Annotated in this window: 79 protein-coding genes, 1 tRNA gene, 1 pseudogene and 1 riboswitch (1 of these 82 running past the window's edge); of the genes and pseudogenes, 45 read left to right on the top strand and 36 right to left on the bottom strand. The window is 44.3% G+C overall.

The window, feature by feature from the left end; genetic code table 11:
* A partial coding sequence (gene nagB, locus Q0R52_RS22570) for a glucosamine-6-phosphate deaminase (RefSeq protein ID WP_295798885.1) occupies positions 1-1677 on the bottom strand: 1677 nt, incomplete at its 3' end.
* A 175-nt stretch (positions 1678-1852) separates the two neighbouring features.
* Here nagB and Q0R52_RS22575 point away from each other — a divergent pair.
* Positions 1853-3046 (top strand): anhydro-N-acetylmuramic acid kinase, encoded by a 1194-nt coding sequence (locus tag Q0R52_RS22575; protein WP_295798888.1) that lies wholly within the window; start codon positions 1853-1855, stop codon positions 3044-3046.
* 170 nt (positions 3047-3216) lie between these two features.
* On the top strand, positions 3217-4734 hold the full coding sequence (locus Q0R52_RS22580; protein WP_295798891.1) for a carboxypeptidase: 1518 nt from the start codon (positions 3217-3219) through the stop codon (positions 4732-4734).
* 97 nt (positions 4735-4831) lie between these two features.
* Here the strand turns inward: Q0R52_RS22580 and Q0R52_RS22585 are convergent, their stop codons facing one another.
* From Q0R52_RS22585 to Q0R52_RS22615, 7 genes are all read right to left on the bottom strand, one after another.
* On the bottom strand, positions 4832-5905 hold the full coding sequence (locus Q0R52_RS22585) for a DUF6515 family protein (protein WP_295798893.1): 1074 nt from the start codon (positions 5903-5905) through the stop codon (positions 4832-4834).
* Positions 5906-6440: 535 nt separating this feature from the next.
* Positions 6441-7010: a thiamine pyrophosphokinase gene (locus Q0R52_RS22590; RefSeq protein ID WP_295798896.1), complete on the bottom strand. Its 570-nt coding sequence runs from the start codon at positions 7008-7010 to the stop codon at positions 6441-6443.
* Between the two features lie 84 nt (positions 7011-7094).
* Complete coding sequence (locus Q0R52_RS22595) at positions 7095-7721, bottom strand: thiamine phosphate synthase (RefSeq protein WP_295798901.1); 627 nt, start codon at positions 7719-7721, stop codon at positions 7095-7097.
* A gap of 131 nt (positions 7722-7852) precedes the next feature.
* Positions 7853-9559: an alkaline phosphatase PafA gene (pafA, locus tag Q0R52_RS22600; RefSeq protein ID WP_295798904.1), complete on the bottom strand. Its 1707-nt coding sequence runs from the start codon at positions 9557-9559 to the stop codon at positions 7853-7855.
* Between the two features lie 81 nt (positions 9560-9640).
* Positions 9641-10750, bottom strand: coding sequence for an acyl-CoA dehydrogenase (locus tag Q0R52_RS22605; RefSeq protein ID WP_295798907.1), 1110 nt, complete (start codon positions 10748-10750; stop codon positions 9641-9643).
* 2 nt (positions 10751-10752) lie between these two features.
* Entirely contained in the window at positions 10753-11382 is a 630-nt protein-coding gene (pnuC, locus tag Q0R52_RS22610; RefSeq protein WP_295798910.1) for a nicotinamide riboside transporter PnuC, read from the bottom strand.
* Positions 11383-11507: 125 nt separating this feature from the next.
* Positions 11508-13901, bottom strand: a complete 2394-nt coding sequence (locus Q0R52_RS22615) for a TonB-dependent receptor (protein WP_366520935.1) — start codon at positions 13899-13901, stop codon at positions 11508-11510.
* A 56-nt stretch (positions 13902-13957) separates the two neighbouring features.
* A riboswitch (TPP riboswitch) is annotated at positions 13958-14134 on the bottom strand.
* A 148-nt stretch (positions 14135-14282) separates the two neighbouring features.
* On the opposite strand from Q0R52_RS22615, the gene aspS reads away from it, so the two are divergent.
* From aspS to Q0R52_RS22630, 4 genes are all read left to right on the top strand, one after another.
* Positions 14283-16028, top strand: a complete 1746-nt coding sequence (aspS, locus tag Q0R52_RS22620; RefSeq protein ID WP_295798913.1) for an aspartate--tRNA ligase — start codon at positions 14283-14285, stop codon at positions 16026-16028.
* Positions 16029-16079: 51 nt separating this feature from the next.
* Positions 16080-16274, top strand: a complete 195-nt coding sequence (locus Q0R52_RS22625; protein ID WP_295798916.1) for a hypothetical protein — start codon at positions 16080-16082, stop codon at positions 16272-16274.
* The gene (locus Q0R52_RS29385; RefSeq protein ID WP_366520936.1) at positions 16271-16540 is read left to right on the top strand and encodes a type II toxin-antitoxin system RelE/ParE family toxin; all 270 of its coding nucleotides are present in this window, start codon (positions 16271-16273) and stop codon (positions 16538-16540) included. The genes Q0R52_RS22625 and Q0R52_RS29385 overlap by 4 nt, the downstream gene beginning before the upstream one ends.
* An 86-nt stretch (positions 16541-16626) precedes the next feature.
* Positions 16627-17934 carry an amidohydrolase gene (locus Q0R52_RS22630; RefSeq protein WP_295798917.1) on the top strand — a complete coding sequence of 436 codons (1308 nt, stop codon included), beginning with the start codon at positions 16627-16629 and terminating at the stop codon, positions 17932-17934.
* Between the two features lie 78 nt (positions 17935-18012).
* On the opposite strand, the gene Q0R52_RS22635 is transcribed toward Q0R52_RS22630, so the two are convergent.
* On the bottom strand, positions 18013-19539 hold the full coding sequence (locus Q0R52_RS22635; RefSeq protein WP_295798922.1) for a redoxin domain-containing protein: 1527 nt from the start codon (positions 19537-19539) through the stop codon (positions 18013-18015).
* Between the two features lie 236 nt (positions 19540-19775).
* On the opposite strand from Q0R52_RS22635, the gene hflX reads away from it, so the two are divergent.
* A complete protein-coding gene (gene hflX / locus Q0R52_RS22640; RefSeq protein ID WP_252793655.1) occupies positions 19776-20960 on the top strand; it encodes a GTPase HflX in 1185 nt (394 codons plus the stop codon).
* A gap of 151 nt (positions 20961-21111) precedes the next feature.
* On the opposite strand, the gene Q0R52_RS22645 is transcribed toward hflX, so the two are convergent.
* The 4 genes from Q0R52_RS22645 to Q0R52_RS22660 form a co-directional block, all read right to left on the bottom strand.
* On the bottom strand, positions 21112-21906 hold the full coding sequence (locus Q0R52_RS22645; RefSeq protein ID WP_252793654.1) for an undecaprenyl-diphosphate phosphatase: 795 nt from the start codon (positions 21904-21906) through the stop codon (positions 21112-21114).
* A gap of 95 nt (positions 21907-22001) precedes the next feature.
* A complete protein-coding gene (locus Q0R52_RS22650) occupies positions 22002-22286 on the bottom strand; it encodes a DUF3098 domain-containing protein (protein WP_295798929.1) in 285 nt (94 codons plus the stop codon).
* 92 nt (positions 22287-22378) lie between these two features.
* Positions 22379-23257, bottom strand: coding sequence for a permease-like cell division protein FtsX (locus Q0R52_RS22655; RefSeq protein WP_295798932.1), 879 nt, complete (start codon positions 23255-23257; stop codon positions 22379-22381).
* Positions 23258-23798: 541 nt separating this feature from the next.
* Positions 23799-25775 carry a dehydrogenase E1 component subunit alpha/beta gene (locus tag Q0R52_RS22660; protein ID WP_295798934.1) on the bottom strand — a complete coding sequence of 659 codons (1977 nt, stop codon included), beginning with the start codon at positions 25773-25775 and terminating at the stop codon, positions 23799-23801.
* A gap of 220 nt (positions 25776-25995) precedes the next feature.
* Between Q0R52_RS22660 and Q0R52_RS22665 the strand changes: the two genes are divergently transcribed.
* Positions 25996-26859 carry a DUF4198 domain-containing protein gene (locus Q0R52_RS22665; protein WP_295798937.1) on the top strand — a complete coding sequence of 288 codons (864 nt, stop codon included), beginning with the start codon at positions 25996-25998 and terminating at the stop codon, positions 26857-26859.
* 133 nt (positions 26860-26992) lie between these two features.
* Here the strand turns inward: Q0R52_RS22665 and Q0R52_RS22670 are convergent, their stop codons facing one another.
* The 9 genes from Q0R52_RS22670 to pdhA form a co-directional block, all read right to left on the bottom strand.
* Positions 26993-28378: a LutB/LldF family L-lactate oxidation iron-sulfur protein gene (locus tag Q0R52_RS22670; protein ID WP_295798941.1), complete on the bottom strand. Its 1386-nt coding sequence runs from the start codon at positions 28376-28378 to the stop codon at positions 26993-26995.
* A 200-nt stretch (positions 28379-28578) separates the two neighbouring features.
* The gene (locus tag Q0R52_RS22675) at positions 28579-30141 is read right to left on the bottom strand and encodes a M28 family peptidase (protein WP_295798944.1); all 1563 of its coding nucleotides are present in this window, start codon (positions 30139-30141) and stop codon (positions 28579-28581) included.
* Between the two features lie 101 nt (positions 30142-30242).
* Complete coding sequence (locus Q0R52_RS22680; protein WP_295798948.1) at positions 30243-31832, bottom strand: M28 family peptidase; 1590 nt, start codon at positions 31830-31832, stop codon at positions 30243-30245.
* A gap of 193 nt (positions 31833-32025) precedes the next feature.
* On the bottom strand, positions 32026-32460 hold the full coding sequence (gene rpiB, locus Q0R52_RS22685) for a ribose 5-phosphate isomerase B (RefSeq protein ID WP_295798951.1): 435 nt from the start codon (positions 32458-32460) through the stop codon (positions 32026-32028).
* Between the two features lie 589 nt (positions 32461-33049).
* Entirely contained in the window at positions 33050-36625 is a 3576-nt protein-coding gene (locus Q0R52_RS22690; RefSeq protein ID WP_295798954.1) for a hypothetical protein, read from the bottom strand.
* A gap of 34 nt (positions 36626-36659) precedes the next feature.
* The gene (locus Q0R52_RS22695; RefSeq protein ID WP_295798956.1) at positions 36660-37424 is read right to left on the bottom strand and encodes a M90 family metallopeptidase; all 765 of its coding nucleotides are present in this window, start codon (positions 37422-37424) and stop codon (positions 36660-36662) included.
* 43 nt (positions 37425-37467) lie between these two features.
* A complete protein-coding gene (locus Q0R52_RS22700) occupies positions 37468-37743 on the bottom strand; it encodes a hypothetical protein (RefSeq protein ID WP_295798958.1) in 276 nt (91 codons plus the stop codon).
* A 181-nt stretch (positions 37744-37924) separates the two neighbouring features.
* Positions 37925-39658 (bottom strand): pyruvate dehydrogenase complex dihydrolipoamide acetyltransferase, encoded by a 1734-nt coding sequence (locus Q0R52_RS22705; protein ID WP_295798961.1) that lies wholly within the window; start codon positions 39656-39658, stop codon positions 37925-37927.
* Between the two features lie 49 nt (positions 39659-39707).
* Positions 39708-40703: a pyruvate dehydrogenase (acetyl-transferring) E1 component subunit alpha gene (gene pdhA / locus Q0R52_RS22710; protein ID WP_295798964.1), complete on the bottom strand. Its 996-nt coding sequence runs from the start codon at positions 40701-40703 to the stop codon at positions 39708-39710.
* A 413-nt stretch (positions 40704-41116) separates the two neighbouring features.
* On the opposite strand from pdhA, the gene Q0R52_RS22715 reads away from it, so the two are divergent.
* From Q0R52_RS22715 to Q0R52_RS22750, 8 genes are all read left to right on the top strand, one after another.
* The gene (locus Q0R52_RS22715; RefSeq protein WP_295798967.1) at positions 41117-41710 is read left to right on the top strand and encodes an NlpC/P60 family protein; all 594 of its coding nucleotides are present in this window, start codon (positions 41117-41119) and stop codon (positions 41708-41710) included.
* A 557-nt stretch (positions 41711-42267) separates the two neighbouring features.
* The gene (locus Q0R52_RS22720) at positions 42268-42519 is read left to right on the top strand and encodes a hypothetical protein (protein ID WP_295798969.1); all 252 of its coding nucleotides are present in this window, start codon (positions 42268-42270) and stop codon (positions 42517-42519) included.
* Between the two features lie 146 nt (positions 42520-42665).
* Entirely contained in the window at positions 42666-42905 is a 240-nt protein-coding gene (locus tag Q0R52_RS22725; RefSeq protein WP_295798972.1) for a hypothetical protein, read from the top strand.
* 169 nt (positions 42906-43074) lie between these two features.
* Positions 43075-43665 carry a Crp/Fnr family transcriptional regulator gene (locus Q0R52_RS22730; RefSeq protein WP_295798974.1) on the top strand — a complete coding sequence of 197 codons (591 nt, stop codon included), beginning with the start codon at positions 43075-43077 and terminating at the stop codon, positions 43663-43665.
* 170 nt (positions 43666-43835) lie between these two features.
* Positions 43836-44414, top strand: a complete 579-nt coding sequence (locus tag Q0R52_RS22735) for a YceI family protein (RefSeq protein WP_295798977.1) — start codon at positions 43836-43838, stop codon at positions 44412-44414.
* A gap of 75 nt (positions 44415-44489) precedes the next feature.
* Complete coding sequence (locus Q0R52_RS22740; RefSeq protein ID WP_295798980.1) at positions 44490-44984, top strand: nuclear transport factor 2 family protein; 495 nt, start codon at positions 44490-44492, stop codon at positions 44982-44984.
* Between the two features lie 97 nt (positions 44985-45081).
* Positions 45082-46770 carry a carboxylesterase family protein gene (locus Q0R52_RS22745; protein ID WP_295798983.1) on the top strand — a complete coding sequence of 563 codons (1689 nt, stop codon included), beginning with the start codon at positions 45082-45084 and terminating at the stop codon, positions 46768-46770.
* Positions 46771-47069: 299 nt separating this feature from the next.
* Positions 47070-48230 carry a CapA family protein gene (locus tag Q0R52_RS22750; protein ID WP_295798986.1) on the top strand — a complete coding sequence of 387 codons (1161 nt, stop codon included), beginning with the start codon at positions 47070-47072 and terminating at the stop codon, positions 48228-48230.
* Between the two features lie 260 nt (positions 48231-48490).
* Here the strand turns inward: Q0R52_RS22750 and Q0R52_RS22755 are convergent, their stop codons facing one another.
* Positions 48491-48679, bottom strand: coding sequence for a hypothetical protein (locus Q0R52_RS22755; RefSeq protein WP_295798989.1), 189 nt, complete (start codon positions 48677-48679; stop codon positions 48491-48493).
* A 93-nt stretch (positions 48680-48772) separates the two neighbouring features.
* On the opposite strand from Q0R52_RS22755, the gene Q0R52_RS22760 reads away from it, so the two are divergent.
* Both Q0R52_RS22760 and Q0R52_RS22765 read left to right on the top strand, forming a co-directional pair.
* Positions 48773-49714: an SPFH domain-containing protein gene (locus Q0R52_RS22760; protein WP_295798991.1), complete on the top strand. Its 942-nt coding sequence runs from the start codon at positions 48773-48775 to the stop codon at positions 49712-49714.
* Positions 49715-49896: 182 nt separating this feature from the next.
* A complete protein-coding gene (locus tag Q0R52_RS22765; protein ID WP_295798994.1) occupies positions 49897-50439 on the top strand; it encodes a DUF922 domain-containing protein in 543 nt (180 codons plus the stop codon).
* Positions 50440-50464: 25 nt separating this feature from the next.
* Here Q0R52_RS22765 and Q0R52_RS22770 read toward each other — a convergent pair whose 3' ends face one another.
* The 7 genes from Q0R52_RS22770 to Q0R52_RS22800 all read right to left on the bottom strand — a co-directional run bounded on the left by Q0R52_RS22770 (position 50465) and on the right by Q0R52_RS22800 (position 57317).
* Entirely contained in the window at positions 50465-50866 is a 402-nt protein-coding gene (locus Q0R52_RS22770; protein ID WP_295798997.1) for a BLUF domain-containing protein, read from the bottom strand.
* Positions 50867-50936: 70 nt separating this feature from the next.
* Entirely contained in the window at positions 50937-51938 is a 1002-nt protein-coding gene (locus Q0R52_RS22775) for an L-histidine N(alpha)-methyltransferase (protein WP_295798999.1), read from the bottom strand.
* A gap of 11 nt (positions 51939-51949) precedes the next feature.
* A complete protein-coding gene (gene egtB, locus Q0R52_RS22780) occupies positions 51950-53101 on the bottom strand; it encodes an ergothioneine biosynthesis protein EgtB (RefSeq protein ID WP_295799003.1) in 1152 nt (383 codons plus the stop codon).
* A gap of 4 nt (positions 53102-53105) precedes the next feature.
* Positions 53106-54677, bottom strand: a complete 1572-nt coding sequence (locus tag Q0R52_RS22785; protein WP_295799005.1) for an ABC transporter permease/substrate-binding protein — start codon at positions 54675-54677, stop codon at positions 53106-53108.
* Positions 54670-55641 carry an ABC transporter ATP-binding protein gene (locus Q0R52_RS22790; protein ID WP_295799007.1) on the bottom strand — a complete coding sequence of 324 codons (972 nt, stop codon included), beginning with the start codon at positions 55639-55641 and terminating at the stop codon, positions 54670-54672. The genes Q0R52_RS22785 and Q0R52_RS22790 overlap by 8 nt, the downstream gene beginning before the upstream one ends.
* A gap of 5 nt (positions 55642-55646) precedes the next feature.
* The gene (locus tag Q0R52_RS22795; protein ID WP_295799011.1) at positions 55647-57032 is read right to left on the bottom strand and encodes a mercuric reductase; all 1386 of its coding nucleotides are present in this window, start codon (positions 57030-57032) and stop codon (positions 55647-55649) included.
* 3 nt (positions 57033-57035) lie between these two features.
* Positions 57036-57317 carry a DUF427 domain-containing protein gene (locus Q0R52_RS22800; protein ID WP_295799013.1) on the bottom strand — a complete coding sequence of 94 codons (282 nt, stop codon included), beginning with the start codon at positions 57315-57317 and terminating at the stop codon, positions 57036-57038.
* A 303-nt stretch (positions 57318-57620) separates the two neighbouring features.
* Here Q0R52_RS22800 and Q0R52_RS22805 point away from each other — a divergent pair.
* The 4 genes from Q0R52_RS22805 (at position 57621) to Q0R52_RS22820 (ending at position 60297) form a co-directional block, all read left to right on the top strand.
* Positions 57621-57692, top strand: a tRNA-Glu gene (locus Q0R52_RS22805).
* Positions 57693-57942: 250 nt separating this feature from the next.
* Positions 57943-59157, top strand: a complete 1215-nt coding sequence (locus tag Q0R52_RS22810; protein WP_366520937.1) for a site-specific integrase — start codon at positions 57943-57945, stop codon at positions 59155-59157.
* Between the two features lie 72 nt (positions 59158-59229).
* On the top strand, positions 59230-59760 hold the full coding sequence (locus Q0R52_RS22815) for an ORF6N domain-containing protein (RefSeq protein ID WP_295799015.1): 531 nt from the start codon (positions 59230-59232) through the stop codon (positions 59758-59760).
* 195 nt (positions 59761-59955) lie between these two features.
* Entirely contained in the window at positions 59956-60297 is a 342-nt protein-coding gene (locus Q0R52_RS22820) for a hypothetical protein (RefSeq protein WP_295799017.1), read from the top strand.
* A gap of 544 nt (positions 60298-60841) precedes the next feature.
* On the opposite strand, the gene Q0R52_RS22825 is transcribed toward Q0R52_RS22820, so the two are convergent.
* Positions 60842-64078, bottom strand: a complete 3237-nt coding sequence (locus tag Q0R52_RS22825; RefSeq protein ID WP_295799020.1) for a hypothetical protein — start codon at positions 64076-64078, stop codon at positions 60842-60844.
* A 137-nt stretch (positions 64079-64215) separates the two neighbouring features.
* Between Q0R52_RS22825 and Q0R52_RS22830 the strand changes: the two genes are divergently transcribed.
* The 7 genes from Q0R52_RS22830 (at position 64216) to Q0R52_RS22860 (ending at position 84194) form a co-directional block, all read left to right on the top strand.
* Positions 64216-66168 carry an FtsX-like permease family protein gene (locus Q0R52_RS22830; RefSeq protein ID WP_295799022.1) on the top strand — a complete coding sequence of 651 codons (1953 nt, stop codon included), beginning with the start codon at positions 64216-64218 and terminating at the stop codon, positions 66166-66168.
* 288 nt (positions 66169-66456) lie between these two features.
* Positions 66457-70611 carry a two-component regulator propeller domain-containing protein gene (locus Q0R52_RS22835; protein WP_295799025.1) on the top strand — a complete coding sequence of 1385 codons (4155 nt, stop codon included), beginning with the start codon at positions 66457-66459 and terminating at the stop codon, positions 70609-70611.
* Positions 70612-71032: 421 nt separating this feature from the next.
* Entirely contained in the window at positions 71033-74320 is a 3288-nt protein-coding gene (locus tag Q0R52_RS22840; protein ID WP_295799028.1) for a TonB-dependent receptor, read from the top strand.
* Positions 74321-74330: 10 nt separating this feature from the next.
* A complete protein-coding gene (locus tag Q0R52_RS22845) occupies positions 74331-76175 on the top strand; it encodes a RagB/SusD family nutrient uptake outer membrane protein (protein WP_295799030.1) in 1845 nt (614 codons plus the stop codon).
* 95 nt (positions 76176-76270) lie between these two features.
* Positions 76271-79606, top strand: a complete 3336-nt coding sequence (locus Q0R52_RS22850; RefSeq protein WP_295799032.1) for a VCBS repeat-containing protein — start codon at positions 76271-76273, stop codon at positions 79604-79606.
* A 4-nt stretch (positions 79607-79610) separates the two neighbouring features.
* Complete coding sequence (locus tag Q0R52_RS22855; RefSeq protein ID WP_295799035.1) at positions 79611-80945, top strand: vanadium-dependent haloperoxidase; 1335 nt, start codon at positions 79611-79613, stop codon at positions 80943-80945.
* Between the two features lie 66 nt (positions 80946-81011).
* On the top strand, positions 81012-84194 hold the full coding sequence (locus Q0R52_RS22860) for a glycoside hydrolase family 2 TIM barrel-domain containing protein (RefSeq protein ID WP_295799038.1): 3183 nt from the start codon (positions 81012-81014) through the stop codon (positions 84192-84194).
* Between the two features lie 265 nt (positions 84195-84459).
* Here Q0R52_RS22860 and Q0R52_RS22865 read toward each other — a convergent pair whose 3' ends face one another.
* From Q0R52_RS22865 to Q0R52_RS22875, 3 genes are read right to left on the bottom strand one after another with little or no spacing between them, the layout of a single operon-like run.
* Positions 84460-85791 (bottom strand): sugar porter family MFS transporter, encoded by a 1332-nt coding sequence (locus tag Q0R52_RS22865; protein ID WP_295799040.1) that lies wholly within the window; start codon positions 85789-85791, stop codon positions 84460-84462.
* A 27-nt stretch (positions 85792-85818) separates the two neighbouring features.
* On the bottom strand, positions 85819-86892 hold the full coding sequence (locus tag Q0R52_RS22870; protein ID WP_295799042.1) for an aldose epimerase family protein: 1074 nt from the start codon (positions 86890-86892) through the stop codon (positions 85819-85821).
* Positions 86882-90220: a DUF5107 domain-containing protein gene (locus tag Q0R52_RS22875; RefSeq protein ID WP_295799045.1), complete on the bottom strand. Its 3339-nt coding sequence runs from the start codon at positions 90218-90220 to the stop codon at positions 86882-86884. The genes Q0R52_RS22870 and Q0R52_RS22875 overlap by 11 nt, the downstream gene beginning before the upstream one ends.
* 416 nt (positions 90221-90636) lie before the next feature.
* On the opposite strand from Q0R52_RS22875, the pseudogene Q0R52_RS29390 reads away from it, so the two are divergent.
* A pseudogene (locus Q0R52_RS29390) lies at positions 90637-90834 on the top strand (AraC family ligand binding domain-containing protein); the annotation flags it as partial.
* A gap of 395 nt (positions 90835-91229) precedes the next feature.
* Entirely contained in the window at positions 91230-91406 is a 177-nt protein-coding gene (locus Q0R52_RS29395) for a helix-turn-helix domain-containing protein (RefSeq protein ID WP_366520941.1), read from the top strand.
* A 121-nt stretch (positions 91407-91527) separates the two neighbouring features.
* Here the strand turns inward: Q0R52_RS29395 and Q0R52_RS22885 are convergent, their stop codons facing one another.
* Together Q0R52_RS22885 and Q0R52_RS22890 are read right to left on the bottom strand one after the other, a co-directional pair.
* Entirely contained in the window at positions 91528-93351 is a 1824-nt protein-coding gene (locus tag Q0R52_RS22885) for a beta-galactosidase family protein (protein ID WP_295799048.1), read from the bottom strand.
* Between the two features lie 79 nt (positions 93352-93430).
* Entirely contained in the window at positions 93431-94969 is a 1539-nt protein-coding gene (locus Q0R52_RS22890) for a glycoside hydrolase family 30 protein (protein ID WP_295799050.1), read from the bottom strand.
* A gap of 332 nt (positions 94970-95301) precedes the next feature.
* On the opposite strand from Q0R52_RS22890, the gene Q0R52_RS22895 reads away from it, so the two are divergent.
* The 14 genes from Q0R52_RS22895 to Q0R52_RS22960 form a co-directional block, all read left to right on the top strand.
* Positions 95302-97107 (top strand): DNA topoisomerase 3, encoded by a 1806-nt coding sequence (locus tag Q0R52_RS22895; RefSeq protein ID WP_295799053.1) that lies wholly within the window; start codon positions 95302-95304, stop codon positions 97105-97107.
* Positions 97108-97406: 299 nt separating this feature from the next.
* A complete protein-coding gene (locus Q0R52_RS22900; RefSeq protein ID WP_295799055.1) occupies positions 97407-98114 on the top strand; it encodes a glycoside hydrolase domain-containing protein in 708 nt (235 codons plus the stop codon).
* Positions 98115-98129: 15 nt separating this feature from the next.
* The gene (locus Q0R52_RS22905) at positions 98130-99518 is read left to right on the top strand and encodes an SGNH/GDSL hydrolase family protein (RefSeq protein ID WP_295799057.1); all 1389 of its coding nucleotides are present in this window, start codon (positions 98130-98132) and stop codon (positions 99516-99518) included.
* A 128-nt stretch (positions 99519-99646) separates the two neighbouring features.
* Positions 99647-100372 (top strand): alpha/beta hydrolase family protein, encoded by a 726-nt coding sequence (locus tag Q0R52_RS22910; RefSeq protein ID WP_295799059.1) that lies wholly within the window; start codon positions 99647-99649, stop codon positions 100370-100372.
* A gap of 373 nt (positions 100373-100745) precedes the next feature.
* Positions 100746-102470: a RagB/SusD family nutrient uptake outer membrane protein gene (locus Q0R52_RS22915; protein WP_295799061.1), complete on the top strand. Its 1725-nt coding sequence runs from the start codon at positions 100746-100748 to the stop codon at positions 102468-102470.
* Between the two features lie 31 nt (positions 102471-102501).
* The gene (locus Q0R52_RS22920; protein WP_295799064.1) at positions 102502-102945 is read left to right on the top strand and encodes a DUF5004 domain-containing protein; all 444 of its coding nucleotides are present in this window, start codon (positions 102502-102504) and stop codon (positions 102943-102945) included.
* Positions 102946-102948: 3 nt separating this feature from the next.
* Positions 102949-103977: a DUF4961 domain-containing protein gene (locus tag Q0R52_RS22925; protein ID WP_295799066.1), complete on the top strand. Its 1029-nt coding sequence runs from the start codon at positions 102949-102951 to the stop codon at positions 103975-103977.
* Positions 103978-104128: 151 nt separating this feature from the next.
* Positions 104129-107245, top strand: a complete 3117-nt coding sequence (locus Q0R52_RS22930) for a SusC/RagA family TonB-linked outer membrane protein (RefSeq protein WP_295799068.1) — start codon at positions 104129-104131, stop codon at positions 107243-107245.
* 26 nt (positions 107246-107271) lie between these two features.
* Positions 107272-108990: a RagB/SusD family nutrient uptake outer membrane protein gene (locus tag Q0R52_RS22935; protein ID WP_295799071.1), complete on the top strand. Its 1719-nt coding sequence runs from the start codon at positions 107272-107274 to the stop codon at positions 108988-108990.
* A 34-nt stretch (positions 108991-109024) separates the two neighbouring features.
* On the top strand, positions 109025-112159 hold the full coding sequence (locus Q0R52_RS22940; RefSeq protein ID WP_295799073.1) for a TonB-dependent receptor: 3135 nt from the start codon (positions 109025-109027) through the stop codon (positions 112157-112159).
* Positions 112160-112275: 116 nt separating this feature from the next.
* Positions 112276-113454, top strand: coding sequence for a prolipoprotein diacylglyceryl transferase family protein (locus Q0R52_RS22945; protein WP_295799075.1), 1179 nt, complete (start codon positions 112276-112278; stop codon positions 113452-113454).
* Positions 113454-114653, top strand: a complete 1200-nt coding sequence (locus Q0R52_RS22950) for a DUF4185 domain-containing protein (RefSeq protein WP_295799078.1) — start codon at positions 113454-113456, stop codon at positions 114651-114653. Before Q0R52_RS22945 ends, Q0R52_RS22950 begins: the two co-directional genes overlap by 1 nt.
* 72 nt (positions 114654-114725) lie before the next feature.
* Positions 114726-115049, top strand: coding sequence for a GDSL-type esterase/lipase family protein (locus tag Q0R52_RS22955; protein ID WP_295799082.1), 324 nt, complete (start codon positions 114726-114728; stop codon positions 115047-115049).
* Positions 115018-115343, top strand: partial view of an SGNH/GDSL hydrolase family protein gene (locus Q0R52_RS22960; RefSeq protein WP_295799084.1) — the 5' portion only. The gene runs 34 nt beyond the window's last position; only the first 326 of its 360 coding nucleotides appear in the window; its start codon is at positions 115018-115020; the stop codon falls past the right edge of the window. The genes Q0R52_RS22955 and Q0R52_RS22960 overlap by 32 nt, the downstream gene beginning before the upstream one ends.

Genomic DNA, 115343 nt, shown 5'->3' on the forward strand with positions numbered 1-115343 from the left:
CCAGGCACCGCGGTACATCCACAGCCAGCAGTCTTTTACCCAGTCCTCTGTTTTTTGCAGTTCTTTCAAGGCACCTAATATGATGTTGAAACAAACCAGGTGGGTGCCGTTCGGGTCGGCAAAGTCGCCGGCGGCAAATATCTGGTGGGGTTTTACCTTGTTGAGCAGTTCGATGGTTAGCTTGATGTCTTTCTCGCCTGCGGTATTCTTTTTTATTTTGCCGGTTTCGTAAAACGGCAGGGCCATAAAGTGGATATGGTCGTCTTCCAGCCCAGCATACCTTGCACCTGAGATGGCTTCCGTTTTGCGGATAAACCCTTTTACATCCCTGATCTCCTGGGTGTCTATCTGGTTTGGTTTCTTGGTGGGCATAAAGGCACGCATGTCTTCATACACTTTTTTCAATTTGGTATTGTCGTCGCCTATGCTTTGGTTAAAGTCAATAGCAAATTCAACAAAGCGCAATACATCATCATCCCATACAGCGGTATTGCCCGATGTCTGGTAAGCTACATGCACATCATGCCCCTGGTCAACAAGCCTGATAAATGTTCCACCCATCGAGATCACATCATCATCCGGGTGTGGTGAAAAAATGATGGAACGTTTCCTTGCAGGTTCTGCCCGTTCCGGTCGTTGGCTGTCGTCCGCGTCAGGTTTGCCGCCCGGCCAGCCGGTGATGGTGTGCTGCAGCTGGTTAAAAATATCGATGTTGATGTTATAAACCGGGCCCTGTTCAACGGCCAGTTGGGCCATGCCGTGGTTATTGTAGTCTTCTTCGGTAAGTTTCAGTATCGGTTTGCCAAGGTTATCGGCCAGCCAGATAACGGCTTTCTTTTTCAGGCTGTTTTCCCAAACGCAGTCTTTTACCAGCCATGGGGTATTGAACCTTGTTAATGAACTTGCCGCCGGTGCATCCAGAACAAACTCTACATTATCCGATAGCTGCAGGTAAGTAGCCGGCACCTCGCCCGACATTTCGCCTTCTACCGCTTTTTTGATGATCGGCGCTTTTTTCAGGCTCCAGGCCATCAGGATGATTTCCCTTGCTTTGAAGATGGTGCCAATACCCATGGTAATGGCTTTGGTCGGCACATTCTGCTTCCCACCGAAGTCTCTTGACGCATCATTACGGGTCAGGTCATCAAGCGTTACCAATCGCGTACCCGAGTTTGGCGCTGATCCCGGCTCGTTGAAGCCGATATGGCCGGTACGGCCTATACCCAGTATCTGCAGATCCAGTCCGCCCAGCGCGGTTATCTTTTTTTCGTATTCCAGGCAAAAACCCGCAACGGCATCCAGGTCCAGTGTACCATCGGGGATGTGCACATTCTTTTTATCGATATCAACATGGTTGAACAGGTTTTCGTTCATGAACGTTACATAGCTCTGTGCGGCATTGGGCTGCATGGGGTAGTACTCGTCCAAATTAAAAGTGATCACGTTTTTGAAGGTCAGGCCTTCCTGCTGGTGCAGGCGAACAAGTTCGGCATAAACGTTAATCGGTGTTACGCCGGTGGCAAGGCCAAGCACTGTTTTTTCACCTTTTTCGGTCTTGCTTTTGATCAGCTTTGCTATCCGCTGTGCTACCGCTACCGACGCTTCCTGCTGGTTGTCGTACACCGTTACCGGCAGCTTCTCATAACGTGTCTCTTCTAATAAATTTAATCGGGCCATTTTGGGTTGGTTGTGTGGGTTCATAAGTAGTTAGCCGTAACCGTGGATGTCCCCGTGCTAAAAACTAACTGTATCCGTTAAAATATTGGTTTAAGCAAATATATCAGATATGTCGGGAATGTTGAATTATAATTTAACTATTGTGCAGGCTTAAATATTTACCTAATTTAACCCCATGTTAGCCCTCAATAACAACCTGCAAAAGCTTGTAAACATCGCCCAAAATGAAGAGAAGCTCTGCATCGGCTTAATGTCGGGCACCTCGCTGGATGGGTTGGATATTGCTTTGTGCCGTTTTACCGGTAATGGCCTGAAAACCCAATTTTCGCTGGTTAATTTTACTACTATCCCTTATGCCGATAGCTTTAAAAAGGAAGTGCAGCAGGTTTTCGCGAAAAAGGATGCCAGCCTCGAAAAGGTTTGCTTGCTCAACGCTTATATCGGCAGCTTTCATGGTGAGCTGATTTTGGAGGCACTTGCCGAATGGAAAATAAACCCAACCGAAATTGACTTTATAGCCAGCCACGGGCAAACCATTTATCATGCGCCAAAACGGCTTCACCAGCTAAAAGATTATCCAAACGCCACCCTGCAAATTGGCGACGGCGACCACCTCGCGGTAAAAACCGGTGTATTAACCATAAGCGATTTCAGGCAAAAACATATTGCAGCAGGCGGCGAAGGCGCACCGCTGGCTTTATATGGCGATGTCCTTTTGGGCAGCAAACCCGGCGAGAACCGCATACTGCTTAACATAGGCGGCATTGCCAACCTGACCTGGCTGCCCGCCGATGGAAATTATGCTAATGTTTTGTGTACTGATATTGGCCCTGGTAACACATTGATAGATGCAGCTTGCCGTAAATACTATAACCTACCTTACGATAAAGATTCGAAAATTGCCCTGTCGGGCAATGTAAATGAGCCTTTGTTAAACGCATTGCTTGGCCACCTGTTTTTTAGTGAAGCTGCGCCGAAAACAACAGGCCCAGAGTTATTTGGAATGGCTTATATAGATGAAGCACAGCAAAAATCGAGCACAACATCCATCCCAAACGAGGACTTGGTATGCACCCTAAGCGAATTTACCGCTCAATCGATAATTCAATTTACCCAACAAACCTTCAAGGCTGATGATATCAAAATATTCACCAGCGGCGGTGGCGCACGCAACCCTTACATTATCAATCAGCTTAAAAAGAAATTGCCAACCAGTGTAGTTAAGGATACCGCCGAACTGGGTATAAACCCGGATGCCAAAGAAGCTATCCTTTTTGCCCTGCTTGGTAATGAGGCTTTGTGTGGTGAGCCCATTGCCATTGGTAATAACCCGGATGTTTTGATGGGTAAGTTTAGTTTCCCGTTATAAAAACCCAAAATAACGGCATTCCGCTATTGTATTTTTACAAAACTCCACCTGCTTAGTGTATTTAACCCGTTGCAAAAGCACAATTAAAAAGGTAGTATTGTAAACTTTACCAGCAAATGCAGTAAAGAACGAGTATTAACTGACATCCCGACCGCTTATCAATTCAAAAGATGAAAAAACAATTCATTGCTTTTGCAGCCCTTTGCTGCGGAATCACCACAACTTTCGCACAGGAAGCAGCACCACCAAAAAACACTAACCCAATTACAAAAAGTCGCATTTTAAATGTCGATTCGGCCGTGGTTACCAAGCACCAGGTAACCATAAAAGGCAAAGTAGTGCCGTATACCGCAACTGCCGGTAGCATGCCCGTTTGGGATGCAGATGGCCGCCCGGTTGCAGGTGTATTTTATACCTATTATGAAAGGGACGACGTTACCGACCGCTCAACCCGTCCGTTAGTAATATCATTCAACGGTGGCCCCGGTACGCCATCGGTTTGGATGGAAATAGGTTATACCGGTCCGCGTTTGCTTAACATTGACAATGAGGGCTACCCCGTTCAGCCATATGGCATGCGCGATAACGCCAATTCGATATTGGACATTGCCGACATTGTTTACCTCGACCCGGTTAATACCGGCTACTCGCGTATAGTTGACAAAGGTACACCTGGCTCCAAATTTTTTGGCGTTAACGAAGACGTAAAATACCTGGCCGAGTGGATAAGTACTTTTGTTACCCGCAAAAACCGCTGGGCTTCGCCTAAATTTTTGATTGGCGAAAGCTACGGAACAGTAAGAGCCTCTGGCCTGGCCCTTGAATTGCAGGATGCACAATGGATGTACCTGAATGGCGTGGTTTTAGTATCGCCAACTGATTTGGGTATCGAGCGGAGCGGCCCTGTACAAGCGGCCCTTAAGATCCCTTATTTTGCTGCCACAGCCTGGTACCACAAGGCCCTTGCAGCCGATTTGCAGCAAAAAGATATCACCGCATTTTTGCCCGAAGTTGAAAGCTTTACCATTAACGAACTGATACCTGCACTATCGCGTGGCGGATTTATTGATGATGCCCAGCGCACCGCCATGGCCGCCAAAATGGCAAAATACACAGGGATATCTGAAAAAGTAATTATTGACAACAACCTCGATGTATCATACGAGTTGTTCTGGAAAGAATTGCTGCGAGACAAAGGCTTTACCGTAGGGCGCCTTGATTCGCGTTACAGGGGAATAGACAGGCAAACAAGCGGCACCAGTCCTGATTATAACGCTGAGTTGGTGTCGTGGCTGCATTCTTTTACACCGGCCATCAACATCTACATGCGCAATGAGCTGAATTATAAAACCGATATTAAATACAACATGTTCGGCAGCGTATGGCCGTGGGATGATAAAAACAACCACGTTGGCGAAAACCTGCGCCAGGCAATGGCGCAAAACCCATACCTGCACCTGTTGATCCAATCGGGCTATTATGATGGCGCCTGCGACTATTTTAATGCCAAATACAGCATGTGGCAACTTGACCCAAGCGGCAAACTTAAAGACCGCCTGAAATGGGAAGGTTACCAAAGCGGGCACATGTTATACCTTCGTAAAGACGATATCCCGGTAGCTACTGAAAATCTTCGGAAATTCATTTCTGAATCGGTACCAAAACCGGGTACACCTGCGAAATATTAAATGCGTTAGACGCAATACTTTGCGTCTAACGCATTTAATTATATAAAAAAGCCGCCCCTCTAAATCAGGGGCGGCTTTTTTATATCTAATTCAACAATTAGTTTTGCTGATCGGGCTGCTCATCTGATGGTAAGCCTACAACTTTATAAGTCTTGTTGCCATTGGTATCGGCTTCCTCTTTATAGTAAACTCCATCCGGAGATACCCACAGCTTGTCGCCGTTAACTTTTATCTTCCTGCAATCAGGAGGCAGTTGGGTTACAATGTCACCCATTTGCGGGCCTTGCGGCTGGTCGTCCTGTATGTTGTTGCCGCTCGCTGTATTTAGCTCGCCATCTTTACCTGCAACCTGGTAAACTACTGTGCCATCGTCTTTCGTAACGGGCTGATAGTATACGCCATTCAACTCATAGTATTGCTGACCGTTAATTACAATCGACTGTGCTTTTTCAGGTAATTCCTTTACCTCGGCGCCAATTGGCGGCTCAACTACGGTGTATTGACTGTTGTCATATTGATAAAACAAACCATCGCTGTAGTAGTATTGGAAATCGCCATAGTAAAATGGATAATACCCGTAAGGCAATTCGCCTATTGCAAAGCCAAGACGTGGCAGATAGTATGAGTTATAATACCCATGGTAGTAATGGTTGTAATTATGATTACCCCAGTAACCGCCATTGCCGTAGCCAATACGCGGAGAACTGCGGTAGGTATAACCGTTACCGGTTGCAGGTCTGTGGGTAGCATCGTAAGTACGCGGTGCATAACCATAATTGCCACGTGCACCAACTGCAGGGCGCTGACCATAGTTATAACCGGGGCGCGGTGCAACGCCTACACGCTGCGAAGTATTTGGACGGGCGTAACCCTGCTGGCCATTGTTGCTGCCATTATTATATGATTGCCTTGGCGCAACAGACGATGGCCTCGAAACGCCAACATTGCTGCTACTTTGCTGCGGCGCCCTGCTATAAGAAGGGGGCGAAGACGGCGCGCTGCTAACCGAAGGCCTTGATGATGAGCCGCTGCTGCTGCTACCACCGCCTCCCCCGCCACCGCCACCACCACTGGTTGATGGCCTGTGCTGGGCGCTTGCAGGTATTGCTAAAAACGCACATACCAGTGTGCCTAAAGCTGTGTTTAAAACATTTTTATATATCGCTTTCATGATGAAATATTGTTATTTGAAAATCTTTGATATCGGTTTTGGCCGGTATGTAAAGTATAGACTAAAATTTTGTTAAACGGTTTAATCGGTAATAAATTATTTTTTTGTAATAATAGTCAAAAAACAAGCCAGTTTTTTAATGAAGCGGGATTATTACAAACAGCTTTTAACCGGGGAGTTATTATAGGGCTATTGATGTAAATATACGTAGTTTTTAGCAGAAACGATACATTGTGCAAATGCTCGTTTTTAAATGCGCCTTTAGGTGCAAAACGTCGGTAGGAAAATTGGTTCTGAAATGTATCAGCGTGCCGTCAGGTACGCAACATTCGCGAGGTGGCGTACCTGACGGCACGCTAAAATTAATATTCCATTTTTCTACCGACGTTGAACCCCGCTGGGGTTCTCTAAACTTAATACCATTGGTACGCCGGGTATTGGACAGCGTAATATGAATCGCTCGCCTGTACTCGTTTTTAAAGAGGCATCGGCTCGTATTGTATGCCGGGTTGAAACCCGGCATACAAATCCACCATCACAGTTCCTCTGCAATAAATAAAAACGGAGCATCAAACCGAAGGCTGAAAAGGCCATCTTTTACCGTTTTGTATCGATTTTCACCAAGTTTTTCAAGGCCGATGATTTCAAGGTTTTTAACGTCACCCAATATCTCAACAATATCGCCGGCGGGTTTCCATTTGCTAAAACCCGGGCTTACCGGGAATATCTTTTTACCATTATTAAAAACCACGATGTTTATTTGCGCGGCGTAAGGCTCATAGTCGCTTAAATTCAGCTCGTCGGTAACGATATTTACCGATGGATATTCATACGCTGTTAAGTGTTTTAAGGCTGCCTCGGCCAGGTTGTGGTTATTCGCCGACATCAGCTTTACATCCGATTGTTCAATCTCATCAATCCCATCAGCAATTATCCAGTCGATTTTAATTCCGTACGAGTTTAGTTTTTCGGCAGTTAGCGGCGTGGTAATTACGGTCGGGCTCCATTCCAGCAGTTGCCCAAGCAGTTCATCGTCAAAGCCGTCAAGCCCCAGCACCAGCAGTGCAGGCTCCTGTTTTTCGCGAACGATGTGGTGGGAAGACATGGATTGGTTGATTAAGTTAAATTGTTGATTGGGTTGAATCAGTTGCCTAAAATCATGTTAATCAAATATAATCCTTAAATCGTGTTAATATATTTTCTTATGAAATTCCTTAAATGCTCTGCCCGCATCAGCAGCCATATTAATAGCCGCCGAAACAGCTACCCCATATACCCCTGTTTTTAAAAGTGGCCCCACGTCTTCAATGTTTATTCCTCCAACGGCAATAACCGGTATTTTTATTTCAGGGTGCTTCGCCAGTTCGCGGTAACCTTCAAAACCAAGAAGCGGGCTATTATTTGGTTTGGTGTTGGTAAGCGCAAAGGGACCATATCCGCAGTAATCAACCACGCCGGTATTTTGTACAGCCCGCAGGCGGGTTATATTAGTTGCCGATGCCCCAAGTGTTTTATCATTGCCAATAGCTTTGCGGATGGCTTTTAAATCAGCATCAAAATCTTCAATATGTACACCTTGTGCATCTACTTTATTAAGCAGGTGATAATGGTTGGTTAATATAAGCGTAGTACCCCATTCGTCACAATACGCAGCAATCTCATTAATTTCTTCAATTAATTCATCATCCGGCTTGGTTAAGCAGCGGTATTGTAACCAGTTTGCCCCGGCCTCGCAGGCAATAATAGCTTGCTTTAAGTGGCTCCGGCTGCGCAAATCCTGCGTTAAATAATGGAACTTAGAAATGTATTTTTTCATGTATGAGAAAGTCCGGAAAGTCGGAAAAGACCGAAAGTCCGGAAGATATTTTTAGTTTACAAATATATGCCCCGTTTAACTCTTATTCTTTTCCGTCTTTCCGGACTTTTCTGACTTTCCCGACTTCCTCTCTACTTCAACGCCTCCGGTATCGGCTTACCAATACATCCGTTTGGTGCTTGTATATGCAATAGCGCAGCTATTGTTGCCGCGATATCTGTCATGTGCGTTTCGCGGTTCAGGTGCCCGTGCGGTATTCCCCAGCCCATAAACACCAGCGGGATGTGCGTGTCATAAGGGTTCCAGGTGCCGTGGGTGGTGCCTGTTGCGCTGCGGCTTGCATACCATCCCGGTTTTAAAATAACCTGGACCACACCACTATGCTCAACGCTGTAACCGTTTACAATACGCGCACGCAATTCTTCGGGTACGTTTGCTGTTTGTGCCTCTTTAAGGTTAATTACATACGCAACGCCGGGCACGTCCTTTAAAAACGTAATGCAATCATTTATTAGTGTGTTTTCATCCAGCTTTGCGTACTTAACTACATAGTTGTTAAAATTAACCTGGTAGTTGGTTAAGCTGATAACCATGTTCTCTATTTTATACTTGGCCGCTAAATACTGGTTCAGGTTTTTTAAAGCTACGCCATCATCCCATACGCCGGCGGGAATATTATGATCGGTTAAAAAAGTGGGGTTATGCGCTGCGCCATGATCGGCGGTTAAAAAAACAGTGTAGTTGCCTGCGCCTACCTTGGCGTCTAAATAACTAAGGAATGTACTCAAATCCCGGTCTAACTTTAAATAAGTATCCTCAATTTCAACAGAGTTTGGCCCAAATTGATGCCCTACATAATCAGTTGACGAAAAACTAACCGTCAAAAAATCAGTGACCGAATTTTGTCCCAAATTTTCATTGTTGATAGCTGCAACAGCCATGTCGAGTGTTAGGGTATTACCATAAGGGGTTGATCGTATCAAGCCCAAATTGTTTTTATATAAGCCCGATGTTTTTACAGGCAGGGTAGGCGAGGTGGTGCCTTTAAAAGCGCCCTCATAACGACTGGTAGTATCGGCTGTGCTTTGTATGTAGCTATCAATCGGATATACAGGGTTCCAATCGGCTTTTAAATAAGTTTCGGCGAGTTTTTGATCATTAAAATCTTTTACCCATTTTGGCAGGTCTTTCATGTAATAAGTGCTGGTTATCCAGTTGCCGGTCGCATCATCGAGCCAATAGGCCGCGTTGGCGGTGTGTCCTGCCGGGAAAATGCCGCCACGGTCTTTAAGCGCTATGCCAATAACTTTTGAGCGAAAATTAGTCGCCAGTCGCAATTCATCGGTAATAGTGTTTGTCATCAGGTTGCGTGGCGACATTTGGCCTGCAGTTGATGTGCTGCCCACTGTACGTACTGACGTATCTTGTGCACAATACATGGATAAGCCGGTTGCCTGTATAATGAAGTCATTCCCTGCTATGCCGTGTATAGCTGGTACAGAGCCAGTGTAGATGCAACTGTGCCCCGGGCCGGTATTGGTTGGCACGTAGTCAATTTGCGTATTTTCGCAACTAAACCCCTGGTTAAGCAGGCGCTTGAAACCGTTGTTGGTGTAACGGCTATAATAACGATAAAGGTAATCCCAACGCATTTGGTCCACAACTATACCCACTACCAATTTAGGGCGGGGAATATCAGCTGAAACGGGTGTATCCGCATAGGCCAGCGGGCGGCCAACTGCGGGGTTTATCACCATGGTTTTTTTGTGTTTTATCTGTGCCGATACAGAAAGGGCTGACAGCGCGAATATTAACAGGGGTAAATATTTAATCCTCATGTTTAAGAAATTGTTAAGCACGGCAAATATCAACAATGCAATTAAAATTCCATGTGATATTTGCGTTACGGCAATTTTAAATTAAGCGTCGAATGTGAGTAGTGCGTGCTGGCTTGCAGTGTGCAAATCGCGCCAGCTACGGTTAATCCCGGTTTCGCTCTTCGCGGCAGTTAAACCACACAAAGGATAAAGCCTGTCAACACATTCGCGACTAAAATGAGCAAGCTGCCTGCTGGTAATACTCACCTGGTACAGGATATCCTGCGGGATCGTGCCGTCAGCTTGAATAGCCGCCCACGATTGTTCAACCGTTTCAAAAAAGTCGCTCCTTATTAAATCAAGTTCGCTTTTTGCCTGGCTCAACTCATCCATCAAATACACCTTTTGCTCGTCGGTAAGTCTTGGTTGTTTTGCTTTTTCGACAAAAATATCTTCACAAAGGTCGGTAAAATGGATAGCGATACCGGATAAGTTAACAGCCAGCGTAGCCTCAGCCAGTTGCAAAAAAGGGTATTGGTATAGCGGGGCAGAAATTACCGCCGCCGCCGCGTCAATTTTAAATTGGCGGTTAAAAGGGACTTGTAGATCCTTAACTTCAAACGAATCGCTGCCCGTAGCTACCATGCCTACATATTTCCAGGCAGGCAGTATGGTTACGTCTTTTTTATCAAATATGAACGGCAGTACCAATGGTTCGCCGCTATCGGTTAAAACGGGAACGCCGTTTTTTATAATACTGCAATTAGCAGTGATGTGCGTGGCGTGATGTGCGCCGCTGGCATATTTCCAGGTGCCGTTTACGATATATCCTCCAGGTGTGATTTCGGCAGTGCCCCCAACTGCGCCGCTGCCGGCAAGGCAAACAGTTTTATTGTCAAAAACTTGTTGCGAAATTTCAGGATTGATGAACCCGCCGAACCAGCCAGCGCCGCTGCAAAGCGTAACTACCCAGCCAGTGCTGCCATCGGCCCAGCTAATGGCTTCCTGCAGGCGTACAAGTTCGGGAAAAGTAACTTGCCTTCCATTGTATACCTCGGGTACCAGCAGCTTGAACCACTTTTGCTTGTAAATTATCTCCATCTGTTCGGGGTGAAGCATACCCATTTGCTCAGCTTCGGGTGCGTTGGCACAAATTATATGTACATCCCCGGCATCAATAAATGCCGAAGGATGTTGCAAAATGTTTTTCATTTTTATTGGGTTGATAAAGATTTTTCAGCGGCCTTTTCTTTTTTCAAAATAGCCAGCCAATCGAAATAGCCAAAAATGGCCACGATAAATAAAAACAAGGTAAGCGCCGAAAACATAATAAGGTGTTTATACCATAGCAGCGGAATGGCAAACAGGTTGGAAATATTCAATAATATCCAGTTTTCCAGTTTACGTTTTGCCAGCAGCCACATCCCTGCCCAGGCCGTTGATGATACCCAGGCATCCCACACCGGCACATTCGAGGTAGTGAAGTTTTTAAGTATCACATACAGTATGCCCCAGCCGGCAAATACAATCAGCAAGGTAATTATCCATTCCCTGCGGTTTGTCCATGTGATTTTTACAGGCGCCTCACCACGCTTTTTTAACCAGTAATACCAGCCGTAAACGCTCATCACCAAATAATAAACATTCAGCGCCGACTCGGCATACAGTCCGGCTACCAGCAAAATATATATCCCGATAAAGGTGCCGGCTATCCCGGTGGGGTAAAGCCATATATTATTTACTTTCGCCAATAGCACTTCTGCCACACCTAAAAGCACAGCGGCCCATTCCCACACGGTAGTTTCGCGTACCTGTTCTAAAAAAAGTTGAATCCAGTGGTGCATAATGACGTATTAAATCAAAGGGATGTCATGCTGAGGCACAAGCCTGTCTTGAGGTTCTCGAAGGAAAGCACGCGGGCAAAGGCCTCTGCGCTCACCCTTCGAGTACCTCAGGGTGACACCGTTTTTTAAAATTTCAAATTCAGCGAAGCCAAAAAGTTAACCGGCGCCTGCGGGAAAAAGTAATTATAGTTTACCGTTTTACCGCCTTCAATATCCGGATAAGTTGCCCCGTCCGACACATATTTTTTGCTGAACACATTGTTGACCAGCAAGCCTATGCCCACATTTTTGACGCCCTTCATTTTAAAGTTGTAATTAATGCGCACATCGTTCACAAAATAGGCAGGTAGGGAGCGGGTCAGCGTTGAGGTATTATCCAAATACTGGCGGGCTACATATTTGCTGATGAAGGCAATTTCCGCATTTTTTAACGGGTGATAGCTGATGGTGCTTGCGCCAACAAAACCGGGTGAATAGGCTATATCTGATTTCTTATACTGGGTTTCGTCGGTATTGCCGGTGTCATAATTCGCCAAAAACTGGCTGAAGTTTTTTACCTTATTCTGGCTGATGGAGGCATTGGCGTACCAGGCCAGCTGCTGCGTGATCTTAACCCAGGCGTTTGCCTCGATACCTGCGCGGTAGCTATCCTTAATATTGGTACGGATAGCCTCGCCAACATCATCCAATGCGCCGGTTAGCACCAACTGGTTTTTGTAAAGCATATAAAAACCGTTGATGCCACCACCAAAAGTTGGCTGGCTAATGCGGTAACCTGCTTCAAAATCTGTTAAATGCTCGGCTTTCGGTCTGCTTAGTGGCGATGAATTTACAAAATCGCTGCGGTTAGGCTCATGGTTGCCCACGGCCACTGATGCGTAGATATTACTGTGCTGGTTAAGCTCGTAGGTAATGCCTGCCTTTGGGTTAAAAAAGTTAAGTCCAACCTGCTGCTGCACGTTGTTCAAATCCTGATCGTACCCCAAAAACGAGTAACCGATGTGGCGGTATTGCACATCGCCATATAAAATTACACTCCCTGCACGGTACTCTGCCCGACCGAAGACGTTAAAGTCGGTTTTTTTTGCATGATTGCGCGAGTATTCATAGTCAGGCGGAATGGTGGTACTTTGCTGCGTCCACTCGATGTTGTTGTAATGGTCGCCTTTATATTCATTGTAAGCGCCGCCAAGCGTTAGGTTAAAGTTTTGCTGCGGTTTATAATTAAAGTTATAAGTAGCGCCGTAAAAATAATTACTCAGCCATAAGCGCCGCACTAAATCGGTACTGGCTAATGTATCACCGCCAATAACTACAGGTTTTAAGCCATAATCAGCTACCGATGCACTGTTCTTATACTCCTCGTAATAACCGTAGCCGCGGGTATAATGCAACGCACCGCTAAAGCTGAGTTTATCGCTCAATTGCTGGTTGTAAAGCAGCTGGTAATAGTTTTGAGTATAATTATCAACCTGGTTTTTATAGTACGAATTGCTGCTATTAATATACCCCAACTCGTTATACCGGCGGTTGCCGAACTTAACGCTATCCTCGGGCACACCGTCCCAGGCCTGGTGGGTCCGCTCGTAGCCACTAAATACGTTGAGGCGCAGCACGCTTTTTTTACCATAGTAGGCGCCGCTTAAAAAGAAGGATTTTAAGGTTGATGCCGAGCGGTCGATATACCCGTCAGAGGTCATTTCTGATGCCCGGCCATCGAAACTAAACTTGCCGCCAAGCAAACCTGTGCCTAAGCTAAAGGTGTTTTTCAGCGTACCATACGAACCAGCCGAACTATTCAGTTCGGTATAAGCTGTATCGCGCCGGGTAGTGGTTTGTATATTAATGCTGGCCCCGAAAGCACCCGCGCCATTGGTGGATGTACCTACGCCGCGCTGCACCTGTATATTATCAACAGATGAGGCCAAATCTGGCAAATCCACAAAATAAACACCCTGGTCTTCGGCGTCATTCAATGGGATGCCGTTGAGGGTTACGTTAATGCGCGTAGCATCTGAACCACGGATGCGGATGCTGGTATAACCCACACCGGCACCTGCGTTTGACGTAACTACGGTTGACGGTGTTTGCTCCAACAGGTATTCAAAGCCGCGGCCGGAATTGTTTTTGGCGATATCTTCCTTTTTTAAATTGGTGTAAGCCGTAGGCGATGTAGCCGAAGCCCGGGTGGCGCTAACGGTAACTTCTTCGGTTAATGTTGTTGCCGGCTGCAATGCAAAATCACTTACAACATTTGTAGTTAATTCGATTTTTTTTGTGCTTGATTGATAGCCGATAAATGATACCGTTAAAGCATAACTGCCGTTTTTAAGGTTATCGATGTGGTATCGGCCATTGGCATTAGCGATAGTTTTTTCGGTGGAGTTTGCCAACGCGATGGTGGCGCCGGGCAGTGCTTCGCCGGTTTGTTGGTTGGTGATTTTCCCCGAAACGGAGAATTGGGCCGCGGCCATGACAGGCAGCAGCAGGGCGATAACCGTCGCAAATAAATTTTTCAAAATGATTAATAAATAAATTAGTTAAACCATCTCCGTATCAGGGCGACTACGCAGTACACTTAACTTGTTACCTCTCCCTACGCCGGCATTACCCGGATCAGGTGTATGTGGGGAGTCGTTTGTCTCACGACTTGAACTCCTCACAACGGGTTTGATCTCAGCCTGTCTTTCAGTTTGGTGAAATACGCTGCAGCATATTCCTCGACCAAAGCAAGGCACCCCTTGAGAATTATCTGGCAAATATAGTCCGAAAGTCGGGAAAGTCAGTAAAGACGGGAAGATTTATTGATTTTTTTGACTATTAAGGCACTTTCGGTCTTCCGGACTTTCGGACTTTCCGACTAAAACCCTTACTTTTGCAGACTTTTTAAAAACACAATTATGCTCAGAACACACACTTGCGGCGAATTAACTATCAGTAATTTAGGTGAAACGGTTACTTTATGCGGTTGGGTGCAAAAATCACGCGACCTTGGCGGAACAACTTTTATAGATGTTCGCGACCGTTATGGTTTAACCCAGCTGGTTTTTAACACCGATAGTGATGATGCCCTGCGCGAATTGAGCCGCAGCCTTGGCCGCGAGTTTGTAATAAAAGTTACCGGTAAGGTACTGGAGCGCACCAGCAAAAACCCCAAAATGGCCACCGGCGATATTGAAATTGGTGTTACCAATATCGAAATATTAAACGCGGCTAAAATTCCGCCGTTTATGATTGAGGACGAAACTGACGGCGGTGAAGAGCTGCGCGCCAAATACCGCTACCTGGATTTGCGCCGTAACCCTATACGCAACAACCTGATGCTGCGCCACAAAATGGCCCAGGAAACCCGTAAATATTTAGACGGCCTTGACTTTATCGAGGTGGAAACCCCGGTATTAATTAAATCGACCCCGGAAGGCGCACGCGATTTTGTCGTGCCAAGCCGCATGAACCCAGGTGAGTTTTATGCTTTGCCACAGTCGCCGCAAACTTTTAAGCAGTTGCTGATGGTGAGCGGGTTCGACCGCTATTTCCAGATAGTAAAATGTTTCCGCGATGAGGATTTGCGCGCCGACCGCCAGCCTGAATTTACCCAGATTGACTGCGAGATGGCGTTCATCACCCAGGAAGATATTTTAAATATATTCGAGGGCCTTACCCGTCACTTATTTAAAAATGTTAAAGGGTATGATCTGCCCGAAGTGCCACGCATGCAATATGCTGATGCCATGCGCCTGTATGGTTCTGATAAACCGGATATCCGTTTCGGGATGGAGTTTGTAGAGCTGAACGACGTGGTTAAAGGTAAAGGTTTTGGTGTTTTCGATAACGCCGAACTGGTTGTAGGTATCAACGCAAAAGGCTGTGCCGACTATACCCGCAAGCAACTGGACGAGCTTACCGAATGGCTTAAACGGCCGCAAATTGGCGTAACCGGCATGATTTACTGCCGCTATAATACCGATGGCACACTGAAGTCATCAGTAGATAAATTTTATAACGAAGACGAATTAACCAACTGGGCAGCTGCATTTGATGCTGAACCGGGCGACTTGATACTGGTTTTAGCCGGCCAAACCGACAAAGTACGCAAGCAACTAAATGAACTGCGCCTTGAAATGGGTACACGCCTTGGCCTGCGCGATAAAAATACGTTTGCTGCCCTTTGGGTACTTGATTTCCCGCTGTTGGAGTGGGACGAAGAAACCGGCCGCTACCACGCCATGCACCACCCGTTCACCTCGCCAAAACCAGAGGATATTGCGATGCTCGACACCGCACCGGGCGAAGTACGCGCCAATGCATACGATATGGTTATTAACGGCACAGAAGTTGGTGGCGGCTCTATCCGTATCCATGACAGGGCCTTGCAATCATTAATGTTCAAGCACCTGGGCTTTTCGCCTGAAGAAGCGCAAAAACAATTCGGCTTTTTAATGGATGCCTTTGAATATGGCGCACCGCCGCATGGTGGTATAGCTTTCGGCTTCGACAGGTTGTGCTCTATTTTTGCAGGATTGGACTCAATTCGCGACGTAATAGCCTTCCCTAAAAATAATTCAGGCCGCGATGTGATGATTGATACCCCATCAACCATTGCCGAAGCGCAAATGAATGAGTTGAAGATAAAGACGGTGCTATAGGTTGGTTTGAATTATTGGAATTCTGTAACTTGATTTAGTATATTTGTCTATATGGAGTCTGCAATATTATCGGGCAAATCAAAAAAAGATATTCAGCTATTGATTACTCTTGCTGAAAAGATGGGGATCAAGGGCAAATTTCTCACCAAGGATGATTTGGAAGATTTTGGTATGGCTAAGGCCATTACCGAAGGCAAAACCGGAGAGTTTGTTGATACTGATGAATTTTTGAAATCATTAAAATGATCGTAAGGATCGATAAAAGCTTTCAAAAAGATACAAGCAAAATCAATGACGCGAAAACAAAGGCCGCAATAGTTGAGGTAATAAATAACATACAGGCCGCCACCGATATCTCGGCAATAAATAAGCTTAAAAAAATAGTTGGGTACAAAAACATGTATCGAATCCGCTTGGGTGATTTTCGCATTGGACTTGAATACACCGAATCAAACGAAATAATTCTTATTCGATTTCTACACCGAAAGGAGATTTATAAAAGGTGGCCATAATTACTTGCCTGCCTTATCCTTAAATCCAAAAATCTGTTTAATCCCGGTTCAGACATTTTTTTTATATTAGAGGAAAATCCCTCTGTATGAAAAAATTATACCTGTTCATTCTTTTCGCTTATTCCCTGCCGGCAATTGCACAGGTAAATCCTTATAAAGATGCTGTGGCAAAAAAAGCCGATGCGCTGCTAAGCAAAACCATAGCCTGGCGACGTGATTTTCACGAGCATCCCGAGTTGGGTAACCGAGAAGTGCGCACAGCGGGTATTATAGCTAAACATTTGCAATCGCTGGGGATTGAAGTACAAACAGGTGTAGCAAATACCGGTGTCGTGGGAATTTTAAAAGGTGGTAAGCCCGGGCCGGTTGTGGCATTACGTGCCGATATGGACGCGCTGCCGGTAACAGAACGCACCGCTGTGCCTTTTGCATCAAAGATAAAAACCATGTACAACGGGGCCGAAGTTGGCGTGATGCATGCCTGCGGCCATGACTCACATATGGCAATTTTGATGACGGTTGCCGAAATTCTGTCATCCATGAAAAGCGAGTTGCATGGCACCGTGAAATTTATTTTTCAACCCGCCGAAGAAGGACTGCCGGCTGGAGAAAAGGGCGGAGCAGAGGAAATGGTTAAGCAGGGTGTAATGGAAAACCCGCACGTTGATGCCGTTTTTGGCTTACATATTCAATCGTACCAGCCTGCCGGTACGATATCCTACCGGCCGGGCCCTGATATGGCAGCTGTAAACCCGATGAAGATAGTGGTAAAAGGCAGGTCGGCACATGGCGCTTACCCATGGTCGAGCGTTGACCCGATAGTGGTTTCGGCACAGATCATCAACAGCCTGCAAACCATTGTTAGCCGTAACCTGCAGATAACGCGTAATGGAGCGGTCGTTACAATTGGCGCTATCAATGGCGGAAACAGGTCTAACATTATTCCAGAGACAGTAACAATGCTGGGTACTGTGCGGACTTTAAATGACGATGATGAAAAAATGATCATTGAAAGAGTAAAGACCATTGTAACCAAAACTGCCGAAGCCGCCGGGGCTACCGCCGAGGTCACCATCCCATATGAGCACCATTATCCGATAACGTATAACGACCCGGCATTGGTTGCACGGATGTTGCCCACATTGCAAGCCACTGCAGGAGCGGATAATGTTATCCTGCGCAATGCCGAAACCGGTGCCGAAGACTTTAGCTTTTACGAGCAAAAGGCGCCGGGAATATTTATCCATCTTGGGGGGCTTCCAAAAGGCGGCGACCCTGTTACCGCCCCGGCGCATCATACCCCTGATTTTTTTATCGATGAAAGCGGGTTTAGTCTTGGAGTTAAGGCATTGTGTAATTTAACGTTGGATTATATGGCGGGGGCGAAAAAATAAAGAATAACCGTTCTCACAAGCTGCAAAGCCGGTCATTTTCGAATGTTGCAACAACGCTCCTATGGCCTGGTAAAAGTATTAGTTGCCAGCGTGCTGATCGTTATGCAATAATGAAGATATCATCAATTCCAACGTTCGGTGATTGGTGTTGTCAATACGAAAACCTTTAAAAACGATCTTCCCGTCTTTATCGATCAAGAAGTTCTCGGGCTCACTGTCTACACCATAGCTTTTTTTGGCAAACTCCCGTGTACCGCGTAAAGGAATAAATGAATATTTGGTGTTTTTCATAATGGGGAGCACATACGGGTCTTGCTCAGGAAATACGTTGATCCCAACATATACCACATCCTTATTTTTTAATTTATCAATCACCGCCTGGAAGTGCGGAAATTCAGCTCTGCAGGGGCTACAAGCAGGAAACCAGAATGTAAGTAATACAACTTTACCCTTCAAATCTTTCAAATTTAGCTTCCCGGTGCTGGTATAAAGGCCCAAATCAAACGGATAGGCGGCAACCGCGGTGTTAGCCCTGATAGTTTCAATGTCTTTTACAACTTGCTGCTCAATTTTACCCATTTTTCCGCCATACAAGTTAAGCGCTGTATAAATTTGATCGGTGGGTGTTTTGGCGAATTTTGTAGCGAGGCTGTCGTAAGCGGCTTTAACATCACCGGCATTATCGCGCAAAACAGCTTTCTTCAATGTTATAAAGTCGTCAAGGTGATTAAGCTTCGGAAGTATTACCCGATCCAGCGTAGAAACGGCCTCTCTATAGTTTTGAGTCTGTTCCAATTTATTGACCTGTATTAGCGATTCAGCAACTTGTTTCCTAAGTTTCCAATCTCCATTCCCATCCATTTCATTCGCTAACTTCAATGCCTTTTCCGGGTCTGTTTGCAGATAGGCATCAGCTAACCCTGTCATTCCGGAGGCCGACCAGTTATATTTTTGCGGGGGATATAATTTCCGAAGCTCTTCGAAATAGTTAATCTTGTCATTAATATCTGTAGCCCTTTCTGCTAACCAGTATAACACGTAGGCGCCATTTTCGTCCGCTGGGAAGCGCCTTATAAAGTCAAAAGCTTTTTGCTTATATACATCCGGATCGCCATCATCAAAAGACGTCAAATATTCCAGGGCATAACTGGCATTTGAAGGCTCTGCAAGCATCGCCTTTCTTTTATATTCAGTCGACAGATCTTTCTGCCCCCGCGTAAATGCATCCCCGGAAAGCATCGACCATATTTTAGCATTTTTAGGCTCCAGGTCGGCAACTTTCAGCAAAAACTCCCTTGCCTGCGGCATTTCAGCATTATAATAAGCTGTACCAATTGACAACGGAATGACGACCTTGTTTGGGTATTCCTTTATCCACGCCCTGTATTGATCTGCCACTTGCGTGGTGCCCAGGCCCATCGCGTATATAAAAGCTTTGTGCGCTTTCAGGCTATCAAAATTGGCAACAACATACTTCCTTGCTTTTGTTATCTCTTCAGGAGATGCCGGGCCCATCCGGACAGGCCTTTGGGCAAAAAGCTGCCCGGAGATACATACTATGAGTAACCAAATTGCAAATGCGGCAGAGTTTAGGTTGTTTTTCATTAATGGATGTTTTTATATAAATAGCGAATAACGGTTATTTGTTGCACATATAAGCAAATTAGTGATTGCCTGATGGTGTGGTGAGCGATTAAAGGCACACTATTTTCGGCTTTACCGTATCCGTAGCGTCGCTGACGCGAGCCTTGTGAAGTGAAATTGCCGTATTCTTCTGCAAAAAAGTCTGAATACCTGCCATTTTACTATATTGGCATCGGGATTGTTAAATCATTTACCTAATGAAGCAAAAATTTTATGATACTGCTGTGAAGCAGGAACGGGCAGTGCTGGTGGGCGTACTAACGGCACACGAAACCGACGAGCAGGGAAAGGAATATTTAGACGAACTGGAGTTTCTTGTTGCAACGGCCGGGGCCGAAACCGTAAAACGTTTTAACCAAAAGCTGTCGCAGCCTGATAGGAAAACCTATGTTGGCTCGGGCAGGCTGGAAGACATCAAGGCCTTTGTAATTGAAGAAGAGATTGACATGGTGGTGTTCGACGATGAACTTACCCCATCTCAACTGCGTAATATTGAAAACGAACTACAGGTAAAAATCCTCGACCGTAATAACCTGATACTGGATATTTTCGCAAATCGTGCCCAAACGGCACAAGCTAAAGCGCAAGTAGAACTTGCGCAATTGCAATACCTGTTACCCCGCCTGACCCGCCTATGGACGCACCTTGAGCGCCAGAAGGGTGGTATTGGTATGCGCGGTCCGGGTGAGTCGCAAATTGAAACAGACAGGCGTTTAATCCTCAATAAAATATCGCTGTTAAAAGACAGGTTAAAGCTGATAGATAAGCAAAACGAAACCCAGCGCAAAAACCGTACGCAGATGATACGCGTGGCATTAGTGGGTTATACTAACGTGGGCAAGTCGACCATCATGAACATGATTTCCAAATCGGAAGTGTTTGCTGAGAATAAGCTGTTTGCCACGCTGGATACCACGGTGCGCAAGGTGGTGATTGAAAACGTGCCTTTCCTGTTATCAGATACGGTTGGGTTTATCCGCAAACTGCCCCACCAACTGGTTGAGTGTTTTAAGTCGACATTGGATGAAGTTCGCGAAGCAGATATTTTGGTACATGTAGTTGATATATCGCACCATAATTTTGAGGATCAGATACGCACAGTAAACGAAACTTTAAAAGATATTGGTGCTATCGACAAAAAAGTAATTACTGTTTTTAATAAGATCGACGCCTTTCAGCCAGAAATTCACCAAATAGAAGATACCGAAGGCCCTTTAACGCTGCACGATTTTAAAAATAGCTGGATGGCTAAAAACAACAGCCCGGCAATATTTATATCAGCTACAAAAAAGGAAAATATAGATGAGTTTCGGGCACTGTTGTACGAAGAGGTAAAAGCGATACATACCGCGAGGTATCCGTATGACCATCTTCTATACTAAACAAATGTCATTTTTTTCATTGCAAGCGAGGAACGAGCGCGGCAATCGCGAACTATACAGAGCGGATAGAAAGGTATGAAACCTGCATAGCGGTATGCACGGCGTGCGGTTGCCACGCTGCGCTCGCAATGACAGGATTTTTAAAATGTTATTAGATCGTTTTTAAATCGTGCCCGCTTAGTATCAAACCGATAATTATAGCACCCAGCACAATACGGTACCAGCCGAAAAGTTTAAAGCCGCGTTTCTCTAAAAAGGTAATAAAGGTTTTAATAGCCAGCATGGCGATTACAAACGCAATAATATTACCTATCGCCAAAAATTTAATTTCTTCGCCCGTAAAAACGTGGCCTTCTTTATGAAAATCCCAGAGTTTTTTGGCGGTTGCTGCAAACATGGTTGGCACAGCCAAAAAGAACGAAAACTCGGCAGCGGCAGTGCGTGTTAGTTTTTGCGACATACCGCCCACGATGGTTGCAGCAGAGCGCGAGGTACCCGGAATCATGGCCAGGCATTGAAAAAAACCAATTTTGAGGGCAGTGCCATAGCTGATATCCTTTTCTTCGGTTACAGTTGGTTTGTTAAACCATTTATCGACAAATAACAAGATTATCCCGCCCAAAAACATGGTGATACCCACTGTTAAAGCACTTTCCAGCAAGTTGTCAATTTTCTTACTGAACAGAACGCCGAATATTGCAGCCGGTATAAAGGCCACAAAGAGCTTGTAGTAAAAGTTCAACGATTTGAAAAACCTTTTATAATACAGCACAACAACCGAAAGGATGGCGCCAAGCTGTATGGCAATGGTAAATAGCTTTACGAATGGGTCGGAAGCAATGTCCATCACCGACGAGGCGATGATCATGTGCCCGGTTGACGATACGGGCAAAAACTCTGTTATCCCTTCAATTATGGCAAGGATGATGACATGGATAATGTTCATGGTGGGGTAGATTGGTGTATTAAGTTGATTGAGTTAGATTAAGTTGATTCAGTTTCCAGGTCGACTAACTTAATCAACCATTAAACTTAGTGAACTCAATCAACTTTAACGGCTTTCTTAAATATCGCAAAAAAGCCAACTGCAAAGCCGCCCAGTACAACCAGGGGTGCTATAACAATTTTTGTAGTGCCGTAAATATCAGTAGAGCCTGACATTAAGAAGAAACCAAACGCAACGATAGCAATGCTGATGATAAATAAGCGGTAATTTTCTTTGCCAAATACAAAGCTTACAGGGCGTGCATCTGTCTGTTTAGCAAGTGGTTTTGCAGCGGCGCTGGTTTTAACCGGTGTAGCCGGTTTTGTTATTTGTTGTGCCATGATTGGGACAATGTTTTAATTAGTGAGTTAGTGAATTAGTGATTGGCAAAGTTCAAAATCCGACGTCGAAATTCTGACATCCGAAATCAACCTTATCTATACAAATTATATATTTTTAAACGTAAAAACTTGTTTACTGCCAAAAAGGTACTGAAGCCCGATATAAACACCCCGAGACCTAATATCGCTACAAATATTAACCCAAACTCTGTATAATTTCTGAGGATTATCAGGTCGGGGATTTCTTTATAGGCCAGGGACAAGGTGCCAATCAGGATTAATATGGCAATCAGTCCGCCCAACAAGCCATGCCATATGCCATAAAGCATAAACGGCTTGCGGATAAACCCTTTGGTTGCGCCAACCAACTGCATCGATTTTATTAAAAATCTTTGCGAATAGATAGCCAGCCTGATGGTGTTGTTTATTAAAGCTACCGACAACACCACAAATATTCCGGCAAACACCAGGATAATGAGGCTGATGGTAGTAATGTTTTCGTTCATCTGGTCCACCAGCGATTTTTGGTATTTCACCTCTTTTACCAATGGGTTTTTAAGCAGCTCGGCTTTGAATTTTTCAATATCGGCATTGTTGGCATACTGGGCCTTCAGGTAAACATCCAGCGATTGTGACAGAGGGTTATAACCCAAAAACTTCACAAAATCTTCGCCCAAATCTTTTTGCAGGTTGCGTGCAGCCAGCTCTTTGCTCACGTACTGGGTTTGTTTTACCATTACGCTGCCTTCAATTTGTTTTTGCAGCTGCAGCACGTCGGTTTCGTGCGCGGCGTCATCCACAAAAATATTCAGCACTATGTTTTCCTTTACATAGCGGCTCAGGTTGTTGGCCTCAACCAAAATCAAACCCAATAACCCTATCATCGACAACACCATAGCAATGCCAAAAACGGTAGATATGTATATCGTTTTTGTTTTTTTTGCCGATGCGCTTGCTTCAAATTCTTCCATGTTGAGATTAGATTTGAGATGTGAGATTTGAGACGTGAGATATAAATAACTGCATTATACCCTCTATCACAAGCCTTTTCACCAAACTTATTTCGCGAAAATAAGAAACCTTAGCCTAAAGGTAAAAGTTTATCTGTTATTATTGTTGATATGATGGATAAAGGGCAGAAAGTTTAACAAAATTTAACGAAAAGAATGAACACGGATTTCACGAATTGAATGGACACGAATTTTCACGAATTAAGGCGAATTTCACGAATTTAACCGGCGATCAAAAATAAAATTACTGATAATCAGTGTGTTTCATAGCGTTCCGGGTGTTCCGCGTATGAAAATGGAACGATTTCCGCCGTTGTTGGTGTTGTCACCAACAACCCCATTACTTTGTGATGTGCAACGCGCCGGTTACTTTCAGGTGGCATTTTACATGTCACAATGGTCATCGTACTTGTTGGTGACAACACCAACAAGGGCCTCAGCTTCAGATTTTACCCAAGTCATGATTCGTGAAATTTGATCCAATTCGTAAGAATTAGTGCCGTTAATAATTCAGCAGCTTCTCCATCGTTTCCTCCAATCTCGCCTTCGCCAAAAATTGTTCCTCCAAAGCTTTATTCATCGGGATAGCGGTATCCAAACTGGCGCAGCGCATTATCGGGGCGTCCAGGTATTTAAAGCAATGCTCCGCCAAATGTGCCGCAATTTCGCCGCCGAAGCCGCTGGTTAGGGTATCCTCCGTTAAAATTAATACCCGGCCGGTTTTTCTGGCGCTTGCTTCAACCACTTCTTTGTCCCATGGCTGCAGGCTGCGCAGGTCAATTATCTCTACAGATAAATCCGGGTGTTTGGCTGCATATTCAATAGCCCAATGAACGCCAAGTCCGTAGGTGATTATGCTGGCGATGCTCCCTTCCTGAATAACTTTTGCTTTGCCAATCTCAACATAATAATCACCCTCGGGCACATTGCCGGTATTGCTGCGGTACAGGTATTTATGCTCAAAATACATTACCGGATTGGGGTCGTCAATAGCAGCCATCAGTAAGCCTTTGGCATCATCGGGGAAAGCCGGGTAAACCACCTTCAGCCCAGGCGTTTTGGTAAACCAGGCCTCGTTACTTTGCGAGTGGAAAGGTCCAGCGCCGGTACCCGCGCCTGCCGGCATGCGGATAACTACATCAACCGCTTGTTCCCAGCGGTAATGCGTTTTGGCCAGATTATTTATAATCTGGTTAAAGCCTACTGTCGCAAAATCGGCAAACTGCATTTCCATAACAGCCTTGTAGCCATTTATGGCCAGCCCCATAGCAGCCCCAACCACGCCCGACTCGCAAATGGGTGTATTTCGCACCCGCCCGCGACCGAACTCTTCCACAAACCCCTGGGTGATTTTAAATGCGCCGCCGTACTCGGCAATATCCTGACCCATAATTACCAGGTTTGGGTATTTGCGCATACTTTGTCGCAACCCATCGCTAATGGCATCGATATAGCGTTTGGGGATTTTGTTGTTTGAAGGTTGGAAAGTTGGAATGTTGTACTGTTTGTACATATCCCTTACTTCTGTTTCAACGTGAGCTATTATATCCGGTTCACTGAAAACTTTTTCAATTTCCGTTTCAATCTGGGTCACAAATTCAGCCTTCATTTGCGGAATCCATTCGGGTTTCAGCACGCCTTCGCTCAGTAGATATCTTTCAAAGTTCTGTAACGGATCTTTTTCTTTCCAGATATCAAACAGCTGTTGAGGCACATATTTGGTGCCCGATGCTTCCTCGTGCCCCCGCATCCTGAAGGTCATGCATTCCAGCAAAACAGGCCGCGGTTTTTCGCGCATATTGGCGGCAATTTCGCTCACGGTATGGTAAACCTCAAGCAGGTTATTGCCATCAATACGGCGGCCTTCCATGCCATATCCTATGGCTTTATCAACCAAATATTTGCAATTGTACTGTTCACTTATCGGTGTCGACAGTCCGTAGCCGTTGTTCTCGATCAAAAATATAACGGGCAGTTTCCAAACGGCGGCAATATTCAAAGCCTCGTGGAAATCGCCCTCGCTGGTGGCGCCTTCGCCGGTAAACACCAGGGTTGCCTTTTTACGTTTGCTGAGTACATCCGCCAACCCAATGCCGTCCGCCAGGGCCAGCTGCGGCCCCAGGTGCGATATCATTCCAATGATTTTATATTCCTGTGTGCCGAAATGAAAAGAACGGTCACGGCCCTTGGTAAAGCCCGAAGCTTTGCCCTGCCATTGCGCCATTAAGCGCGACAACGGGATATCGCGGGTAGTAAAAACACCCAGGTTGCGGTGCATGGGCAATATGTATTCGTCGGCTGTCATGGCCAGGGTGCTGCCAACGGCAATAGCTTCCTGCCCAATGCCCGAAAACCATTTGCCAATACGTCCCTGCCTTAATAGGATGAGCATTTTCTCCTCAACAAGGCGCGGCCAAAGCAATTTTTTATAAAACTCAATTAATTGGCCATTATTCAGGTTTTTCCGGTCGAAAATCATCCGGCAAAACTACTGAAGTTTTTAGGAATTTGTTCGATAGTTCAGTGGTTCAATAATTCATTGGGAATTAGTTTGAAAATTACAAAACGGCTTTTTATTGGTAATTTCGACGTATTATTGCTGTTGCAAAATAATTCGAACTTTTTAAGTCATTATATTCAACCCGATAACTAACAAAAGCGATTGGTATCGACCGTGCCACTAATGAACAACTGAACTAATGAACTACAAGAAACGTACCCCGCTCATACTTCTTATTCTTGGCGCTGCTATCGCTATATCGGCCGCCACCCATGATTTTTTCCTGCTGCCCGAATATTTTTATATGCACAAAGGGGGAACGCTTAACCTGCACCTGCTGATGGGCGATTTATTTGTAAAGGACACCGAAATACCTTACCAGTCAAATAAAACCAGCCGGTTTATGCTGTATACCGGTTCCAAAAAGATCGATTTAACAAAAGCTGCAAAAGATAGCGCAGCGCCGGTGTTGAGTTACGAGATGACAATCCCGGGGCAGGCATTAATTGAGATGACAAGAAGCTACGAGTTCAGCTTTACTTCGCGCGATGCCTATGCCGAATTCCTAAATAACCAGGGGCTTGATAAAATGGCCGAAAAAGTAAAAAGCGGGAACCAGTTCAGGGTAAAAGAAAAATATACGCGCTACTTAAAAACACTGGTATCTGTCGACGAAGCAAAAGGCGATGCTTACCAAAAGAACTTAAACGAAGATTTTGAGCTGATTTTAAAGGAAAACCCTTTTAAAAAGCGTTATGGCGACGATATGATTGCTGTGCTGAAATTTAAAGGGAAGCCTGCGGCATCGGCATCTGTTGGGTTGTACATAAAAACCACCAACGGCAATGTTTATACCCAAAATCTGACAACCAGCCCCGAGGGTGAAGTAACGTTTAACCTGAGTCGCGAAGGTGTTTACCTGCTACGCAGTGTACGCATTGAGCCAACTAAAGATAAAGACGCCGACTATGAAAGCTGGTGGACATCATACACATTCCCCTTCAGCAGCTCAGAAGAATTGCCGAATACTTACAAGGAATTTGGGTTTGGAAATAAACACTAACTAATTTCGGATTTCGGAATTTCGATTTCGGATTTTTTCGAATGCGGAGTGCGAAGTGTCGAATGCGGAATGTTTTTGAATATAAAGTAGCTGTTTACACTCCGCAATTGGCGTTCGGACTTTCGCATTTTTTCTACTCTCCAAAATTGTTTTTCTCCTTGTACATCCTGCTGAATGATTTATCGGCGACTTTTGGCATCTCTTTGTAATGCCCCCAGGTTTTTTTGAAGAAGGTGCGGAGCATAATATTTTTTGTTTTGCCGCTTAAAAAGTCAGTGAGCTTACGGCTCAGCATCGCTTTTTTCCAAAGCGACCAGCCCCATTTTTCTTTGGTGTTTACCAGGTGCTCCTGTACGGAGTCGCGGCGGTTAAGCAGCAGCATTTTATGGATATCGATTTTTACCGGGCACACTTCGGTACACTTGCCGCAAAGGCTTGATGCGTAGCTCAAGTGCTTAAACTCCTCCATCCCGGCCATGTGCGGCGTAATGATTGAGCCGATGGGGCCGCTATACGTGGTTTCGTAAGTATGGCCGCCAATATTTTTATAAACCGGGCATGCATTCAGGCAGGCACCGCAACGTATGCAATATAAAGCCTGGCGCTGGTCCTTTTGTGCAAGCAGGTTGGTGCGGCCGTTATCCAGCAATATCACGTACATCTCTTCGGGGCCGTCGGTTTCGTTGGGCTGGCGGGGGCCGCTTAATATGGAGTTGTAAACCGTGAGGTTTTGCCCGGTGCCATGTGTAGCTAGCATAGGCCAAAACAGGTCGAGGTCCATTATCGAAGGCACAATTTTTTCGATACCCACAACCGCAATATGTATTTTAGGAAACGACGTACTTAAGCGGGCATTGCCCTCGTTTTCGGTAATTGCTATGCTGCCGGTATCGGCAATTAAAAAATTAGCACCGGTTATGCCCACATCGGCTTGTACATATTTGTCGCGCAATAATTCGCGTGCCTTTTGGGTAAGCTGCTCGGGGTTAAAATCAAGCGGGGTGCCAAATTTTTCGTTAAACAGTTTTGCGATGTCTTCCTTTGAAAGGTGCATCGCGGGTGTTACGATATGATAAGGCCGCTGGCCCAGCAATTGCACAATATATTCGCCAAGGTCGGTTTCTAACGATTCGATGTGGTTCGCCTCTAAAAATTCATTCATCTGAATTTCTTCGGTAGCCATCGACTTTGATTTTACAACGGTTTTAGCACCTGCTTTTTTGATGATGTTCAGTATCTCGCGGTTGGCTTCTTCAGCATCATTCGCCCATATCACCTTGCCGCCGTGTTTCTGGAAGTTGGCTTCAAACTCTGGTAAAATCTTGTCGAGGTTTTCCATCACCTTCCACTTTACCACATGAGCTTTGCGCTTGGTGTTTTCAAGATTGATAATCTTCGACAAGCCCCTGTCTACCGCAGCATCGTACTTACCAATATTATAATTGATAATGCGGCGATGGTCCATATCAAAGGCTTTACCTTCGGATGTAACCAGGAATTCGTCAGCAGTGGTCCCCATATTGCGAAGTTAGTTATTTAGTTTATTAGGTGAGCAGTTGATTAGGTTGATTAAGTTAATTTTGTTGTTTTTGACTTAACTATTTAAACACATTAATTTATTACGCAAATAAAAAGGGACAAGCTAAATGCTCGTCCCCTTTAAAGTATATCGTCCTAATAGAGTAAAAATGGATTATATCTTAATCAACCACTCACTACTTACTTGCTACCTTCTTCTTTCTTTCCGTCAACTACAGGGCGGTTATCAGCGTTTACCAAATCCCATGCAGTATAAAATGCAAGTTGGGCACGTTTAGCTAACAGCGGAAAGTTTATTTTACTTACCTCGTCGCCAACGCCGTGGTAGTCGGCATGCTCGCCGTTAAAGTAGAAAATGATTGGCACGCCGTGTTTGGCAAAATTGTAATGGTCTGAGCGGTGATAAAAATCGTTAGGGTCTTTCGGGTCGTCGTATTTGTAATCAAGCACCATGTTGGTGTAGGTTTTGTTCGCCTTTTCGCCAACGTTATGTAAATCAGTACTTAACATTCCCGAGCCTATCACATAAACGTAGTTTGCAGAATCGGCTTTACCTTTATATTCGTAACCAACGCGACCAATCATATCTATGTTCAAATCGGCAATGGTGTTGGCCAATGGGATAACCGGATGATCAGTATAATACTCAGAACCCAGCAGGCCTTTTTCTTCGCCCACGTTACCTAAAAACAATATGCTGCGGCGTGGGCCGTGGCCATCTTTTTTTGCTTTTGAAAACGCCCTGGCAATTGTCATTATACCGGTAGTACCTGAGCCGTCATCATCAGCGCCGTTGTTAACGCGGTCGCCTTTGGTGCCTTCGGGCAGCAGACCGATATGATCGTAATGGGCCGATATTACCAGCACCTCATCTTTCAGCTTAGGGTCGCTGCCGGGCAAAAAGCCCAGCACATCAACGGCTTTTACATCTTTCTTCACGCTGTTGTAGCTGAGCTTTACGTCGGCTTTAATGGTTTGTACGGCGCCGCCGTCAGTTTTAAGTTGTTCGAAAGTCTTTCCGCCCGATTTTACCAGTTCCTCGGCAACCTCATTGGTTATCCAGAAAACGGCAGGCTTGGTTTCAACTGGTTTTGTATCTTCCTTTTTGATGGTTAAGCGCGGGGCAAGGATATAGTTTTTGTACTTGGTAAGCACACCGGCAATTTCCGAATTTGCCGCCAAAATCATCGCCGGGTTTTTGCTCATCAGGTTTTTAGTAATCGCTGCACGTGCTTCCGAACCACGGAAACTGGTTCCCTGCGGTTTACCGTCCGCGGCTTTGTCTTCGTTTATCCAAAGCACAATTTTACCGGTAAGGTCGGTGTTCCCAATCTCAGCTTCGGTGCCGTAACCAACAAATACGATTTCGCTGGTGTTTAGCGTCCTGTCTGTTGATGGTTGAACGGCATAAAAGCTGTCGCCGTTTGCAAATGTCTTGCCGCCCACGGCAAAAGTTGCGTTCAACGAGTTTTCAGTAAGCGGAACGTCAAAAAAGTACGAGCCGTTTACAATTGGCTGCAGGCCTAATGATTTAAACTCATCTGCAATATAATGTGCAGCTTTTTCGGCGCCGGGTTTGCCGGTTTCGCGGCCTTCGTATGCGTCAGATGCGATAATGCTTAAATGTTTTTTGGCCAGGTCCGGGCTTATGATGCCGGCATATTTCATGGCGGTGGGATTTTGCTGTGCCCATACGCAGGTTATCGAACCAGCCAGGGCGATGGATAATATAATTTTTTTCATATTTTTTTATTAGCGGCTTAAAGTAGGCAATTTGTTTAAACAAAAATAAGCGATAGTTACCTTTCTATCGCTTATTAAAATCGGTTAGTTATCCGAAAACATTATTTCTTCCCGTCAACAACCGGGCGCTTATCGGCGTTTGCCAAATCCCATGCAGTATAAAATACCAACTGTGCGCGTTTGGCCAGCAGCGGGAAGTTTATTTTACTTACTTCGTCGCCGGGGCGGTGGTAATCGGCATGTACGCCGTTAAAGTAAAATATGATAGGAACGCCGTGCTTGGCAAAATTGTAGTGGTCCGAGCGATAGTAAAAACGGTTCGGGTCGGCAGGATCGTCGTATTTGTAATCCAAATCAAGTTTGGTGTAAAGGTTGTTTGCGTTTTCGCCCACCTTGTGCAAATCGGTGCTGAGCATCGACGAACCGATAACGTAAACGTTATTTGCCGAATCGGGCTTGCCAATGTAATCAACCCCAATGCGGCCAATCATGTCGATATTCAAATCGGCGATGGTATTAGCCAATGGGATAACCGGATGATCAGTATAATATTCGGAACCCAGCAGGCCTTTTTCTTCGCCCACGTTACCTAAAAAGAGTATGCTGCGGCGCGGGCCATGACCATCTTTTTTAGCTTTTGAAAACGCCCTGGCAAGTTCCATAATGGCGGTAGTACCCGAGCCATCGTCATCGGCGCCATTGTTTACCATATCTTTCGACCCTTCGGGCATTAAGCCGATATGGTCATAGTGTGCCGATATTACCAGCACTTCGTCTTTAAGTTTTGGGTCGCTGCCTGGTAAAAAGCCCAGCACATCAACAGCTTTAACAGGTATTTCTTCAGTAGCGTATGATGCAACAACATCGGCCTTAACTGTTTGTGATTGCGGTGTGCCAGCCTGGTCGATAGCTGCTTTTAAATCAGCAACGGTTTTGCCGCTGTTCTTTAAAATCATGTCGGCAGTTGCCATCGGGATGGTGATAACTACCGCGGGGTTTTCGCCTTCGTGTTTTAGCATCATTGGCAATGCGCGACCACCACCACCTTGTCCGCCGGGCCTTGGGCCACCTGCGGGAGCGGTTGTAGTTACTGCTAATATTAACAAAGGTTTTTTGCTTTGTATTAAATCAAGACGTTTGCGGCTACGCGGAGTGCTCCAGTCAGAAACTTTATCAGTGCCTGTAATTTTCGATTTGCCATCACTCATCGGCTCGCCGGCGCTGATGTAGATTACCACTTTACCGGCAATATCCACACCTTTTAAGTCGTCGTAATTATCAGCGCCGATTCCGTAGCCAATAAATACTACATCTTTAGCATCAATATTTTTAGTCCCTGCGCCACCACGTGCGGTAAAATCTTTACCCATTTCGAGTGCGGTACCGTTTACAGTGAACGAATTTACCTTGAACGAGTTTTGTACTACGGGTACATCAAAAAAGTACGAACCGTTTACAATCGGCTGCAGGCCCAGCGATTTAAATTCATCGGCAATGTAGTGGGCAGCTTTGTCGGCGCCGGGTTTACCGGTTTCACGGCCTTCAAAAGCGTCTGATGCAATAATGCTGAGGTGCTTGTTAGCCAATTCAGGGCTGACGATCTCAGCATACTTCATGGCTGTTTTGTTCTGCTGTGCGCAGGCCCCCGTTACCAAACCAATGCTGGCGAGGGTTAAAAATAATTTATTCATTTTTGGTCAGTTAGTTTCTTTGGTTCATTGTTGATCCCGCACGTGCGGGATAGTTCATAGCAGAAAAGTAGTAGGGAGCAGTATCTAGTGGCTAAAACATACCCTTGGCTGTGTCACCACAGCCAACTAACTCAAAGGGGTAAAGGGGCGCAATCCTTTTCCTTTCAAAACCTTTCGCCTTTTACCTTTTTCCTCAACACGCAATCTTATTCACCCTGTTTGCATGGCGCCCGCCCTCAAACCTGGTGTCTAAAAATATCGCTACAATTTTTTTTGCTTCTTCAATTGATATATGTCGCGCCGGGATGCAAACAATATTTGCATCGTTATGGCTGCGGGCACGTTCGGCCAGTTCCTCGTTCCAGCAAATGGCTGCGCGGATGCCCTGGTGCTTGTTGGCGGTAATGGCCACACCGTTGCCACTGCCGCAAACCAAAATTCCGAAATCAAAATCGCCGCTTTCAACACCTAAAGCTACCGGGTGGGCAAAGTCGGGGTAATCTGCCGAAGCATCCGAATACGTTCCAAAGTCTTTAACCTCAGCTACGTTTAACGATTCAATCAGTTGTTTTTTGTACTCAAAGCCGGCATGGTCGGCGCCAATGGCAATTTTTAGCCCGTTGTTCATAATGTCAAATCTAATGATTATTGTAAGGGACGAAGGTAAAATTTTTGATGGATAAAGGGGGGATTTACCGAATTACCCGGTACAAAACTTAACCTCTCAATCCCAAAAAGTTTACACTTTTTTGCGTTGAATAATTGCAATGAGTAACAATATAAATAGGTGCAGCCGTTTGCAAAGCGTTCCGTTTTTGCACGCGGAATACCCGGAACGTCATGAAACATGCTGATTATCAGTGTTTCTAATTTTTGAAGGTGCTGGGTTAACGCAAGCAGCTTATTATAAAAGGCCATGAAATGACATTTTTAGATAGGCAACCCGTGTAAACTGACAACAGGGTTAATTATTAAAAGTGTAAACTTTTTTCAAGACGACACACAAGTTATAATCTACTTCAACTATAATTCAAAAGCGAGTCCGATGTCTTTTGTAAACGATCGAGATAACTCTTAGACGTAGCAAAGCTCTGTGGTTACCAATCAACCAGCTATTACGTAACCAATATCACCATGGTCCATTGATTGTCCTGTGTAGAGATTGCTTCGTTCCTCGCAACGACGCGTTGAAAGAACTTGTCAGCTCCCCAATCACCCTACTCCCCATCAACCATCCAAAAATCCCGTGGATACAACCTGTACAACGTAGTTTCCGCCCCATCCACCGATTTTAGATATGTTTCATAAGCCTGCATCTGTTTTTCAGGCCCGATAACAAAATAGTTACCGCCGGGTAGGTCCTTTGACGGTTTTCCATAGCCCGGCAATATGATTTGGTAAACCTCGTCTTTATACCCATAAATCTTATTTATTATTCCCGGCTCTTTTCGAAGTTTTAATATGGCCAGCCTGAAAGTTTTGATGTTTTCAGGTAGGTTGCCGTCGGCCAAATCGTTTGCCATTGCTTCACCGCGGGTTTCGTAATCCCCCGCTGAGCGGAAACCACCCACCGCGCCCGACACGATGTAATCCATTATCCCGGTATCAACAGGCGAGCGCTTTATCTCGTCGATAACAAAGCGCAGGGTTTGCGGCAATTCGGGCGTGCGCTCAGCATAATATAAAAAGCGTCCGCTGCCAGGGTTGGCACCTACGCCTGTACTATATGAAAGGCCCGCGCCTGTTGTTTTGGTGTACACGCTTTGCTTGCCGCCGCCACCGTACAAGCCCGCAGCTAAAAACTTGAGCAGGCTAACGCGGCCGGTATCTTTGTAGGTGCCAATAGGTGCAGTATTGATAAATACGCCGTTATGCATATCAGGTGCAATAAGGCCGGCATAAACGGGGGGTGCAGTCATATTCATCCGCGCCATTACGCGTGCATCTATCAGCCCTGCCGAAGGGTAGCTTTGCGGGGTCAGCGGCGTATGGCTAAAACCGGCAAACAGGTTATTAAGCCTTGCGCCAAGCTTGTCTTCGGTTGAGGCTGAGCCAACCATAAACACCCTTGCCTGCGTGGTATTCAATAACATTTTACGCAGGTTGTTAAGTTCGGCAAGGGTTTGCTCAGGCGGTTGGGCAAGGTCGTGCTGCAGGGTTTTGCACACCATCTTCCAATCAGCAGCCAATGAGTTATCAGGTATATCATTTAATATTTGCTCCAAATCCTGCGCAGCGTTTTTTGCTATTGCTTTTGCGCCGGTCGGCAACTGGTTAAATGCCTCTGCCAATTGTTTATTCGTTCCGGCGGAATCGGCGCTCATCGCTGTTGTGCTGTTTAACACGCGCAGCAGTTTCTTCAAATCGCCGCGATTGTTTTGTGCTGATGCCAAATTACCGAGCCAGGCGTTTAAAGCAGTCGCATCAGCCGGTGAGCCGCTATCCTTCAGCATCCATTTCAACCGGAAAATATTAAATGTTCGTGTCAGAAACGACGTGGTAGCCAGCAACAGTGGCCTGTTTTGATAAAGATATGACCGCTGCGGGTTATTTACCCAGCTTTCTTCGGCGCCCTGCATGGTTTTACGGATGCCGGTTAGTTCCTGGTCAACCAAATCGCGCAGGCGCGGCAGGTTGACGGTGGTCCAGTTGGGGTTTTGCAGCACATCGCCCATCCATTCTACAGCCTTAAGCGCTTCAGCCTGGTTGTTACCGGCGGCGCTGATGACCAGTTCGGCCCGGCCGCTTTTGCCATTGGTGCCGTAATAGCTGTTAATGCTCAATATCTGCTGTTGCACCAGCTGTATCATATCCTCGTAGCTTATCGCTTTGCCATCTTTAATTATCCCGGTTGCGGTCAGCAAATCAGGTAACACAGCCAGGTAAACCAATTTGTCCTTCGGGATGCCTTTTAAGCTTATGGCCAGGCCCGTAGTCGCGCTTGTCATGTTATCAAATACCGATGCAACTGCCGGTACATCATTTGCCAGCACCTGCCGTTTGTAAACAAGTTCATCATCAAGTGTGAGGGGCGGGTGCTCAATAAATTTGATATTACCGGCCTGTTCCAGCTTTTCAAGCACCATGGTGTTCGAATCATATACTGCTTTGTAGCGTTTTATTGCGTCCTGGTCGTTGTCAATTTTGTATAGGTCTTTCAGTCTTGCCACTTCTATTTCGGCGCGGATTTTCCGTGCTGTTTCCTGGTTTTTAAGCAACGCCGGGTTTGCTTTGCTGTAAACGGTGAGTGGCAATGTGTGGTCCAGATCAAGTTTAGCCAGCAGCGGCTTCCAGATGTTTATACCGGTGGCCAGTTCACGGCGTACCTCGACCATCTGCGGTTTCAGCATTACCGATTTTGTGAAACCAGGCACACCTTCTAAAACTTGCAGTTCCACGTACCAGTTGTCACCGGTATTGCGAAAACCAAATTTTGGCGGACTATTCACAAACTTGGCGTCGCTGCGGTTGCTGCTTAACAGGCTGCTTGCAAAACGCTTGTTAAATTCCAGCAGTTCGGGCGAGTGGTCGGGGAAGGCGGCAACCCGTTTAAGCTCGTCAATGACTTTGTTACGGGCCATGGTAACCTTATCATTAGTAAGGTTTTCGGCGCTTACGCCATCAAGGCCTATGGTTACCGGGTCGCCCTGCTTAAAATCCACATAGGCAAAAACCGACTGTGCATCAAAACCTGTTATTTTGGTTTTACTGTCGACAAATATTTTGTACAAATTGGTGGTTGCGTCGCCGGCAAATACATTCAAAAAATTATTCAGTTTGATGTACTCAATCGTACTTAACTTTAGTGCAGGCGGGAACGACATATACACAGTGCCGGGTTGTTGTTCATTTTCGGTTGGATATTCAATGGCTTCCATTTTGCCGTTTTCGGCGGGGTGGGGCGGAGGCAGTTTGTTGGCACTGGCAGCACTTTTTGAACCCTTGCTTAATCGGCTAAGGATGGCGTTTGTACGGCTAAGCACACCGCTTAGCTGCATGTTTTTGGGCAACGAAGTGATGGCCCCCATATTACCGAGGTAGTAGTTTTTTTTATGATAAGCGGCAATGTCTGTAGCATTCAGCACCCTGATACCTGCCGGAAGTCCCCCGGCATTATATGAGTTAGGATGATTTGGACCGTACTGCAACCTGCCCAATTCATCAAACAGCAACGCGTACGGGTTATTCATACCCGACGACATTTCGTTATAAACCGAGCCCTTTTCCTCTAAACGCAAAGTTTTATCCGGGTTTTGCGTAATGCCCCAGTTGCGCACCTCGCGACTAACTTCTTCACTGGTATAATCCGGGTGAAGCAACGCATCAAGATAACTTTCAAACAAAGTATAAAAAACTTCCGGACCGCCACCTGTATTAAAATGGTAAGCGGTATGCAGTTGCGATGTAAATGCATTGGATTCAGCCAGCGACATATCCTCACGCGTATTCAACAGGTGGCCTTTGCTGCCTTTGGTTATCAGCAGGTGCTCTTGTGTATGCGGTTCGCCCTTTTCGCTTACCGGGAAGGTATTGGCATAAATAAATGTCTGTGGCACCGACTCCACCTGCAACAAATCCAATGTAAAACCGGTGGCTACTTGTATAAAGCGCCCGCCCATTGGTTTGTCCGCATCGTTTAAATAAACGGCAACAGCTTTAAAGCCATTAATGGTTTGGCCCTGTTTTAATGTGGCTAATGATAAGCCTGGTTTTTTTTGTGCCGATACAGGATTGAAAATGCCGTTAAGGCATAGAAGGCCAATAACGGCATAAAAAATATTTTTGCGATGCATAAGGGTGAAGTTGATTGCTTAAAGCTAATGAATATCAGGAAGATTTAAATATCCTGCCCAACATTTCATACAACTCCGGGTGCTTCGCTTCAAACTCGTGGGGTTTTTCAAAAAAGTATTCACTTACTACCGCAAAAAACTCGGCCTCATTGGTGGTGGCATAAGGGTTGATATCCGAATGACCGGTTTCAATTTTATGCACTTCCTGGTGCATCATTCGCACCCAGGGCTTAACATACTCGTACGGCAAAAAACCTTCAGGGATGCCATCGGTTTCGCCATCGGCTTTGTCAATCAGGTGCACAAATTCGTGGATGCCGGTATTTTCCTGTCCATGGCTTGCAGAAAATCCTTTTACCAGCGCCTTGCGCGACAATATCATCTGTCCGTTCATGTAACCTGTACCTACCATGCCCATAATATTCCTGCCGTTAGCTCCTTCAAACTGGTAATCCTCATCAAATGTATCAGGGTACAACAGTACGTTGGTAACATTCCGGTAGCTCCAGTCTTTAAATCTGAAAATGGGTATTACCGCACTGGATGCTACCATCAGGCGGTCGGTATCGGTTATAGTCAGGCCTACACCTTCAACGCGCACCTCATCCAAAAACTGTTCGATCTTGTTTTCAAAATAGAGCTTATCGGTATCCGATAACTTATTATAGTAATCGATATTTTTTGCCAACAATTTCTTTTGCGCATCGGTAAGTATTACCTGCGTAAGTGCTCTGCGGCGTTTGCGCTGGTAAAGCGTAAAGCTAATGACGATGGCAATGATGATGGAGAAGAATATCATAGATTACAAGCAATTCAAAAATACCACATAAAACATCCCAATATCATTGCTTTTTGTTGGATGGTTTAGAAAAAAACCAAATAAAGAGGTTTCCCAGTAACAAGACTCCAGCCATTATGAAAAATCCATTTCCGTCATTTCTGACAAAGGTCGCTGTTCCACCATACCTTGAATAAAATGCCCCACCCGTAGTTTTACCGGTATAATTGAAATAAATACCCATGCCTATTAATACAGCCAGTGTAAAGCGATATAAAAATACGGCATGTCTATAGGTAACTCCTTTATTGTCGATTACGTGTTTATCCCTCTTGGCCATGGTCATTTACTTTATTAAAAATAGCTATTGGAGATGGTTTTGCAAAACATCATTTAACCTATAAAAATCTAACGAAGTATGTTGGTCAAATAGTTGTCCTATCCAAACAAAAACAGCGATAAACCCTAAAGTCTATCGCTGTTAAATATGTTAAATCCGAAATCGAAATTCCGAAATCAAATTAAATCAACAATCTCACCGGCTCTTCCAGCAACGATTTTAACGTTTGCAGGAATGCAGCACCAGTTGCGCCGTCAACCACGCGGTGGTCGCAGCTTAGGGTTACTTTCATTACGTTACCCGGTACTACGGCGCCATTTTTAACAACCGGTACTTGCTGTATGCCGCTAACGGCAAGTATACACGCATCAGGTGTATTTATAATAGCGGTGAACTCCTCAACGCCAAACATACCCAGGTTTGATATGGTAAATGTTGAACCCTCCCAATCAGCAGGCTGCAGTTTTTTGGCTTTGGCGCGTTGTGCAAAATCTTTCACTTCGGCACTGATGCGGCTTAATGATTTACCATCGGCAAAACGCACAACCGGAACCAGCAGGCCTTCGTCAACCGCTACGGCAACGCCAATGTGTACATGTTCGTTGGTGCGTATCTTATCGCCAAGGTATGATGAGTTGATAGCAGGGTGTTGCTTTAAGGCAACGGCACAAGCTTTCAGCACAAAATCGTTAAATGATATTTTAACCGGGGCCACATCATTAATGCGGGTGCGGGCAGCAATTGCCTGGTCCATATCAATGCTCATGGTTACGTAAAAATGTGGTGCAGTAAACAAGCTTTCGCTTAAGCGCTTGCTGATCACCTTACGCATCTGGCTAACCGGTTTCTCGGTATATTTCTCTTCGCCTGTGTAAGGCGCAAGTGGCGCAGCTGCTGGTTTTGCAGCCGGAGCAGGTGCACTGGTTTCGGCAGGCGCAGCTGCAGGAGCTGATGCGGCAACAGGCGCAGGCGCTGCGGATTTGGCAGCCGGTACATATTCCTCCACATCTTTCTTAATAATGCGGCCGCCTTCGGCGCTGCCTTTTACATCATTAAGGTTGATGCCTTTTTCTTTGGCTATTTTACGTGCTAATGGCGATGCCTTAACGCGGCTGTCGTCGCTTGATGTTGCATCAGCAGGGCTATCAGACTCTGCTTCTGCTGGAGTTGCTTCTGCTGCAGGTGCTTCTTCAGCTTTAGCTTCAGGGGCAGCCTCATCGTCGCTTAGCAAAGGTGTGATGTCGGTTCCGGCTTTACCAACAATGGCTATGATGCCATTAACCGGTGCTGCTTCACCTTCTTTAGGGCCTATGTATAATAAGGTGCCGGCTTCGTAACCAACAACTTCCATGGTGGCCTTGTCTGTTTCAACATCGGCTAATGAGTCGTCGCTTTTTACAGTATCGCCAACTTTAAAGTTCCATTTGTTTATAACGCCTTCCGTCATGGTATCGCTCAGGGCAGGCATGCGGATAACGGTTGCCGGGATGCTGCTTTTGTCAACCTTTAGTTTTGCTTCAACAGCTTCCGCAGGTTTTTTATCTTCAGCAACTTTCGGCGCTTTTGTTTTTGCCGGTTCTTCTTTCTTTTCAGGTTCAGCCGCAGCCTCTTCTTTTGGCGCTTCTGCTGCGGGGGCAGCGGTACCTGCCGCATCAAGGGCGGCTTTGTAATCTTCGCCCTCTGCACCCAAAACTGCAATTACAGCATCAATAGGTACTGCCTGGCCTTCATCAACACCAATGTAAAGCAAGGTGCCGTCCTGGTACGATTCAAAATCCATGGTGGCTTTATCGGTTTCAATCTCAGCCAGCACATCGCCCGATTTTACCTTATCACCAACTTTTTTATGCCACTTAGCCAATACCCCTTCGGTCATGGTATCGCTCATTTTTGGCATTTTAACTACTTCGGCCATATATTATTTGATTCAATAGTTCTTTGTAAATTCAATTTAGCTACAACAATTAGCTCATTATATAAGGGTAATCTTTCTGAACGTACACATCGGTATACAATTCCGATGCTTCCGGCCATGGCGACTCCTCAGCAAATTTCACCGACTCGTCAACCTCTGCTTTTATCTTGGCGTCAATTTCTTCAAACCATTTTTCATCGGCATAGCCTTCCGAAAGTATGGTGTGGCGGGTCAGTTCAATAGGGTCTTTTGCTTTGTATGATTCCAGCTCTTCTTTGGTGCGGTATTTTTGCGGATCCGACATCGAGTGCCCTTTGTAGCGGTAAGTACGCATTTCCAAAAAGGTTGGTCCTTCGCCGGCACGTGCGCGTTGAACAGCTTCGTCCATTGCTTTATGTACTGCAGCAGGGTCCATGCCATCAACGGGTGACGACGGGATACCGTAAGGCAAGCCTAATTTATAAATGTCAGTTTGCGCGGTAGTACGCTCAAGCGATGTACCCATGGCATAACCATTGTTTTCGCAAACGAAAATTACAGGCAGTTTCCAAAGGGCAGCCATGTTAAAAGTTTCGGTAAGCGCGCCCTGGCGTACGGCGCCATCGCCCATGTATGCAACGTTTACAAACTCGGTACCTTTATATTTCTCGGCAAAGGCTATACCTGCGCCAAGTGGTACCTGGCCGCCAACTATACCATGACCGCCGTAAAAGTGCTTTTCTTTATCAAACATGTGCATCGAGCCGCCTTTGCCTTTTGAGCAGCCGGTAGCTTTGCCGTAAAGCTCTGCCATTATTGAGTTTGACGTTACGCCTTTAGCTATGGCGTGCGCGTGGTCGCGGTAAGCGGTTATCATGCTGTCTTCCTGTTTAAGTACCGACATCGCGCCGGCCAATACAGCTTCCTGGCCTATGTATAAGTGGCAAAAGCCCCTTATTTTTTGTTGACCGTACAGTTGCCCGGCTTTTTCTTCGAACTTACGCATCAAAAGCATCGACTCGTACCACTTCAGGTAGGTGTCCTTATTTATTTCGATTGAACTCATGTATTATTAATGATCAATTTTATTATAATGCGCAAATCTAATTATATCTGCGAAATATAGAAAAGCAATGGTGTTGTTTAAACACTATTTTATTAAAAACATTGTAATAATTTTAATATCGGGCTTATCTTGCCATCCCGATTCAAGTTTAAATGTGCTTTTTAACCTCATTTCGGGGTAAAAAGCACCCAATTGTTAGTATGTTGATATTTAAGTAAAAAGAAAAAAAATTTCATCGATTACATTTATCAAAAAAAATCAGGCAGTTAATTAACATTAGCAGACAAATGTTGAAAAAAAACAGTCATTCTGTTGCAATTTTAAAAAATTTGGATAGTTTTGTAGCGAACAATAGACAGGGTGTCCAATTTAATAAACAATTTGTTGGCCTAATCAACAAACTAATTGATTAAATGAAGAAAATTACTATCGTTATTGCGTTATTTTTCAGTGTGTTAGCAGCCCAGGCTCAAACAAATACCAGTCCAAAAACATCGGACGACAAAAACACTGATGATCAGGAGTCACTTGCTAAGGATTATTTGTCCCAAATAATGGGTGTGGCTATGTCGGCTACATCAAACATGAAACTTTTTCACTTTGTTTACGACTGGATCGGTACCCCGTACCGTTTCGGCGGAAGCTCGAGGAAAGGAATAGATTGTTCAGCATTTACCAAAGAATTATACAGCGACGTTTTCAACATGGATATTCAGCGCAACTCGCGCGATATTTTCAGCATGGTTAGTCCGGTAAAACGCGACGAACTGAAAGAAGGCGATTTGGTATTCTTTAAAATACACAGCCGACGGATTTCGCATGTTGGCATTTATTTAGGCAATAACCGGTTTGCTCACGCTTCGTCGCGCGGAGTAGCCATCAGCAGCCTTGATGATGCTTATTACAGTCGTTATTTTTATCGTGGCGGCCGCATGCTCGAGTCGTTTAAGGCCGAGTTGCAAAAACAAAGCGCCGACAAAACCAGCGCCAATACTGACAACAACTAAAACTTTATTATAAACCTATTATTTAATCCCGCCCCAACCAGGCGGGATTTTTGTTTTTGGGCGATTTCCGGCGGCGCATGAAGCGTTCCATTTTTCCACACGGAACGCCCCGAATAAAAACGGAACACGCTGATTATCAATTATATTTGATCTTTACAATTTGAAACGTCCTGATAATCAGCTGTTTAATAAAGGGTTTACAGGCAGGGTTTACAGTATAGCCCGGAACCGTGGTAATTAGCTAATATTCAAAATATTACAAATATAAATGGGTTTACACCTGTAAACCCGTTTGGATTTACATAATAAATAAAGAAATATGAATGCAAACGCTGCACGTAGAAGATTCTTCGCTCTGCTCAGAATGACAAAAAAAATCTTCCGAACACCTATGGTGTTTTCACCAACAAGGATTGGGTGTGCAGTGTTCTGTGCCGCTGTCTTTTCGCCTTTACCCGGCAGATTTACGCCGGAAGTGCCAGCCATTTGAAAACGAAACCTCCGCACCGCGTCAATTATTTTCCTAATTTTAGCCATACCAGAGAAAGACACCAGATATGAATGCCAAAATGTTTTCGTACAAAGTTGAAGGAATGCTGCTTGAACAGCATAACAACCAATTAAAACTCAGTAAAAGCTTCGACCGGAAGGCGATACTGGAACCCCTCAAAGAAGCTTTAGCCGCCGACAACTTTAAAATCGACGAAGCATCCCTAAGCTATAAATTAATAGACGACCAGCTTTTCATCCAGGGGCTGGCCATTGAAAATGAAGAACGGGGAACGGTTGGGTTTAGGTTTGGGAAGTGAGTGTTTATCGCCCTTGTTGGTGTTGTCACCAACAAGATGGGGTGTGCAAAATGTTTACGCCTTACAAAAAGCCGCCGGCCAATACGTCTCACAATATTCATCGGTTTTGTTGGTGACAACACCAACAAAGGCGGAAAGGCGGAAAAATGTTTTCGTACAAAGTTGAAGGAATGCTGCTTGAACAGTATAACGACCACTTAAAACTTAGTAAAAGCTTCGACCGGAAAGCGATACTGGAACCCCTCAAAGAAACTTTTGCCGCTGATAACTTTAAAATTGACGAAGCATCACTGAGCTATAAATTAATAGATGACCAGCTTTTCATCCAGGGGCTCGCTATTGAGAATGAAGAACCGAAAACGGTTGGGTTTAGGTTTGGGAAGTGATGAGGGAATTGTATAGGCACAGTCTACAGGCATATTAGTCCGAAGTTTGCAGGTTTCGGACAGCGGGGTTGAGGTGAATATAACGGTTGATTCCCGAACGCTGTCGGTTCTTAATCACATCAGCGTAATTATCGTCGGTAAAAAGGTTAAATTAGCGATTTAGATAACCATGCTCGATAATTTCTTTAATAAACTATCAAAAGGAAAAACACTGACGGAGGCTGAAAAAGCAGTCTTTGGTCAGCATGTTACTATAAAGAAATTAAGAAAGCATCAATATTTTTTGCAGGAAGGAGAAATTTGCAAATCGGTGGCTTTTGTTAATAAAGGCATGCTCCGCTGTTACCTTGTTGACGAAAAAAACAACGAACGAATTATTCAATTTGCGCCGGAGGGATGGTTTATTTCTGATATATCCAGTTTTATAAGTGAAGACAGATCTAATTTGAATATTGATGCATTAGAAGATACTGAATTGATATTGATAAGCAAAGCTGCGCACGTATACCTGGAAACTGCCGTTCCTGAATTTTTCAAATTTAATTATACGCAGTATCGCGGGGCATACATTGCGCTGCAAAAAAGGTTAATAGATATGTTCACGCTGTCTACCGAAGAAAAATACACTAAACTGCTAAGTATTTATCCGGATATTATGCAGCGCGTACCACAACATATGATCGCTTCCTATCTCGGGTTAACCCCCGAAACGCTGAGCCGGGTCAGGAAGAAACTTTCTGTTAAAAAGACAGGTGCATAATCATTTTCATTGATCGAAATCAATATAATTTCTTGATCCGCGTCAAGACACCTGAACGGGATACGCTTTATTTTTACCCCGAAGCTTTCCATCATCAAGCCAAGCATTGGAATACAAATTTGGAAGGCCGGAAGTTTTTCATTTAACTAAATTCAAACCAATTATTAAACATGAAGAAATTATTATTATTTGCAGTTGTACTGCTTTCACAAACCTCATTATTTGCCCAAACAACCACATGGAAAAATGATAAAATGCATTCCAAACTTAAGTTTACCGTTACCCATCATTTGCTTTCGGATGTGGATGGTTTGTTCAAAAAGTTTGATGTGACCATAACTGCAGCCAAACCTGATTTCAGTGACGCGGTTTTTGAACTTTCGGCAGATGTGTCTTCAATCAACACCGAAGTTGAAATGCGTGATAATGATTTAAGAAGTGCTAACTATTTTGATGCAGCGAAATACCCGGCTATCACTTTCAAAAGTTCATCAATAAAGGCAGATGGAACGAACAAGTATAAGCTTATAGGCAACCTTACCATGCATGGTGTTACAAAACCTGTAACGATGGACCTTTGGTACCGCGGCACAAAAGAGAACCCAAATAGCAAGCAAAACGATGCCGGTTTTAAATTACGGGGTACATTAAAGCGTTCAGACTTTAATATAGGAACAGGCACTCCTACGGTGCTTGTAAGCGACGAGGTAGAGATCGCAGCTGACGGCGAGTTTGCAAAAGCCCATTAATTCCTGGTATCTAAAGTTGTGCGCTTTCCTATAAAGATCAATTGAACTTCTTTAAACGCTAAAAATAAATTACAAATGAATAAAAAGTTCATTCTGCTTTTTGTCGTTATCATTGCTTTATGTGCAAACAACAGTTTCGCACAGTTGGCTTCGGTGCCGCTTGCAAGTCAAAAAATATTACTGCAAAGCAGCGATCCTAAGCTTGCAGCTAATAAAAAACTGGTATACGATTGCTGGCGTGAGGTGCTGGAAGCAGGTCATCTGGAATTGGCAGATAAATATCTCGCCGAAACTTATATGCAGCATAATCCGAATGTTCCAACAGGAAGAAAAGGATTTGTTGAGTTGTTTTCGAAATTTGCACAGCCTAAACCAATTGTGGACACTATAAAAGCGCCTATAGTTGCTATCGTTGCGGAAGGTGACCTGGTAGTGATAAGTTTTGCCGGGAAATTTCCCGACCCGGCGGACAGCACAAAAACATATACATCCACTTGGTTCGACATGTTTCGCATAGAAAATGGAAAACTTGCGGAGCATTGGGATGGTGCTCAAAAAACAAAGAATTAATACAACGAGCGTTGTTATGGTTGTGCATCTCGGGAAAATTCAAACGAAATAATTAACTAATGTTAAACATTTGTTTAATACCATTTAAGACCACGTTATGCATATATCAACCAGAAGAAAATTCTTAGGGCAGTTGTCATTAATCAGCGCTGCAATTGCCCTCCCAAAATTTGCCAGTTCTTCAGTTCTGGCTGAAGACGATTTCGTAATAGCCGAAGTTTCTGAGGGCAAGCTTAGAGGTATCAGAAAAGATGGGGTTTGTTTATTCAAGGGCGTTCCTTATGCCGGGACACTCTCGGGTGACAGGCGTTTTAAAAGGCCGGCTCCTTTGGAGCCCTGGACGGGCGTAAGCGACGCTTTACAACTTGGTGCCCCCTCTATCCAACCACAATTTCAATCTCGTGCAGTAAACGAACCTAAGCCAGTTGAAGACTGCTTGTTTTTAAATGTTTGGACGCCAGCTAACGATAATAAAAAACGCCCAGTGATGTTTTACAATCATGGAGGCGGTTTTTCTAACGGCTCTGGCGGCGCCCTTGATCAGGATGGTTCAAACCTCGCCCGCTTTTTTAATGTGGTCGTAGTAGAGACAAATCACAGATTAGGATTAATGGGCTTTCTCTATTTGGAGCACATTGCAGGTCCGGAATATGCCGGTTCCGGTAATAACGGTCTTCTGGATATTGTCGACGGCTTAAAATGGGTAAAAAGAAATATTGAAGCTTTTGGCGGCGACCCAGATAATGTGATGATTTGGGGAGAATCAGGAGGCGGCGCAAAAACAAGCTGTTTATATGCTATGCCGACGGCAGCACCGTATTTTAATAAGGCCTCTATCGAAAGCGGCCCCGGCCTTCGGATGTTGCCTAAAGAAGCCGCGATCGAAATGACAAAATTGGTATTCAGCGAACTGAATATCGAACTGAAGGACTGGAAAAAAATACTCGACGTTCCCGTAAAGGATTTAATTGACGTACAAAATAAAGTTCCCAGCTTGATGGCTGACAGCGATTATATTCACCAACACGGTGTTGTAGGGTTCGTCCCTAACAACTTTGCGCCGGTAGTGGACGGCGTTGCGCTGCCTCATGACCCGTTTGATCCCTTCGCGCCGAAAATTTCAAAGGATAAGCCGCTCATGACGGGCTGGAATGAAGATGAATGGGCATTTTTCGCGATGGCTTCGCATGATACCGGTGCACTGAAAAACGATTTTACATTTGAAGCATTACAAGCAAAATTTGAACCGGAGTTCGGCGCTGATACGCAAAAAATAATTGCGACCTACAGGCAAACCAGGCCGAACGCGTCGGCAAGTGATATCTGGATGGCTGTTAAATCAATTAATATGATGGGACTTGGCACCATTGCTATCGCAGAAAGGAAAGCGGAACAACATGGCGCCCCGGTATATCTTTATAACTTTGGTTATAAATCAGAAGCGAAGATACCCGGCACTGATTACCCTTTCGGTACGCCGCATGCTATGGATATTACTTTCAAATTCAATAACGAAGTGCCTGGTACCCCGGCCGGTTTTTTTAGCGGGAACAAGCCAGGGCGCTTTACTGCATCGCATCATATGGCGGAGCTATGGACCACTTTTGCAAGGACAGGTAAACCCGCTGCAAAGGATGTTCCGGAGTGGCCAGCCTACAATTTGACCGACCGGCCTACCATGCGTATTGACACTACCTGCGAGGTAATTAATGACAGGTACAAAGAAGAACTGGCGATGTGGCGGTCGATAGGCAGGGTAGGTTATCACTCGCTTAATTCAAGGTAACCGGTATTCCCTACGCTGTAGCTATAGTCAATCAAATTTATTAGGTACAATTAAAACATCACCAACTTGTACCTGGCAGATGAAACCTCGCTGTTCGAAGTTGCAACTTCGAACCAATATGCCTGTGGATTTTATCTGCACTACTACTGTCCCAGTCGATGCTAAGGCCGCTTAATGCTGCAAGAACCTGCCTGGTTAATCCCTTCCTAACCAAGAGAGGTTTTGTTTGAGGTACAAATGGATTTTACCGGAACAAATATTTTTCCTTATGTTAGCCCCCGCTGCAAGCATATTACCAATTGAATAAAAAACTACTTTTAAACCGCAAACTGCTATTATCAAATTTCAGGGTGATATTATTTGGCACTGTTGTACTCTTACTTTCCGCCTGCCAAAATCGGCCCAAATCCAAACCATACGTATATCATCCCCCAATAAAAAAAACAGCATCCATAAAGCGCGATACCATCCCCCGCGACTCATTTTGTATTGCCGCCGTTGGCGATATTATGTTGGGCACATCGTACCCAACAAAATATACCCTGCCGCCCGACAGCGCCAAAGGCAGCTTCAAAAACGTTTTAACCGAGTTGCGCAATGCCGATGTTACCTTTGGCAACCTGGAAGGAACGCTGCTTGATACTGGCGCCCCGGCACACTACAAGCTACACCTGCTAAGCAAAGGTTACCTGTTCCGTAGCCCCGCCAGTTACGCCGGCGTTTTAAAAAACGCAGGTTTTAAGGTGCTTAGCCTGGCCAATAATCATATTGGCGATTTCGGCGAACCCGGCCGCGTCAATACCATGAAGGTTTTAGACAGCCTTGGCATAAATTACGGCGGGCAGGTTAGCCACCCGACATCAATATTTAAAATAAACGGGGTTACCTATGGCTTTTGTGCCTTTGCACCCAATGCTTATACTTTGCCGATACTCGAATTAAGAAACGTTACTAAAATAATACAGGAGCTTAAACAACAGTGCGATGTAGTAATTGTATCATTTCACGGTGGCTCGGAAGGAGTGGGGTTTGAACACGTGCCTTTTAATATGGAATCGTTCCACAGCGAGAAGCGTGGCGACGTACACAAGTTTGCCCATACTGCTATCGACGCCGGTGCCGACCTGGTATTTGGCAACGGCCCCCACGTTTGCCGCGCCATGGAGCTGTATAACGGCAGGCTGATAGCCTATAGCCTGGGCAATTTTTGCACCTACACGAGTGTAAGTGTTGCCGGCGTGTGCGGCCTGGCGCCCATCCTGAAAGTGAACATCAAGAAAAATGGAGAGTTTTTGAGTGGCCGAATAATATCGGCCACTCAAACTCATTACGACGGTCTTCAATTGGATAGCCTCAATAAAGCCGCCATCCGCATCAAACAACTTACCGAAACCGACTTCCCCTTGTCGGGGCTCGATATCAGTGATGAAGGAAAAATTTCAATCGCCAAAGAAGAATAGCAATACTACGTTTGCAGGTAATCCACGGAAATCACTTTTAAAACAGGAGGCTCCGCTGGAGCCTTTTTATATGAATTTTTTGGCTATAAACAGGAAGCTCCGCTGGAGCTGTGAACAAACGCGGCGACTCCAGGGGAGTCCCCTGTTTATAGAATTAATGTCGGGGATATTTAGGCTCCAGAGGAGCCCCCTAATAGCCTCTGTATTTTAAAAGCGATTACCTGGCAGGTAATCCTAAAATCCAACCAATCTTAAAAATCCTAGTTGGCTTCGTCTTTCGTAGTTCTCACCAGGCTTATGCCTGTGAAGAAAAACAGTATCGATATAATGCCAATCACTGTAAGTGTGGTTACGTTGCCTGCGTGATTAATAATTTCGACGCCGGTGTAAATAAGGCCGATAATTCCTAATACAGTAAGTATCGCCCCAAAGGTTCGTTTTAAATTCATGGTTTATGATGTAACTTTTATAAAGCTTTTTCTTAAAAACAAATAGCACACCAATAATTAATACTACATTTATAATATTAAATAAACCCCCTTATGACCGCACAGATAGGTACTTTGATCGTTGTCTTTATTTTATTGGTGATTCTATTTTCATCATTTGTGTCTGTAAAACAAGGCACTATAGTAGTAATTACAGTGTTTGGCAAATACCGCCGCATACTCACACCCGGCCTTAATTTTAAAATCCCGTTTATCGAAAACATTTATTCCAAGATATCTATCCAAAACCGCTCGGTCGAACTGGAGTTCCAGGCCGTAACGTTCGACCAGGCAAATGTTTATTTTAAGGCGATGCTTTTATACTCTGTGCTCGACCAGCAGGAAGAAACCATCAAAAACGTAGCTTTCAAATTCGTGGACGACCGCAACCTGATGCAGGCACTGATACGCACCGTAGAAGGGTCTATCCGTGCGTTTGTGGCCACCAAAAGGCAATCGGAAGTGCTGATACTGCGCCGCGATATTGTGGAACACGTTAAAGAGCAGCTTGACGTAATTTTGGAAGGCTGGGGCTACCACCTGCAGGATTTGCAATTAAACGACATTACTTTCGATGATGTGATCATGAAATCGATGAGCCAGGTAGTAGCATCGAACAACCTTAAAGCTGCTGCCGAAAACGAAGGCCAGGCATTACTGATTACCAAAACAAAGGCCGCCGAGGCCGAAGGTAACGCCATCAAGATATCGGCTGAGGCCGAGCGCCAGGCGTCGCAATTGCGCGGGCAGGGTGTGGCTTTGTTCCGCGAGGAAGTGGCCAAGGGTATGTCGGTAGCTGCAAAAGAAATGAAGGACGCCAATATGGACACCTCTGTAATATTGTTTACCATGTGGACAGAATCGATAAAACACTTCGCCGAAAACTCATCAGGCAACGTAATATTCCTTGATGGCTCAACCGATGCCATGCAGCAAACCATGAAAGAAATGATGGCGTTAAACCAATTGCACGCAACTCCGTCGAAGAGTAAATAACACGAACACAGAGAGTCAAGAGACAAGAATCAAGAGCCAAGATAAGAAATCAAAAATCGGCGGGTTTGCGTAAAAGCGAATCTGCCCGGGATTTCGATTGTGCAACAATTTCCGGTTCCTAACGTTTTTTGCATGATTCATGATTCTTGACTCTCGGTTCTTAACTTTACTTTTTACTATTGATGAAACCCGGATTTGTGAGATTGATTTGCCTTGCCGCATTGTGGCTCATTGCAGCCAATAGTGCTTCGGCACAGGGCTTCCACCAGCTAACGATTGATGATTTTAAAGGCGAACCGCGCAACGACCAGTATACCGTTGCCTACACCAACTGCTCCATCGGCTTTCATTACCAGGCCCACCGCGAAAAAAATTATTACATGCTCGATTTTACTATTGAGCTAACGATGAATAATTATAAATCGTGGATGGACAAAAAGCGGATTACCACCAACGAATTGCTTGAAGAAGTGCTGCGGCACGAGCAGGGGCACTATACCATTGCCTATATGGAGCAGCAGGAATTGCTGCGTGCAGTTGGCAAAACTGTGTTTTACGCCGATTATCAACGGGTTGCCCAGGCCATCTTCGACCGAATAGACGCCAAGTATAAACAGCTAAATCTCGACTATGATGCCGATACACAGCACATGCAAAACAAAGCGCAGCAAATAAGTTGGGATGCTTATTTTAAAAAGAGGCTGACCTATATGCCGCCGGATTAAGAACCACCCGCTCATACTTTTCGTCTTATATTTTCGCGGTTTTTATAAATGAGTTTAGTAACGTTACAGGCAGCAGATTGCTTTTATGACGATACTCCGGATTCAAAAAATCTTTGAATGGCGTATCACGGAATGAACCTATGGTTTTAAAGCCCATAGCCCATTCCGGAAAAATTCGATGTTCTATCACCCCATTGGCAATTGGCGTAATTCCTTTGTGACGCTCGTCCTGGCTTATTCTATCATAAGACTCCTTCACAGCTTTTTCTTCACCTTCAAGCAATTGTATAAAATTTCCCTCGGCGTATAAGAGCAGCCCGGTTATGTTGTCGCGCATGTTATTCTTAGCGCTTATAGCTAAAAGTTCTTCAAGTTCGGGTTGGCTAAACCAGTTTGTTCCTGCGCTTAGATAAATTATATAATACATTTAGAAATTATGCTGTAAATATAAATATACAAACGCCCGGATAGTAATGTTTTGAGTAAGATTGCAACGTTTACTCCGCCACCCAAATCGCGTCCGTAAACCATTTCTTCGTATCAAAAAAATGCGTAACGGGTTTAAATGATGCCTTCCGCGCCATATCATCAACCTGCTGTATGGTGAATTTTTGAGAAATCTCCATAAAGATGTACTCGTCCTTTGCGAAGTTAATGGTATGCATCCCGTTAATGTTTACCTGCTGGTCGGTAAGACTTACCAGGTAACTTTTGCAAGCGCCGGTTTCCGGATCATAAGTAGGATAGTGTTCAAATTGGGTAACGTCAAAATCACCGTCTAACTCACGGTTGATACGCTCTAATAAATTAAGGTTAAATCGTTTGGTAATACCTTCTTTATCGTTGTAGGCCGCCAGTACAGTCGCCGGGTTCTTTTTTAGGTCGACGCCGATCAGCAGCATATCTCCCGGCGAAAGGTGGTTACGCACGTTCATGCAAAACTCTTCAGCCACATCAACCGGCATATTGCCGATGTTGGAGCCTAAAAACATAATCACCTTGCGCTTACCGGATAGCGTCGAGGCTTTGGTCAGCATATCAAAATATTCGCCGTTAAGGCCGGTCATCTGCAGTCCGGGCAAAGTTACCGGCAGGGTGATGTTGAGGTATGATATTACGTTTGATGAGATATCGATCGGAAGGTAACTGAAATCAGCTCCATTGTCAAGCAGGTATTTTAGCAGGTAGGTTGATTTGGTGGCATCGCCTGCACCCAGCTCGATCAGGTCGAAAGCATCACCATCGCCAATGATGGCATTGCAAATTTCGGCGGTTTTTTCGGAGAAAATCTCCAGCTCGCAATTGGTGGGATAATACTCATCGCAGTTCATTAAATCCTGGAAAAGCTTATCGCCAACGGCATCGTAAAAATACATCGAGCTCAAAAATTTTGGGGATGAGCTTAGCCCGCAAATTACATCGTCATAAAACTGCCCCGTCCTACAGTTCGAAAGTCCTTTCATTTCGGCTTTCGCTAATGTGGTGTCCATATTCTTCATAGGTATTGGTATTACTTAGCCAGCCTTATGCCGGTAAATTGCCATCGTAAATTGGTTTGAAAAAAATTGCGGTAGGTAATGCGGCTATGCTCCGGCGATGTCACTTCCGACGCGCCCCGCAATACTTTTTGGTTCACCATAAATTTGCCGTTGTACTCGCCTATTGCGCCCGGCGCTTTGGTAAAACCCGGGTAGGGCAGGTACGAGCTTTCGGTCCACTCCCAACTTTTGCCCCAGCTAAACTGCGGCGCGGCGGCTTCCCACTCAAACTCGGTAGCTAAACGCAGTCCCCTCCAGGCTGCGTAAGCATAAGCCTCAAAATAGCTGATATGGCAAACAGGTTCTTTTAAACTCAAAGGCTGCAGCCCGTGGTATGTGTAAGCATGCCATTGCTCATCAATATTGTGCCAGTAAAGCGGCGCTTCCACTTTATTGGTTTTAACCCAGTCCCAGCCTTCGGCATGCCAGTGGCGGAAATCGTGGTAGCCGCCGCTGTTTATAAATTCCAGGTATTCGGCATTGGTAACCAGGTTGGGGCTTATCTCAAAAGCGTTCAGATAAACCTTGTGCGGGTTCAGCTCATTATCAAAACAAAAGCCATCACCTTTAAAACCTACTTCGTAAATGCCCTCATCCAGCTTAATAAATTCGCCGTCTTCAATCCAATCGACCTTGGGCGAAACGTAATTATGTGAATATGCCGGGAACAATGGATTGTGCCCCAAGATGTATTTTATATCGGTGTATAACAGCTCCTGGTGCTGCTCTTCGTGGTTGAAACCAAGTATAAGTAGTTCCTTGACTTCCGCGCTGGGCTCATTGCATAAAAAGCCGGTCATGGCCTCGTCAACATATTTGCGGTAAGCATAAATTTCGGCAACGGTAGGGCGGCTCAAATTACCCCGGTCGGTGCGGATAACGCGGTTGCCCACGGTTTCATAGTAGCTATTAAAAACGTAATTATAATCGGGATTGTATTCCTGGTAGCCCATAAAGTAGGGCTTGAGGATAAATGTTTCGAAAAACCAGGTAACATGGCCAATATGCCATTTGGGCGGACTAACATCGACAATAGGCTGCACTACATAGTCTTCCGTTTGCAGTGGACTACATATATCCTCGGTTCGCTTGCGTACTTTAACGTAACAATCTGCTAAATCCATGAGTTTACTTCTTATCCAAAAACCGTTTTAAATCCGAAATTGTTTTGATGCCGAAATTTTTTGCCTGTGCTTTCCGCATCATTAAAGCGTACGCATTATTAAAGCCAATTGGTTTTAACCATTTGATATTATATTTCGTTTCAAACTCCCGTTGCACATAATTATAAGTCTCGTCCTTACTGTGTGTTAACGAATCAACAACTTTGTGCGATGGCTGTAATATGGCCAGTAATCCGGTGCCTGTATATTCCGGGTAAAAATCAATTTGGTTGTTTGTTAGCGCATCAAAACAAATTTTTGTGCCACCCAACCCGGTTTTTGTGCTTACATCGTAATCAGTATAACCTTTAATAAGCATGCTATAAATACTTGCCAAAATGTACTGTTCGCCAAATATTTTTGATCCTATCCGTACAGTCCCGTCATTTCCATTACGTGCAGGCTTCCATAATTTACTGGCAACTAAAAAATCTTTTGCCACCTGCTCGGGGCTTTGGTGAAGATAATCAGTCTTATAATTTAAGGCAGTCATGGTGCTGTCATTTATTTTATCGGCTAACAAATTTAGTATTTTTTCTAATAATGCAAATTTTTTTAGCGAGCTTTCTCTCACAATTGGCGCAGCATAATAAGGTGGAAATATTTTTTTATCGTCATCCAAAACTACCAGATCATAAGCCTTCAACCTGCCATCGGTTGAGTAGCCGCTGATAACATCCAACTGTTTTTCATAAGCGGCTTTGTACATCACCGCGTCGTTTATCACCAGTGTTTGTATTTTTAGTTCGTATTTGCTGATCAACCCCAGGTTGCCATCCTGCCGGCCCATAAATTCGGGCGTAAAACCAGCTTTTAACTTGCTGCCATACGCGGAGGGCAGGAGGTAGAAAGATGATAATAGTAGCAGTAGCAGAGGGAGAGTAGCACTAGCAGTTTTTAATTTTTTGATGTTGATTTTTTGCAATCGCGACAGCAAAAAATCAAACAAAATTGCCAGCAAAGCGGCCGGGATTGCGCCAGCTAATATCATATTGGTATTGTTTAAGGATATACCGCCGAAAATAAACTCGCCTAGGCCACCGGCTGCAATATATGATGCCAGCGTAGCCACACCAACAGTAATTACCGTAGCGGTACGGATACCAGCAAAAATAACAGGCATAGCCAGTGGTAGCTCCACCTTAAACAATACCTGCCATTTGCTCATACCCATGGCCGTGGCCGCTTCTTTTACAGCGGCATCAACCCCGGTAATGCCGGTAAATGTATTGCGGATGATGGGCAGCAACGCATAGAGCAGTAAAGCGACAATAGCCGGCTTTGCTCCAATACCCAACAAGGGAATCATAAAGCCCAGTAAGGCAATGCTTGGCACCGTTTGCAGCACACCAGCAACACCTAATACCGCCCCCGAAAATTGTTTTTTACGGGTGATGAAAATACCCAGCGGCAAACCAACCAGCACGGCAATAAACAGTGACACAAACGTAAGCCCTATGTGCTGCAGCGTTTGCGTAAGCAACTTATCGCTTTGCTGCTGCATAAATTCCCATAAAGTTTGCTGGTGCTCATTCATGGGCCTGCTGTTTTTTATATTTATAAAATGCCGCCGTCAAAGTCTCAAATGTTACAGTCTTCACCTCCTTGTTTTCCAGGTTCATCATGTGCAAGCGTTTAGCATTGGAAAATGTAGCCCTTTCCAAGACTCTCCATAAATCATCATTGTAGTTAGCCAATATCCCTGGTCCGGGCTCTGTTTTTTCTTCATTTGAAAGTAAATGCCAGATTGATTTTACGGTAATTGTTTTAAATTCCAGCAGCAGTCTTTGCTCTTTCAAAAATTCCTTTACAAAATCGTTTTTGGGCTTAAACAATAACTCCGCAGGCGTGCCATCCTGGATTATTTTGCCTTTATCCATCAAACAGATATGATCGCCAAGTTCAAAGGCTTCCTGTACATCATGGGTTACCATAATAATGGTTTTACGCTTCAACTCGTCGAGAGCCTTAAATTCGGCATGTATTTTTGAGCGGGTTACATTATCCAGCGCGCCAAACGGTTCGTCCATCAGCAACACTGCCGGGTCGGCCACTAACGCACGGGCTAAACCGATGCGCTGTTGCTGGCCACCGCTTAGTTCGTTTGGATAAACGTGCAGGTAATCTTTGGTAAGGTGCAGCTTTTCCAGCAATTCATCTACGCGTTTTTCGGTGCGCTTTTTATCCCATTTTAACAGTTGAGGAACCACAGCAATATTTTCGGCCACGGTATAGTGCGGGAACAGACCGTTGTTTTGCAACACATAACCAATTCCTCGTCTTAATATCTCGGGCGATTGCTCAAAAATATTTTTGCCGCCGATAAAAATCTCACCACCTGATGGCTCAATCAGCCGGTTAATCATTTTTAGGGTGGTGGTTTTGCCGCAGCCGCTGGTGCCCAGCAAAATAAGGTTCTCGTGCTCTTTTACCTCGAAAGAGATATGGTCCACGGCCTTAACTTTGCCAAAATTCTTGCTGAGGTGCTTAACCTTTATCATAAGCGCTAATCTTCCAACCCCAGGAAAAGGTTGTTTAACGATTCGGCATACAACGGGTGCGCAAACACGCAATAGCGAATTTGCTCGCAAGTAATATTGCCCATCATAGCCATTTGCAGCATCGTCATTATCTCACCGCCTTCGGGACCTAAGACTGTTGCACCTAAAATCTTTTTTGTCTCAGGGTCAACAATGGCTTTCATAAAACCGCGGGTGTCGCCATTTTCAATGGCCCGGGCTACATGTGCGAAAGGCAATTTGGCTACTTTGTATTTTATCCCCTGCTTTTTGGCCTCGCTTTCGCTGATGCCTATATGAGCAAGCTGCGGGTCGGTAAACATAGTATAAGGCACCGGGCGGTCCTTAATAGATAATTTTTGTTTCTCTATTAAATTGCGGTAAACAATGGTATAATCATTATAGCTGATATGGGTAAATGCAGGGCCGGGCTTTACATCGCCAAGCGCATAAATGCCTTTCACATTTGTCTCCAGCGTATCGTTTACCGTTATAAAGCCACGTTCATCAACCTTAACGCCGGTTGCATCCAGGTTCAGCGCCTTTGACTGTGGCGTGCGTCCAACAGCCATCAGCACATGGGTGCATTTTATCTTTTCCTCTTTCCCGTTTTTATTTAGGGTGATTGTGATTTTGCCACCAGCTTTCTTTTTAAACTTTGTAGTGGTTGTATCGGTATAGATTGCGATATTTTCAGCTTCCATTATTTTGGTGACTTCGGTTGAAATATCCTCATCCTCGCGCGATACCAGTCGCCCAGACCTTTCAATAACCGTAACCTTGCAGCCAAACCTTCGGAACATCTGCCCAAACTCCAGCCCGATATAATTGCCGCCGACAACTACCAAATGCTCCGGTATTTCGGTTAATTCCATTATGGAAGTAGAGTCAAGGTAGCCGATTTCACTCAGGCCCTCAATTTCAGGTATGAATGGCTTCGCGCCGGTATTTATAAATATCAGATCGCCCTTCAACTCCTTTTCGCGGCCGCTGTTTAGTTTTACTTTAATGGTTTTGTCGCCGGTAAATGATGCCTCGCCAAAAAGCAGTTCCAGGTTCTGGGTTTTCTCCATGGCTTTCTGGTTGCCGTCGCGCATTTGATGAACAATAATGTCTTTGCGCTTCTTAATCTTCCTTAAATCAACCGAAAAGCCCTTTATTTTAACTCCAAGCGGACCGCTTGTAGCAGCCATATAAGCCATTTTAGCCGATGCAACCATGGTTTTTGTGGGTGTGCAGCCATCATTAACACAGGTGCCGCCAACCCAGCGTTTTTCAATAATCGCCGTTTTTTTACCCGCTTCGGCAAGTTTGCGCGCAAGCGGACCGCCCGCCTGCCCGGCGCCAATAATTATTGCATCATACTGTTTCATGGTTTACTCGGTTATTTTAACACCCTTCCAAAACGCCACGTGGCCTGTAATGTTTGCGGCGGCTGGCTTTGGTTCTGGATAATACCAGGCAGCATCACGATTTTGCAGCCCGTCAACCTCCAGTGTGTAATAGCTGGCCAACCCTTTCCATGGGCAGGTGGTATGGATTTCCGAAGGCATAAGATACTCGGCCTTTACACTTTCAATAGGGAAATAATGATTGTTTTCAACCACAACGGTATCATTGCTTTCGGCAATAACCTGGTTGTTCCAGATAGCTTTCATAGGGATAGATTTAATTATGTATAAAGATAGGGAATTAGTCGGGAAAGTCCGAAAAGTCGGGAAAGACGGAAAAGTCAGAAAAGACGGAAAGTTTGAAAGATAGTAGTTCGGACTTCCGGAAAGGCGGCGAACTGGAGCAGTTCGCGACGTCATTGCAGCTTCTTTACTGACTTTACGGACTTCCGACTTTCCCGACTTTAATTTTTTTTCAAATAATATTTTTATTTTATCGCTAAAACTTTATCTTTGCAATCCCAAAATAAGGGTTACCAAATCCAAAATTAAGGGAAATGCCTTTAAAAAGGCCCGTTCGTCTAGGGGTTAGGACGTTAGATTTTCATTCTAGAAACAGGGGTTCGATTCCCCTACGGGCTACAGAAAACAATACCAAAAGATGCTAAAAGCCTGCAAATCAAAAGTTTGCAGGCTTTTTTTATTGTATCAAAGTACCATATTATGCATCAAAACGCAACAAAAATGAGCGTAATTCGGTGCGTAACTAAATGGGAAATAACTACGCACCGAATTGCTTATAATTAATTGATTATCAACCTGTTCAGCGAGTGAACATCTTGATAAAAGCAGGCTATAAACTTACTTTTGTTTAACTTTTAAGCTTGTAATTATGAGTAATTTCCATCTGCTTTTCTACATCAGAAAGCAAAAAAACTACAAAGGGGGTGCAATGCCCATCTACATGCGCATCACAGTTAGCGGCAAACGCGCGGATATATCCGTAGGACGCGATTGTGATCCGGCCAAATGGAACAACCATGCAGGACGTGCCATTGGAACCAAGGACGAAATTAAGTCACTTAACAACTATCTCGACAGCCTGCAAGCCAAACTTCGGAATGCACACCAGGTATTAATTGATACGAACCAGCAAGTAACAACCGAAAGCTTGCAGAATCAATTCACAGGGAAGAACCAAAAAAGCCGTTTCCTGATGGCATTATTCAAAGAGCATAATGCTAAAGTTAAAGCATTAATCGGAAACGGTTTTGAGCCCAATACCTTGAAAGGGTATAACACCTCTGAAAAACACCTTACTGGTTTCCTGCAAGAGAAATATGGTAAAACAGATATAGAGATCAGCCAATTAAACCACGCTTTTATTACTGACTTTGAGTTTTACCTGAAAGCTAATTGTAAAATTACGGGTGTATCTGCTGCCAAATACATTAAGCATCTTAAAAAGATAGTTAACCATTGTATTGCTAATGGCTGGCTAAAGCAAAATCCATTCATCAATTTTAAATCCACTGCAAAGGCAAAAGAGCGCACTTACTTGACTCAACAAGAACTGGATGCTATCACCAACAAAAAATTTATTATTGAACGTTTAATACAGGTGAGAGATGTTTTTGTCTTCTGCTGCTATACCGGATTATCCTATGCTGATGTTAAAAAACTGAGGAGAAATGAGATAGGTATTGGTATGGACGGTGATAAGTGGATATTCACAAGCAGGCAGAAAACCGATACTTCGTCAAGGATACCGCTTTTACCTGTAGCATTAGAAATTTTAAACCGATATCAAGATCATCCGCAATGTGAAAATCAGGGTTTACTATTGCCAGTTTTGAGCAATCAAAAGATGAATGCTTACTTGAAGGAAATAGCAGACCTATCTGATGTATTTAAGCATTTAACATTTCACTTAGCAAGGCATACATTCGCAACAACGGTCACCCTGTCCAATAATGTACCAATCGAAACGGTTAGCAAAATGCTCGGTCATACCAATATTAAAACTACACAGCACTACGCTAAAATATTGGATTTGAAAGTTAGCCAGGACATGGCTACCCTTAAACAAAAGTACGCTGGTCGTTAGCCGTTAATTTCTAAGGTCGCAAAATGCGATCTTAGAAATTTTCATTAACGTATTCACCTAATAAATTTAAAAATGGAAAATCAATTGATACCGGAAGAAATCATAATGAATCAAATATATTATATAAGAGGTCAAAAAGTCATGTTAGATTTTGACCTTGCTAGCTTATATGATGTCGAAACAAAGCAACTTAAAAGACAGGTTCGACGAAATATAGATCGTTTTCCTGAAGATTTCATGTTTGAATTGACATCGGAAGAATATTCTTTTTCAAGGAGCCAAAATGGCACCTTGAAACAAGGAGAAAATTTTAAGTATTCACCAATGGTGTTTACAGAACAAGGGGTTGCTATGTTATCAAGCGTATTGAACAGTGATAGGGCAATCAAAGTGAACATTCAGATTATACGAATATTTACACGTATTAGGCAGATGCTAACCGACAATACAGAGCTACGTTTAGAGATAGAAAAAATCAAAAACAAATTAGACAATCAGGATAAAAACATGGAGATTGTATTTAAGTATCTTGATGAACTTATTGAGAAAAAGCAGGAACCACAGGAACGTAAAAGAATTGGATTTAAACCCAATGGGTTTTAGTAAATTAGAAAGTTAACCGTAGTGTAGGTGATTGCTTTGAGGCATACCGTATAGCGGAACAGTTAATATATAATAAATAGTTATCTATTATTGATCGTTACTCATTAGGACCCTTTAATGTTTTAAAATCCCGAAATATTCCAATTACTAGGACTTTAATAGTATTATATTAGCTTTTATCGAAAATTACTCACCATGACCAAGGAATCGATCATTGAAGAAATAATAGAGGGAATATTAAGCTTTAGGATCATTCCATTCTTTGGAGCGGGAATGAGTATTCCGGCTAGGGCAGCAGATTGGCCGGGCCTGATCAATGAACCGAGGTCCGCCATCCAAACCGAGGAAACAGACTATTTGAAAGTAGCTCAATTGTATGAAGAAAAATTCGGACGCCACGCTTTGCTGGAAAAATTGATCAGGCTCTGTACACTACAAAGAAAATCTTCGTCCACTCAAGAAAAAGTAGTACTGATATTCAAAAGCATATGTTATCTATGTTGCCGACAAATATCTTTAAATAGCTTAACAATTTGAATAACTGTAAAAAAAGGCTGAACCAAGTTCAGCCTCAATCACAAATAACAGGTGATTCTAACATTATTATAAAGTGCAGGTTATCCAACCTTTGATAGTATTTGCTATCTGCATCATGTTAGCGATAACAGAAAAAACAAAGCCAAAAAGTAGCATAACGCCTCCTTTTAAATGATTAAGAGCTCGATTAAGGTGTCCGATTTCCCAAACTTGCCAGAACGGCAATAAAGGAGTGTACGATTTTGTTATTCTTACACCACAAAGGTAAAGCTAAAATTTCCAAGTTAAAAATTGGTCGAGTTTACGATGAATTGGCAGATATACTGTATCAGGAGTACGTCAAATCATTAAACATATAATTGTTCACCAATATATTGGAGACCTTCGTTCGTATAAAATTGTGTACTTAAGGGCTTAAAGGATTCATTATTTTGCCGCGCTATATGACATGCGTAGAAGGTGATGTGATTAAAGTTCCCTTAAAACCTGTATATGATAGCATCAACAAAAGAACGGTATTTTTATCTCGGGCTTTTTGATTCCCTTACTTAAATTGGGAAAGTTTATAATTATCATAAATCGCTTTGAGCCCCAAATCCCCGCGTGCTGCTACAAAATGACAAATTTCATCGGCAACATCTAAAATGCTTTCTGTATAAAGCCGTTCCACAAACTGCTTAAGCTCATCAGTCACAAACACATGGATTCCGCTTTGCTTCCAAATTTTTAACAAGATACTTCCCGTTTTCTCCAAATGGTCATAAGGCTTATCTAGCAAGTCTTTTACTAGGAAATAGGTTGGTGATACATCCTTTAGGTAAGGGACGGACAACTCCAACAATTCAAAAACTTCATCATCCATTACATTTACCAGACTGCACAGCCGCGGCAAATCATTAAGCACCTGAGCATATTTATCCGGTTCAGTTGCAGCAATCTTAGCCAATATTTTCCATAACGCAAGTAGCCGCTCCTGGGGAACGCTTCCTAACTGGCAACATACGGCGACCAGCTTTTCAAATTGTAACGGCTCACGATGAGTAACCAATTCAAAGATCAGCGATTTAGCATCCACCATCGGATCATAGCTCATATCAAAATAATCAACCAAGGCATACTTACACAACTTTGCTAACTCACCCGTATCCGTTATATATCTTTTTACAGCGTAAGCATTCAATCCGGTCTCCCTGAGGTATTCCACAACATTTTTATAAATGGAAGTGTACGGAGAAAACAGGTTACTTAACGTATAATCCTTATGCAAAGGTCGGTCGTCTGGGAAAATAGCATCCGCATTTTTATAGCACCAGGCCTTTTCGGCATAAAGCACAAAAGCGAAATGATAACCGAGGCCTAAAGAATACGCCTTGCCTTTTTCAGAAGTACGGCTCAAGTTGCGCTCCAGATAATCGGATACCGGGGGCGGTAGACGATGTTTGGTTCCTTCAGCCAATTGTTGCGACCATAACCTGCTAATATTAATTGTTGCCGCGTACAACTTACCTTCCATCGTATTCAGCTGGTAATTGACAAAATCCTTATCGATATGGTCGAGATTTTTAATTTGTTCCAGTTCCAAAAGCCCAATAGCTGTGGCCGCCAGATATTCCAATTCATCCGCTTTAAAATGGTATTGATCGTCCTTCTCGCTAACATTCAATATAAAATCAGCCAACTGGTAGCCTACCTCATCAGCATACCTTGCATTAGCCTCCTCTCTAAAATCTACCTGGTTGATCCTTTCTAAAAAAACGTTTATGATAGCTTTCCAGTCCGCCAGATCTCCGTTTTTGGCCACTGTAGCAAAGCCATTGAAAACCGATTTGATAAACATTAGGGGAAGGGTCATCAGCAAGGGCAATCCTTCAATGAATTTTGCCGGGTCGCCGATAATATAATTGATAACCAGTAGACCTAAACCGTCAACGGAAAAATCAAACTTGTCTTTCTTTTTATGCGCAGCAAGCCTGTCTACCAATTCTTGAACGGTTAATTTTTCAAGTTCACCGGCATCGTCTGGGACCTCGTAGCCATGCGAAAAAGTAGAATAGCTATCGTACTCCGGATGTGGGTTATTTTCAGGGGACAGTTCACCATATTTTTCAAGAAAAACTTTGAGGATGCCTTGCTGTTCACCACCTTCAGGATGCAGGGCAAATAAATATCTCTGGATCCTGTAAATTCGGTAATCATTTCTTTCCTGTTCACTGAGATGCTCACTTTCCACCTTAATCGTTTCCAACCAGGAAAGGATAAAATTCAGTTCCTCCACTGAAAGCTGCGATGAAATCTCCGTAAGCAAAAGGTAAAGCTCGTGTAATGGTAAAAGTGGGCTTAATGGACTTTTTTGAATGTAATCCCAGAACAGCGAAATCAGTTCTGCACGATCACTCCTTATCAAATGAAATGCAATCCGATGTAGAATGATCGAATCGGAACCCATCAAAAAGCTGACCAGTTCCTTTTTGTCACCTGGTTGAAGCAGTTCCCCGCTTAAACTGACAATATCGATCAGCTGATAAGACCAATCGCCATAAATGCCCGTACGTTGCTCCGAATCTTCGATGGACGGAATATTCTGGACCTCATAAGAATAATCCTGGCCCAATGACTTTAAAATGTCAGCCAGTTGTTTGACGAGATCCAAGCCCGTTAATGCAATAACTTCCTTTAAGTTTTGCTTTAAAAACCAATGATTGGCGTCGCGGGTGTTTGGGATTACCCTGTTATTACTAAACTTGGCAAACTTTCCCTTAAGCGGCATCTTAAGATCATGCTTCCGGTAGCCAAATGTAAAATTCAGAACGTTCTGCACGCCTTCCGCCGATCCCATTTTGACGTACTTTTCAATCAGGTCCTCTGTCAATACGTTTTCGAAAACCACATGATCAATCGGCCAGTAATTTCCAAACGCGATCAAAAACTCGGAGTCCTCCTTTTGAAATAGGTAATTCGGAAGGTCGTTAATGATTTTGGTTACCAGGTAAATGGAGTTCTCATCCAATAATACATTCCCTTTAATGACCGCTGCCTGAAGTTCCCTGATTATTTTAATAATCAGCTCTTCCTGCTTTTCATCAGCTTTCCCGGCAATGTTGGCTAAATACCGTAATGGCATCCATTCCGGAAAACGCATTGTACCTGGCTCAGACGGAAGCTGCCCCATCGGCAAAACCTTAAAAAAGCCTTGTTCATACAAGGGTAAAAGCCAGCCCGTTTTGTCAAGCGACTTATAAAATTGAAACTGGTTATTGATATCTTTTAAGAAATAAGGAAGTGTACCCAGCATTTCTTTGGTAGGTTCCTCAAATCCTACAAGGTGCGCAATCCGGTCCAGAAAAGCATACTGAGATCCCAACAGGTAATTCAGAATTTTCTCATACCCAGTCCATAGTTTGTTAAACTCCTTTAGCGTCCTGGTCTTTAATCCATGCCGGTGTGCGAACGATGGGAACTGTTTGGCGATGCTAAACCATTCATCTGCGAGCTGCTTGTTCTCAACACCCATCGCCACCAAAATTGAGGCATAGTTACCACGGCCCTCTTTTGCCTCGGGATGCTCATCCGAAATCTCTTTCGGCGCGAAAATCTTTCTGAATGTGGAATCGATCTCCCTCGTTAAATGGGCGACCAGGTTCACCTTGGAGGTTAGCAAACAATCTTCATCCATGATCAATAAGGCATCCTGGAAAAAACCGGCTGCTTCATCACTTAATTGTTTTAATCCGGACAGGATATTTTCCTGTTCTTTGGTCAGTTTTTTTAGTCCTTTTAACATGAGCATATATAATCGTGATGTGGGAAAAGGTAACGGGCAATTAAACAAAGTTACTGTTAAAAAACGTTGTGTTCCTGAACCCAGAGATTTTCCGTAAGCCTTTTTGTACCTTGCTTTGAAATCATTATCACAAACTTATGAAGTGGCCAATATTCCAAACTGATTTAGCCCTTGCAGCGTCACAGGACCTTTTCAGATATGTAGCCTCAGAAAAGCTCATCAAGTTAATTGACAACCAGCTGCTCACTACGCAGGTACTGGAAATCGATCCTAAGGAACAATATCCAGACGGGGGATATATCTATAACGCATCCTGGTTCTCGTTTTTTATAGCCGAAAGTTTGCTGAAGATTACTCCCGAACACAAAGCAAAATTTTTTGCCTTGCTTGCCGATTTTTATAGTCCGTTCGCGCAAATATTTGATGGGAAGGAAACCTTTACGGCCAACGAATCCACCTTCAATTTCTTCTTCCGCCTGCCTGACGAGCATATTTTAATGTTCCCGCTCGCACTTCAATCAGTTCAAAATCTGGTTAACCGGACCGAAATGATCCTGGATATCATCACCGGTATTTTATCGGGAAAAGACGAGCACAGATTGAATGAGATCAAGCAGGTCTATGTACAAGATAATAAAGTAATATATCTGGTTTTTAATGGCGAAACATTCACTATCAGGGATCCGCTACAGGAAGCAGCCGACCGCTTCAATAAGCGGTACATGGAAAACACCGACAAGCGTGTTGCAAAACCAGATATTATTCTCCATGAAAGCAACCTTAACAAACGGTTTACCTTCAGCGCCAATTGGGTGCTGCAATTTGACGGCCTGCATACCATGATGGTCAGGCCAAATGGCCTCAGTTTCATCACCGCTATTATTACCGGCAGTTATCCGGCACTCTACTTGTCGTCATTTAAACCTGTAAAGGTATTGAAAGGGGCGTTCCGGGTGGGGCGGCTAGCTTCGGCCCCGCGTAAAGTACTGGTGGTACTTCAGTTTACCGTTTCCATTGTGCTGATCATCGGAACCATTGTAGTTATCCGGCAGATACTTTTTGCCAAAGACCGCCCTGTAGGCTACAGCCAGGACAGATTGGTTGCAATACCCGTCCGGACTATTGAACTCCACCAACATTTTGAGGCGATAAAACAGGCCCTTGCAAGTAACGGCACGATAACGGAAATGGCCGAAGCAGATGCTCCACCTAACAAACGTGCTGGTACTACCGGCGGCGTGGGATGGCCTGGAGAAGACCCTAACCTGGATGGCAATTTCGGCCAGGAGGATATTTCATACGATTATGGCAAAACCATTGGTTGGGAATTTAGCGCAGGCCGCGATTTCTCACCGTCATTCCCTTCCGATTCATCAGCGGTGATCATCAACCAGGCGGCAGCTGATTTTATGACCATGAAAAAACCGACAGAAAACTACATAACCTTTTATGGCCAGAAGTTTAAGATCGTAGGCGTAGCTAACAACACCATTAACCGGTCGCCTTATGAACAGGTGCAACCAATGGTTTATTTTTTAGCGAAATGGGCCGGAGGTTGTTTACTGCTAAAGATAAGTCCGAAAATGAGCGCCGGTAAAGCTATTCACAACATCGCTGCTGTTTTAAAAACCGAAAACCCGGAACAGCCATTTGAATATCACTTCGTTGACCAGGAATATGCTAAAGAATTCGGTGATGAGGAACGCCTGGGTAAGCTGGCTACTGTTTTCGCCGGGCTGGCAATATTTATCAGCTGTCTCGGTTTGTTTGGCATGGCATCGTTCATGGCCGAACAGCGCATTAAAGAAATAGGTGTACGCAAGGTGCTTGGCGCTTCAGTGTTCGCCCTGTGGCAATTGCTATCGAAAGACTTTGCCATACTGGTGTTTTTGTCAATAATCATAGCCTCGCCTGTGGCTTATTATTTTATGCACAACTGGCTGCGTAACTATCAGTATCACACCGATGTCGCCTGGTGGATATTTATCGTTACAGCTATTGGCGCTATACTCATCACATTAATAACGGTAAGCTTCCAGGCCATAAAAGCCGCAATGGCAAACCCGATAAAAAGTTTGAAGACAGAATAACAAGCTATGTATGCCGGCTTTTTTATTGTCCCTTAAAGGAAGCCTTTTATTAAAATCATGACTAATTGTGATAGATGACCTTTCCAACGGCCCCGTCGGCCTTATCCCCTTATCCCCTGGCCAATCCGAATTATTAGGATTATGCTTGCTTATTTTTTCATAAAAAATCATCTTCATTTAATATCAATTCTAAAATTTTTAATAGTTTCTGGATGTTAAAATAATTTAATTATTAGTTTTGGTTAAAGTGATGTTAAAAACAGCGCTGTTTTACCAATTAACTAATTTATGAGAAAGGCCTGCTTAATTATACTTTGTATAATTTGTGAGACAATTGCATATGCCCAGCAATCATATAACAGGAAGATTTTAAAATACTCCTCCAAAGATGGCCTTTCTTACGGTTTCGTAACAGGTATCGTACAGGATGACAACGGTTTCATCTGGTTTGCTACCGAGGATGGGCTGAACAGGTTTGATGGTATAAATTTCAAAGTTTTTAAGCATAATGCGTCTAACCCGAATAGTTTACCCAGTAATTATTTAGATTTCCTTTATAAGGATGCAGAGGGTGATATATGGCTGTCTACGCGGCAGGGTATTTACCAGTTTGACACCAATACCGAAAAGTATGTAAAGTTTAAACAGGCGGCAAACATACTGGTAAACGATTTGACCAGTATTACTGCCGTAAAAAATACGGTATGGTTTTCTACTTACACCAGGGGTGTCTTTTCGTACAATAAAACCACCGGCATTTTTAAAAATTTTAACCTCAAAAATATTGAGCCGGCAATTTCTAACTCATCTACCTACGTCTACCAGGATTCGAAGGGATTATTGTGGGTTGGGGCCGAGACAACCACATCTGTTTTTAATACGAAAGGTGGACAGGTTAAAAAAAGTCTGAACAACCAAATGCCATTAAACCAGGTTCCGGCAGGGCGGGTGAATGCAATTACTGAAGATGAATTTTCGAACATTTGGATAGCAACAAATAAGGGCCTTGCAGTTTATAAAAGGGCTCAAAACAAAATATTGGTATTTGAAGGCCCACGTTACCAAATGCGCAGTAACAATTTTTCATCGCTGCTCCAGGATAATGACCATAATTTGCTTATCGGCCTGCAGGATGGAGGCCTTTACCGGCTCGACCTGCAAAAAGCAAACCAGACGGATTTTGAAAACGTATCCATCCAGCCGGTAAAAACCGACGACAATTTTACCGTAACTGAACGTACCGTATTCAGGCTTTACATGGATAAGGATAAAAACGTATGGGCCGGTACCTATGGCGACGGTGTATATTTATTAGGTAATGTGCCGGGTATATTCAAGAAGTTTCAGAATAAATTGCGGGACGCCAATAGCACGGGCTATTTACGGTACTATGGCATGTGTATGGACGATGAAGGGTATTTGTGGCTTGGCACCGATGGAGACGGGATATACAAAAAGAAACTTAATGGCGAGGTTATTCAGCATTATTTTGCCGATGTTCCGGGTGCACCACTAAAGAACGTTGCTATTTTAGCCGCATACAAGTCGCGCAGCAATGATCTATGGTTCGGTTCGTACGCACACGGCTTATTTAAGTACGATAAAAAGACCGGTAATTTTACCAATTGGACGCATAACGCCAGCGACCCATCGAGCTTGTGCAGGAATGATGTACGAACTATTTTTGAAGATTTGGACGACAACATCTGGCTGGGTACAAATAATGGCGGCATAAGTGTTCTGCCAAAAAACGGCACAAAATTTATTAACTATTCTACTGCCAACAACGCTTTACCCGGCAACAATATCAGGGCCATATGCGAGGACAATACCGGAAAAATATACGTAGGCACTTATGGTAATGGCTTGCTTTGTTTTGATAAACAGCAACATAAATTTTCCGCTTGCTTCAGTAGTAGCCAGTTAGCAGCATTTTTGCCAAGCAAGGTTATTTATTCACTTAAATGCTTCGGCAGTAAATTGATGATTGGAACGGAAAGCAACGGCCTTATTATTTATGATTTAGAAAGCAAAGGCATAAAACGGTTTATGGAAAGTGATGGGCTGGCAAATAATACCATAAACGCAATACAGCGCGACAGCAAGGGCAATATATGGGTAAGCACTAATAAGGGGCTGTCGAAAATTGAAAATAAAACGGGCAGCATTTTAAATTATGATGTTTCCAACGGTTTGCAGGCAGGGCATTTTAGCCCAAGTTCGTCTATGTATAGCGCCCGGGATAACTTTATTTGCTTTGGTGGTACCGAGGGCTACAATATTTTTTTTCCGGATGATGTAAAAAGAAGCAATTTTAAGCCAAAGGTGCTGATAACCGGCCTGCAATTATTTAACAAAGACGTAGAGGTCGGCGAAAAAGACCACATTTTAAGCAAGACGATTAACAAGGCAGATGAAATTGTTTTAAAACCCGACCAGTCAGTATTCTCTGTTCAATATGTAGCTTTAAACTACCCCTATTCAGACAAAAGCGAATTTGCATACCGTTTGGTAGGGTTAGATAAGAATTGGAATTACGTGAAAACGCAAAAGTCGGCCACCTATCGATACCTGGAACCCGGCACATATGTGTTTAAGGTTAAAGCATCCAACCAGGACGGTGTTTGGTTTGATGATTATGCTGCAATAAACATTCGCATTTTACCGCCATGGTACAAAACATGGTATGCATGGTTATTTTATGTTTTATTTGCCATAGCGATGGTTTATTACTACTTGCGCTATAAAAATAACCAGTCGAAGCTAAAGTACGACATCAGGCTGGCACATATAACAGCCGAACAGGAAAAAGAACTAAATGAGAAAAAGCTTTCATTTTTCACAAACATCTCGCACGAATACCGCACGCCGCTTACTTTAATTATAAATCCGCTAAAGCAATTGCTTGCAGATAAGGAAAATAGTCCCGGCGATACAAACGCATTGAAAGTAGTTTACCGTAATGCAAAACGTTTGTTAAGCCTTACCGACCAATTGCTGCTTTTTAGGAAAGCAGACAGCGGCGGAGATAAGCTGACCATAGTAAAGCTTAATATTGTTGAGTTATGTAAAGAAGTAATCTTATACTTTGATTTCCAGGTAAAAACAAAGAATCTGCAAATCGAGTTTAATAGCGACAATGCAGTAATTGAAGTTTATGCGGATCGGGGGAAAATTGAAATCGTGGTTTTTAATCTAATCTCGAATGCCATAAAATTCACCCCGGATAACGGTAAAATAAGCTGTGGGATTATTGAGGATAGAGACAGTGTAACTATCCGGATAAAAGATTCAGGATATGGCATAAGTAAGGAAATAGGCGAAAAGCTTTTTGACAGGTTCTTCCAGATCCAAAACATCAGCCAGTCGCACGGCGGCGGGTTTGGAATTGGCCTTTATCTCGTGAAAACATTTATCGACAATCACCAGGGCCGCATAGGTTATGAAAGCGAGGAAGCTAACGGCAGCACCTTCAGCGTTACCCTTTTAAAAGGCAAGAAACATTTTGGAGACAATTTGATCTTTGAAGATACGACTGAACCTTCTATCTTCCTCGACGAGCTGATGGATGAAGAGGGGTTGATAACAGAAAGCGAGTACCTAAACCAGGTGCCGGCAGATGCTTATAATGCATTGGTAAGTTCGAAAAAGGTATTGCTTATAATTGAAGATAACCCCGAGGTTAGGCAATACATTGTACAGATATTCAGCTACGAATACCACGTTTTTGAGGCAGATAATGCAAGCGACGGCTATAGTATGATTTGTGAGCTTATGCCAAGTTTAGTAATAAGCGATGTAATGATGAATGGCTTTAGCGGAATTGAACTTTGCAGCCGTGTAAAAGAAGATTCGGCTTTAAGCCACATTCCCTTTATTTTATTAACTGCAAATGCACTACCCGAAATAAAACTAAAGGGGATAGAATGCGGCGCTGACGACTATATAACAAAGCCATTTGAAAAAGAGGTGCTGGTTGCGAGGGTTAACGGACTGATAAAAAGCCATGAAAACCTGCATAAATATTTTTATAATGCTATTACGCTAAAATCCAATGGTCACAAGATACCCGCTGAATACAAGGAGTTTCTGGAAAAATGTATAGCTATTGTTGAAAACCACCTGGAAGACGAGCAATTCAGTATTAAAAATCTGTCTGATGAAATAGGGATGAGCCATTCTAATCTTTACAAAAAAATTAAGGCCATATCGGGTAGGTCGGCAAATGAGTTTATCAGGTATATCAGGTTGCGCAAGGCTGCCGAACTGATGTTAAATTCTGACGTTACCGTGGCTGAAGCTGCTTATAAAGTTGGTATCAATAATGCCAAGTATTTCAGGGAGCAATTCAGCAAGCTGTTTGGCATGAATCCTTCAGAATATATAAAGAAACACCGGGGGCAATTCAGCCCGGCAGGTAAACGGTTTGTTACAAAACTTTAGAATTAAAATCAGCTTTTCCGGATTATTTTATTCAAAAAGTAGTTTATCCGGCGCATTTTATTAAATAGCCCCCCTATAATTACGATTTACCCCCCCTTTTTAGTTCGCTATTATCACCAGATTAGCGTTGCCAATAATACCTGTATCTTTTACATTAATTAATTTAATAAGCATTTGTACCACCCGGAGGAATAAACCAGGCTGGTAAAATAGGCGGTTTAACTATAAATGTATTTTATACGGTTATAGGCCCAAAGAAAAGCAAATACCAATATGCGATTCATAAACCCAATTATTATTAACCTAAAAAAAACAACAAAATGGAAGAAAAAAAATGCCCTTAACCCTAAAAGTGATTGTATGGCGATTATTCAATTGCCGCTAATTAGAACCTATCAATTTCTCATCTTAAAAATCAACTATGCAACATTTTTTATCTAAACAAGCACGCATTTTATCGAAGCGCTCAAAGGTAATATCAGGCTTCCTGCTGGTATTTCTGCTGCTTACCGATATTGCGAATGCAGCTGTGAGCAGTAAAACTAAATTATTGATGCCCGCAAAAAGGGCTTCCGGTTATAATAACACCATTGCCGCTCCAATAAACATTAAAGGAAAAGTAACCGACCAGGCCACTGGCGAAACCCTCATCGGTGTTTCGGTGAAAATCAAGAACACCAATACCGGGACGCTTACCGACGTAAACGGTAATTTCGCACTTACTGCACCTGATAATGCAACTTTAGTGGTATCTTACATCGGTTATAGTACATTGGAGGTACCTGTGAATGGTCAAACAACGCTCGATATTAAATTACAGGCCTCGGCAAAAGGCCTTAATGAGGTTGTGGTTGTAGGCTACGGTGTACAAAAGAAAGCCACTCTTACCGGCGCAGTAGTAGCGGTTAAGGGCGATGAACTGATAAAGTCACCCGCAACCAACCTTTCCAACTCAATTGCCGGGCGTATGGCCGGCGTTACTGCCACCAATTCAAGCGGCGAACCCGGTTATGATGGTTCAAATATTCGTATCCGCGGTACTAATACGCTGGGAAATAGCGACCCACTGGTGGTAATTGACGGGGTTCCGTCGCCTGCCGGCCAAAACACAATTGACCGTATAAACCCGGCGGATGTTGAAAGTATCTCGGTTTTGAAGGATGCATCAGCAGCCATTTATGGTTCCAGGGCGGCTAACGGCGTTATCCTGGTTACCACAAAGCGGGGTAAAACTGGCAAGCCCGAAATCTCTTATACTTATAACCATGGCTGGTCGCAGCCAACTGTTATTCCTAAAATGGCTACTGCAACTGAGTATGCTACTTTGGCGAACGAAATTGACTTATACAACCTGCCATCGCAATACTGGAGTGCTGCATCTGCCGCATTTAAATCAACAGGAAGCTTTACCAGGCCAGACAACGGTGCTACTTCTTCAGCTTCATTTCAGCCGTCCGACTTTAAAAAATTTGCCGACGGATCTGACCCATGGGGGCACCCTAACACTGATTGGTTTAAGGCCACTTTAAAAACCTGGTCGCCGCAATCCCGTCAAAACATACAGCTATCGGGCGGTACAGAAAACGTAAAGTATTTAACTTCGATAGGATACGAAAGCCAGGACGGTTATTACAAAAATTCAGCAACCGGCTACAAGCAGTATGATTTTCGTATGAACCTTGATGCCAAAGTAAATAAATACGTAAGCACTTCGTTCGGCGTATCAGGCCGCCAGGAAAATCGTTTCTTCCCTAACGGTGGTGGTGCGAGCGATATATTCAGGATGCTGACGCGTGGTTACCCTAATAAGCCGGCGTACTGGCCAAATGGGTTACCGGGGCCAGATATTGAAAACGGGCAGCAACCCGTATTGATTACCACTAATAAGACAGGCTATAATAAGGATACACGTTACTATGTTCAGACCAACGGAAAAATCGAGATCACCGTACCGGGCATAGCTGGATTGAAATTTACCGGCAACGTAGCACTGGATAAATACTTGCAACAAACAAAAGCCTGGCAAACCCCCTGGTTTGTATACAGCTGGGATAATGTACATTATGAGGCCGATGGCAAAACTCCTGTGCTAACCAAGGTAGCCCGCGGTCCGGCCCAGGCAAATCTTAGCCAGGGGTCTGATGACCAGTTTAGCAGCATGCTGGAAGGCATAGCAAGCTACACCCACAGTTTTGGCAGCCATAACATTGTAGTACTTGCAGGTGTAACCAAGGAAAAATCAAATGATAGTTACTTTGGCGCCAACCGTAAATATTATAGCTCAACGGCTATCGATCAATTATCTGCAGGTGGTAACGCTGAGATAGGCAACTACGGCGGAGCTTGGGAAAGGGCTCGTTTAAGTTACTTCGGTAGGGTAGGATATAACTATAAAGAGAAGTACCTGGCCGAGTTTTTATGGAGGGTGGATGGATCGTATATTTTCCCCGAAAATCATCGCTTTGGCTTCTTCCCCGGCATCTCCGCCGGATGGAGAATTTCGGAGGAGAATTTCTTTAAAAACAATGTGAAGTTTATTCAAAATTTAAAACTTCGCGGGTCATGGGGCCAATTGGGGAACGACAACGTAATTAACCCCGCCACCGGACAGTTGGATGAATACGCATTCCTTTCCCTATATAACATTGGTTCGTACATAATTGGCGGCGTGCCTGTACAAACGTTGTCTGAAGGCATAGCACCGAACCCGAACTTTACATGGGAAGTTGCCAATAACAGCGATGTCGCATTAGAAGGTACCACGTTGAACGGAAAACTGGATTTTGTGCTGGAGGCTTTTTTAAATAAGCGTACCAGTATATTATGGCCTAAGTCAGGAACCATTCCTGCCACCGGCATACCCGGTAACTTGCTGCCCCCTGTAAATTATGCAAAACTGAGCAACAAAGGATGGGAATTTCAATTGACGTACCATGATAATATTGGTAGCCAGTTCAGATATAATGTAGGCGTTACCGGCAGCTATGCAAAAAACAGGATCGATTTGTGGAATGAAGCTCCTGGAGCACCTGCATGGCAAAAATCTACCGGACATCCTATTGGAAGCAGCCTGTATTATGTGTACAAAGGTATATTTGCTACCCAGGCTCAAATTGACGCCAATAAAATTGATTACAGCGGCGTTGGTGCCAGCACCCTGCGCCCCGGCGACATGATTTACGAAGACGTAAACGGTGATGGTAAAATTACAGGCGATGACCAGGTAAGGAACGATAAAAATAACACCCCTACTTTCCAGGGAGGTTTAAGTTTTGGAGCACAATATAAAAACTTCGATTTAACAGTTTTATTCCAGGGCGCAACAGGCGCACAGCTTTTCTTTCAAACAGAGTCGGGAACTATTGGTAACTACACGCAGTACAGTTATGACCATCGTTGGACTGTTGATAACCCAAGCACAGTTTACCCGCGCACCGTCGACCGTAATAACCAATATTTCTCAAATGGAAATACCTACTGGCTGTTGAATATGAATTATATCAGGCTTAAAAACGTTGAACTTGGCTACACCATTCCATCTACTATCAATAGAAAGATAGGCTTGAGTAATTTACGCTTCTATGCAAACGGGCTTAACCTGGCAACGTTAGCAAAGCAGCATATATATGATCCGGAATCAACCAGTTCAGACGGGCACTATTACCCACAGTCAAGGGTTATCAATTTGGGAGCAAGTGTAAAATTTTAATTTGAACGATATGAAAACATTTTTAAGAAAGATCTCAATGCTAACAGTTGTGTTGGGAGCGCTGCTTACGTCGTGTAAGAAGGAGTTTCTGAATACAACGCCATTAAACCAGGCATCGTCGGCAACCACCTGGGCAGATCCCAACCTCTCGCAGGCTTTTGTAACGGAGTTGTACAACGGTCTGTATGAAGGTGAACTTAACCAGGAAAACCTCGATTGCCAGACAGATAATGCACTCTATAATTTTGGAAAAGAGAACATAAACGAAGGGAATATAAGCCCGGCCAACACGGGTAACGTACCCCATACATACGAATGGGGGAACATGTACGCCCGGATAAGGTCGGCAAACATTGCTTTAGAACAATTAGCCAAGTCGCCAATTGATAAATCACTTGCCGACCAGCTAACTGGCGAAACTTTATTTATGCGTGCTTATTATTACAATCAACTGCTGCGTTATTACGGTGGTATTCCACTGGTGAAATCGTCTTATTCGGCCAGCGCGACTGACTTTACTATTGCCAGGAGCAGCTATTCGGATTGTGTTGATTTTATAGTAGGTGACCTGGACAAGGCCAACACCCTGCTGCAAGGTAAGTCCCTTGACAAAGGGCGCGCCACAAGTGATGCAGCACTGGCTTTAAAGGCCAGGGTGTTATTATATGCCGCCAGCGATTTGCACGACATGCCAACCGCAAAGGCAAAATCGACCCTTATTTCTCAATTTGCGCACCCTGAATTGTTAGGCTACGTAGACGGTGACCGTGCCGCCCGCTGGCAAAAAGCACAGGACGCTGCAAAAGCGGTTATGGCTTTAGGTAAATACGGTTTTAAACTTGATTTAAGTGCTCCTGACGCTAATGGTTTTACAAATTATCAAAACTCCTATTTATCGAGAAATGGCGGCGAGGCTGAGCTTTTGTTCGCCCGTTATTTTGCTAACGCCAAAGACGAGTGGGGTGCATGGTATGCCCGCAACAACTGTACTAACGGTTACCACGGCTGGACATCGAGCGAACCGACGCAAAACATGGTTGATGATTATGAGATGATGGACGGTACCAAGTTTGACTGGACTAAACCAGAACAAGCTGCAGCTCCTTATCAAAATAGGGATCCCCGCTTTTATGCTTCTGTATTGTATGACGGTGCCCCATGGAAACCTCGTACACCAGACGGCGCTGGTATTGACCCTTACAATGAGATACAGATGGGCACTTATCAAACAGGCAGCGCAGGCAGCGCAGTAACTTACTTTGGTTTGGACACAAGAAACGGGCCTATCGAAAACTGGAACGGCACTCGTACCGGTTATGCCATCAGGAAGTTTATGGACCCTAATCCGGCGATTGTTGATAATAACACACGCCAGGAAGTGCCATCGCCTATGATAAGATACACCGAGGTTGTGTTTAATTACATAGAAACATGCCTGGCCTTAGGCCAGGAAGGAGAGGCGAAGACCTGGCTCAACAGGATCCGCTTCCGCTCGGGAATGCCCGCTATTACCGATGCAGGGGATGCCCTGGTGCAGCGCTACCGGAACGAACGCAACGTGGAAATGATGTTTGAAGAGCAACGGTTTTACGACGCCCGCCGCTGGATGATAGCGCCGCAAACGCTTGGAAATAAAGCAAAAATAATGAAGATTACAGGTACATTAAAGGCTGGCAAAACGGTTAGTGTTTACAGGTACAACACCGATAACTACAATTATACTTATACGGTGCAGGAACTTGACCCGGGAGTGGAAAACCGCAGCTGGAATGACAAAGTTTATTTCCCGCCTATTTACAGGGATGAGATGAATAAAAACAATAAGTTAATTCAGAACCCTGGTTATACTAATTAAAAAGAAACAAATTCTGTATATTTAATCTAAAGAATGCCGGGAGCAAAATACCGGCATTCTTTTACTTTTAGCCCCTTACTTAAACGAAAAATTTGGTGAATATTTACAGAAATACATTTTTTCAATTGCTTTTTAGCGGAATTGTGATAGTAACCGGTTGTACCCATAAAACTGCCGATAATGATGCTGCCGCCGAAAACGGCAAACCCCTTTTCACCCTGCTGTCGCCCGAACAAACCCACGTGGATTTTAGCAATACATTAACTGAAGGACTAAACACTAACGTGTTGATGTACGAATATTTTTATAATGGCGGCGGCGTAGCCGTTGGCGACCTTAACGGCGACGGCCTGCAGGATTTATATTTTACCGGTAATATGACTGATAATAAACTTTATATCAATAAAGGGCATATGCAGTTTAGCGATGTTACCGCCTCCGCCGGCGTAGCAGGCAGGCCCGGGCCATGGAAGACAGGTGTAACAATGGCTGATGTAAATGGCGACGGTAAATTGGATATTTATGTTTGTTACTCGGGAAATGTGCGGGAAGAACATCGCGAAAACCAGCTGTTTATTAACCAGGGCAATGACAAGGACGGCAATCCACAATTTACCGAAGAAGCCCGCCAATATGGGCTGGCAGATGCGGGGTACAGCACCCAGGCTGTGTTTTTTGATTATGACCTTGACGGCGATCTCGATATGTTTTTGCTGAATCATAGCCCCACCCAGTTACCTGTATTGGATGAGGTTAATACCGTGGCAGCTTTAAAAAAATCAAACTCGTTTAATGGAGTAAGGCTATACAGGAATGACAATGGTGTTTTTAAAAATGTAACCGAACAGGCAGGGATAAGCAGCTCTGACCTTACTTATGGGCTGGGCGCCGCCATAGACGATATTAATGGCGATGGCCTGCCTGATATTTATATATCAAATGATTATACCATTCCCGACTTTATGTACATCAACAACGGGGACGGCACTTTCACCAATAAGCTGCAATCGTCGTTGGGCCATACTTCCCAGTTCTCAATGGGGAATAATATTTCGGATATAAACAACGATGGCTTGCCCGATATTTTTACGCTCGACATGCTTCCCGAGGGGAACCACCGGCAAAAGTTATTATTCGCGCCGGATAATTATGAAAAGTTCGACTTGACGCTTCGTACCGGCTTTTATTACCAGTATATGCGCAATATGCTGCAAATTAATAATGGAAACGGCACTTTTAGCGAGGTGGGCCAGTTGTCGGGTATCTCAAATACCGATTGGAGCTGGGCACCGTTGTTCGCTGATTATGACAACGATGGCTGGAAAGACCTTTTTGTAACAAACGGATATACCCGCGATTTTACAAATATGGACTTTATGAAATATATGGGCGATTATTTGAAGGACAGGCGATTAATGCGCAAGGATATTTACAACCTGGTGCAGCAAATGCCGTCGTCGCAGGTAAGCAGCTATTTTTTTAAGAATAACGGGAACCTGCAGTTCACCAATACCAGCACGGCGTGGGGTATTACCCAATCATCAAACAGTAACGGAGCTGCGTATGCCGACCTGGATAACGACGGCGACCTTGACCTTGTGGTTAACAATATTAACCAGCCTGCTTTTATCTATCAAAACGAATCCGACAAGCAATCCGGTAACCATTACCTGCAGCTAAAACTGGAAGGTGCCGGTAAAAACACCCAGGGAATAGGGGCCAGGGTCACTATTTATATAAAAAACAAGTTGCAGTACCTTGAGCAAATGCCGAGCCGCGGATTTCAGTCCAGCGTGTCGCCGGTACTGCATTTTGGCTTGGGCAAGGATAAACAAGTGGATTCGTTACGTATAATATGGCAAACCGGAGATACGCAGCTTATACAGCACATTAATGCTGACCAGCAATTGGTACTGAATGAAAAAAATGCCGCAGGCAAATATCAGAAACCCCTGGCTGACAAGTCCATTTTTACCGAGATTCCATCGCCTGTAAATAACAAACAGAAAAAAAACGATATTAACGACTTTAAAAGGCAACCGTTGATGATAAACCCGATGTCATTTTCCGGTCCGTGCGTTGTTAAGGGCGATGTAAACGGCGATGGTTTGGAGGATGTTTACGTTGGTGGAGAAGATGGCAAATCAGGGGCCTTATACTTGCAGCAGGCAAATCAAACATTCGTTTTAAAACCAGTATCAGCATTTGAAGAGGATAAAAAAAGCAACGATGCAGCAGCGCTGTTTTTTGATGCCAATGGCGATGGTAAACCAGATTTGTATGTAGCTTCAGGCGGCTATGGCGACATTGTGCCCGGAGACCCGGCATTGCAGGACAGGCTTTATATTAATGACGGGAAAGGTAATTTCACCAAAGCAAAAAATAGTCTGCCTAAAATATCAGGCAGCAAAAGCTGTGTTGTAGCTGCCGATATCAACGGCGACGGATATCCCGACTTGTTTGTGGGAGGAAGAGTAGTACCGGGAAGGTATCCTGAAGCACCGCAAAGCTATATCCTGGTAAATGATGGCAAAGGGCATTTCAGCGACGAAACAAACAAATACAACCCGCAATTACAGCACATAGGCATGGTAACTGATGCTGTATGGGTAGATATAAACGGTGATAAAAAGCCCGACCTTGTTTTAGTTGGCGAATGGATGCCCATTACTGTATTAACTAATACCGGTAACCAGTTGGTAAATAGCACCAGCACTTATTTCGATAAGCCGCAAAGCGGATTCTGGAACAAGATACTCGTTGACGATTTTAACCACGACGGGCACCCGGACTTTATTGCCGGCAACCTTGGGCTTAACACACAATTTAAAGTTTCGGATGCGGAACCTGCAGAGATGTATTATAAGGACTTTGACGACAATGGCGCGGTCGATCCGATTTTTTGCTTTTATATTCAGGGTAAAAGTTACCCTTATGTAACCCGCGATGAATTATTTGACCAGATGAGCATTATGCGTAATCGTTTCCCGGATTATAAGAGTTACGCAGATGCGTCACTTACAGACATATTCACCCCTGTGGAATTAAAGGGCGCGAACCATTTATACGCAAATAATCTTTCCACTACTTGTTTTTTGAGCGATTCAAAAGGTAAGCTGCATACTGCTGCATTGCCCCTGGAGGTACAGTCGTCGCCAGTTTATACCATAACAACTTTAGATTACGACCACGACGGTAATGATGACCTGCTTTTGTGCGGCAATATTAACCGGGCAAGGCTCCGGATCGGAAAATACGATGCCAACTACGGTCTGCTGCTAAAAGGCGATGGGAAAGGGCATTTTAAATATATTCCGCAGTTAAAGTCGGGATTTAAGCTATGGGGCGATGTGAGGAGCGTGACCAAGGTAAATAATACCCTGTTGTTCGGGATTAACCAGGTTGGAGTAAAAGCCTACAAAGAAAACTAAGCAAATGAGATTTAAAGCATTTTTAATAATAATCCTGCTTACAGTTGGCGGATTGTTTAATAGTTGCAATAATAAAAAACAACCTGTATTAACCAGTGCTGATATCACCAAAGTAATAAACAGGGTAACACTCGGAATGGTACATGACGTTACCAATCCGCCATTGGCTGCGCGTTTTTTTGCATACACTTGTCTTGCCGGTTACGAGGTAGTGGCAGAGAATGACAAAAGCATAAGAAGCATGCAGGGCGTTTTAAATGAATATCCTGATATCAAAAAACCTGCTTTTGCAAAAGGCTACAATTACCAGCTTAGTGCGTTGATAGCCATGATGGAAACCGCAGGTAAGATGCAGCCTACAGGTAGCTTAATGATAAAATATGAGGAGCACCTGTTAGACTCATGCAGGAAAATTGGTTTTACCGACGAGGTTATTGATAGTTCAAGACATTATGCTGCTGCTGTAAGCAAGCAAATACTGGCCTACGCAAAAAAGGATAAATATAACCGCATTAGTAACTACAAACGATTTTCACCTGCCCGTGCAGACAGTACCTGGGACCCAACTCCGCCGGCCTATATGGCTGCGGTTGAGCCGTATTTTAATACAGTAAGGCCAATGTTTATCAATTCATCCACCCAGTTTTTACCCGGGCCGCCTATTTCTTTTTCTACTGATAAAAACTCCGCTTTTTATAAATTTTTGCTGATGAATTATAAGGCAGGTGCAAACGATTTAACCCCGGAACAGAAGAATATTGCCAATTTTTGGGATTGCAACCCCTTCGCTTTACAGGATAACGGGCACATGCTGATCGGGTTAAAAAAGATCTCACCCGGGGCGCACTGGCTGGGCATTACCGGCATAGCATGCACCCAGGCTAAAACAAGTTTCTCAAAAGCAATGGAAATCCACACCGTAGTGGCGGCCGGCCTGCTTGATGCTTTTATATCCTGCTGGGAAGATAAATACCGCACTAACCGGATCCGGCCTGAAACTGCCATCCGCAGATATATCGACATAAACTGGAAACCATTACTGCAAACTCCGCCATTCCCCGAATACATCAGCGGCCATTCAATTGTTTCTGCTACATCGGCTGTTATCCTGACGCATTATTTGGGTGATAATTTTCAATATTCGGATAATATAGAAGTAAGCTACGGTGTTCCGCCCAGGCATTTCAGCTCCTTTATGCAAGCTGCAAAAGAGGCGGCCATCTCTAGGTTTTGGGGCGGCATCCACTTTATGGATGCTATCGATAATGGCGTTGCCCAGGGCGTGAAAATTGGCAACTGGATAGTAGATAAAACAGGCGCACCCAAAAAAACATCATAACGCCGGGGCTCTGGCGGCACACCCATGCATCATATTGCACACCATCAATGAAAACAAAATAAAGTCATGTTTAAAAAACAAATTACAAAGCATGCGCTGATCTTATTTTTTGCACTTTGCTATAAAATAAGCCCGGCCCAAATGAAATCGGCTAGCTGGTTGTCAAAAAACGACACCGCATTTATCCCTAAGGAAATAGAAGACCCTGAATGCATCGGCATAAATAAACAGCCGGCCCATGCTACTTTAATGCCTTATGCCAATTTAGCCGAAGCCTTAAAGGCAAACCGCCATGCATCAACGTATGCCAAGACGCTTAATGGCCAATGGAAGTTTAATTGGGTTGGCTGGCCGCAACAGCGCCCGGTTAATTTTTACAAAACAAACTACAAGGTTGATAAATGGGCCGAAATAAAAGTGCCCTCGAACTGGCAGATTGAAGGCTACGGTACGCCATACTACAGTAATTACAACTACATTTTCCAAAAGGATTTCCCGCATGTAATGACTACGCCGCCGGTTAGCTTTACTGCTTACAAAGAAAGAAATCCGGTAGGTAGCTACAGGCGTAATTTTGTGGTGCCTGCCAACTGGCATGGGCGCCGCATTTTTGTAACCTTTGATGGCGTTGACGCCGGTTTTTTTGTTTGGGTTAACGGTAAAAAAGTGGGCTACAGCGTAAATAGCCGCAATGCCGCCGATTTTGATATTACCAATTTTGTGAAGCCCGGCAACAACATGATTGCTGTTGAAGTGTACCGTTTTACCACCGGCACCTACCTTGAAGACCAGGACATGTGGCGATTAAGCGGAATATTCAGAAACGTAACACTATGGAGCTCGCCACAGCAGCATATTCGCGATTTTTTTGTTAAGACAGATTTTGACGCCGGCTATGATAATGCAACGGTTGAAGTTACGGGTAAAGTAAAAAATTTCGGCACTACATCTACAAAACCACGCAACCTGGTTGTGGATTTGTATGATGGCGCTAAGCTGGTGGATAACGCCAAAGCGATGGCAAAAATTCCCGCTTTGAAGCCGGGAGAGGAAATTGCCTTAACGGTGCGCATTCCGGTGGCGCATCCGCGTAAATGGACCGCTGAAACCCCTGCACTTTATACCACCGTTATTTCCATAAAAGACAAAGATCAAACGCTGGAGACCTTATCGACCCGTACCGGTTTTCGTAAAATAGAAATAAAGGGGAGGTTGTTCCTGGTAAACGGTGTGCCGGTGAAACTGAAAGGCGTTAACAGGCATGAAAACTGGCCTGATGTGGGGCATGCCATTACAGAAGACCAGATGATGAAGGACATTGTGCTTATAAAGCAGGCAAATTGCAACCATGTACGAACCTGCCATTACTCTGATGACCCGAGATGGTACGAGCTGTGCGACGAATATGGCATTTACCTGGTTGCAGAGGCAAACTTGGAGTGCCACGGCGCCTGGGACGAATTTAACGAAGACCCAAGGATAAAAGCCGCAATAATAGACCGGAATGTGGCCAACGTGGAGAATTTTAAGAACCACAGCTCAGTAATTATATGGTCGCTTGGAAATGAATGCGGCAGCGGCGGCTCGAATTTCAGGGCAGCATTAAATATTATTAAAAACATTGACCCGGGACGGCCAACTCACTACCAGGGATTCGGCATCGGCGATGAAAACCCCGCCGACATGGACAGCGAAATGTATACAGGCCTTGGAAACGTTGAAAAATACGCCACCGATCCTAAACTGACTAAACCATTTTACCTGTGCGAGTATGCACATGCCATGTTTAATTCGATGGGCAGCGTGGCCGACTATAACGACCTGTTTGATAAATATCCCAATTTATTGGGTGGCTGTATATGGGAGTGGCAGGACCAGGGCATCTACAATAAGTTTGACCCTAAGCACCCGATCATTGCATTTGGCGGCGGTTTTGGCGAAACGCCCAACGATCATTATTTTATCCATAAGGGCGTGGTGTTTTCCGACCGTACCCCAAAGCCGCATTTCCCGGAATTAAAGCACGCTTATCAATGGATCAGCGTTGTCCCGGTCGACCTGGCAAAAGGAGTTATAAATATCCATAACCGCTACCAGTTTATCAGCCTCGACGATTTCGCCGCCAACTGGAGCCTTACCGAAAACGGCGTGGAAATAAGCAATGGAGTTTTACCGCTGGGGCATATTGCACCGGGCAAATCGGAAGATGTTAAAATTCCAAACCAGTTTACACCGAAACCCGGTGCAGAATACTTTTTAAGGGTTGCATTCACCACAACTAAGGATGAGCTTTGGGCAAAAAAAGGATACGAAATAGCATCGCAGCAACTTGCCTTGCCTGCTGCCAACGCAGTTGCGGTCGAAAGCTCGGGCAATAGAAAAGAGCCGGTTAATGCATCGGATGATGACAAAAACATTTTTATAGCTGCAAAGGATTACAGCCTGGTTTTCAGCAAGACCAAAGGCACTTTTACCGAAATTAAAAGCCATGGCAATAATATGCTCACAAACCAGGGCGGGCCGATGCTGCATTTGTGGCGCGCGCCGCACCGTAACGATGATATGTGGGCTGATGACTTATGGAATAAATACGGCCTTAAGAAATTAACATGGACGGTAGCAAAGGTATCATACAAACAAAAAGGTGATGATAATGTAGAAATCAGCGCCGAACTGGAAGGCAAGGGGAGGAGTGGCTTTTCTATAAAACATAAAGTTAATTACCAAATAAACGGAGATGGAACCATAAAGGCAAGCAACGACCTGTCGTTCAGTGACGAAGCCGTTCCACTGGCAAGGGTTGGCGTAAGATTTATGTTGAACAAAGGCTATGACCAGTTTGATTATTTCGGCAGAGGACCGATGGAAAATTACATCGATCGTAAACAAGGTTTTGATGTGGGCCTGTATAAAAGTACAGTTAAGCAACAATTAACACCATATGAAAAGCCGATGGAGGCCGGTAACCACGAAGATATACGCTGGGCGCGGGTAAGCACCACAACAGGTTCATCATTGACAATTAAAAAGGACACAGCCCTTCTGCAGGTTTCAGCGTTGCCTTATAGTGATGAAGAGATGGAGAAAGTGGAGTACCGTATTGACCTGCCGCAAAGCCAGGCAACAGTTTTATGTGTGGATGCCCGCACGCTGGGTGTCGGCTCCAATTCGTGTGGACCGAGGCCGCTTGCAACATGCACGCCGATGTCCTCATCGCAGAAGTTTAGTTATGTTATAAGTATTAAATAGGAGAAAAACGGCTGGAACATATTCCTTCACAGGCTAAGAAGCCGCTTTGCGAAAGCAGAGCGGCTTCTTAGATAAGGATCGATGCGAAAGCCATGATAGCACCGTGATTTTCCTAAGCAGTAAAAAAACGTTTCGATATTCTCTCAAATAGCCATGATTTCTGAAAAACTGAGCCAACATCAAATAAAGGGGGATTCATGAGTTCGGCACCTCTACTGGACGCTCTGCTCATTTTTACTTTAGTGACTGATGTGTATTTTAGCAATTAATGCATTGAGACTGCTTGCTCCACCTCCTCCAGGTTTTTCCCCTTCGTTTCTTTTATCCGCAATAAAGTAAATAAAAACCCGGCTGCGCATATTCCCGCGTAGATGTAAAAGGTGTACTCCTTCAAATGTTCAAACAAAACAGGGAAAGTGAACACCAATATGAAATATGCAAGCCAAAGACTTACTACCGCTACAGTAATAGCGGCAGCACGCACGCCTACCGGAAAAATTTCTGAGATAAGCACCCATATCACCGGTGCTAAAGTCATGGCGTATGTTCCGATCGCCGCTAAAAGCAATCCCGACAACATGCCTGATCCCGACTGCAATGCATGAACAATAAGTACATATAACAGGCATAGGCCACCGGCCCCTATCAGCATCAGCGGCTTCCGGCCCAGTTTATCAACCAGGGCCATAGCCAGAATTGTAAATACCAGGTTTACAGCGCCAATGAAAACGGTTTGCAGAAGCTGATCGTCTTTTGACGCACCGATGCTTTCAAATATTTTCGGCGCATAGTTAAATACGGTATTTATACCGCAAAATTGCTGAAATACTGCGAGGCCGATCCCGGTTAACAGCGCGGGTAAAACTGCACGCTTAAATACTGCAGTATAATTAATCCTGGCAGTGCCGTTCATTGATTTTTTGATCATCGAGAAGGATTCAGCGACGTATGTGCTATCTCCCATTTTACGCAGGATTATTTCAGCGGCCTGCTCTTTGTTATTACGAATAAGCCACCGCGGGCTCTCCGGTAAAAAGTATGCCCCTATTAAAAACAATCCCGATGGTATCACACCAAGGCCAAACATAAGGCGCCACGCATCGGCCCCATTGTTCCGCAATGCATAATTGACCAGGTTGGTAATGAGGATACCCAAAACAATGGTAAGTTGGTTCATCGCCACCAGCCGTCCCCTTATAGCTGCGGGAGCTATTTCGGAAATATACATGGGCGATAACATAGACGCCATGCCAACGCCGGCGCCTGCAGCAAACCTTGCTACCAGGAAAAGGTCGCGGTTTGGCGCAATTGCCATAGCAAGCGACGAAACAGCAAATAACGCTGCCGCGAGCATGAGGCCCGGCCGCCGACCATATTTATCTGCTACCTGTCCGGCGAGTATACAACCTGCTATTGCCCCGATGGCTAAGATGCCGGTGGCGAATCCTTCCCAGTAGGCATCGAAAATAAATTGCTTTTGCAAAAACGGTAAAGCGCCTGATATCACGGCAAAATCAAATCCGAATAAATAGCCGCCCAATGCCGAGATAAAGGAGATGCCTAAAATGTACCGGTTCTTAGTATTTGATTGCTGCATTTTTTAAACTTAAATTGTTGGTAATTGTTATTTGCAAACAGAGAATTCATAAATAGTTTCACTGATTAAACGTTGGCCGGGCCTCAAAATAGTGTCAGGAAATCCGGGATGGTTTGGCGAATCGGGAAAAAACTGTGTTTCCAAAGCTACGGCGGCGTGTTTGTGATAAGCCAAGCCCTGCGGCCCTATAATATCGCCAGTCCAATCGTTGGCGGTATACACCTGTAACCCCGGCCGGTCGGTATAAACGTTTAATACCCTTCCCGAGGCCGCATCTGAAAGCGTGGCCGCCAGTTTCACTTTGCCCGGAGAGTAATCGTTTAAAACAAAGTTGTGGTTATAGCCGTCCGATGCCGTTATGCCCATAATGTCAGTTCCGATCTCTTTAGGGCTTAAAAAATTGACCGGGGTTCCATCAACTGGTATAATTCTGCCCGTCGGTAAACTATGTTCATCATTTTCTGTATAGGCACTGGCATTTATCTGCAATGTATGTTTCAACACATCGCCCGACACAAATCCGCTAAGATTAAAATAGGAATGGTTAGACAGATTTACCGGGGTACTTTTGTCTGTCACAGCATCATAAATAATCTTTAATTTATTATCCTTGTCCAAAATATACTTGACAGTCACCCATAAATTTCCGGGGTATCCTTCATCTCCGTCCGGACTCAAATATTCCATAAGGACCCCTGCTTCATTATCTTCCCTGATGAACGATTTGATCTTCCACACTTTTTTATTGAGTCCATCAATACCACCGTGCAGGTGATTTACCCCGTCGTTTCCTGAAAGGGAAATGACCTCGCCATCCAATTCAAATTTTGCCCCTGCTATACGGCCGGCATACCGCCCCAAAATGCAGCCGAAGTAATGCGGATTATCCCGGTACCGGCTGATATCCTCATATCCGGCTACGATGTTGCGGTGGACACCGTTGCGGTCGGCTGTAAATATTGCGGTTATAGAGGCCCCCAGGTTCGTTAGTTCTACAATAGTATCGTCATTCCTTATCGTAACCAGGTACAGCGGTTCGCCATCGCTAAACCCGCAAGGCTCACTCAACACCTGCAGCTGTGCTTTATTGCTATCTAACATCAGCCTTGTTTATTTGATGAAAAAAATCTGTCATTCTCAAATGGACCGCAGCCCCCTGGTGGTTAATGTCCATATTTAAAACCTCTTCAAGGCATGCCCTGCCCTCTTCAATTTCGCCAATCCCCATTTTACCCAAGCCTACCAGGTAGTGGCAAAAGATATAGTTCCTGCGGTTGATATCAATATCAAATACCAGCATATCCGGCAACGAAACAGCAAAATAATCAATACGTATCTCATCGTTCATGTGCTGTATCCCGAAGTTGATAAAGCGCTGAAATATGTCCATGGCTTTTTGATGGTCACCCAATTTTTGCCAGGTAAGTGCCTGGTACAATATCTTATCCGGCTGAGGGTCGTTATAATATATTGCCTGTACCGGTTCGCTATTGCCGGTCGTTGCGGCTTTAAACCGGGCTGCAGCTACAACCTCAAGCCGGAGGCCCTCATAGGCTAGCCCCAACAGGTAATTAATATCATTTTCCGGCGTATTGTAAAGCTTGCCTTCGCCCAGGTTTTCCGGGTATTTTTCCAGGGCCGTTAAAAGTGTTATCGCCTGTTCATAGTGGCCGTTATTGATAGCTTCCTTAGCCAGTTCTATATAACAAAGTATAAATTGCCCAACAACCTTGCCTTCGCCGCCTTCCCAGGGATGGAATTTGCGCTCGGCCAGTAGTTCCCGGGCGGAGTTATATTGGCGTAGGTTGTTTAACAACACAATCCGCTCAAGGTAAAGATCATCACGTTCGTTTACAAGTTCCGGGTATTTGTCAAGTAGTTCAAGCCGTTCTTCAAAAGTCCTGCCGCTGATTTTGTACAATTGATCAAGCTCCATCAGTACGCGTGCATCGGTAGTATCCAGCTCAAATGCCTGTTCCATTTCGGCAAGCGACCTTTCTTTTTGGTTTAACTTATTGTAGTAAGCCAGGGAGAGGTTGCGGTGCGCCGTTGGGAACGACTTATCTAAAGCTACCGATTTTTCCCAGCAATGAATTGCTTCGCAGTACTGGCGTTTATCATACCAAAGATTCCCAAGGTAATAGTACGCCCTTGCGTCAGCAGGATTGATGGTAGCCACATTTTGCAGGATCAATATTTCTTCTACTTTATTCGGGAAACAAATACCATCGATTTTTGCCGCAGCCTGTGCCGCATACCGCTTTGCTGATTCTACATCGCCAGTTTTTGCAGCGAACCAGCATTTATAATAAAACACCATCGGGCTTGTTACCGGGTAATTTTGCTCGTACCCCTCCAAAACCTGCAGCGCCTCGCTAAACAAACCTGCCTGGGCGTAGCCCAATGAAAGTTCCAGGTAATTGTTAGGCTCGCCGCGCATCAGGCCTGCTGTGTTCTTCAATTTTGTGGCGCTGTCTTCCTGTTCACCTGCAAGCAAATATTCTTCAAACAAGCAACCATAGTTGAACGGGTCTATAATTAATGATTCATTGATAAAAATCAATGCTTCGCTGAACCTACCATTCAAACGCAATAACGACGCTTTTAAACAACGTGCAGGCGAACTGTGATAATTGCGTATCAATGATTTTTGAACCAGGGAAAGGGCATAGTCAAATTTTCCTTGTGCAGTTGCTATCCGCGCCAGCTCCAGGTAGGCGCTGTGTTGCATGGCATCGTTCCACGCCGCTTTATAAAATGCATCAAAAGCCGCATCGGGTTTTCCTTGTAGCTTGAGGCTCAATCCCAGGTTAAAGTAAGGTTCACCATCATAAGGATTGGGGTTTCTTTTGATGATGGTTCTGATGGCTGTTCTGAAATAAGGTTCAGCCTTTGCAAACTGGCCCCGTTTTAGTAATAATAAACCTACGGCATTGTTACAACGGATGTCTCCGGGGCTTCTCCGCAATGCTTCCTCATAATAATCCAGCGGGTTATAGGTGGCATGCCTGTATTGCTCCAGGTGCAATCCATTTAAAAACAGGTCTTCAACTTGTTCAATTTCCGCCGGTTGTTTTGCGGCTACTGCGGCCTCCGGGATATCCTGGTCTGTATTTTTTTCGGGTTGATAGCTTACCAGTGTAAGGCCTTTATTATCTGTAACCGCGATTTGTAGTTCGGTTTCGTCAAGGTCAGGCTGGATATCAAAAACTGTCTCAAATACCGACTCGGGGGATATGGTTGCCGTAAAGCCCTTTAGCTCCTCTCCGTTGTGTAATACCTTAATTAGTGCATGCTCATATACGGCCGTGGCATAAACTTTTACGAAATAACTACTGCCAACCTTTTCCGCACTGATCATGGCCTCTTTTGTAGCGTTTTTTACAAGGCCTATCTGCGAGTAAGGCATAAAGTATTGTTCGAATGTTTTCCCCTCGTTAGGCTGCAGCAAGGAAAAATCGGGCTGATTATCGGTGAATACGCCGGTCATCAGTTCAATATAGGGTCCGTCCTCATCGGTAAGGTTACGATCCCATGCGAAACCGAAATCGCCATTCCCCCAGGTCCATTGCTTTTTCCCGGGCGATACATGATGATCGGCCACGTGCAACATGCCTCCCTGCGTATCATGCTCATAACATCCTATGAAATCGTATTTAGATTGTATGGCCATGTATGAAGTTGGCACGGGGATGTTCTTATACCGGGAAATATCGGTACCCGGTGCATAATCAACTTTATAATAAGTACCGGTTGCTATAGGGAAGTCGGAGACATCGCGTTTACCATGATCAAAAACCGCGTAAACATCGGGCGGGAATACCGATTGATAATCATCGTTCACCTTCACAGCCGGGTTTGCCCACCACAAAAAAGTTTGCGGGAAAGGGGTAGGGTTAAAAAGTTTGCCGCTAATTTCAAGGTAAGCTTTGCCCGGATATAACGTAAAACCTGCCATCCCTTTTGTGCGAAACATTACTTCCAGTTCGTTAACCCAGACTGTTTTACTGCCATCAGCGTTTTCCTGAATTTTAAAGTCAACCGGCGAAAAGGTGCTGGGGCGGTGGTGCTGCGGCCAGTTAAATTCAATACCGCCGGATATCCAGGGACCGGCGAGGCCCACCAACGCAGGCTTTATCACCTGGTTATAATACACAAAGTCGCGGTTTTTTACTTTGTCATAAGCCCGCTGTATCCTGCCGCCAAGTTCGGGCAGTATCATTATTTTCAGGTATTCATTTTCTAAAAACACAGCGGTATATGCCCGGTCATGCTTTTCATCTTCTATCTTTTCAATTACAGGGTGAGGATAAACTACACCGCTGCTGCCCTGATACACTCTTTTCTCGAGGAACATCGGATTCTTTTCAGGTTTTCCGGTTCCGTAAGTAGGAATACTGACTTGTTCTATCCAGGCTTTTACGTCCATATATTATACTAATTTATGCTATTTTTATTTTAGTGGCAGGATGGACAATAAAACTCCTGTTAAGATTTAATGGCTATTTTTCAGGAACTACACAATATTTGTTTTTCGAAAAAAAATATTGTTAATTAAATCATTTCCCGGCTAAATAAATACTATAATTGGTTTATGATAACAAACCTAATATGATTATCAGCGAGTTGGAATGACTAATATTGTGAAAATGATGGATTTTTATACACTTCTACAAATGAATTCAGGGTAAATTAATGTCAAAGGAAAAATCACCGAGAAAAAGAGAGGGATTTGACGGGCAGCGCCTGATCGTCATCCCCAAAAAAATTGTGTCCGAGTTTCTCGTCAAGGATCCGGTAACGAGACAGATATACATTACCGATATTGGTTTTTATCCGAAAGCCATGTTTCATTATGCGGAAAGGGCACACGGAATAAGCCAGCACATTATTATTTATTGCATCGAAGGCTATGGATGGATCGAGATCAACAAGAAACGCATCCGCATTTCGCCCTCGCAGTTTATCGCTATTCCCGCCCATACGCCTCATCGATATGGGGCTGACGAACAAAATCCCTGGTCGATTTACTGGGCACATTTTAAGGGAGAAAGCTCGGCATTTATTGCCAACCTGATCGTCAAAAACTCAGACAATTACAGGCCACAGTTAACTTTCAACGAAGACCGCATCGGGCTTTTTGACGACATCTATTATAACCTGGAGAACGGTTACGGCGATGATACGCTGCGTTATGTAAATATGATATTTTATCATTTTCTGTCTTCCGTGATCTATGAGGACAAATTCAACCGCATTAAAAAAACGGTCAAAACCGACATGGTTGATACCGCGATCAAACTGATGCAGGATAAAATCCAACAAACCATCTCGCTCAAGCAAATGGCAGATTTTTCCAGTCTTTCGGTTACACATTTTTCATCGCTGTTCAAAAAAAAACGGGGCATTCCCCAATTGAATATTTCAATCACCTTAAAATACAAAAAGCTTGTCAGTACCTTGTATTTACCACTATGGCCATCAAAGAACTCGCGTGTTGCGTGGGCATTGATGATCAGTATTATTTCTCACGCATGTTTACCCGCCTGATGGGCATTTCGCCATCAGCCTATCGCAAACGCAATGCTGAAACTAAATCAGTCATAATAACCTAAACCAACCGCGAAATTTATTTTGGTTATACTGAAAAGCTTATTGGTGACGGAAAGCGGAACATCGACTTAATATAATGTTGTTAACAATCACAACCCGCTATTTAATAATACGTTATCCTCTTTATTGTAGCTTGTTTAATATTGGTGTTTTACTACCGTTTAGGCGGTTTACTTCACTGCTTAACATTTCAAATACAACAATGTCATTCTTTCCTTTTTTTAGCCATTCGGCCGGCAAATAAAGCGTATGTTGTGGTCCTACCGACCAGTATCTACCCAAATTGTGGCCATTTACCCAAACTACTCCTTTGCCCCACGATTCCATATTTAAATAGCTGTCAGCTACTTTTGAAAGATTAAATTCGCCTTTGCGTACTATCGGTGTATGTATTGCTTTTTTATTACTGTAAACAATATTGCCGACACGGTTAAACGGTAAACTATACATTGCCCAGTTATAAACTTCAACCCCATTAAACTTCACGCTTTCTGTTATGCCTTTTTTATTCTTTAGCAGATATGGACCAAAATTTACCCTGCCTAAATTTTCAACCAGGATATCTAACTTAACCCTGCCCGCCGGTAAAGTAAGTTTAATGCTGTCCTGTTTATGCCTGCGGTCAAGCACCCCAACATTTTTGCCGTTTATCATTATCACTGCATAGTCGCGTAATTCATTGAGTTTAAGCACGCCTGTTTTGCCGCCAGTTATGGTAGTGTGGTATAGTACAAAACCATAGTCCTGCTTCAAGTCCTCAAAAGTTAAAGGGGTTTTGTTAAGAACAGGTTTTGGCAAAATATCCAGGATTCCGGCCGATTCTTTTAACTGAATATTATCAATAGGTATGGTTGGCTTCGCTGCAGGCACGGGCGGCAGGATTTGCCCCGCTGGTAAATGTTTGGCGATAACCTGCCTGAACAACATGAACTTTTTTGTGGCATTTCCCGCTTCGTCCAACGGTGCGTCATAATCGTAACTGCTTATCTGTGGCTCGTAAGGGTGCTTGTCATCGTAATTAGCGCCGTTCATGAAGCCCCGGGTGGTGCCGCCGTGAAACATATACATGTTAATAGAAATCCCTGCTGATAAAGCGCCCTCTAACCTGGCGGTATAATTTTCAGCAGGTACAGTATGATGCACAGTACCCCACCAGTCAAACCAGGCAGGATACCATTCAGCAATATAAAAAGGGCCTTTGCCGCTATGATTTTCGCTGATCAACTTTTTTACTTTCACGGGGTTATCAATACCGTTAATCGCCGGAAGCAAGCCCGGTAAATGTCCATCTGCTATTGCGTCCGTTGGGTCGCAAGTATAAAGCAGTCCATCAAAGCCGGCTTCTTTAAATAGCCGCTGGTTAATGGCCAGGTATTCTTTATCGTTACCGTACGAGCCATATTCGTTCTCAATTTGCACCATTAATATATTCCCTCCGTGGTTGACTTGTAACGGCGCCAGTTGCTTGCCTATCTGTTTAATATAGGTTTCATATTCTTTAAGGTATTTTTCCTCCTTGCTTCGCACTATCAATCCTTTTTCATTTTGCAGCCAATACGGATACCCTCCAAACTCCCATTCGGCGCACACATATGGGCTGGGTCGTAGTATCACCCACAATCCTTCTTCCTTTGCTATTTTAACAAACTCAGCTACGTTATTATTCCCGCTAAAATCAAATTTACCCTTTTGCGGTTCGTGCAGGTTCCAAAAAACGTATGTACCTATGGTGTTAAGCCCCATCGCCTTTGCCATCTTCATACGTGCACGCCAGGCCTCGCGGGGTACGCGGGGATAGTGTATTTCGCCCGAAATCATCTGGAAAGGTTTACCATCAAGCATAAAAGACGAATCGCTCAAAGCAAAGGAATGAGTTATTTTTTGAGCATTGAGGCTAATATGCCAGAGCAGGATAAACGATAGCATTAGTGCTTTTTTAATGGTCATCGGTGGTATATTTAAAGGGTTTTGAAATGGTTAGCTGTAAAATTGAGGGTTTACTATATTTATTGGTTAATTGCATAGCTTAATTAATAGTGGCCGTTATAGTGGTTACCGACCGGGGTTGGATCGCTACTGTTGTGTTATCAGCAGTACCCGCCTGGAGATTTGCTGCTGACGACGTTGTAAACACCTTGACTTTAGAAATTTTAGCATTGCCTGCAATTATATTGAGCGGTACATTTTCTGTGCTGTTATTGATAACGACAACCGCCAGTTGATTCCCCTTTTTAAAGGCGGAAATTAATAACGGGCTTTGTAAACGCTGATCGCCGCTTACCTGTGTATCAACTCTTACAGCACCCGGCCTGATGAACCTGCTGTAGTTGCCCATAGCCCAAAGCATTTTACTGTCATAATAATTACCATCGGTTTTATTGTTATCCACGTAAATAAGCCCGTCTTTATAATCGTATCGCGAAACGGCTGTCCACCATTGCCATGCCGAAGCGTTGGCTACACATAGGTCAGTGTGAATTACCCTGGCGAGGTATAAGGCTGCATCGATACCCAGGGAACGTTTGCTGCCGTTAATTTCACCTCCATTATCACCAAGTATGCAATATTCCGATTGCCAAAACGATAATCCTTGGTATTTAGTCAATTGATCACCAAGCGACCGGCGCAATTTCCTTGCCGTTGAGTCGGGCGATGTAGTAAAATAACTGTGCGCTGCAATGACTCTTTTCAGATGTTTTAAATCTCCGATATAATTAACAGAACCCTGCTTAAAAAAGTCATCAATCTGGTTGCCCTTGCTTGGTTTATCGCTCGCGGGTAAGAGGTAAGCCAGGCTGCCGGCTTCGGCCATTATAATTTTTGATGGTACATGGTTTTTATAAAAACTTGTATCAATTGCCCTCAAAAGGCCGCCAATTTCGCTGTTGGAATAGGGACATCCCTCCTGGCCGCCATCGCTCCAGTCCCATTGTGGTTCATTCACAGGGCTTATATAATCCAGGTTGATACCCGTTTGTTTTTTAATGCCTATTTCGACAGCGGAAAGATAATCAGCAAAAGCACCGTACTTTTCAGCGGCAATGTTTGATTTACCGGCGGTTGCAAAGGCCTTACTATTAACAGTGAAGTTTACCGGTGGACTATTTACAAAGCCAAGGAACTGATTGACGCCGCGCTTTTTTGCTGCCGACAAGAACCACATTTGCCCGGCCTGGCTTTGCCAGTTATATGTACCGTCGGCATTTAAAAATGATTCAGCCCGCCGCCATTCGTCTTTGATGCCGCTTTTTTCGGCCTGAGCTGTACTGCCCGCACCAATATTGAATCGCCACAACGATAACGCAATCCCCCGGGGCGAGCCATCTGCAAGTGTGTCACTACTAAACAAAAGGTCGGCGATCTTTTCTTTTTTTTCATCGGGCCATTTGCCAATGAATTGACATGACCAGGCATCCGATGCGCCAAAATTGTCAATCCGCTGGTAAGTTTTTGACAGATCGATATTTACCGAAATAGCGCTTTGCTGGCCTTTTACTAAAATGCTGCAGAACATTAGCAGTGCTAATGCAGGACTGATTTTTTTAAGGGTAGTAGTTGCTATCATCAGTGAATATAAATGCATTTACCACAACAAAACGCCGGGGTAACTGAACTGTAACTTATTTTATTGTTGTACAATTTGCTACTGCGATTGACATTTAGCGAATGTAATTGGTTATATATGTCAAATTAACATTAATTATTTGCCATTTGAAAGTATTTGCTTTTTTTATTTGTAATAAATATTCATTAAACGTTTGGTTTTTTACCCCGACTGGTAGTTCGCAATAATCCGCTTGATTTTTGTGGGTTAATAATTTATTTGGACATCAACCTGTGGATTGTTGAAAATTACAGTTTGGTCAGGTCAGTCCAAATTAGCTACTTTCGGCAGGTATGAAAGTGATCATTGCTGAAAAGCCATCTGTGGGGCGCGAGATTGCCAAAGTGTTCGGGGCAACGACGAAGAAAGATGGCTATATTGAAGGCAAGGGCTATACCTTTACCTGGGCGTTCGGTCACCTGCTTCAATTGGCAGCGCCACAGGAGTATGGTTTTTATGGCTGGAATGTACAGAACCTGCCTATGCTCCCGCAAAAATTTAAACTGGCGATTCGCAAAGTAAAATCCAAGGACGGCATGATCGAAGATCCCGGCGTCAGGAAACAGCTCGATATCATCAAATCTTTGTTTGACGAGGCAACTGAAATCATCGTGGCGACGGATGCCGGGAGGGAGGGAGAATTGATATTTCGTTATATTTATTATTACCTGAAGTGCAAGAAGCCTTTCAAGCGGCTGTGGATTTCTTCCCAAACTGATGAGGCTATCAAAGAAGGCTTCCGCAACCTAAAACCCGGTTCCGACTACGATACGCTTTTTAATTCTGCGCATTGCCGTTCGCAATCGGATTGGCTGGTTGGGATGAACGCCACACAGGCGCTTAGTTTATCCGCTGGCTCGCGATCTGTTCTGTCATTAGGCAGGGTCCAAACGCCTACGCTGGCCATGATCTGCTCCCGCTATAACGAAAACAAAAACTTTGTCCCCGAGCCGTTTTACCAGGTCAGTATCATGCTGGATAAAGATGGGCAGGTTTTCCGTGCAATAACCGAAGAGAAATATAAAACGAAGGACGCCGCACAACTGATTGTTGACCAGGTAAAAGAAACCGGCAATATTTTAAATGTAGAGGCCAAACCGCGAAAAGAACCGCCACCATTACTGCACGACCTGAGCAGCCTGCAGCAGGAAGCTAACAAAAAGAAAGGTTTCACAGCCGACCAGACGCTGACACTTTTACAGAACCTGTATGAGAGCAAGCTGGTTACTTACCCAAGAACGGGCAGCCGCTACATTGGCGATGATGTATTTGCAACTGTACCCCAACTGATAGAAAAACTAAGCGGGCACCCGGAGCTGGGTAAACAAGCAGCTGTACTTACGGGCGCCAAACTTAGTAAACGTAGTGTAAATGCCAAAAAAGTAACTGACCACCACGCCATCCTGACCACAGGTGAGGAGCCCCGTCAACTTTCAAATGATCAACAAGCGATCTATGACCTGGTAGCCGGTCGCATGCTCGAAGCCTTTCACCAGGATTGCATCAAAGAAATCACCAAAATTGTGGTAGAGTCCGGTCATAAATTTATTGCCAGCGGCACGGTAATTAGTACGGCCGGCTGGCGCGCTGTGTTTAACGAACCGGATGACGAAAAAAAGGATGAGGAAAACGCCTCCCTGCCAAAAGTAAAACAAGGCGAAGACTTACCCATTGTGGAAAAAACCCTGTTGGAAAAACAAACCAAACCCCGTCCTTTGTATAATGAGGCCAGCCTGTTAAAGGCGCTTGAAACAGCCGGCAAGGAAATTGATGACGAGGAATTGCGCTATGCTATGAAAGATAGCGGTTTGGGCACTCCAGCGACCCGGGCCGCCATCATTGAAACACTGATTAAACGCGACTACATCGTGCGCGAAAAAAAGAACCTGGTACCTACCCCAACCGGCCTTGCCGTTTACAACGTTGTGAAGGACTACCGCATCGCACAGGCGGAACTGACCGGTAACTGGGAAAAGAGGCTGGAGGAGATCCGCTCCGGCGCCTCTGTAACCGGCTTCCAGGAGGAGATCAAAGCTTATACCTGCACAATTACGCAGGAACTGCTGGTTGCAGGTAAAGGGATGCAACTTGTAAAATAACCCGCTTTAGACCGCATCTTACAGGTTGCAGCCCTTCACCTCACAACCCGCATGCCATCAATGCTAAGGATAATGCAGCTATATTCTTTATATGTAAAATATATATAGCATCAGCATAATTTTATTTACTAAATCGATTTTTTTGATTTTATTGGCTAAATCAATTTAGCCAATTATGATTAGAATTATTTCAAATAAGTTTACTAAAATTTGCTAAATCGTTTTTTTTATATAATTTGGACGATAATTATAACCGATAAACCAATTGGCCTTTACAATTTCTAACTATTAAACCTGTTATGCGCTATAAAAGCATCGCCTTTATTTTGGCATTTACCTGCTGCTGTGCCGCAACATTTGCACAGCGTAATTCGCACGCCGCTAATTACAAAGTTTCTGGCCCCGCAACCTATGTAAACCCATTTATCGGTGCCAGCACAAGCGCCGCCGATGCCGGCGTCTATCATGGTTTGGGCAAAACTTTTCCTGGCGCTACTACACCTTATGGTATGGTGCAGTTAAGCCCAAATACCATTACCGGTGGCGACTACAACCACGCCAATGAGCCGGTGCACCATATCCCATTTTTATACAACCGCTTAGGCGCCCCATGGTTAACCCAAAAATGGAGCCGCGAGATCTGCAGGCGGGCTTATAAGAATTCGGTTGAAGGGTTGGTTGGTAACGAGGACGTTGGCCAGATGTCGGCCTGGTATGTTTTGGCAGCATCGGGCATACACCCGGTTTGCCCCGGCGATACCCGGCAGGAAATAACCAGCCCTGTATTTGATAAAATCACCTTTAGGCTTGACCCTAAATACGATAAGGGCAAAACCTTTACCATCATCGCCAAAAACAATTCAGCTAAAAATATTTACATCCAGAGCGCAAAGCTAAACGGGCAGCCTTACAGTAAATGTCACCTCGATTATAAAAATATAGCCTCCGGTGGCGTGCTCGAGCTTACCATGGGCAATGAGCCTAACAAATCCTGGGGAATTAATTAAGAATCAACATTAAAAATGAAAAGAATATCAACCCTGTTATTGATCAGTTTAAGCTTTTATTTGCGAATTTATGCTCAGTCCGTGGCCCCTTTTAAAGCCGGCGACCGCGTGGCATTTGTGGGCAACAGCATAACCGACGGCGGCCATTACCATTCGAACATCTGGCTGTATTACATGACCCATTTTCCTAACATGCGCATAACCTGCTACAATGTTGGGATAGGAGGAGATGCCATCGGTCAGATAGCTGCCCGGTTTGATGACGATGTATTTTCAAGAAATCCAACTGTTTTAACATTAACCTGGGGCATGAACGATACCGGCTATTTTGAATGGTACCGCCCGGATGCACAGGATTTTATGGATAAACGCATTGCAGACAGCTATAAAACTTATGGATTGCTTGAAGATAAACTGAAACAACGCCCTGAAATAAAGAAAGTGTTTATTCTTGGCTCGCCTTACGACGAAACAACCAAATTCACCACCAAAAATATCTATCCTAAAAAAACAGCGCTGTTTAACAAAGTAATTGATTTTCAGCAGGCTGCCGCCAAAAAAAATAACTGGGGTATTGTTGATTACTATCACCCGATGACAGATATCAACCTGCGCGAACAAGCAAAAGATACTACCTTTAGTCTTACCCCAAACGACCGTGTTCACCCTGATAACGACGGGCACCTGGTAATGGCTTACCTGTTTTTAAAAGCGCAGGGCCTCGACAATAAAGTTGTAGCCGATGTTGCTATAAATGCAAATACAAAAAAGATAAACAAGGCCATTAACTGCAAAATTTCGAACGTTGTTGCAACCGGCGATTCAATCTCGTTCAGCTACCTGGCTAATTCTTTACCCTACCCGGTTGATACCGTTTCGCGTGGCTGGGGCAATCACAAAAAACAATCGGATGCGCTGAAATTGGTCCCGTTTACAAAAGAATTTAACCAGGAGCTATTGACTGTTAAAGGATTGAAAGCCGGCAATTATGATTTGCTGATTGACGGTGAGCAAATGGGCACTTTTGGCGCCGATAAGTTTGACGCCGGCATAAATATGGCCGAAATTACCAAAACACCCCAATACCAGCAAGCCACACAAATAAGGGAGTTGAATGAGGAGCGCTGGGAAATTGAAAGGCGGTTACGGATGTACATCTGGATGGAGTATGATTTTCTGAAAGGGAAAAACATGCTTTATAAAGATAACAACGCAGCGATGGATACCATAAGCAAATATGCTGTTAAAGACATTTTCGTAAATGGCAATAAAGACAATTATACCCGTGCCCGTTACAAAAGCGTGAGAGACACCTGGCAAAAGGAGATGAATTTAATTATTGATGAAATGTACACCATCAATAAGCCCCAGGTGCACCGGATAACAATAGCAGCGACTAAATAAGAACAGCATTTTTTGAGACTATGAACATCAGGAAGAAATTTTTATTAATCCCCTTAATTTTTATCGCCATTGCCTGCGCTAACGTTAGTGCTGCAACTGTCGATACGGTTTTAACCCATAGCGCTGCAATGAATAAGGATATCAAAGCCGTAGTTATAAAACCGGACCATTATTCGGCTGGCAAAAAGTTGCCGGTATTATACCTGCTGCATGGTTTCAGTGGTGCGTATTCAGACTGGATTTTGAAGGTGCCCGCTATAAAAGGGTTATCCGATCAATATAACATGCTGATTGTATGCCCTGATGGCGCTTTTGCCGGCTGGTATTTCGACAGCCCGATGAGCAAGGAATGGCAATTTGAAACTTATGTAGGCGTTGAACTGGTAAATTGGGTTGATAAACATTACGCTACTATCCAAAACAGGGCCGGTAGGGCTATAACCGGCCTGAGCATGGGCGGCCATGGCGCTTTTTACCTGGCATTTAAACACTTGGATACTTTCGGCGCGGTAGGTAGCATGAGCGGGGCGGTGGATATCAGACCATTGTCGGATGCCTTTGGTATTGAGCAGGTACTAGGAAAATACAGCGAACACCCCGACAGGTGGGAGAAAAACACGGTGATTAACATGGTATATTTAATAAAACCGAATTCGCTGGACATAACTTTTGACTGCGGCTACGACGATTTTTTATACCCTGTTAACCAGGCCCTGCACCAGGAATTACTGTTACGAAAAATTCCGCATGATTATACGGTAAGGCCAGGCGGGCATTCCTGGGAGTACTGGGCAAATTCCATCAATTACCAGGTGCTTTTTTTTAGTGATTTCTTTAACAAGAAAGGCAAATAACCAGGGAGTTAACAGTCGAATTTTTTGACATAATGATAGCGGAATTTGCGATGGTTGGCCGGAACAACTAACGCTGCGTAAAGAGCCTGGTTATCAGCAAATAATAACCATAAAAAAAGTAATATTTATTTCAAAAAAAATTTGCTAAATCGTTTTTATATGTTAATTTAGTACCAGATTCTACATCTGACAAAATAAACCAGTTATAATTTTTAATAAAAAGGAATCTTGACAATAAGAAAATATTAAGATTATTTGAGTTTGCTAAAACGATTTGTAATTTTTTGCTAAAACGATTTTGTAAATTTCAAAAAATACGATGTTTTCTTATCAAAAGAGGATTTTAAAATTTATCATATACAAACCAATTAGTATGCGGAAAATTTACTTTCAGGTCATTGCTTTAATTCTCCCCGTTGCTGTGCTGTTAAGCGCGGAGTCGTGCAAAAAGGGAGGGTTCCTGGCTCCAACCACAACTTCGAACCTAACGGAGGGAACTGTTTTTAAAGACAGTGCCAATACGGAATACTTCCTGGCAAATATTTATAGCCAGATAGGGTTTAGTGTAAATGTTATGCGTTTCGGAAACGGTGGCCTCGACGCGGCATCTGACGAATCGGAAATAGGTAATACCAATATCTCTATAGCAACAGATTGGGCAACGGGAACCATTAACGCAGGTATTGTAAGCGACGATGCTTTCAGTACATGCTACAGTAATATCAGGGCCGTTAATCAGCTGCTGAAAAATATTAAGACAGTGCCGGTAACTGCATTCAGGAAATCGCAAATGATATCTGAAGCGCGTTTTTTAAGGGCCTGGTACTATTTTATTTTATTGGAGCATTACGGCGGTGTGCCACTAGTTGGCGACACGCTTTACACTTACACCGATCATATCCCGGTAAAACGCGCGAATTTTTCTGATTGTGTAGACTATATCGTTTCGGAATGTAATGCTGCTGAACAAGCGTTACCTTCTGCGCAAACAGGACTAAATTATGGGCGTGCATCGAGAGGCAGCTGCCTGGCTTTAATTTCGAGGGTTTTACTATACGCCGCAAGCCCCTTGTTTAATGGTACTACATTGACAACAGGATCGCTGGCATCGGTAGTCGGCTATCCATCTGCCGACCCTTCCCGATGGCAGAAAGCAGCCGATGCAGCCGCTGCACTGATAGGAGCAAATTCCTACAGTCTTTATACGCAGGACGGCAAACCTGGCAAGGGTTTTCAAACGCTGTTCGCCCAGCGGTATAACTCAGAATATATTTTTCAATTAATGCGTCCAACGGGCAACGATGACCTTGAGCAGGTTTGGGATCCGCCTTCACGGTCGGGTGGCGGTGGTGCATTTCCTTACCAGGAAATTGTGGACGCATTCCCGATGGCTAACGGCAAATCGATTACCGATCCAACATCGGGCTACGATCCGAATAATCCTTATGCTAATCGTGATCCGCGATTGGACTACTCCATCATTCATGACCAAACAAAACTGGCTATCAGGCTGGGTACAGGCTATGGGCCGGTAAATATTTACCTGGGCACTTATAATGGCGTGCCTGCCGGCAGCGATGCGGTATACGCTGGTACACCAACTGGGTACTATACTAACAAAATGCTGGATACCAATGCCGTATCAACAGATTTAACGCATAACACCAGCAGGTGTTTGCCATTGATCCGTTATGCCGAGATTTTGTTAAACTATGCCGAAGCGCAAAACGAAGCAACCGGGCCTACGCCAAATGTTTATTCAGCTGTCGAAAAAATAAGGGAACGCGCCGGGCTTAATCCGTACCAATTGCCCACTGGTTTGAGCAAAGATGAAATGCGCAAAGTGATCCAGAATGAGCGGCAGATAGAGCTTGCTTTTGAGGGGCACCGCTTTTGGGATGTACGCCGCTGGATGATTGCCGACCAGGCCGAGAACCAGGAGATGACAGGGATGGAAATTACCCGGACAAATACAACCGTAGCCTACAAACGGTTTAATGTACGCAAGCACAATTTCAGAAAGGCAATGTACATGTGGCCTATACCACAAAGCGAATTGGCAAAATCAACCGAACTGGTACAAAACCCGGGCTATTAACAATTGACAACAGGATTTAATTCTTTTATAGATGAAACAGCTTTATAAGCAAACAAAAACTAAGTGGCTGCTGCTATTTTTTGCAGCCATGGCTTTTGCCTCGTGCAAAGTTGAACACCTTACGCCGGCAAAGGAGTCGGTAAAAGATATCTCGGGCGATTGGGTAGTGATCTCGGCAACACGTAACGGTACAGACCTAATGAGCCTGATAGATTTTTCACAATTCAAGCTGAGCTTTAAGGATGGCAAGTATACATTGGTCAATAGGTTGCCCTTTCTGGTTAGCAAGGATGGCGCCTACTCTCTTGACGACCCGCAATACCCGTTCAAAATTAGTTTTACTGCTACGGGCAGCCCGGCAGTTGCCACTGCATTTACCTATCCTATAGTAAATGGCGTAAGGCAGCTAACCTTAACCTTTAGCCCCGGATGCCCTAACAATACTTATGTGTACACTTTTAAAAAAGCCAATTAAACGATGAGATCATTTTTACAAATAAAGATAAAAGGCCGCGGTTTTTGGTATGTGTGCGCTATGTTCGTAATGGGCATTGTGATTACTTGCTGTAGTATCCAGAATTTTTCTGTGGTGCAGCCCGACACGGCAGTGGTAGGTTCAAATGTTGACTTTAAGGTTCATTTCAAGTTTTCGAACATTTTTGCCAGCCGTACAGAGAATTTTGTTTTTGGCTTTTTGGTGCCAAAAGGCTGGGACGCAGCCCACAATACTAAAATTAGTTACACCAGTTCGGCAGGTAACGGAAACCTGGTATTGATGCCAGGTACCACGCTTGAACCGCAGGGTAATGGCCTTAACTGGCCTGCCGCGATGAAAAAGAAATTTGGGATTGGCGGTAATCTCATCGACGATATGGAATGGGTTGTTTACCAGTCGGACGTTGGTTTTCCGTTGAGCAACGGGGAAGCCATTACGGCCGATCTAACAATCAGCGTGAAAGTGGGTGCCGACGGGAATAACACACTTTGTAAACTCGGTTATGTGATTGCCGAATCGTATGATGGCTTGCACGATCCGGACGGATTTTTGGATGGTGGTGAAAAATATGAGTATTACGCAGAAACGGTTACCAGCTGTTTTCAGCTTACCGGAGGCCCCGGCGATGTTGTGGATTTCTGTAATCCGCAGCTTTCAAGTTACGACCCGCCAAAAACACTGGATAACGACTTTTTTACCATTACCTACGACGGCAACGTGGCAACTACACCGCTAAATAATGCTGCCGCAGTGTACCTGTGCGCTACCGGCAATACATCCGACGGGAAATCTATAACGGTTTGCGAACAAACTGCCAAAACCAAACTGACACAAACGGCGGCAGGCAGTAACCGGTACAAAATAACGTTGTGGCCCCATCAATTTTTTGGATTGTCGGACGCCCAAACGCTTACAAATATGACCTATTACATAACGGACGCATCGGGGAGTACCAAGGTAGGTTACGGAAACACAACGGCGCCGTTCGTATATACATTTAAGTGCAAATAATATAAACCATGAAGAGGTAAACTATTGCATTGCAGGCATTGCACACGTCCTTTAATTATAAAATTCAACCCTTTTTAATGTAAGGACAGGGGTGTTATGCAGGTACTAAAATATGTTTTCAATTTTTCGCCAACCATTTAAAACTGAAACTATGGCTTATTGCTACTCAAAAAAATGCTTTACAGGATTCATCATACTGATGCTCTTTCTGGTGCAAACCAGCGCTGCCCTTGCGCAGGATACTACCGCACATGCGGTGGTAAAAACTCCTGGTATGGTAACCGGTAAAGTTATAGACCAGGATGCCCGCCCGCTGAGTGGAGCAAAGGTTAGTGTAAAACATGGCACCTTAACAGTAATTACAGATGCTAAGGGATACTTTGAAATAAAAGCGGCAACAGGCAGCACACTTGTTTTTACTTACCCTTATCACAATGTTGGCGAAGTGAAGGTAAAAGACGACGGCGAGCTAACTGTTCGTTTGCTTGATACCTACCTGCAATCGCCCCAAACAACAGATATCTTATACGTAACCGTTAAACAGGCGAATTCGCTTGGCGCTGTGTCAACAATTTATACAAACCAGCTTACTACAACGCCTGCATCGTTATATGTATATGCATTGCCTGGGCAATTGCCGGGCTTATACACGCAACAGACAAGTGGCTTTACATCGGCACAAACAAGTAACCAAACTGTAAGTGGCCTCTTCACTAACGTCGTTAATTCGCACAACATTCAGCCGAATGATAACAACGAAATAACGCTTAAAAGCAGGGGACAGAACGTAATAACAGTTATAGACGGCGTTCAGCGCGAGATCTCTTCTATCGATCCAGAAAGTATCGAGTCGGTTTCGGTATTGAAAGATGCATTGTCAAATATTTTGCTCGGTATCAACAGTTCGAACGGTATTTTGCTGGTAACTACAAAAAAGGGCAAAGTGGGGGCACCGCGTATTTCGTTTACCGCCCAAACAGGTGTTCAGCAGTCCCTGGGTTTACCAACCCCGCTACCGGCTTACCAATACGCTTATTTGTATAACGAGGCTTTACAGAATGACGGTAAGCCGACTATTTATTCGCCTGCTGATTTTGCTGCTTATCGTGACCACTCCGACCCTTTTGGCCACCCGGATGTTAACTGGTCTAAGACCTTGCTGAAGGAATATTCGCCAATGACAAGCTATCGCCTTAACATAAACGGCGGTACCGAAACTGCACGCTACACGGTATCGTTAAACTCGTTCGACCAGGGCGGTATTTTTCAAACAGCAAACTCAATACCCTACAATACCAATAATGATTTGAGCCGCTATATCATCAACTCAAACCTGAGTGTTGATGTGACCAAAAAGTTTAAAGTTGATTTGCAATTGTTTGGCCGTATTCAAAATGGAACGGAGCCAGGCGGCGGATATGCCAATATTTTAAACAGCATTTACAGTACGCCTAATAATGCCTACCCCGTTTATAACCCGAACGGCACATTTGGCGGAACCGCATTTTACACCAACAACCTGCTTTCGCAAACCGAATATTCGGGATACATTCAAACCAATAGTCATGATGTACTGGCCAATCTTGATTTAAATTACGACCTGGGCAGCTTTGTGAAAGGTCTCGCATTTAAAGCAAAAGGTAACTTATCCATCGAATCGCAAACGGCTGTAACCCGTAACCTGGAAAACCAGGCATACATATACACGCCGAAAGACAGCAGTTATGCTGCAGTTGGTACCACAATACCCGAAAGTAATGAGTTTCACACGGTTACCAGTACCCGGTATTCATACGGGCAGGGTGCACTTAGTTACGAACGCAGTTTCGGTAAAAATAATGTGACCGCTTTATTAATGGCCGATATAAGGCAGGCATCATTAACCTACGACCTTGGTACATCACTTACCAACCGCGCATTTAAAGCCGGGTATAATTATGATGAAAAATACTTTATAGAAGGTGCGGTTAACAACAGCGGGTACAACCGTTACCCGCCCGGCCACCAGTACGGCTGGTTTTATGCTGGCGGAATAGGCTGGCAAATGGGCAAGGAAGATTTTATAAGAAACAATTTCAGCTGGATAGATTCATGGAAATGGCGCGCTACTTATGGTAAAACGGGCAACGGCAACATTGATAACTACGGTTATTTCGGCTATACACAAACCTATAGTGGAACTTACGGCCAATACCCCCAGGGTACCGACCGCAGCATAGGGATGGGCTACCAGGCCGACCCTTTGGCTAATCCTAACATCAGCTGGGAAAACGCACGCAAATTCAACATAGGCGCGGATATCTCGATGTTTAAAGACCGACTCAAAGTAACTGCTGACTATTATCATGATAAATACTATGATTTGCTGCAGTCCCGCGGAAACAGCATTGCGTTACTTGGCACAAACTATCCGGCTGAAAACCTGGGGATCAACCTGTACAAAGGTTTTGAACTGTCGGTAACCTATTCAAACCACGTTAATAACTTCAATTACTTTATTTCCGGCAACATGTCCATCCAATCGTCGAAAGTGTTATTTGCCGACGAGGAGTCATTGCCTTATCCCTGGGTTAAACGAACAGGCCAGCCGGTTGGTACCCTGTTCGGGTACACAGCACTTGGGTTTTTCCAGACACAACAGGAAGCAAACGCAGGCCCAACAACTGTTGCCTATACCGCAAAACCGGGTGATATTAAATATAAAGACCTTAATAGCGATGGTGTGATTGACCAGTTTGATATGTCGCCTATTGCAGGTACCAAACCGCTTATATTTTTTGGAACCACTGTAGGGTTTAATTACAAAGGCTTTAGCTTAACCGCAATAATACAAGGGGTAACCAACCGCCAGATCAGCATCAATGATAACGAATACAACGGGTTTGCGGGATTAGGGCTATTTGGAGCGCCATTTACAGGCCAGGGCTACGAGGGGTTAAACTCGAGGTGGACACCGGAAACAGCCAATACCGCATTACTGCCAAGGCTGTCATTAGGTAACTCCAATAACACGGCCCCTTCATCATTCTATATCCACTCGGGAAATTACCTGAGGTTAAAGAACGCCGAGCTGGGTTATACACTGCCATACCTGGTTAGCAAAAAATTAAGACTATCGAGCATAAGAGTGTTTGTGAACGGCGAGAACCTGGCAACGCTATCGGGCTTTAAAGGCCTCGATCCGGAAGTTTATTTCGGCAACCCGTTAAACTATAATCCATATCCAATTCAGCGCGTGGTAAACGCCGGTGTAAGTGTTAAGCTTTAATTTTTGATTGGTTAAAATTTGAAATTATGAAGAATTACAAAAATATAATAGGCCTTATTTTACTGGTGCTGGCTTTTAATGCATGTAAAAAGTACGAACAATTCCCGGTGGATAAAGTGCCCATTAACATCGTATTTGATAAATACGATTCGCTGGGTACCAACGCACACTCGTATTTGAATACCATTTACTCGATGGTTAGAAACGGACGGAACGCAGTAGGCGGCGACTATCTTGACGCGGCAAGCGACGACGCAGTTTCATCGGCAGCAGGAAGTTCAAACCCGGTTACCATAATTTCAACCGGCTCATATAACTCATTAAACCTTCCGGGTGATGAAAACGTATGGTCGGGTACTAAGAGCTACTGGGCGGGCATCAGGATGTGTAACGAGTTTGTAAGCAATATTGATATCGTACCTGTTCAGCAAACATACAATGGTGTTTCCATGAAATTTGCATGGAAGGCTGAAGCCAGGTTTTTACGCGCTATGTTTTATTTTGAGCTTGTAAAACGTTATGGCGGCGTGCCTTTGTTGGGCGATAAGGTTTACACGCTTTCTGATAACATTGCATTACCACGCAATACATTTGAAGATTGCATTAAATATATTGTTAGCGAATGCGATGCCATAAAGGGCTCTATGCTAACCTCGCCGATTATTTCGCCAAATGCTTATTATGGCAGGGCTGCCCAGGGCGCAGCTATGGCATTAAAATCGCGTGCTTTGTTATATGCGGCCAGCCCGCTTTTTAACGGCGGCAATATTGATGGATCGAACTCGCTGACAGGTTATACCAACAATAGCGTTGACCGGTGGAAACAGGCAGCAACAGCCGCAAAGGACGTAATGAGCCTGGGTTCGTACCAACTCGATAATAGCTATACTGATGTGTTTCTGACACAGAATAACGCAGAGGTAATATTCATCAGGCAAGGCGATAACGGTACATCGGTTGATGGTGCGAATGGCCCTGTAGGTTTCCCCGGCGCAAACGCTGCGGGAAGGACGAGCCCAACACAGGAGTTGGCCGAAGCCTACCCGATGAACAACGGTTTGCCGATCACCGACCCGGCTTCGGGTTATAACCCTGATCAACCTTATCTGAATCGTGACCCGCGCTTGTCTTACAACCTGCTATACAACGGGGCACCATGGTTAAATACAACCCTGGCCACTTACGAGGGCGGCCAAAGCAAACCCAATAATAACCAACAGCAAACGCTTACCAGCTACTATGCGCGCAAGTTTATGGGGAATTTTCAATTTACCAGTGCCTATAGCGCGCACAGTGAAGATTGGGTGGTATTCCGTTATGCTGAAATATTGCTCAATTACGCCGAAGCTGAAAACGAAACCACCACTACTGCCCAGGCCGATGTTTATGATGCCTTATTTAAACTGAGATCGCGCGCCGGGATTGCACAGGGAAGCGATGGTATGTATGGCCTGAAGCCTGGATTGACGCAGGCGGAAATGCGTGCGGTAATTCAAAACGAGCGGCGCGTTGAGCTTGCATTTGAAGAGAGCCGCTACTTTGATATTCGCAGATGGAAGATAGCTGAAACGATAATGAACCAGCCGCGAAAAGGCGAAACCATATTTCAGTCGGGCCCGGTGTTTACTTATAATGCCATAAATGTGCTCACAACAAAATTTGTAGCGCCCAAAATGTACCTGTACCCTATACCGTACGACGAGGTGCTAAAGAACCCGAATATGAAACAAAACCCTGGATGGTAGTTAAAACTCACATTAACCAATTAATCACGACATTATGAGAAGAATAATACTTTTCTTTCAAATTATAATCATGCTGCCTTTTGCATTACATGCGCAGACCAGGCAGATAACGGGTACCGTGCGGGATTTGGGCGGATCGTTACCGGGGGCTGCTGTTACAGAAAAAGGTGTGGCAAATAATGGAACCATTACGGACAACAACGGGCATTTTGCACTGACGTTGAGAGGCACCTCGGAGGTGATCGTTGTGCGTTTTTTGGGATACGTTGCGCAGGAGATCAATGTAACTAACAAAACATCGGTTGATGTAACCATGCAATCAAATAATAATGGTCTCGATGAAGTAACCATTATAGGTTTTACGCCCCAAAAGCGTATTACGAGCACCGGTGCGTCGAGTACCATTTCGGCGGCTGATATACGTACTGTTCCAACTGCCAATGTTCAGAATGCGCTGATGGGTAAACTACCGGGCTTTTTCTCTCAGCAGTCGTCAGGTCAGCCGGGTAAGGATGCTTCTGATTTTTTTATCAGGGGTGTAAGCTCGCTTAACGCCAATGGTAACCAGCCGCTGATATTGGTTGATGACATCGAATACAGCTACGACCAGTTGCAGCAAATAAATGTGAACGAGATTGAGAACATCACGATATTAAAAGATGCGTCGACAACTGCCATATACGGTATTAAGGGCGCAAATGGCGTATTGGTTGTAACCACCCGCCGCGGCAGGGCTGGCAGACCTAAGATTAATTTAAGAACGGAAGGCGGTCTGCAGAACCCAACGATCACCCCTAAATTCCTCGATTCATACAATACAGCGCTGTTAATAAACGAGGCTTTTGCTAACGACGGGCTGACACCTGCATTTACCCAGCAAGACCTTAACTTATTTAAAGATGGCAGCGATCCCTATGGCCACCCGAATGTTGACTGGTATAACAAAATCTTTAAAAAATACTCTTACCAGGCCGACGCCAACCTCGATATATCAGGCGGCAACCAGGCCGTAAAATATTTTATTTCGGGCGGTGCGCTGTCGCAAAATGGCCTTAACCGCGATTTTGAAGACCCCACCGACCAGGTTAACACCAACTATTATTTTAAACGCTACAACTTCCGCTCGAACATTGACTTGAAAGCCAATAAAACCCTTGATCTGCGTTTGGATATTACCACCCGCTTCTCAGACATCAACCAACCAGGGTCGGAAAATGCGGTTAATGGAATCTATAACTTTACACAGGAAACACCATTTTCGGCCCCATTTCTAAATCCGAATGGAAGCTTTGCCTATAACTATTCCAGGTTTACGCCAAGCGCCCTGCCGACGCTAAATGCTCGCCTTGCAGGCGATGGTTACCAACATTTCAGGAGGACAGATTTTAACACGCTATTTGGAGCAGTGCAAAAGCTGGATAACATTACACAGGGCCTTTCTGCAACTGCCCGTATCGCCTATGCAAGCACTGATCAATTTTCCCGTGGCGTAAGTAACTTTGGTAACTTTCCGTCATACCATTACGATCCTGTACATAATAGCTATTCATTAAAACCCAATGCACCTTACGTATTCGGTACTTATTTATACTTTGGCAACACCAATATCTATAATACCAATTTAAACATTCAGCTGTTTTCGAACTATGACCGCTCTTTTGGTAAGAACCATTATACAGGCCTGCTTTTACTCAACCAGCAATCATATACGCAATATGCCAACGCCGATGGTAACGGCAACCCAAATCTTGCGTCTTCAGACGTCGGTGTTCCGCAGAAGTTTCGCGGTATATCGGGTAAAGCCGGCTACGATTACGACGGGAAGTTCCTGATAGACTTAAACGTTGCCTATAACGGTACCGACCGTTTTTCGGCAGCGCACCGCTACGGGTTTTTCCCGGCACTTGGTGTGGGTTATAACATAGCCAGGGAAAAATTCTTTAAGGATGCGTTCCCGACATTCAGCCTGTTTAAAATCAGGGGTTCGTTCGGTTTGCTTGGGTCAGACGCTGCTCCAGGTAACCGCTATGTTTACACACAAACGTATAATAAAGGAGGTGGCTACAACTTTGGCGAAAGCCAGACGCCTTACACTACAATATCAGAAGGCGCCCTGGGCAATAGCAATGTGGTGTGGGAAAAGAACAGGAAAGCAGATATTGGTTTAGATATGAACCTGCTGAATGATAAGCTGTCGGCAACTATCGATGTGTTCCATGATGTACGTTATGATCAGTTGATTACACCTGGTGGCATAACCGAAGTTTTGGGTGTAGGTTTACCGGCAATTAACATAGGCCGCGTACAAAATCAAGGTTTCGACGGCCAGATTAGCTATCACAATACCATCGGCGCTGTTCAATATAACACAGCGCTCGTTTTCTCGTACGCAAAAAACAAAATATTGTATGAAAGTGAAGCATCACCGGCCTACCCATGGCTGCTGCGTACAGGGCATTCAATAGGCCAGCCATTTGGTTACCATTCCTTAGGTTATTATACCGAGGCCGATGTTACTGAAATTGCTAACTACAAAGCATCGCACGCCGGTTTAAATACCGGTAATGCCATTGCCATACCTGATAACGGCCTGCCGGTACAAGCCGGTGACTTAAGGTACCAGGATTTAAATGGTGACGGTGTAATAAATGTTTATGACCAACGCGCAATTGGTAACCCTAACCTGCCAAATACTACGCTTGGCTTATCGTTGGGAGTTGCGTACAAAGGTTTTAGTATCAATGTGCTGTTCCAGGGGTCGTTTAACTACAGCTTTATATTGTCAGGAACAGCTATTGAGCCTTTCCAAAGTCAATTCCAGCCAATCGACCTGCAGAGGTGGACGCCTGCAACCGCGGCCAGTGCCGAATTCCCAAGGCTAACCTCGGTACCAGGAACGGTTAACAGCCCATCAGCTTACCCCTCGGATTACTGGCTGATAAACGCCTACTACGTGCGGTTAAAAACAGTCGACATTGGTTACCAGCTGCCAAGCAAATTACTGCCATTTCACATTAATAACGCCCGCTTATACATGAGCGCATATAACCTGGTAACGTGGGATAATTACAGCAAATACCAGCAAGATCCCGAAATTGCCACCAACACCGTTGGCGACGCATACATAAACCAGCGAGTGGTGAATTTTGGTTTGCAGGTAGGGTTTTAAAAGACATTCTATTCGAAAGCGAAACTTAAGTCCTCTCCTTTGGAGAGGATTTAGGTGAGGCGAAGTAGGAAATTATGAGGGATGTTTTTTTATATTTATGCCCGTAGGTTCTTAACATGTTCCCAACCATTGCCGACCTCATAAATTATTTGTTACACACGCATTTGGTAATACCTATTCAAACGCTGGGGTTGTTTATGGCCCTTTCTTTTATTTTTACCTACCAGGTTTTTGTATCGGAATTTAAACGGAAAGAGGCACTCGGCATAATTCATGCTTTTAAGAAAACGATAATAGTCGGGGCTCCCGCGTCATTGCCGGAATTGGCGGTTAACGGCCTGCTTGGGTTTTTATTCGGCTTTAAAATAATCGGGGCCGCGCTGGCTTATAAACAGTTTTTATATGACCCTAAAACATTTATTGTATCGACCCAGGGTAGTATTGGTGCTGCGCTCATCTTCGGCTGCGTTTTTGCCGGTTGGGCCTGGTATGGCCGGCAAAAGGAGCGATTACCGCAACCGAAAATGGTTGAGCAAACTATGCATCCATACCAGCTACTGCCCTATATGGTTTTTTTTATGGGCTTTTGGGGTTTCATCGGCGCCAAGTTATTTGATACTATCGAACACCTGGATGATCTGAAGTACAATCCCCTGGGTACCCTCTTTTCGGCAGATGGCTTTTCCTATTATGGCGGGTTGGTTTTCGGCGCATTGGCATACCTGTATATCGGCTACCGCAAGGGAATGAAGCTGGTAAGCCTGGCCGATATTGGCTCGCCGGGGATGATGCTGGCCTATGCGATCGGCAGGATTGGCTGCCAGCTATCGGGCGATGGCGATTGGGGCATAGTGAATATAAAGCCAAAACCACATGTATTGCAATGGTTGCCCGACTGGATGTGGAGTTTCAAATTTCCGCACAACGAAATTAATGCCGGTGTAATGATGAAAAACTGCTCAGGTAGTTTTTGCCATGAACTGCTTTACGGTGTTTACCCAACCTCGTTTTATGAAGTGGTAGTTTGCATGCTTTTGTTTATTTTTATGTGGGTTATCCGGAAGCAGATTTATGCAGCGGGCCTGATGTTTTATATTTATTTAACAGCGAGCGGGTTGGAGCGAATTGCGATAGAATCTATCCGTGTTAATGATAGATATAGATTTTCAGGTATTAACTTTAGCCAGGCAGAGTGGATAAGTTTATTTATGCTGATAGGAGGACTAACGGGTTTGATTTACCTCGGCTACAAAAAATTCAGGACCAATAATAACACGTTAACAAAAACGATATAATGACGAGGCTATCTTTAGTAATTGCGACAATTTTATTGACGAGTGTTTGTAGCGCTTACAGCCAGCCAACCGCTAAAACGGCAGATACCACCGGCTTGGGGCACATAAATTTCACCGTTAGCGCGGCGCCTGAATGGTCGGATTTATTAAAAAGACAAAACGGCTGGTTTGGTGGCGACGGCATTTATACCATTCCGCTGAATGGTGTTGAGGGTAAAGCAGCTAGAGCAAACGACAAGGTGCTTATTATTTTTAGCGATAGCATGATAGGTACCATCACCAATAATACTATGCAGCCGGGCTATAAAATGATCCATAATTCGGTAGCAATTTTAGACGGCGGTAAACCTGTTGAAAAGAATATTAACTTTTATTGGGATAAGGATAAAACCGGGGCTGCGGAATCTATTTTTTGGCCTAAAACACCAAAAACTGAAAAGAATGATTATTACTGGCTTGGCGATGGCTTTGTAAACCAGGCGTTGAATAACAGCGTTTACATTTTCGGGTACCGCGTGCGTAACGTTAGCGACGGCGCCTTTGGGTTTAAGGAAGTCGGCAACACGCTGATTAAAATCCCGAACTGGAGTAAACCACCTTATGCAGGCCAATCGCAAATGGATACGCCGTTTTACCTTACAGATGAAGCTGGAGAAAGCGGCTCGTTTGGCGCAGGCGTTTTTGTAAATACCAAGGCTGCTGGCGAAAAAAACGCGGATGGCTATATTTACGTGTACGGCGTGCGGGGAATGGCTAAAAAACTAATGGTAGCACGGGTATTGCCAAAAGATTTCGAGTATTTTGAAAAATGGAGTTACTACGATGGTGCAAACTGGAGTAGTAATATAAATAAAGCTGCCGATGTTACCGATCACCTATCGAACGAGCTAAGCCTGACTACCTTGCCCGATGGCCGCTATGCCCTCGTTTTCCAGGTGGATGGCATGAGCCCCACTGTGGGAATGCGGATAGGGAAGACGCCTTATGGCCCTTTTGGGCCCATTATTAAGTTATGGGATTGCAAGCCCGACCTGGAAGAAAAAACATACCTGGTATACAATGCCAAAGCTCATCCAAGCCTTTCACAACCTGGCGAACTGTTGATCAGCTATAATATTAACTCGCTTGAATTTATAAAGGACCTGGGCAAAAACCCCAATCTGTACAGACCGCGTTTTATTAGGGTGAAATTTCAGTAAATTTCAGAAAAACTTGCTAATGGCAAATTAAAAATATAAGTTTGCTAAAACGATTTATTAAACCTTGTTATTATGATAAGAAAAAAGTTACTTGTTCTTTTTGGGGTTATAGCGCTTTGTGCTTTCCAGGCAAAAAAGCCCGTAAAAATAGTGTTCTTTGGCGACTCGATAACCGAGTACGCCGTGCAGCCGGCCGGCTTTATCACCCTGATGCAGCAAAGGTTGAAGGCAGAAAACAAAGAAAGCCGGTTTGAGCTTGCCGGCGCAGGCATAGGTGGCAATAAAATATACGATCTGTACCTGCGCTATGAAGACGATGTGCTAACCAAAAATCCTGATGTAGTTGTGATATGGGTAGGCGTCAATGATGTTTGGCACTGGTACGGACTGGGATAAATTTGGTAAGTTTTATGGTGCGTTGATAAAAAAGCTACAAGCTAAAAATATTAAGGTGCTGGTTTGTACACCCGCAAGTGTTGGCGAAAAAACTGATTACAGCAATGAACTGGACGGTGACCTGAACAAGTACTCGAACATTATACGCGATATCGCTAAGCAATACAATTGCGAATTGGTAGACTTCAGGGCGATATTTCACGAATATAATCTGAAAAATAATCCGCAGAATAAGGACAGCGGGATATTGACAAAGGACGGCGTGCACCTTAACGACGAAGGCAATAGGCAGGT

Origin of the sequence: Mucilaginibacter sp., from assembly GCF_025359345.1 — a bacterium.
Lineage (GTDB): Bacteria > Bacteroidota > Bacteroidia > Sphingobacteriales > Sphingobacteriaceae > Mucilaginibacter.

Excerpts from the sequence above, each read along its gene's own strand:
- Q0R52_RS22870 (WP_295799042.1), bottom strand. The coding sequence starts at position 86,892 with ATGTTAGATAGCAATAAAGCACAGCTGCAGGTGTTGAGTGAGCCTTGC.
- Q0R52_RS22865 (WP_295799040.1), bottom strand. The coding sequence starts at position 85,791 with ATGCAGCAATCAAATACTAAGAACCGGTACATTTTAGGCATCTCCTTT.
- Q0R52_RS22910 (WP_295799059.1), top strand. The coding sequence starts at position 99,647 with ATGAATAAGGATATCAAAGCCGTAGTTATAAAACCGGACCATTATTCG.
- Q0R52_RS22595 (WP_295798901.1), bottom strand. The coding sequence starts at position 7,721 with ATGAAAAAATACATTTCTAAGTTCCATTATTTAACGCAGGATTTGCGC.
- Q0R52_RS22585 (WP_295798893.1), bottom strand. The coding sequence starts at position 5,905 with ATGAAAGCGATATATAAAAATGTTTTAAACACAGCTTTAGGCACACTG.
- Q0R52_RS22655 (WP_295798932.1), bottom strand. The coding sequence starts at position 23,257 with ATGGAAGAATTTGAAGCAAGCGCATCGGCAAAAAAAACAAAAACGATA.
- Q0R52_RS22885 (WP_295799048.1), bottom strand. The coding sequence starts at position 93,351 with ATGACCATTAAAAAAGCACTAATGCTATCGTTTATCCTGCTCTGGCAT.
- Q0R52_RS22720 (WP_295798969.1), top strand. The coding sequence starts at position 42,268 with ATGAATGCCAAAATGTTTTCGTACAAAGTTGAAGGAATGCTGCTTGAA.
- Q0R52_RS22820 (WP_295799017.1), top strand. The coding sequence starts at position 59,956 with ATGACCAAGGAATCGATCATTGAAGAAATAATAGAGGGAATATTAAGC.
- Q0R52_RS22855 (WP_295799035.1), top strand. The coding sequence starts at position 79,611 with ATGAGATTTAAAGCATTTTTAATAATAATCCTGCTTACAGTTGGCGGA.
- egtB (WP_295799003.1), bottom strand. The coding sequence starts at position 53,101 with ATGGATTTAGCAGATTGTTACGTTAAAGTACGCAAGCGAACCGAGGAT.
- pnuC (WP_295798910.1), bottom strand. The coding sequence starts at position 11,382 with ATGCACCACTGGATTCAACTTTTTTTAGAACAGGTACGCGAAACTACC.
- Q0R52_RS22775 (WP_295798999.1), bottom strand. The coding sequence starts at position 51,938 with ATGAAGAATATGGACACCACATTAGCGAAAGCCGAAATGAAAGGACTT.
- Q0R52_RS22635 (WP_295798922.1), bottom strand. The coding sequence starts at position 19,539 with ATGAAAAACAACCTAAACTCTGCCGCATTTGCAATTTGGTTACTCATA.
- Q0R52_RS22840 (WP_295799028.1), top strand. The coding sequence starts at position 71,033 with ATGCAACATTTTTTATCTAAACAAGCACGCATTTTATCGAAGCGCTCA.
- Q0R52_RS22875 (WP_295799045.1), bottom strand. The coding sequence starts at position 90,220 with ATGGACGTAAAAGCCTGGATAGAACAAGTCAGTATTCCTACTTACGGA.
- Q0R52_RS22725 (WP_295798972.1), top strand. The coding sequence starts at position 42,666 with ATGTTTTCGTACAAAGTTGAAGGAATGCTGCTTGAACAGTATAACGAC.
- Q0R52_RS22680 (WP_295798948.1), bottom strand. The coding sequence starts at position 31,832 with ATGAATAAATTATTTTTAACCCTCGCCAGCATTGGTTTGGTAACGGGG.
- Q0R52_RS22575 (WP_295798888.1), top strand. The coding sequence starts at position 1,853 with ATGTTAGCCCTCAATAACAACCTGCAAAAGCTTGTAAACATCGCCCAA.
- Q0R52_RS22825 (WP_295799020.1), bottom strand. The coding sequence starts at position 64,078 with ATGTTAAAAGGACTAAAAAAACTGACCAAAGAACAGGAAAATATCCTG.
- Q0R52_RS22955 (WP_295799082.1), top strand. The coding sequence starts at position 114,726 with ATGATAAGAAAAAAGTTACTTGTTCTTTTTGGGGTTATAGCGCTTTGT.
- Q0R52_RS22665 (WP_295798937.1), top strand. The coding sequence starts at position 25,996 with ATGAACTACAAGAAACGTACCCCGCTCATACTTCTTATTCTTGGCGCT.
- Q0R52_RS22830 (WP_295799022.1), top strand. The coding sequence starts at position 64,216 with ATGAAGTGGCCAATATTCCAAACTGATTTAGCCCTTGCAGCGTCACAG.
- Q0R52_RS22765 (WP_295798994.1), top strand. The coding sequence starts at position 49,897 with ATGAAACCCGGATTTGTGAGATTGATTTGCCTTGCCGCATTGTGGCTC.
- Q0R52_RS22930 (WP_295799068.1), top strand. The coding sequence starts at position 104,129 with ATGGCTTATTGCTACTCAAAAAAATGCTTTACAGGATTCATCATACTG.
- Q0R52_RS22815 (WP_295799015.1), top strand. The coding sequence starts at position 59,230 with ATGGAAAATCAATTGATACCGGAAGAAATCATAATGAATCAAATATAT.
- Q0R52_RS22760 (WP_295798991.1), top strand. The coding sequence starts at position 48,773 with ATGACCGCACAGATAGGTACTTTGATCGTTGTCTTTATTTTATTGGTG.
- Q0R52_RS22905 (WP_295799057.1), top strand. The coding sequence starts at position 98,130 with ATGAAAAGAATATCAACCCTGTTATTGATCAGTTTAAGCTTTTATTTG.
- Q0R52_RS22810 (WP_366520937.1), top strand. The coding sequence starts at position 57,943 with ATGAGTAATTTCCATCTGCTTTTCTACATCAGAAAGCAAAAAAACTAC.
- Q0R52_RS22860 (WP_295799038.1), top strand. The coding sequence starts at position 81,012 with ATGTTTAAAAAACAAATTACAAAGCATGCGCTGATCTTATTTTTTGCA.
- Q0R52_RS22690 (WP_295798954.1), bottom strand. The coding sequence starts at position 36,625 with ATGCATCGCAAAAATATTTTTTATGCCGTTATTGGCCTTCTATGCCTT.
- Q0R52_RS22715 (WP_295798967.1), top strand. The coding sequence starts at position 41,117 with ATGAAGAAAATTACTATCGTTATTGCGTTATTTTTCAGTGTGTTAGCA.
- Q0R52_RS22845 (WP_295799030.1), top strand. The coding sequence starts at position 74,331 with ATGAAAACATTTTTAAGAAAGATCTCAATGCTAACAGTTGTGTTGGGA.
- Q0R52_RS22915 (WP_295799061.1), top strand. The coding sequence starts at position 100,746 with ATGCGGAAAATTTACTTTCAGGTCATTGCTTTAATTCTCCCCGTTGCT.
- Q0R52_RS22795 (WP_295799011.1), bottom strand. The coding sequence starts at position 57,032 with ATGAAACAGTATGATGCAATAATTATTGGCGCCGGGCAGGCGGGCGGT.
- pdhA (WP_295798964.1), bottom strand. The coding sequence starts at position 40,703 with ATGAGTTCAATCGAAATAAATAAGGACACCTACCTGAAGTGGTACGAG.
- Q0R52_RS22605 (WP_295798907.1), bottom strand. The coding sequence starts at position 10,750 with ATGAAAAACATTTTGCAACATCCTTCGGCATTTATTGATGCCGGGGAT.
- Q0R52_RS22735 (WP_295798977.1), top strand. The coding sequence starts at position 43,836 with ATGAAGAAATTATTATTATTTGCAGTTGTACTGCTTTCACAAACCTCA.
- Q0R52_RS22920 (WP_295799064.1), top strand. The coding sequence starts at position 102,502 with ATGAAACAGCTTTATAAGCAAACAAAAACTAAGTGGCTGCTGCTATTT.
- Q0R52_RS22660 (WP_295798934.1), bottom strand. The coding sequence starts at position 25,775 with ATGATTTTCGACCGGAAAAACCTGAATAATGGCCAATTAATTGAGTTT.
- Q0R52_RS22835 (WP_295799025.1), top strand. The coding sequence starts at position 66,457 with ATGAGAAAGGCCTGCTTAATTATACTTTGTATAATTTGTGAGACAATT.
- Q0R52_RS22950 (WP_295799078.1), top strand. The coding sequence starts at position 113,454 with ATGACGAGGCTATCTTTAGTAATTGCGACAATTTTATTGACGAGTGTT.
- Q0R52_RS22790 (WP_295799007.1), bottom strand. The coding sequence starts at position 55,641 with ATGATAAAGGTTAAGCACCTCAGCAAGAATTTTGGCAAAGTTAAGGCC.
- Q0R52_RS22625 (WP_295798916.1), top strand. The coding sequence starts at position 16,080 with ATGGAGTCTGCAATATTATCGGGCAAATCAAAAAAAGATATTCAGCTA.
- Q0R52_RS22675 (WP_295798944.1), bottom strand. The coding sequence starts at position 30,141 with ATGAAAAAAATTATATTATCCATCGCCCTGGCTGGTTCGATAACCTGC.
- hflX (WP_252793655.1), top strand. The coding sequence starts at position 19,776 with ATGAAGCAAAAATTTTATGATACTGCTGTGAAGCAGGAACGGGCAGTG.
- pafA (WP_295798904.1), bottom strand. The coding sequence starts at position 9,559 with ATGAGGATTAAATATTTACCCCTGTTAATATTCGCGCTGTCAGCCCTT.
- Q0R52_RS22900 (WP_295799055.1), top strand. The coding sequence starts at position 97,407 with ATGCGCTATAAAAGCATCGCCTTTATTTTGGCATTTACCTGCTGCTGT.
- Q0R52_RS22740 (WP_295798980.1), top strand. The coding sequence starts at position 44,490 with ATGAATAAAAAGTTCATTCTGCTTTTTGTCGTTATCATTGCTTTATGT.
- Q0R52_RS22650 (WP_295798929.1), bottom strand. The coding sequence starts at position 22,286 with ATGGCACAACAAATAACAAAACCGGCTACACCGGTTAAAACCAGCGCC.
- Q0R52_RS29385 (WP_366520936.1), top strand. The coding sequence starts at position 16,271 with ATGATCGTAAGGATCGATAAAAGCTTTCAAAAAGATACAAGCAAAATC.
- aspS (WP_295798913.1), top strand. The coding sequence starts at position 14,283 with ATGCTCAGAACACACACTTGCGGCGAATTAACTATCAGTAATTTAGGT.
- Q0R52_RS22935 (WP_295799071.1), top strand. The coding sequence starts at position 107,272 with ATGAAGAATTACAAAAATATAATAGGCCTTATTTTACTGGTGCTGGCT.
- Q0R52_RS22755 (WP_295798989.1), bottom strand. The coding sequence starts at position 48,679 with ATGAATTTAAAACGAACCTTTGGGGCGATACTTACTGTATTAGGAATT.
- Q0R52_RS22630 (WP_295798917.1), top strand. The coding sequence starts at position 16,627 with ATGAAAAAATTATACCTGTTCATTCTTTTCGCTTATTCCCTGCCGGCA.
- Q0R52_RS22695 (WP_295798956.1), bottom strand. The coding sequence starts at position 37,424 with ATGATATTCTTCTCCATCATCATTGCCATCGTCATTAGCTTTACGCTT.
- Q0R52_RS22785 (WP_295799005.1), bottom strand. The coding sequence starts at position 54,677 with ATGAATGAGCACCAGCAAACTTTATGGGAATTTATGCAGCAGCAAAGC.
- Q0R52_RS22645 (WP_252793654.1), bottom strand. The coding sequence starts at position 21,906 with ATGAACATTATCCATGTCATCATCCTTGCCATAATTGAAGGGATAACA.
- Q0R52_RS22580 (WP_295798891.1), top strand. The coding sequence starts at position 3,217 with ATGAAAAAACAATTCATTGCTTTTGCAGCCCTTTGCTGCGGAATCACC.
- Q0R52_RS22705 (WP_295798961.1), bottom strand. The coding sequence starts at position 39,658 with ATGGCCGAAGTAGTTAAAATGCCAAAAATGAGCGATACCATGACCGAA.
- Q0R52_RS22800 (WP_295799013.1), bottom strand. The coding sequence starts at position 57,317 with ATGAAAGCTATCTGGAACAACCAGGTTATTGCCGAAAGCAATGATACC.
- Q0R52_RS22590 (WP_295798896.1), bottom strand. The coding sequence starts at position 7,010 with ATGTCTTCCCACCACATCGTTCGCGAAAAACAGGAGCCTGCACTGCTG.
- Q0R52_RS22730 (WP_295798974.1), top strand. The coding sequence starts at position 43,075 with ATGCTCGATAATTTCTTTAATAAACTATCAAAAGGAAAAACACTGACG.
- Q0R52_RS22925 (WP_295799066.1), top strand. The coding sequence starts at position 102,949 with ATGAGATCATTTTTACAAATAAAGATAAAAGGCCGCGGTTTTTGGTAT.
- rpiB (WP_295798951.1), bottom strand. The coding sequence starts at position 32,460 with ATGAACAACGGGCTAAAAATTGCCATTGGCGCCGACCATGCCGGCTTT.
- Q0R52_RS22890 (WP_295799050.1), bottom strand. The coding sequence starts at position 94,969 with ATGATAGCAACTACTACCCTTAAAAAAATCAGTCCTGCATTAGCACTG.
- Q0R52_RS22940 (WP_295799073.1), top strand. The coding sequence starts at position 109,025 with ATGAGAAGAATAATACTTTTCTTTCAAATTATAATCATGCTGCCTTTT.
- Q0R52_RS22670 (WP_295798941.1), bottom strand. The coding sequence starts at position 28,378 with ATGGGGACCACTGCTGACGAATTCCTGGTTACATCCGAAGGTAAAGCC.
- Q0R52_RS22945 (WP_295799075.1), top strand. The coding sequence starts at position 112,276 with ATGTTCCCAACCATTGCCGACCTCATAAATTATTTGTTACACACGCAT.
- Q0R52_RS22700 (WP_295798958.1), bottom strand. The coding sequence starts at position 37,743 with ATGGCCAAGAGGGATAAACACGTAATCGACAATAAAGGAGTTACCTAT.
- Q0R52_RS22745 (WP_295798983.1), top strand. The coding sequence starts at position 45,082 with ATGCATATATCAACCAGAAGAAAATTCTTAGGGCAGTTGTCATTAATC.
- Q0R52_RS22895 (WP_295799053.1), top strand. The coding sequence starts at position 95,302 with ATGAAAGTGATCATTGCTGAAAAGCCATCTGTGGGGCGCGAGATTGCC.
- Q0R52_RS22770 (WP_295798997.1), bottom strand. The coding sequence starts at position 50,866 with ATGTATTATATAATTTATCTAAGCGCAGGAACAAACTGGTTTAGCCAA.